Annotated in this window: 119 protein-coding genes (2 of these 119 only partly in view); 74 read left to right on the top strand and 45 right to left on the bottom strand. The window is 70.4% G+C overall.

Features of this window, described 5'->3' with window-relative positions:
• Together ABFY20_RS15075 and ABFY20_RS15070 are read right to left on the bottom strand one after the other, a co-directional pair.
• Positions 1–322, bottom strand: the 5' end (the start) of a protein-coding gene (locus ABFY20_RS15075) for an Fpg/Nei family DNA glycosylase (RefSeq protein WP_368497052.1). Its footprint begins 545 nt before the window's first position; only the first 322 of its 867 coding nucleotides appear in the window; it begins with the start codon at positions 320–322; its stop codon lies off the left edge, out of view.
• A gap of 65 nt (positions 323–387) precedes the next feature.
• Positions 388–873, bottom strand: a complete 486-nt coding sequence (locus ABFY20_RS15070) for a MarR family winged helix-turn-helix transcriptional regulator (RefSeq protein WP_368497051.1) — start codon at positions 871–873, stop codon at positions 388–390.
• A gap of 125 nt (positions 874–998) precedes the next feature.
• Between ABFY20_RS15070 and ABFY20_RS15065 the strand changes: the two genes are divergently transcribed.
• Genes ABFY20_RS15065 through ABFY20_RS15055 form a run of 3 tightly spaced genes read left to right on the top strand, consistent with a single transcriptional unit; the run spans position 999 to position 2,573 of the window.
• Positions 999–1,976, top strand: a complete 978-nt coding sequence (locus ABFY20_RS15065; protein WP_368497050.1) for a zinc-binding dehydrogenase — start codon at positions 999–1,001, stop codon at positions 1,974–1,976.
• Between the two features lie 43 nt (positions 1,977–2,019).
• The gene (locus ABFY20_RS15060; protein WP_368497049.1) at positions 2,020–2,304 is read left to right on the top strand and encodes a type II toxin-antitoxin system Phd/YefM family antitoxin; all 285 of its coding nucleotides are present in this window, start codon (positions 2,020–2,022) and stop codon (positions 2,302–2,304) included.
• Complete coding sequence (locus ABFY20_RS15055) at positions 2,301–2,573, top strand: type II toxin-antitoxin system RelE/ParE family toxin (protein WP_368497048.1); 273 nt, start codon at positions 2,301–2,303, stop codon at positions 2,571–2,573. Before ABFY20_RS15060 ends, ABFY20_RS15055 begins: the two co-directional genes overlap by 4 nt.
• A 64-nt stretch (positions 2,574–2,637) precedes the next feature.
• On the opposite strand, the gene ABFY20_RS15050 is transcribed toward ABFY20_RS15055, so the two are convergent.
• Complete coding sequence (locus tag ABFY20_RS15050; protein ID WP_368497047.1) at positions 2,638–2,865, bottom strand: RNA-binding S4 domain-containing protein; 228 nt, start codon at positions 2,863–2,865, stop codon at positions 2,638–2,640.
• 65 nt (positions 2,866–2,930) lie between these two features.
• Here ABFY20_RS15050 and ABFY20_RS15045 point away from each other — a divergent pair, with 65 nt between their 5' ends.
• Both ABFY20_RS15045 and ABFY20_RS15040 read left to right on the top strand, forming a co-directional pair.
• Positions 2,931–3,416 (top strand): pyridoxamine 5'-phosphate oxidase family protein, encoded by a 486-nt coding sequence (locus tag ABFY20_RS15045; protein WP_368497046.1) that lies wholly within the window; start codon positions 2,931–2,933, stop codon positions 3,414–3,416.
• A gap of 261 nt (positions 3,417–3,677) precedes the next feature.
• Positions 3,678–4,679 (top strand): hypothetical protein, encoded by a 1,002-nt coding sequence (locus ABFY20_RS15040; protein ID WP_368497045.1) that lies wholly within the window; start codon positions 3,678–3,680, stop codon positions 4,677–4,679.
• A gap of 48 nt (positions 4,680–4,727) precedes the next feature.
• Here ABFY20_RS15040 and ABFY20_RS15035 read toward each other — a convergent pair whose 3' ends face one another.
• Positions 4,728–5,120, bottom strand: coding sequence for a hypothetical protein (locus ABFY20_RS15035; RefSeq protein ID WP_368497044.1), 393 nt, complete (start codon positions 5,118–5,120; stop codon positions 4,728–4,730).
• A 99-nt stretch (positions 5,121–5,219) separates the two neighbouring features.
• Between ABFY20_RS15035 and ABFY20_RS15030 the strand changes: the two genes are divergently transcribed.
• Positions 5,220–5,981, top strand: coding sequence for a hypothetical protein (locus ABFY20_RS15030; RefSeq protein ID WP_368497043.1), 762 nt, complete (start codon positions 5,220–5,222; stop codon positions 5,979–5,981).
• Positions 5,982–6,078: 97 nt separating this feature from the next.
• Here ABFY20_RS15030 and bla read toward each other — a convergent pair whose 3' ends face one another.
• Together bla and ABFY20_RS15020 are read right to left on the bottom strand one after the other, a co-directional pair.
• Complete coding sequence (gene bla, locus ABFY20_RS15025; RefSeq protein ID WP_368497042.1) at positions 6,079–7,056, bottom strand: class A beta-lactamase; 978 nt, start codon at positions 7,054–7,056, stop codon at positions 6,079–6,081.
• Between the two features lie 117 nt (positions 7,057–7,173).
• A complete protein-coding gene (locus ABFY20_RS15020; RefSeq protein ID WP_368497041.1) occupies positions 7,174–7,890 on the bottom strand; it encodes a TetR/AcrR family transcriptional regulator in 717 nt (238 codons plus the stop codon).
• 80 nt (positions 7,891–7,970) lie between these two features.
• On the opposite strand from ABFY20_RS15020, the gene ABFY20_RS15015 reads away from it, so the two are divergent.
• Complete coding sequence (locus ABFY20_RS15015) at positions 7,971–8,873, top strand: NAD(P)H-binding protein (protein WP_368497040.1); 903 nt, start codon at positions 7,971–7,973, stop codon at positions 8,871–8,873.
• A 150-nt stretch (positions 8,874–9,023) separates the two neighbouring features.
• Positions 9,024–11,741, top strand: a complete 2,718-nt coding sequence (locus ABFY20_RS15010; protein ID WP_368497039.1) for a hypothetical protein — start codon at positions 9,024–9,026, stop codon at positions 11,739–11,741.
• A 49-nt stretch (positions 11,742–11,790) separates the two neighbouring features.
• Here ABFY20_RS15010 and ABFY20_RS15005 read toward each other — a convergent pair whose 3' ends face one another.
• A complete protein-coding gene (locus ABFY20_RS15005) occupies positions 11,791–12,207 on the bottom strand; it encodes a DUF2256 domain-containing protein (RefSeq protein WP_368497038.1) in 417 nt (138 codons plus the stop codon).
• A gap of 4 nt (positions 12,208–12,211) precedes the next feature.
• Positions 12,212–12,403, bottom strand: a complete 192-nt coding sequence (locus ABFY20_RS15000; protein ID WP_368497037.1) for a hypothetical protein — start codon at positions 12,401–12,403, stop codon at positions 12,212–12,214.
• An 83-nt stretch (positions 12,404–12,486) separates the two neighbouring features.
• Here ABFY20_RS15000 and ABFY20_RS14995 point away from each other — a divergent pair, with 83 nt between their 5' ends.
• From ABFY20_RS14995 to ABFY20_RS14980, 4 genes are read left to right on the top strand one after another with little or no spacing between them, the layout of a single operon-like run.
• Entirely contained in the window at positions 12,487–12,891 is a 405-nt protein-coding gene (locus ABFY20_RS14995; RefSeq protein WP_368497036.1) for a VOC family protein, read from the top strand.
• Complete coding sequence (locus tag ABFY20_RS14990) at positions 12,888–13,211, top strand: winged helix-turn-helix transcriptional regulator (protein ID WP_368497035.1); 324 nt, start codon at positions 12,888–12,890, stop codon at positions 13,209–13,211. Before ABFY20_RS14995 ends, ABFY20_RS14990 begins: the two co-directional genes overlap by 4 nt.
• Positions 13,208–13,771: a dihydrofolate reductase family protein gene (locus ABFY20_RS14985; protein WP_368497034.1), complete on the top strand. Its 564-nt coding sequence runs from the start codon at positions 13,208–13,210 to the stop codon at positions 13,769–13,771. The genes ABFY20_RS14990 and ABFY20_RS14985 overlap by 4 nt, the downstream gene beginning before the upstream one ends.
• A gap of 20 nt (positions 13,772–13,791) precedes the next feature.
• Positions 13,792–14,136: an ASCH domain-containing protein gene (locus tag ABFY20_RS14980; RefSeq protein ID WP_368497033.1), complete on the top strand. Its 345-nt coding sequence runs from the start codon at positions 13,792–13,794 to the stop codon at positions 14,134–14,136.
• Here ABFY20_RS14980 and ABFY20_RS14975 read toward each other — a convergent pair.
• On the bottom strand, positions 14,069–14,542 hold the full coding sequence (locus ABFY20_RS14975; RefSeq protein ID WP_368497032.1) for a MarR family winged helix-turn-helix transcriptional regulator: 474 nt from the start codon (positions 14,540–14,542) through the stop codon (positions 14,069–14,071). The two genes, ABFY20_RS14980 and ABFY20_RS14975, sit on opposite strands and share 68 nt — an antisense overlap.
• 84 nt (positions 14,543–14,626) lie before the next feature.
• Between ABFY20_RS14975 and ABFY20_RS14970 the strand changes: the two genes are divergently transcribed.
• Entirely contained in the window at positions 14,627–15,565 is a 939-nt protein-coding gene (locus ABFY20_RS14970) for an alpha/beta fold hydrolase (RefSeq protein ID WP_368497031.1), read from the top strand.
• 124 nt (positions 15,566–15,689) lie between these two features.
• Here the strand turns inward: ABFY20_RS14970 and add are convergent, their stop codons facing one another.
• Positions 15,690–16,682: an adenosine deaminase gene (gene add / locus ABFY20_RS14965; protein ID WP_368497030.1), complete on the bottom strand. Its 993-nt coding sequence runs from the start codon at positions 16,680–16,682 to the stop codon at positions 15,690–15,692.
• Positions 16,679–17,626 carry a nucleoside hydrolase gene (locus ABFY20_RS14960; RefSeq protein WP_368497029.1) on the bottom strand — a complete coding sequence of 316 codons (948 nt, stop codon included), beginning with the start codon at positions 17,624–17,626 and terminating at the stop codon, positions 16,679–16,681. The genes add and ABFY20_RS14960 overlap by 4 nt, the downstream gene beginning before the upstream one ends.
• 80 nt (positions 17,627–17,706) lie before the next feature.
• Here ABFY20_RS14960 and ABFY20_RS14955 point away from each other — a divergent pair, with 80 nt between their 5' ends.
• From ABFY20_RS14955 to ABFY20_RS14905, 11 genes are all read left to right on the top strand, one after another.
• On the top strand, positions 17,707–18,624 hold the full coding sequence (locus tag ABFY20_RS14955; RefSeq protein ID WP_368497028.1) for a carbohydrate kinase family protein: 918 nt from the start codon (positions 17,707–17,709) through the stop codon (positions 18,622–18,624).
• A complete protein-coding gene (locus ABFY20_RS14950) occupies positions 18,621–19,535 on the top strand; it encodes a nucleoside phosphorylase (RefSeq protein WP_368497027.1) in 915 nt (304 codons plus the stop codon). Before ABFY20_RS14955 ends, ABFY20_RS14950 begins: the two co-directional genes overlap by 4 nt.
• 58 nt (positions 19,536–19,593) lie before the next feature.
• Positions 19,594–20,952: an ABC transporter substrate-binding protein gene (locus ABFY20_RS14945; RefSeq protein ID WP_368497026.1), complete on the top strand. Its 1,359-nt coding sequence runs from the start codon at positions 19,594–19,596 to the stop codon at positions 20,950–20,952.
• Between the two features lie 65 nt (positions 20,953–21,017).
• Positions 21,018–21,950: a carbohydrate ABC transporter permease gene (locus ABFY20_RS14940; RefSeq protein ID WP_368497025.1), complete on the top strand. Its 933-nt coding sequence runs from the start codon at positions 21,018–21,020 to the stop codon at positions 21,948–21,950.
• Positions 21,947–22,771 carry a carbohydrate ABC transporter permease gene (locus tag ABFY20_RS14935; RefSeq protein ID WP_368497024.1) on the top strand — a complete coding sequence of 275 codons (825 nt, stop codon included), beginning with the start codon at positions 21,947–21,949 and terminating at the stop codon, positions 22,769–22,771. The genes ABFY20_RS14940 and ABFY20_RS14935 overlap by 4 nt, the downstream gene beginning before the upstream one ends.
• A complete protein-coding gene (locus ABFY20_RS14930) occupies positions 22,768–24,915 on the top strand; it encodes an ADP-ribosylglycohydrolase family protein (RefSeq protein ID WP_368497023.1) in 2,148 nt (715 codons plus the stop codon). Before ABFY20_RS14935 ends, ABFY20_RS14930 begins: the two co-directional genes overlap by 4 nt.
• Entirely contained in the window at positions 24,912–25,352 is a 441-nt protein-coding gene (locus ABFY20_RS14925) for a secondary thiamine-phosphate synthase enzyme YjbQ (protein WP_368497022.1), read from the top strand. The genes ABFY20_RS14930 and ABFY20_RS14925 overlap by 4 nt, the downstream gene beginning before the upstream one ends.
• Positions 25,352–26,275, top strand: coding sequence for a PfkB family carbohydrate kinase (locus ABFY20_RS14920; RefSeq protein WP_368497021.1), 924 nt, complete (start codon positions 25,352–25,354; stop codon positions 26,273–26,275). The genes ABFY20_RS14925 and ABFY20_RS14920 overlap by 1 nt, the downstream gene beginning before the upstream one ends.
• Positions 26,276–27,238: an SIS domain-containing protein gene (locus ABFY20_RS14915; protein WP_368497020.1), complete on the top strand. Its 963-nt coding sequence runs from the start codon at positions 26,276–26,278 to the stop codon at positions 27,236–27,238.
• Between the two features lie 92 nt (positions 27,239–27,330).
• A complete protein-coding gene (locus ABFY20_RS14910; protein WP_368497019.1) occupies positions 27,331–28,110 on the top strand; it encodes a GntR family transcriptional regulator in 780 nt (259 codons plus the stop codon).
• Positions 28,107–28,940, top strand: coding sequence for an SDR family oxidoreductase (locus tag ABFY20_RS14905; RefSeq protein WP_368497017.1), 834 nt, complete (start codon positions 28,107–28,109; stop codon positions 28,938–28,940). The genes ABFY20_RS14910 and ABFY20_RS14905 overlap by 4 nt, the downstream gene beginning before the upstream one ends.
• 130 nt (positions 28,941–29,070) lie before the next feature.
• Here the strand turns inward: ABFY20_RS14905 and ABFY20_RS14900 are convergent, their stop codons facing one another.
• Genes ABFY20_RS14900 through ABFY20_RS14890 form a run of 3 tightly spaced genes read right to left on the bottom strand, consistent with a single transcriptional unit; the run spans position 29,071 to position 32,247 of the window.
• A complete protein-coding gene (locus tag ABFY20_RS14900) occupies positions 29,071–29,760 on the bottom strand; it encodes a DAK2 domain-containing protein (protein ID WP_368497016.1) in 690 nt (229 codons plus the stop codon).
• Positions 29,761–29,768: 8 nt separating this feature from the next.
• On the bottom strand, positions 29,769–31,499 hold the full coding sequence (dhaL, locus tag ABFY20_RS14895) for a dihydroxyacetone kinase subunit DhaL (RefSeq protein ID WP_368497015.1): 1,731 nt from the start codon (positions 31,497–31,499) through the stop codon (positions 29,769–29,771).
• Positions 31,489–32,247: an MIP/aquaporin family protein gene (locus ABFY20_RS14890; protein WP_368497014.1), complete on the bottom strand. Its 759-nt coding sequence runs from the start codon at positions 32,245–32,247 to the stop codon at positions 31,489–31,491. The genes dhaL and ABFY20_RS14890 overlap by 11 nt, the downstream gene beginning before the upstream one ends.
• A gap of 158 nt (positions 32,248–32,405) precedes the next feature.
• Between ABFY20_RS14890 and ABFY20_RS14885 the strand changes: the two genes are divergently transcribed.
• Complete coding sequence (locus ABFY20_RS14885; RefSeq protein ID WP_368497013.1) at positions 32,406–33,146, top strand: IclR family transcriptional regulator; 741 nt, start codon at positions 32,406–32,408, stop codon at positions 33,144–33,146.
• Between the two features lie 56 nt (positions 33,147–33,202).
• Here the strand turns inward: ABFY20_RS14885 and ABFY20_RS14880 are convergent, their stop codons facing one another.
• Positions 33,203–33,796 carry a TetR/AcrR family transcriptional regulator gene (locus tag ABFY20_RS14880; protein WP_368497012.1) on the bottom strand — a complete coding sequence of 198 codons (594 nt, stop codon included), beginning with the start codon at positions 33,794–33,796 and terminating at the stop codon, positions 33,203–33,205.
• Positions 33,797–33,886: 90 nt separating this feature from the next.
• Between ABFY20_RS14880 and ABFY20_RS14875 the strand changes: the two genes are divergently transcribed.
• The 4 genes from ABFY20_RS14875 (at position 33,887) to ABFY20_RS14860 (ending at position 38,033) form a co-directional block, all read left to right on the top strand.
• Positions 33,887–34,909 (top strand): aldo/keto reductase, encoded by a 1,023-nt coding sequence (locus ABFY20_RS14875; protein ID WP_368497011.1) that lies wholly within the window; start codon positions 33,887–33,889, stop codon positions 34,907–34,909.
• 64 nt (positions 34,910–34,973) lie between these two features.
• Positions 34,974–35,957 carry an ATP-binding cassette domain-containing protein gene (locus ABFY20_RS14870; RefSeq protein WP_368497010.1) on the top strand — a complete coding sequence of 328 codons (984 nt, stop codon included), beginning with the start codon at positions 34,974–34,976 and terminating at the stop codon, positions 35,955–35,957.
• On the top strand, positions 35,954–37,567 hold the full coding sequence (locus ABFY20_RS14865) for an ABC transporter permease (protein ID WP_368497009.1): 1,614 nt from the start codon (positions 35,954–35,956) through the stop codon (positions 37,565–37,567). Before ABFY20_RS14870 ends, ABFY20_RS14865 begins: the two co-directional genes overlap by 4 nt.
• A 10-nt stretch (positions 37,568–37,577) precedes the next feature.
• On the top strand, positions 37,578–38,033 hold the full coding sequence (locus ABFY20_RS14860) for a GbsR/MarR family transcriptional regulator (protein ID WP_368497008.1): 456 nt from the start codon (positions 37,578–37,580) through the stop codon (positions 38,031–38,033).
• Between the two features lie 43 nt (positions 38,034–38,076).
• Here the strand turns inward: ABFY20_RS14860 and ABFY20_RS14855 are convergent, their stop codons facing one another.
• Positions 38,077–38,343: a hypothetical protein gene (locus tag ABFY20_RS14855; protein ID WP_368497007.1), complete on the bottom strand. Its 267-nt coding sequence runs from the start codon at positions 38,341–38,343 to the stop codon at positions 38,077–38,079.
• Between the two features lie 73 nt (positions 38,344–38,416).
• On the opposite strand from ABFY20_RS14855, the gene ABFY20_RS14850 reads away from it, so the two are divergent.
• Positions 38,417–38,929, top strand: coding sequence for a hypothetical protein (locus ABFY20_RS14850; RefSeq protein ID WP_368497006.1), 513 nt, complete (start codon positions 38,417–38,419; stop codon positions 38,927–38,929).
• A gap of 19 nt (positions 38,930–38,948) precedes the next feature.
• Here ABFY20_RS14850 and ABFY20_RS14845 read toward each other — a convergent pair whose 3' ends face one another.
• Complete coding sequence (locus ABFY20_RS14845) at positions 38,949–39,629, bottom strand: DUF6226 family protein (RefSeq protein WP_368497005.1); 681 nt, start codon at positions 39,627–39,629, stop codon at positions 38,949–38,951.
• 94 nt (positions 39,630–39,723) lie between these two features.
• Here ABFY20_RS14845 and ABFY20_RS14840 point away from each other — a divergent pair, with 94 nt between their 5' ends.
• The gene (locus ABFY20_RS14840) at positions 39,724–40,323 is read left to right on the top strand and encodes a TetR/AcrR family transcriptional regulator (protein WP_368497004.1); all 600 of its coding nucleotides are present in this window, start codon (positions 39,724–39,726) and stop codon (positions 40,321–40,323) included.
• Positions 40,324–40,348: 25 nt separating this feature from the next.
• Complete coding sequence (locus ABFY20_RS14835) at positions 40,349–41,446, top strand: zinc-binding dehydrogenase (RefSeq protein WP_368497003.1); 1,098 nt, start codon at positions 40,349–40,351, stop codon at positions 41,444–41,446.
• A 27-nt stretch (positions 41,447–41,473) separates the two neighbouring features.
• On the opposite strand, the gene ABFY20_RS14830 is transcribed toward ABFY20_RS14835, so the two are convergent.
• Together ABFY20_RS14830 and ABFY20_RS14825 are read right to left on the bottom strand one after the other, a co-directional pair.
• Entirely contained in the window at positions 41,474–41,875 is a 402-nt protein-coding gene (locus ABFY20_RS14830; RefSeq protein ID WP_368497002.1) for a DNA-binding protein, read from the bottom strand.
• The gene (locus ABFY20_RS14825) at positions 41,868–42,635 is read right to left on the bottom strand and encodes a nucleotidyltransferase domain-containing protein (protein ID WP_368497001.1); all 768 of its coding nucleotides are present in this window, start codon (positions 42,633–42,635) and stop codon (positions 41,868–41,870) included. The genes ABFY20_RS14830 and ABFY20_RS14825 overlap by 8 nt, the downstream gene beginning before the upstream one ends.
• Here ABFY20_RS14825 and ABFY20_RS14820 point away from each other — a divergent pair.
• Positions 42,622–43,134: a GNAT family N-acetyltransferase gene (locus ABFY20_RS14820; protein ID WP_368497000.1), complete on the top strand. Its 513-nt coding sequence runs from the start codon at positions 42,622–42,624 to the stop codon at positions 43,132–43,134. The genes ABFY20_RS14825 and ABFY20_RS14820 overlap by 14 nt on opposite strands.
• A gap of 569 nt (positions 43,135–43,703) precedes the next feature.
• Positions 43,704–44,474, top strand: coding sequence for an alpha/beta hydrolase fold domain-containing protein (locus ABFY20_RS14815; protein WP_368496999.1), 771 nt, complete (start codon positions 43,704–43,706; stop codon positions 44,472–44,474).
• A 49-nt stretch (positions 44,475–44,523) separates the two neighbouring features.
• Here ABFY20_RS14815 and ABFY20_RS14810 read toward each other — a convergent pair whose 3' ends face one another.
• On the bottom strand, positions 44,524–45,027 hold the full coding sequence (locus tag ABFY20_RS14810) for a DinB family protein (RefSeq protein ID WP_368496998.1): 504 nt from the start codon (positions 45,025–45,027) through the stop codon (positions 44,524–44,526).
• 55 nt (positions 45,028–45,082) lie between these two features.
• On the bottom strand, positions 45,083–45,538 hold the full coding sequence (locus ABFY20_RS14805) for a DUF4262 domain-containing protein (protein WP_368496997.1): 456 nt from the start codon (positions 45,536–45,538) through the stop codon (positions 45,083–45,085).
• Between the two features lie 96 nt (positions 45,539–45,634).
• Here ABFY20_RS14805 and ABFY20_RS14800 point away from each other — a divergent pair, with 96 nt between their 5' ends.
• Positions 45,635–46,537 carry a hypothetical protein gene (locus ABFY20_RS14800; protein WP_368496996.1) on the top strand — a complete coding sequence of 301 codons (903 nt, stop codon included), beginning with the start codon at positions 45,635–45,637 and terminating at the stop codon, positions 46,535–46,537.
• A gap of 279 nt (positions 46,538–46,816) precedes the next feature.
• Here ABFY20_RS14800 and ABFY20_RS14795 read toward each other — a convergent pair whose 3' ends face one another.
• Positions 46,817–47,275, bottom strand: coding sequence for a hypothetical protein (locus tag ABFY20_RS14795; RefSeq protein ID WP_368496995.1), 459 nt, complete (start codon positions 47,273–47,275; stop codon positions 46,817–46,819).
• Between the two features lie 130 nt (positions 47,276–47,405).
• Between ABFY20_RS14795 and ABFY20_RS14790 the strand changes: the two genes are divergently transcribed.
• On the top strand, positions 47,406–47,630 hold the full coding sequence (locus ABFY20_RS14790) for a DUF433 domain-containing protein (protein ID WP_368496994.1): 225 nt from the start codon (positions 47,406–47,408) through the stop codon (positions 47,628–47,630).
• Between the two features lie 3 nt (positions 47,631–47,633).
• On the top strand, positions 47,634–47,963 hold the full coding sequence (locus ABFY20_RS14785) for a DUF5615 family PIN-like protein (RefSeq protein ID WP_368496993.1): 330 nt from the start codon (positions 47,634–47,636) through the stop codon (positions 47,961–47,963).
• 44 nt (positions 47,964–48,007) lie between these two features.
• Here ABFY20_RS14785 and ABFY20_RS14780 read toward each other — a convergent pair whose 3' ends face one another.
• Positions 48,008–48,487: a hypothetical protein gene (locus tag ABFY20_RS14780; protein ID WP_368496992.1), complete on the bottom strand. Its 480-nt coding sequence runs from the start codon at positions 48,485–48,487 to the stop codon at positions 48,008–48,010.
• On the bottom strand, positions 48,484–49,203 hold the full coding sequence (locus ABFY20_RS14775) for a nucleotidyltransferase domain-containing protein (protein WP_368496991.1): 720 nt from the start codon (positions 49,201–49,203) through the stop codon (positions 48,484–48,486). Before ABFY20_RS14775 ends, ABFY20_RS14780 begins: the two co-directional genes overlap by 4 nt.
• Before the next feature lie 146 nt (positions 49,204–49,349).
• Between ABFY20_RS14775 and ABFY20_RS14770 the strand changes: the two genes are divergently transcribed.
• Positions 49,350–50,312 (top strand): diguanylate cyclase, encoded by a 963-nt coding sequence (locus ABFY20_RS14770; RefSeq protein WP_368496990.1) that lies wholly within the window; start codon positions 49,350–49,352, stop codon positions 50,310–50,312.
• 42 nt (positions 50,313–50,354) lie between these two features.
• On the opposite strand, the gene ABFY20_RS14765 is transcribed toward ABFY20_RS14770, so the two are convergent.
• The gene (locus ABFY20_RS14765) at positions 50,355–51,182 is read right to left on the bottom strand and encodes a BtpA/SgcQ family protein (RefSeq protein WP_368496989.1); all 828 of its coding nucleotides are present in this window, start codon (positions 51,180–51,182) and stop codon (positions 50,355–50,357) included.
• Between the two features lie 153 nt (positions 51,183–51,335).
• Here ABFY20_RS14765 and ABFY20_RS14760 point away from each other — a divergent pair, with 153 nt between their 5' ends.
• The 12 genes from ABFY20_RS14760 to ABFY20_RS14705 all read left to right on the top strand — a co-directional run bounded on the left by ABFY20_RS14760 (position 51,336) and on the right by ABFY20_RS14705 (position 61,812).
• Positions 51,336–52,142: a DeoR/GlpR family DNA-binding transcription regulator gene (locus tag ABFY20_RS14760; RefSeq protein ID WP_368496988.1), complete on the top strand. Its 807-nt coding sequence runs from the start codon at positions 51,336–51,338 to the stop codon at positions 52,140–52,142.
• On the top strand, positions 52,139–53,623 hold the full coding sequence (locus ABFY20_RS14755; RefSeq protein ID WP_368496987.1) for an FGGY-family carbohydrate kinase: 1,485 nt from the start codon (positions 52,139–52,141) through the stop codon (positions 53,621–53,623). Before ABFY20_RS14760 ends, ABFY20_RS14755 begins: the two co-directional genes overlap by 4 nt.
• Positions 53,620–54,390 (top strand): SDR family NAD(P)-dependent oxidoreductase, encoded by a 771-nt coding sequence (locus ABFY20_RS14750; RefSeq protein ID WP_368496986.1) that lies wholly within the window; start codon positions 53,620–53,622, stop codon positions 54,388–54,390. The genes ABFY20_RS14755 and ABFY20_RS14750 overlap by 4 nt, the downstream gene beginning before the upstream one ends.
• A 69-nt stretch (positions 54,391–54,459) precedes the next feature.
• On the top strand, positions 54,460–55,770 hold the full coding sequence (locus ABFY20_RS14745) for an ABC transporter substrate-binding protein (protein WP_368496985.1): 1,311 nt from the start codon (positions 54,460–54,462) through the stop codon (positions 55,768–55,770).
• Positions 55,771–55,814: 44 nt separating this feature from the next.
• A complete protein-coding gene (locus ABFY20_RS14740) occupies positions 55,815–56,666 on the top strand; it encodes a carbohydrate ABC transporter permease (protein ID WP_368496984.1) in 852 nt (283 codons plus the stop codon).
• Positions 56,663–57,478 (top strand): carbohydrate ABC transporter permease, encoded by an 816-nt coding sequence (locus tag ABFY20_RS14735; protein ID WP_368496983.1) that lies wholly within the window; start codon positions 56,663–56,665, stop codon positions 57,476–57,478. The genes ABFY20_RS14740 and ABFY20_RS14735 overlap by 4 nt, the downstream gene beginning before the upstream one ends.
• Before the next feature lie 15 nt (positions 57,479–57,493).
• Positions 57,494–58,558, top strand: a complete 1,065-nt coding sequence (locus ABFY20_RS14730) for an ABC transporter ATP-binding protein (RefSeq protein ID WP_368496982.1) — start codon at positions 57,494–57,496, stop codon at positions 58,556–58,558.
• Positions 58,555–59,220 carry a hypothetical protein gene (locus ABFY20_RS14725; protein WP_368496981.1) on the top strand — a complete coding sequence of 222 codons (666 nt, stop codon included), beginning with the start codon at positions 58,555–58,557 and terminating at the stop codon, positions 59,218–59,220. The genes ABFY20_RS14730 and ABFY20_RS14725 overlap by 4 nt, the downstream gene beginning before the upstream one ends.
• A gap of 8 nt (positions 59,221–59,228) precedes the next feature.
• The gene (locus tag ABFY20_RS14720; protein ID WP_368496980.1) at positions 59,229–59,561 is read left to right on the top strand and encodes an EamA family transporter; all 333 of its coding nucleotides are present in this window, start codon (positions 59,229–59,231) and stop codon (positions 59,559–59,561) included.
• An 84-nt stretch (positions 59,562–59,645) separates the two neighbouring features.
• The gene (locus tag ABFY20_RS14715) at positions 59,646–60,929 is read left to right on the top strand and encodes a DUF445 domain-containing protein (protein ID WP_368496979.1); all 1,284 of its coding nucleotides are present in this window, start codon (positions 59,646–59,648) and stop codon (positions 60,927–60,929) included.
• Between the two features lie 104 nt (positions 60,930–61,033).
• Positions 61,034–61,468: a prevent-host-death protein gene (locus tag ABFY20_RS14710; RefSeq protein ID WP_368496978.1), complete on the top strand. Its 435-nt coding sequence runs from the start codon at positions 61,034–61,036 to the stop codon at positions 61,466–61,468.
• A complete protein-coding gene (locus ABFY20_RS14705) occupies positions 61,468–61,812 on the top strand; it encodes a hypothetical protein (protein WP_368496977.1) in 345 nt (114 codons plus the stop codon). Before ABFY20_RS14710 ends, ABFY20_RS14705 begins: the two co-directional genes overlap by 1 nt.
• Positions 61,813–61,917: 105 nt before the next feature.
• On the opposite strand, the gene ABFY20_RS14700 is transcribed toward ABFY20_RS14705, so the two are convergent.
• From ABFY20_RS14700 to ABFY20_RS14690, 3 genes are read right to left on the bottom strand one after another with little or no spacing between them, the layout of a single operon-like run.
• A complete protein-coding gene (locus tag ABFY20_RS14700; protein WP_368496976.1) occupies positions 61,918–62,235 on the bottom strand; it encodes a putative quinol monooxygenase in 318 nt (105 codons plus the stop codon).
• The gene (locus ABFY20_RS14695; protein ID WP_368496975.1) at positions 62,232–63,305 is read right to left on the bottom strand and encodes a hypothetical protein; all 1,074 of its coding nucleotides are present in this window, start codon (positions 63,303–63,305) and stop codon (positions 62,232–62,234) included. The genes ABFY20_RS14700 and ABFY20_RS14695 overlap by 4 nt, the downstream gene beginning before the upstream one ends.
• Positions 63,302–63,664, bottom strand: a complete 363-nt coding sequence (locus tag ABFY20_RS14690; protein WP_368496974.1) for a PadR family transcriptional regulator — start codon at positions 63,662–63,664, stop codon at positions 63,302–63,304. The genes ABFY20_RS14695 and ABFY20_RS14690 overlap by 4 nt, the downstream gene beginning before the upstream one ends.
• Before the next feature lie 775 nt (positions 63,665–64,439).
• Here ABFY20_RS14690 and ABFY20_RS14685 point away from each other — a divergent pair.
• Together ABFY20_RS14685 and ABFY20_RS14680 are read left to right on the top strand one after the other, a co-directional pair.
• Positions 64,440–65,744, top strand: a complete 1,305-nt coding sequence (locus tag ABFY20_RS14685; RefSeq protein WP_368496973.1) for an MFS transporter — start codon at positions 64,440–64,442, stop codon at positions 65,742–65,744.
• Positions 65,745–65,822: 78 nt separating this feature from the next.
• Entirely contained in the window at positions 65,823–66,752 is a 930-nt protein-coding gene (locus tag ABFY20_RS14680) for a hypothetical protein (protein ID WP_368496972.1), read from the top strand.
• A gap of 26 nt (positions 66,753–66,778) precedes the next feature.
• On the opposite strand, the gene ABFY20_RS14675 is transcribed toward ABFY20_RS14680, so the two are convergent.
• Complete coding sequence (locus ABFY20_RS14675) at positions 66,779–67,552, bottom strand: alpha/beta hydrolase family protein (protein ID WP_368496971.1); 774 nt, start codon at positions 67,550–67,552, stop codon at positions 66,779–66,781.
• On the bottom strand, positions 67,549–68,025 hold the full coding sequence (locus ABFY20_RS14670) for a cupin domain-containing protein (protein ID WP_368496970.1): 477 nt from the start codon (positions 68,023–68,025) through the stop codon (positions 67,549–67,551). Before ABFY20_RS14670 ends, ABFY20_RS14675 begins: the two co-directional genes overlap by 4 nt.
• A gap of 135 nt (positions 68,026–68,160) precedes the next feature.
• Between ABFY20_RS14670 and ABFY20_RS14665 the strand changes: the two genes are divergently transcribed.
• Positions 68,161–69,696: a cell wall-binding repeat-containing protein gene (locus ABFY20_RS14665; protein ID WP_368496969.1), complete on the top strand. Its 1,536-nt coding sequence runs from the start codon at positions 68,161–68,163 to the stop codon at positions 69,694–69,696.
• 123 nt (positions 69,697–69,819) lie between these two features.
• On the top strand, positions 69,820–70,077 hold the full coding sequence (locus ABFY20_RS14660) for a hypothetical protein (RefSeq protein WP_368496968.1): 258 nt from the start codon (positions 69,820–69,822) through the stop codon (positions 70,075–70,077).
• Here ABFY20_RS14660 and ABFY20_RS14655 read toward each other — a convergent pair.
• A complete protein-coding gene (locus ABFY20_RS14655) occupies positions 70,074–73,361 on the bottom strand; it encodes a hypothetical protein (RefSeq protein WP_368496967.1) in 3,288 nt (1,095 codons plus the stop codon). The genes ABFY20_RS14660 and ABFY20_RS14655 overlap by 4 nt on opposite strands.
• Before the next feature lie 126 nt (positions 73,362–73,487).
• Positions 73,488–74,957: a GAF domain-containing protein gene (locus ABFY20_RS14650; RefSeq protein ID WP_368496966.1), complete on the bottom strand. Its 1,470-nt coding sequence runs from the start codon at positions 74,955–74,957 to the stop codon at positions 73,488–73,490.
• 165 nt (positions 74,958–75,122) lie between these two features.
• Between ABFY20_RS14650 and ABFY20_RS14645 the strand changes: the two genes are divergently transcribed.
• From ABFY20_RS14645 to ABFY20_RS14630, 4 genes are all read left to right on the top strand, one after another.
• Complete coding sequence (locus ABFY20_RS14645) at positions 75,123–76,166, top strand: amidohydrolase family protein (RefSeq protein WP_368496965.1); 1,044 nt, start codon at positions 75,123–75,125, stop codon at positions 76,164–76,166.
• The gene (locus tag ABFY20_RS14640; RefSeq protein ID WP_368496964.1) at positions 76,166–76,948 is read left to right on the top strand and encodes a metal-sulfur cluster assembly factor; all 783 of its coding nucleotides are present in this window, start codon (positions 76,166–76,168) and stop codon (positions 76,946–76,948) included. Before ABFY20_RS14645 ends, ABFY20_RS14640 begins: the two co-directional genes overlap by 1 nt.
• On the top strand, positions 76,945–77,985 hold the full coding sequence (locus ABFY20_RS14635) for an NAD(P)-dependent alcohol dehydrogenase (protein WP_368496963.1): 1,041 nt from the start codon (positions 76,945–76,947) through the stop codon (positions 77,983–77,985). The genes ABFY20_RS14640 and ABFY20_RS14635 overlap by 4 nt, the downstream gene beginning before the upstream one ends.
• A gap of 71 nt (positions 77,986–78,056) precedes the next feature.
• Entirely contained in the window at positions 78,057–79,202 is a 1,146-nt protein-coding gene (locus ABFY20_RS14630) for a glycerol dehydrogenase (RefSeq protein WP_368496962.1), read from the top strand.
• Here ABFY20_RS14630 and ABFY20_RS14625 read toward each other — a convergent pair.
• A complete protein-coding gene (locus ABFY20_RS14625) occupies positions 79,199–80,662 on the bottom strand; it encodes a helix-turn-helix domain-containing protein (protein WP_368496961.1) in 1,464 nt (487 codons plus the stop codon). The two genes, ABFY20_RS14630 and ABFY20_RS14625, sit on opposite strands and share 4 nt — an antisense overlap.
• 137 nt (positions 80,663–80,799) lie before the next feature.
• On the opposite strand from ABFY20_RS14625, the gene aceA reads away from it, so the two are divergent.
• From aceA to ABFY20_RS14600, 5 genes are all read left to right on the top strand, one after another.
• Positions 80,800–82,125, top strand: coding sequence for an isocitrate lyase (aceA, locus tag ABFY20_RS14620; RefSeq protein WP_368496960.1), 1,326 nt, complete (start codon positions 80,800–80,802; stop codon positions 82,123–82,125).
• Between the two features lie 50 nt (positions 82,126–82,175).
• On the top strand, positions 82,176–83,825 hold the full coding sequence (aceB, locus tag ABFY20_RS14615) for a malate synthase A (protein WP_368496959.1): 1,650 nt from the start codon (positions 82,176–82,178) through the stop codon (positions 83,823–83,825).
• Positions 83,826–83,956: 131 nt separating this feature from the next.
• A complete protein-coding gene (locus ABFY20_RS14610) occupies positions 83,957–84,913 on the top strand; it encodes a ring-cleaving dioxygenase (protein WP_368496958.1) in 957 nt (318 codons plus the stop codon).
• 8 nt (positions 84,914–84,921) lie between these two features.
• On the top strand, positions 84,922–85,569 hold the full coding sequence (locus tag ABFY20_RS14605; RefSeq protein WP_368496957.1) for an alpha/beta hydrolase: 648 nt from the start codon (positions 84,922–84,924) through the stop codon (positions 85,567–85,569).
• Between the two features lie 46 nt (positions 85,570–85,615).
• Entirely contained in the window at positions 85,616–86,671 is a 1,056-nt protein-coding gene (locus ABFY20_RS14600; RefSeq protein WP_368496956.1) for a maleylacetate reductase, read from the top strand.
• A 2-nt stretch (positions 86,672–86,673) separates the two neighbouring features.
• On the opposite strand, the gene ABFY20_RS14595 is transcribed toward ABFY20_RS14600, so the two are convergent.
• The 6 genes from ABFY20_RS14595 to ABFY20_RS14570 all read right to left on the bottom strand — a co-directional run bounded on the left by ABFY20_RS14595 (position 86,674) and on the right by ABFY20_RS14570 (position 91,709).
• Complete coding sequence (locus ABFY20_RS14595; RefSeq protein WP_368496955.1) at positions 86,674–87,543, bottom strand: IclR family transcriptional regulator C-terminal domain-containing protein; 870 nt, start codon at positions 87,541–87,543, stop codon at positions 86,674–86,676.
• A gap of 60 nt (positions 87,544–87,603) precedes the next feature.
• Entirely contained in the window at positions 87,604–88,779 is a 1,176-nt protein-coding gene (locus tag ABFY20_RS14590) for an acetyl-CoA C-acyltransferase (protein ID WP_368496954.1), read from the bottom strand.
• Entirely contained in the window at positions 88,776–89,492 is a 717-nt protein-coding gene (locus ABFY20_RS14585; RefSeq protein ID WP_368496953.1) for a 3-oxoacid CoA-transferase subunit B, read from the bottom strand. Before ABFY20_RS14585 ends, ABFY20_RS14590 begins: the two co-directional genes overlap by 4 nt.
• Complete coding sequence (locus ABFY20_RS14580; protein WP_368496952.1) at positions 89,489–90,202, bottom strand: 3-oxoacid CoA-transferase subunit A; 714 nt, start codon at positions 90,200–90,202, stop codon at positions 89,489–89,491. Before ABFY20_RS14580 ends, ABFY20_RS14585 begins: the two co-directional genes overlap by 4 nt.
• Positions 90,203–90,295: 93 nt before the next feature.
• Positions 90,296–90,871, bottom strand: a complete 576-nt coding sequence (locus ABFY20_RS14575) for a TetR/AcrR family transcriptional regulator (protein ID WP_368496951.1) — start codon at positions 90,869–90,871, stop codon at positions 90,296–90,298.
• Positions 90,864–91,709 carry an alpha/beta fold hydrolase gene (locus ABFY20_RS14570; protein WP_368496950.1) on the bottom strand — a complete coding sequence of 282 codons (846 nt, stop codon included), beginning with the start codon at positions 91,707–91,709 and terminating at the stop codon, positions 90,864–90,866. Before ABFY20_RS14570 ends, ABFY20_RS14575 begins: the two co-directional genes overlap by 8 nt.
• 93 nt (positions 91,710–91,802) lie before the next feature.
• Between ABFY20_RS14570 and ABFY20_RS14565 the strand changes: the two genes are divergently transcribed.
• A complete protein-coding gene (locus ABFY20_RS14565; protein WP_368496949.1) occupies positions 91,803–93,407 on the top strand; it encodes a Na+/H+ antiporter in 1,605 nt (534 codons plus the stop codon).
• A gap of 54 nt (positions 93,408–93,461) precedes the next feature.
• Here the strand turns inward: ABFY20_RS14565 and ABFY20_RS14560 are convergent, their stop codons facing one another.
• Together ABFY20_RS14560 and ABFY20_RS14555 are read right to left on the bottom strand one after the other, a co-directional pair.
• On the bottom strand, positions 93,462–94,223 hold the full coding sequence (locus ABFY20_RS14560) for an HAD-IIB family hydrolase (protein ID WP_368496948.1): 762 nt from the start codon (positions 94,221–94,223) through the stop codon (positions 93,462–93,464).
• 149 nt (positions 94,224–94,372) lie between these two features.
• Entirely contained in the window at positions 94,373–95,992 is a 1,620-nt protein-coding gene (locus ABFY20_RS14555) for a carboxylesterase/lipase family protein (protein ID WP_368496947.1), read from the bottom strand.
• 79 nt (positions 95,993–96,071) lie between these two features.
• Between ABFY20_RS14555 and ABFY20_RS14550 the strand changes: the two genes are divergently transcribed.
• The 3 genes from ABFY20_RS14550 to ABFY20_RS14540 all read left to right on the top strand — a co-directional run bounded on the left by ABFY20_RS14550 (position 96,072) and on the right by ABFY20_RS14540 (position 98,849).
• Positions 96,072–97,673 carry a methyltransferase gene (locus tag ABFY20_RS14550; RefSeq protein WP_368496946.1) on the top strand — a complete coding sequence of 534 codons (1,602 nt, stop codon included), beginning with the start codon at positions 96,072–96,074 and terminating at the stop codon, positions 97,671–97,673.
• A gap of 151 nt (positions 97,674–97,824) precedes the next feature.
• Positions 97,825–98,535, top strand: a complete 711-nt coding sequence (locus tag ABFY20_RS14545) for a hypothetical protein (RefSeq protein WP_368499803.1) — start codon at positions 97,825–97,827, stop codon at positions 98,533–98,535.
• A 104-nt stretch (positions 98,536–98,639) separates the two neighbouring features.
• On the top strand, positions 98,640–98,849 hold the full coding sequence (locus tag ABFY20_RS14540; RefSeq protein ID WP_368496945.1) for a hypothetical protein: 210 nt from the start codon (positions 98,640–98,642) through the stop codon (positions 98,847–98,849).
• 54 nt (positions 98,850–98,903) lie between these two features.
• Here ABFY20_RS14540 and ABFY20_RS14535 read toward each other — a convergent pair whose 3' ends face one another.
• Complete coding sequence (locus ABFY20_RS14535) at positions 98,904–99,056, bottom strand: hypothetical protein (RefSeq protein ID WP_171703955.1); 153 nt, start codon at positions 99,054–99,056, stop codon at positions 98,904–98,906.
• Between the two features lie 37 nt (positions 99,057–99,093).
• Here ABFY20_RS14535 and ABFY20_RS14530 point away from each other — a divergent pair, with 37 nt between their 5' ends.
• The gene (locus ABFY20_RS14530) at positions 99,094–100,893 is read left to right on the top strand and encodes an AMP-binding protein (protein ID WP_368496944.1); all 1,800 of its coding nucleotides are present in this window, start codon (positions 99,094–99,096) and stop codon (positions 100,891–100,893) included.
• 27 nt (positions 100,894–100,920) lie between these two features.
• Here the strand turns inward: ABFY20_RS14530 and ABFY20_RS14525 are convergent, their stop codons facing one another.
• Positions 100,921–101,697, bottom strand: coding sequence for a ferritin-like domain-containing protein (locus ABFY20_RS14525; protein WP_368496943.1), 777 nt, complete (start codon positions 101,695–101,697; stop codon positions 100,921–100,923).
• A 105-nt stretch (positions 101,698–101,802) separates the two neighbouring features.
• Between ABFY20_RS14525 and ABFY20_RS14520 the strand changes: the two genes are divergently transcribed.
• On the top strand, positions 101,803–102,285 hold the full coding sequence (locus ABFY20_RS14520; protein WP_368496942.1) for a DUF2975 domain-containing protein: 483 nt from the start codon (positions 101,803–101,805) through the stop codon (positions 102,283–102,285).
• The gene (locus ABFY20_RS14515) at positions 102,282–102,497 is read left to right on the top strand and encodes a helix-turn-helix domain-containing protein (protein ID WP_368499802.1); all 216 of its coding nucleotides are present in this window, start codon (positions 102,282–102,284) and stop codon (positions 102,495–102,497) included. The genes ABFY20_RS14520 and ABFY20_RS14515 overlap by 4 nt, the downstream gene beginning before the upstream one ends.
• On the opposite strand, the gene ABFY20_RS14510 is transcribed toward ABFY20_RS14515, so the two are convergent.
• Both ABFY20_RS14510 and ABFY20_RS14505 read right to left on the bottom strand, forming a co-directional pair.
• Complete coding sequence (locus tag ABFY20_RS14510; protein WP_368496941.1) at positions 102,494–103,732, bottom strand: low temperature requirement protein A; 1,239 nt, start codon at positions 103,730–103,732, stop codon at positions 102,494–102,496. The two genes, ABFY20_RS14515 and ABFY20_RS14510, sit on opposite strands and share 4 nt — an antisense overlap.
• A gap of 5 nt (positions 103,733–103,737) precedes the next feature.
• Positions 103,738–104,145, bottom strand: a complete 408-nt coding sequence (locus ABFY20_RS14505) for a sortase (RefSeq protein ID WP_368496940.1) — start codon at positions 104,143–104,145, stop codon at positions 103,738–103,740.
• A gap of 43 nt (positions 104,146–104,188) precedes the next feature.
• Here ABFY20_RS14505 and ABFY20_RS14500 point away from each other — a divergent pair, with 43 nt between their 5' ends.
• The 4 genes from ABFY20_RS14500 to ABFY20_RS14485 form a co-directional block, all read left to right on the top strand.
• Positions 104,189–105,889, top strand: coding sequence for a Na+/H+ antiporter (locus ABFY20_RS14500; protein WP_368496939.1), 1,701 nt, complete (start codon positions 104,189–104,191; stop codon positions 105,887–105,889).
• 60 nt (positions 105,890–105,949) lie between these two features.
• A complete protein-coding gene (locus ABFY20_RS14495) occupies positions 105,950–106,522 on the top strand; it encodes a gamma carbonic anhydrase family protein (RefSeq protein WP_368496938.1) in 573 nt (190 codons plus the stop codon).
• 43 nt (positions 106,523–106,565) lie between these two features.
• A complete protein-coding gene (locus ABFY20_RS14490; protein WP_368496937.1) occupies positions 106,566–107,735 on the top strand; it encodes an acyl-CoA dehydrogenase family protein in 1,170 nt (389 codons plus the stop codon).
• 62 nt (positions 107,736–107,797) lie between these two features.
• Positions 107,798–108,493 carry the 5' portion of a glycoside hydrolase family 3 N-terminal domain-containing protein gene (locus ABFY20_RS14485; RefSeq protein ID WP_368496936.1) on the top strand. It continues 504 nt past the right edge of the window, so the window shows 696 of its 1,200 coding nt (coding positions 1–696); the start codon lies at positions 107,798–107,800; its stop codon lies beyond the right edge, outside the window.

Below are 108,493 nucleotides of genomic sequence, written 5' to 3'. Positions count from 1 at the left end.
CGTGCTCGCCCTCGAGAAGGAGCCGGGCCGCGAGCGGCCCCGACCCCGGGCGGCCCTTCGGGGGCGGCGGGGGCCCGTCTCGCCAGCGGATCCAGCCCGCGCGGGCCAGGTGGATGACGAGGTGCAGCCCGCCGATCCCGATGTCGAGGAACTTGCCGTGCCGGGCGACGCCGTCGACGGGCTGACCGTCGAGCGCCGACGCCGGTGGGTCGAAGGTCTTCAGGGCGGCGAACGAAACCGGCACGAAGCGCTCGACCGTGCGCCCCGCGAGCCGCCCGCCCAGGTCGGTGACCAGCGCGTGCACCTCGGGGAGTTCGGGCATGAACCCATTCTGCGCCCGGCCCCCGACATCCGCTCGCCCGAGGTGCTTCCCGGGCGGGGAGGGAGTCAGGGGAGGTAGCGGAGGGTGTTGTCGGGGTCGAGTCGCCTGAGCAGTGCGGCCATGATGTCGTCGAGCTGCCGCAGCTGCTCGTCGGTGAGCGCGTCGATGACGGTCTCGCGCACGGTCGCCACATGGCCGGGGGCCGTGTCGACGACCTTCTGCCAGCCGGCCTCGGTGAGGTGGGCGTTGGTGGCGCGCCGGTCGCTCGGGCAGGGTACGCGCTCGACGAAGTCGCGGGCCTCGAGACGGGAGACGACGTGCGAAAGTCGGGGGAGGGTGGCATTGGTGGTGGCGGCGAGCGCGGTCATGCGCAGCACGCGGTCCGGAGCCTCCGAGAGCTTGGCGAGCACCAGGTACTCGAAGTGGGTGAGCTGGGCGTCGCGCTGCAGCTGCGAATCGAGCACCGGCGGCAGCAGCTCGGCGACGGCCTCGAGGCGGATCCACGCCCGCAGCTGCTCGTGCGTGAGCCACCGCACCGGTTCGGCATCCATCACCCCATCGTAGATGACTTGTAGAGACAAGTAATTCGATGAGGTCGCCGTCGTCGTTCTCGCACCGCCTCCGTGCAGCAGCGGCGTCGAGGTGCGTGTCAGTCGGTGGGAGTAACCTCGGCGCCATGCGAGCTCTCACCCATGCCACCTTCGGCGAAGCAACCGACGTTCTCGAGGTCACGGAACTGCCCCTTCCCGAGCCCGGGCCGGGTGAGGTACGGGTGCGCACCCTGCTGGCGCCGATCCACAACCACGACCTCTGGACCATCAGGGGCACCTACGGCTTCAAGCCCGAGCTGCCGGCGGCCTCCGGCACCGAGGCGGTGGGCGTGGTCGACGCCCTGGGCGAGGGGGTCGACTCGCTCGCGGAAGGTCAGCGAGTCGTCACCGGTGGCACTTTCGGGGTGTGGGCCGAGTACTTCGTGGCGAAGGCCGCCGGTCTCATCCCGGTGCCAGAGGGCATCTCCGACGAGACCGCGTCGCAGCTGGTGGCCATGCCCTTCAGTGCGCTGAGCCTTCTCGACTTCCTCGGTGTCGATCAGGGCGATTGGATCGCCCAGAACGCGGCGAACGGCGCCGTGGGCCGCCTGGTGGCGCGCTTCGCCGCGCTGCGCGGCGTGCGCGTGCTCGGCCTGGTGCGGCGTGACGCGGGGGTCGACGAGCTCGCGGCCCTGGGCATCCACGACGTCGTCTCGACCGAGAGCGACGGGTGGAAGGATGCAGCGGCGGCGCTCCTCGACGGGGCCGGCCCGCGCGTCGCTGTCGACTCGGTCGGCGGCTCGTCGGCGAGCGATCTCACGGGTCTCCTCGGCCCCGACGGCATGCTCGTGTCGTTCGGTGCGATGGGGGAGGGCGAGCTGCAGATCCCCTCGGGCGACCTCATCTTCAAGGGCGTCACGGTGAAGGGCTTCTGGGGCAGCCGGGTCACCCGCGAGATGGAGGCGGGCAAGCGCTCGGCCCTGTTCGGCGAGCTCTTCCAGCGCATCGGCTCGGGCGAGGTCGAGCTCCCCGTCGAGGCCGTCTACCCCTTCGAGCAGGCCCGTGAGGCTGCCGCCGCCAGCGCCGTCCCCGGTCGCGCCGGCAAGATCCTCCTCCGCTTCTGATCCCGGTCGACAGAACTCACCATGAAGCGCTAGAATTCTGTACATGACAACCCTTTCGGTGGCAGATGCTCGCGCGAACTTCTCGAAGCTCGTCGAATCCGCCTCGACGACTCACGAACGATTCGAGGTCACCCGCAACGGGAGTCGAGCAGCGGTGCTGCTGAGCGCCGACGACTACGACACCATGGTGGAGACGATCGAGATCTTGAGCGACGCCGTCACGGTCGAAGCCATCCGAACAGGCTTGGCCGAGATCGGCTCCGGGGAGGTCGTCGACATCGGCGAGATGCGCGCCGCGATGATCGAGGCCGGCCGACTGCCCACATGAACCCGGTCTACGACGTGCGCTTCACGCGCTCCGTGAAGAAGGCGCTCGCCGAAGACCTGCCCGAGAAGGTCGCCGCAGCGGCGTTCGAATTCATCATGGGAGCCCTTCGCAGCAATCCGAAGCGCGTAGGAAAGCAGCTGGCTGAACCGCTCTTCCCCCTCTACTCCGCGCGTCGCGGAGAATACCGGGTGATCTATCGCGTGCTCGACGCCCAGGTGATCATCGAGGTCGTCACCATCGTGCACCGTCGCGACGCCTACAAGACCTGAGCGACGCCCACCCGACCTGAGCACGGGGCTTCGCGGCGGCTTCCCGTTGCTCCCGCAGTGGAGACTAGGCGACCACCCGGGCCCGCCGTCCCTCGAAGCCCACGACGTCGCCCGGCTTCAATTGGCGGCCGCGGCGGCGGTCGACCTCGCCGTTCACGGTGACGAAGCCGTCGATGATGGCCTCCTTGGCGATGCCCCCGCTGTCGATCAGTCCCGCGAACTTCAAGAACTGGCCGAGCCGGATGCCCTCCCCGCCGATCGGAACGTCGTCGATGCGACCCTGTTTCGTCATCCCCGCATGCTAGCTCAGGCCAGGCGGCGTAGCGTGTGGAGCCCAGACGCGTGAACGGAGTTGCCATGACCACTACTGATGACATCGAGACCCTGGCGAAGCTGCTCGACGACTTCCCGCTCACCATGGCGGTCACGCTCGACGACGACGGCCATCCGCTCTCGCAGCCGCTCGCGATGCAGCAGCAGCACCACCGCTTCGACGGCGACCTGTGGTTCCTCATCAGCGCCGAGTCGTCCACGGCGAAGCGGCTCGAGAAGCACCAGGTGGTGAACCTCGCGTTCAGTTCGAACGACTCGTGGGTGTCGGTGACCGGGCACGCCGAGCTCACCACCGAGCAGAGCTACATCGACGAGATGTGGGACCCGAGCGCCGAGGCGTGGTTCCCGGGTGGGCGCACCGACCCGTCGATCAGGGCGCTCATCGTGCACACCGACTCGGCCGAGTACTGGGACACCCCGGGCTCCACCATCGCCACCGTGCTGAGCCTCGTGAAATCGAAGGTCACCGGCGCCCCGATCGAGATCGACAACGAGAAGATCGACCTCTAGCGCTGCGCCGGCCGGATCGACGGCGGAGGAGGGTGCCCGACAGGTCAGGGGAGAACCTAACTGCCCGCTATGGCGCCCGTCGGGCACCCGCCTCCGCCGTCGACCGACCGTAGCATATTTCCGCAGTAATGAAGACAATTCGAATAGTAGGAATTCGAGATAGACACCCACTACCTCATCGCCCCGCCCGCCGAGGTCGCCTCCGCCGTCGCCGCCGAACGGCGGAGCTCGCGACCACCGTGGCTGCCCACCTGGCGACGCATGCTCGTGCACCTCAGCTGGAGCATCCTGCTCTGGTACTGCTTCGTCGTGTTCATGGCCATCGGCATCCGGGTCGACGGATACGGCGACAACGACACCGGCCCCGACGACTATCGCGACCTCGCCATCGCGCTCGTCGTGCTGGCGCTCGGCGTGGGCGGCACGCTGCTGCTGCAGCGCTGGTCGATGCGGCCGCCGTCGCCGCGCGCCCGGCTCGCCGAGTGGCGGCAGACGCTCACGGCGCTCGCCAACGGCTTCGAGTCGCGGCCGATGGCGAGCGCGCCGCTGCCGGCGCTCACCGCGCAACCCGCCGCCCGCCCGGCGGCCTACCCGCGGTTCGCGGCCCCGGGCCCGGGCCCTGGCGGCATCGAGTTCGGCGATCTCGTCTACCGCACCGGGGTGCACGGCAAGCCGGCGGTGCGCTCATACATCGCGGTGAGGCTGCCGTCGGCGCTCCCGCACCTCTACCTCGACTCGCTCGCGAACGGCCGCTCGGCGGGCGACCTGCCCACGAGTGTCGACCGGCAGCAGCGGCTCTCGCTCGAGGGCGACTTCGACCGGTACTTCGCGGCGTACGCACCCCTCGACTACGCGCGTGATGCTCTCTACGCCCTCACTCCGGATGTGATGGCCGCCCTCATCGACGACGCGTCGCACCTCGACGTGGAGATCATCGACGACCTCGTCGTGTTCTCCACCCCCGCGGCGGCCGACTACTCCCAGCCCGCCGCGTGGAACCGCGTCGACACCGTCGTCGACGGTGTCGCGGCGCGCCTGGCGAAGAGGGCAGCGGCGTACCGCGACGACCGTGTGCCGGCCCAGTACGCCCGGCCGGCCCGCATCATCGGCCCCGACGGGCGCCGGCTGGTGCGGGGCTACCGCAGTCGCGGGCTGTGGCCGGTGCTCGGGCGCATCGGGTGGGTGCTCACGCTGGTGCTGCTCTACGCGGTGCCCGCGATCTTCGCCTTCGCCGGGTTCATGTCGATCATCGACGACAAGTGAGACGCGGCGGCGGCGCTGCCGCGCGCACCGCCTGCACGGCCCGCTGCGTCAGCGGCGGAAGAACGCGTTCGCGCTGCGGGTGTACAGCAGCACCAGGCCGATCACCGCGAGCACGGCGTTCAGCACACCCTGCAACAGGTTCGACGGCGTCGCGAGGATGAGGTAGACGCCACCGATCAGGTTGAGCGCCAGCACGATCGTCGTGAGCACCCGGGCGATCTGACTGCCGCGCAGCAGAGCCGCGCCCACCACGACGGTGACGATGCCCAGCACGATCGCCACGATCGAGGTGGCCGTGATGGTGCCGGCCGACTCGGGCACCCCGTTCACCTCGGCCGTCGTCGACGCGGTGACGAGGCCGACGACGCCGCCGATCACCTGGATCGCGCCCGAGATCCACACGATCACCGCTACGAGGGTGACCCCACCTGGTCGCTTCACGGATGCTCTCCTCCCCGAGCCGGAGGCTCCGGCACGTGTCGAGACCCACCCTAGTGATCACCCGTGGCGCGGAGAACCCTTCCGGATACGGTGGTTCCCATGCGCCACGACTCGTCAGCTCCGGTCCGCGCCCGATCCGCCAGGGGTTCCACCGCCCGGCTCGCCACCGTGCTCGTGGCACTCGCCGTCGTGCTCACCGGATGCTCGGCGGGCGCCTCGACGCCCGGTGCTTCGGCGGGGGCGGGCTCGGGCTCCGGCTCCGGCCCCGGCGACTCCGCTGCGGCGGCGCAGCTGGTGCGCGACTACCTCGACGCCCTCTCCTCGGGCGACGCCACGGCGGCCCACGCACTCGACGAGCACCTGCTCGCAGACGACGCCTACGCCGATCGCGACACGACGACCCTGCTCACCGACGAGGTGCTCACGCAGGCCGCCGACCGCATCGCCGACGTCGAGGTCGACGAGCCCGATGCGGCTGAGATCGGCAGCACGACCGTGCGCGTCGGCTACGAGTACACGCTCGAGGGCGCGCCGTACGCCGGGAGACTCCTGGTGCAGCGCGACGATTCAGGCGATTGGCGACTGGGCGAGCCGCTCGCCGGCGCCCTGCTGGTGCAGGCGGAGGCCGCCGACGGCACCAAGCGGCCCATCGGGTTCACCGTCCCCGGCGCGGAGTACGCGGCCGACGCATCCGCCGAGCGCCCGCAGTTGGTGACCGCCTACCCGGCCGTCTACGAGGTGACCGCAGCGCTCGCCGCCGAGCTGCTCGCCGCCGGTGCGGAGGCGACGCAGCGCGTGGTGCTGGGCGAGGTCGACGGGGTCTACGCCAACTTCCCGGTGAGCGCGCTGCCCGGCCAGTGACCCGGATGGGTGCCGGATGCGCCGCCTGCACCGAGGCCGCCGGGGCCGCCGGACGCGCCGCCTGCACCGAAGCCGCCCGCGGCTCCGGCAGGGCCGCTCACCGCATCGCGTCGAGCACCACCCGGGACGTCTCGGCGACCGCCGCGTCGTCGGAGGGTGCTGCCGGGTCGACGGTGGCGGTGAGGACGACGACGTCGATCTCTTCGCCCTCGGGCGTCGTCACCCGCGCGATGTCGTTGCGGATGCCGCCCGCCCCACCCGACTTGTCGGCGACGATCCAGCCCTCGGGCGCGCCGGCCCTGATGAGGGTGTCGCCCGTCGCGTTGCCGCTCATCCACTGCCGCAGCGTCGCCGCATCCGCGTCGCTGAGCACCCCTTCGTCGAACACCCGCTGCAGCGCTGCGCGGTAGGCCGAGGGGGTGGTCGTGTTGGCGGGATCGCCCGACGTCACGGTGTTGAGCTCGGGCTCGAACGCGCCGACCATCGTCGAATCGTCGCCGAGGGTGCGGAGGAAGCCCTGCAGCGCATCCGGGCCGCCCACCGCCGTGAGCACGAGGTTCAGCGCCGTGTTGTCGCTCCGGCGCACCGCCGCCTCGGCCAGCTCGGCGAGGGTGAGGCCCGAGTCGATGTGCTCGCCGGTGACGGGGGAGTAGCCCGCGGTGTCGACGTCGGCCTGAGTCCAGGTGAGGGTCGCGGCGCGCTGCTCGGGGCTCGTCGTCGCCAGCAGGAGGGCGGCGGCGAACACCTTCAGCGTCGAGGCGTAGCCGAAGCGGTCGGATGCTCGGTGCTCGACCTCGACGCCAGTGGTACTGCGGGCGCTCACGCCGACGGTCACCCCGTACCGGCTCTCGATCGCGGCGAGCTCGGCCGAGAGGTCGACGCGCGTCGGGGTCGGCGCGGTCGTCGCGCCCGCCCCCGGGGCCGGGGTGGCCGTCGCCTCGGGAGAGTGACTCCCCGCAGGTGACCCGGGAGCGACCTCGGGCGCCGCGCACCCCGACAGCCCGAGCGCCACGGCGAGCGAGAGGGCGGATGCGAGGGTGCCGACCGCGAAGAACCGAACCGCGGGTGGCTCCATGCCTCCATCCTCCCGGCTCGACCCCGAGCTGTCGAGGCGGGCTCGGTCGCAGGTCGCAGTTCGCAGGTCGCAGGTCGCGGGTCGCGGGTGCAGGTGCCCGTGCCGGGCTGCGCCCCTTCAGCCCTCGAGCTGCTGGATCGAGCGCCCCAGCCACTCTTCCAGGAGCGAGCGCTCGGCGGCGCTCAGTCCCGGCAGCTCCGGTGCGAGCGCGGCGAGCGAGACCGCGCCCCGGAGCGTCTCGTCGGCCCCGGGCGCTCGCATCGGCGCCGAGGCGAGTACGACAGCGAGCACCGCGTCGAGCATGGCGTCTGCGAGAGCGAGGCCATTCTCGGTCTCGGGGGAGCCCAGGGTGCACAGGATGGCGCCGTTGCCCGCGGCGCTCACCATCGCGACGGCACGCTCCTCGCTCACGCGCAGGGCGCCCGCGGCGGCGAGCCGGCGCACACGCGACCTGAGGATCTCGCGGCCCGCCGCATCCGCCTCGGTCACGGGGCGTCTCGGGTCGATCATGAGGGCGTAGAGCTCCGGGTTGGCGAGCCCGAACTCGACGTGAAGCCGATAGCTCGCGCGCAGCTCGTCGAGCGGATCGCCGCCGGCTCCCGACTCCTCGGCGGCGCGCACCGATTTGCTCGCGACGTACTCCGCCATCACGTGTTCGGCGACCGCCTCGAGAAGGCCCTCCTTGTCGCCGAAGAGCCGGTAGAGGGTCGGTGGCTGCGTTCCCGCCTCCTCGGCGACACGGCGCGTCGTCACCTGATCGCGGCCGTGCTCCCGCAGCAGCCGGGCCGCCGCCTCGAGGATCGCTGACCGTGGATCGCTGCCGGAGACCTGCATGGATCAACGGTACCGCAGAAGTGCTATCGTCGGAATTATCTACGTTAACAATATTGTAATAACATCGATAGGGGAACGCCATGATCGTCGTCACCGGAGCCACCGGAACCCTTGGGTCGCTCGTTGTTCACCGCCTGCTCGAGCGCGTACCCCCGCACAAGCTCGGCGTGAGCGTGCGCGGCGTCGAGAGTGCGGCGGCGCTCGCCGACGCCGGGGTGAGGGTGCGGGCGGGCGACTTCACCCGCCCCGAGACGCTGCTTCACGCCTTCGAGGGAGCCGATCAGGTGTTGGTGGTCTCGGCGGCGATCCGTGGGCCGGGGGCCCTCGCCGCGAACAACGCGGCGATCGATGCCGCTCGTGCCGTGGGAGTCGAGCGGATCCTCTACACCAGTCATCAGGCCGCCTCGCGCTCCGCGCTCTTCCCTCCCCATCGCGTGCACGCCGAGACCGAACAGCACCTCGCCGGCACCGGGTTGCCCCACACCGCGCTGCGCAACGGCTTCTATGCGAGCACCCTCGCGGTGAACATCGGAGACGCGATCGACACGGGCGTGATCGCCGCCCCCGCCGACGGGCCCGTCTCCTGGACCGCCCACGTCGACCTCGCAGAGGCGGCGGCCGTCGCGCTCACGCAGGAGCACGCGCCAGGAAGTCCTCTCGACGGTGCCACGCCTCCGCTCACCGCGCCCGAACTGCTCGACCTCGAGCAGGTGGCGAGCATCCTGAGCGACATCACCGGGCGCAGCATCCGTCGGGTCGTCGTCGACGACGAGGAGTGGAAGGCTGCCGCGGTCGCCCGCGGGCTCCCGCCGATGGTCGCCGACTTCTCGCTCGGCATGTGTCTCGCGGCGCGCGCGGGGGAATACGCCGTCTCCGACCCCACCCTCGAGAGTCTTCTCGGCCGCCCCGCCACCCCCGCTCGCGCGACTCTCGAGGGCATCGTGGCGGCAGCGAGCCGACCGGCCGCCGGCCTCGGCGACTGAGCCGATCGCGCACGGTCGTGCCGTGCATCCGCACCCCCGCACCGGCCCCGCCCTCCGGCCACGCCCCCTTCGAGGGATACCGCCCGGGCGGGCGCTCGTGCAGACTCAGGTGGTGCTCGCCCGAGCCGTGAACCCGAAGGACGAGACCCCATGTCGAGCCGCCCTCCCCGTCGACGTCCGCGCTGGCTCGTCCGCACCGCTGCCGCCGTCGCGATCGGGGCGGTGCTGGCCGGCGGTAGCGTCGTCGCCGCCCCACCGCAGTCGGCCCAGGCCTCTTGGCAGGGTGACGCGAGCACCTGGATCAACGGGCTCAACTCCTCGCTGAGCGGCATCTCCGAGGTCTTCGGCAAGAAGCTCGGTCCGCTCAACATCGCGCTCTCGTTCGCGGTGCCCCTCATCTCGTCGATCTTCGGCGACGGGGGCGGGGGAAAAGACCCGGGCCCCGGCATTCAAGACGTGCTCGACAAACTGGGCGAGCTCGACGACATCGAGAACCGCCTCGACGTGATGCAGGAGAAGCTCGCCCAGATCGAGTCTGAGGTGCTGAAGGTCGACGTCGACACACTCATGGGCACGTGCACCGTGCAGACCGCCCCGCTCAAGGACTACCTCACCAAGGTGCGGGCCTCGCAGACCGACTACGAGAACGTGCTCACCGAGATCGACCGGCTGCGCGAGGAGAAGAGCAGCGACAAGAACCGGCTGAAGGCCTACGTCGACGCCTTCATCAAGTCGACGCTCGGTGCGACCGACCAGTACTCCGTCAACTCCAGCGCCATGGCCCAATCGATCACGACCGTGCACGAGCGCATGGTCTCGGGCGGCGGAGGCAGCGGTGTCATCCAGGACTGTGGAACCGCCTACCTGGCGCAGTGGCGGTTCGCCCACACCGCATCCGGTCAGGCGCAGTCCGTGACGGCCGATCAGGCCGGGGCCTGGGTCGACGACCGGCAGTACTACGAACCGCTGCAGAACCTCGTGCAGTACTGGCAGATCGCTCAGACGCAGGGGGTGTTCCTGCTGCAGCAGGCCGCTCTCATGCAGGCGACCAAGCAGTACGTGAAGCAGAGCGGCCAGCAGGTGCTGCCCGCGGATGCGTCGGCGGTCTGCAGCAGGGCGCTCTCCACCGAGAAGGCGCCGAACGCGGCGGTGGTCTGCGACACCTCGCTCAAGTTCAGCAAGGGCTTTTACACCGACATCGTCGACGAGTGGCGTCAGGTGGGTGTTCCGCTCTCCGACGACAAGGTGATGATGAGCCTCGGCACCGACGTCACGGGCGCGCAGAAGACGGTGCCGGTGTACGACGCGAAGACCGAGAAGTACACCGACACGAAGGTCTCGACCGTGTCGCGGCTCTGGGTTCGCGACCCGGCGGCCTCGGGAGTGCCGTGGCAGTGGGGCACGTGGGCCACGGGCGCGACAGCCACGAGCTACGCCGGGTTCAGCGGCTTCGTGCCCGCCGGTTCGGCGCAGTGGGGCGACCTCGTGGGCGGATACCAGGTGTCGCATCCGGGTGTGAAGCCAGACGTCATGCAGCCCCAGCAGAGCTTTCCCGGCGTGAGCGACACCTACGCCGCCTCCAAGGTTCCGGCGTACGCGCCCACCGACATCATCGCGGCGATGAGCACGGCGAAGAGCTCCGCCGAGGCGGGCTCCGACCCCGCGGCGACACCCGCGGTGTTCGCCGCCTCCGGCATCGACATGGTGTGGATGCCGGGCGAGAAGGCCAGCTGGAACTTCTCCTTCGTGAACGGTGACGGCTTCGGCGCGCTCGGCGGCCTCGACTTCCCGCCGTCAGGACTCTTCGTGCCAGAGTCGTCCAACCGCCTCTACTTCGGCAGCGAAGGCCTCTCCATCAAATGCTTCGTGGCGAGAGCCGACGGCGCACTGTGCACCAGCGGCACCCCGGGAAGCGGGGCCACGGCGGGGTCGACCCTCGACCCGAACGTGGGCTCGTGGTTCATCGGCCGTCAGGGAACGGGCTGGAGCACGGAGGAGGGCAGGGCCGGCTTCGAGATCCAGCCCGTGAACCAGAACATGGACCACTTCTACGGCTACTCCGGATCGGCCAGCCGATGCGAGGGCAGGAGCTGCCTCTACATGATCGACACGATGTACCAGCAGCCGCGCTGGCTCGCACCGTTCACCCTGAAGGACGGCAGCGTCGTCGAGGGAGACCCGTCGACCGAGGCCACCCTGTGGCCCGTCGCCCCGATGCCGGCCGAGTGCGGCAAGACCATCTGGGGCGCTCCCACCCGCTGCGGCACCCAGCTCGACGCGTGGCTGAAGGCGAACATCCCGAACCCCAACGTGAGCGGGCCCGTGATCACGGCACAGCCCGTCGTCACCCCGGTCGACAACACCGGCACGGTCACCTGCCCGGTGCCCACCTGGCAGCAGTCGGCGACCGAGGCCGGTGTGCCGATCGTCACCAGCCAGGCGACCTGGGCCGGGTGGGTGAGCAACACGAGATCGGCGAAGGCGACCGCGGCCATCGGCGCCCCGTTCGTGCTCGGAGACCTGGCGAAGGACTGGACGCCGAAGCCGAAGTCGTTCTCCGTGCTCTGCACCTACACGGCTCGGTACACCGACCTCGCGAACGTCACCGTCGTGACGAGCAAGGCCGCGTCGGCGATCTATCAGCAGGGGGTGTACCGGCTGGGTCTGACCGGCGAGCCGGGCGACCCCGGATCGCCGACGCCGTCTGAGTCGCCTGCGCAGCCCGCGGCCGACGGGTCGGACACGCTCGCGGCGACGGGCGCGGCGCCCGCCGGATGGCTGGGGGCCGCGGGGCTCGTGCTGCTGCTCGGGGCGGCGCTCGCCGTCGCGTCGCGGCTGCGCCTGCGGGCGCGACGCGCGCGCGGCTGACGGGCGCGGGCAGCCCGGTGCGGCAGCAACCCGGGCGTCGAGCCGGGCCTCAGCCGAGCCGGATGCCGACCGGTCCGCGGGCGGTCGACGGGTCGACGGGGGTGCCGCCCTGCGTCCACTCGACAACTCCGCGGTCGGCGAGCCGCCGTGCTGCGCGCCGTAGCTGCTCACGACGATCGGATGCGCTGGCCGAGTCGTCCGGTCGAGCCGGGCGGTCGAGACCGTCGAGATCGACGACCGCGCCTCGGGGCCGGTGACTCAGGGAGGCAAGGATCTGCTCCTCGGCCGCACGATCATCCGCCGTCACCCCGCGGCGCCGGCAGGCGTCGGAGCAGTAGCGCACCTCGCTCCACGACCTGGCCCACTTCGCCCTCCACTCGAAACGGCGCCCGCACGACGCGCACACCTTCGACGGCGTGTCGGCGCTCGCCGTGGTGCGTCTGCCGCGTGCTCCACCCTGCGCCATCGTTCTACTCGCTGCCGGCGGGTGCGTCCGGTTCGGTCGCGGTGCTCTCGCGCGCGTTCCGCCGATCCCAGGAATGCCGCCGCAGCGCGGAGAGCACCGCACCGCGGATGATCAGCCACTGGAGCACCGATCCCACGATCACCGCGGGAAGCCAGTAGGGCAGGTAGATCATGAACGTGTCGAAGGGGTCTCTCATGCCTCAAGTACACCCGGGTCGCCCGGGCGCCGCCCGCGGAACCGCCCCTTGACTGCATGCTTGCTTTTTGCAAGTGTAGCGGCATGAGCCTCTTCCTCTCCTGCCCGGTACTCGACGTCGACCGTGCCACCGCCTTCTACACCGCCCTCGGGTGGACCCTCAACCCCGAGATGTCCGACCACAACGTCTCCTGCTTCGCCATCGCGCCCGAGCAGTACGTCATGCTCAGCAGTCGCGAGATGTACGCCGCCGTCGGCGGGGTCGAGGAGCTCATCGGCGGTCCCGACACGCCCTCGAAGATGACGGTGTCGTTCGACCTCCCGAGCGCCGAAGCCGTCGACGAGCTGATCGAGCGGGCGCGCGCAGCTGGCGGGCGCATCGGCGACACCGACGACTACCCGTTCATGTACCAGCGCCAGTTCGACGACCCCGACGGCTACCACTACTCGCCGTTCTGGATGAAGCCCGAGGCCGACCAGAGCGCGTGAGCGATCTCGCCGCGGCCCTCGACGTCGTCGGTGCGCGGTGGGCGCTGCTCATCGTCGCGCGACTGCTCGACGGGCCGCAGCGCTACGGTGACCTGCAGCGCGACCTCGGGGTGCCCACGAACATCCTCGCCACACGGCTGCGCGAGCTCGAGGGGGCGGGCGTGCTGACGCGGCTGCTGCTGCACCACAACACCCGGGCGTACGCTCTCACCGAGCGCGGTCTCGCCCTGCGCGAGGTCGTCACCGCGCTGGAGCGGTGGGGTGCGGGGGGCGCCGTGGGTGAGCACGACGACGACGACGACGAGGAGGAGAGCGGATGAGAATCCTGCGCTACGGAATCAACATCACCCTCGACGGATGCGCGCATCACGAGGCCGGGATCGCCCCCGACGACGAGTCGATGCGCTTCTGGACCGCCGAGATCGAGCGCGCCGATGCCCTCCTGTACGGCCGCATCACCTACGGCATGATGGAGTCGGCATGGCGCCGGCCCGCCTCGGGAGTGTGGCCCGACTGGATGAGCGACCGCGACATCCCCTTCGCCGAAGCGATCGATGCCACACCCAAGCACGTCGTGTCGAGCACGCTCGACGCCGCCGACTGGAACGCCGAACTCGTGCGCGGCGACCTGGATGCCGCGGTGCGCGCCCTGAAGGAGCGACCGGGGGAGAGCCTGTCGGTGGGCGGTGTGACGCTCCCGCTCGCCCTCGCCGATCTCGGCCTCATCGACGAGTACGTCTTCGTCGTGCATCCGGTGATCGCCGGGCACGGCCCGACCCTGTTCCACGGGCTCCGCGAGCGAGTCGTGCTCGAGCTCGTCGACCGCCGGGAGTTCACCTCCGGCGCGGTCGCCCTCCGCTACCGCCCGACCCCCGGCTGAACAACCGATACCGTGGTGAGGTGACCTGGGATGCGTCTGGCTGCGACACGGCGATCAATCACCTCCCGGTCATCGAGTTCGCCTTCCCCGGGCCGGTGCGCGACCGGATCGTGACGGCCATCCTGGCGGGGGAGAAGACGGCGACGAGTTCGCTGCTGCAGGAGTACGACGCGCCCGGTGAGCGCCTCCCCGTCATCGGCGATCGAGGTGCGGTCATCGACTCCCGGAGTGCTCGAGTCGGGATCATCCGTGTCGTCGACGTGCGCGTCGTGGCGTTGGGAGACCCGCCGAGCCTCCTCACTCCTCCTCGACGGCGGCCCTCCATCCGGGAGCGTCGAGACGGATGGCGCCACCGCCCACGATGAGGCGCAACGACTCCTCGAGACCCTCCATCGCATTCGCGCCGAGCTGGGCGACGAGGTCGTCGCGCAGCGCGTCGAACACCTCCTCGCCCTCGCGCATCACCGCCGCACCGCGCTCGGTGACACGGAGCCGCATCTTGCGCCGGTCGTCGGTGTCGGCCTCCCGCGCGAGGTAGCCGCGGTCTTCGAGCACGGAGATCGTGCGTGCCGCCGCCTGCTTCGACACGGCGAGCGCGCGGCCGAGTTCGGAGGCGTTCGAGGCGCCCGAGGCCACGGAGTGGAGCGCGAAGTCGTGAACGGGACGGAAGTCGGGGTACCCGCGGCGGGCGAGTTCGGCGGTGCCGCGCTCGGCGAGCGTGCGGAACCCCGCGAGCATCAGGAGCGCGAGATCGCCACCGGAACGGGACACGTCACCATCCTACCGACGCCTTGATTTAGACAACCGTGTTGTCTAAACTGATCGACAACAACATTGTCTATTTCAGGAGACGCCATGCCCACCCTCACCCCCATCGCCCCTGTCGGAGCGACTGTTCCCGGCGCCACGCACCACAGCATCCGTCTCGACGACACCACGCTGCACCTCGTCTCGGCGGGTTCGGCCGGGTCGCCCATCGTGCTCGTGCACGGCTGGCCCGAGACCTGGTGGGCGTTCCGCGAGCTCATGCCGCTCCTCGCCGCCTCGCATCGTGTCTACGCCCTCGACCTGCGCGGCTTCGGCGACTCCTCCGTCGCGGGCGACGATGTCACCGAGCAGACCGTCGCCGACGACCTCCACCGTCTGGTCGACCTGCTCGACGTCGGGCCCGTGCACCTGCTCTGCCAAGACATCAGCGGTGGTGCGGCGTTCCGGTTCGCGGCCGAGCATCCCGAGCAGGTGCTGAGTTTCACCGCCGTCGAGTCGTCGCTCGCGGGCTTCGGGCTCGAGGCTCTCGCCGACGTGAACGCCTACGGCTCGTGGCACGTCGGCTTCCTCGGCGCGCCGGGCATCGCGTCGATGCTGCTCCCGGGGCATGAACGCGAGCTGCTCACCGGGTGGGCGTACCCGCTCATGACGGCGCCGGATGCCGCGCTCGCCCCCGCCGACATCGACGAGTTCGTGCGCAGCTACTCCCGCCCCGGGGCCTGGCGCGGCACCGAGGGGCTCTACCACTCCCTCTTCGCTGACGACGGTGCGACGAGGGCGCTCGCCGAGAGCTCGCCCCTCACCGTCCCCGTGCTCGCCGTCGACGGGGCGAACAGCCCCTTCACCGAGATGTCTTTCCGCCCGGTCGCCGCCGGGCGCTTCGAGGCGGCGCAGGTCGACGGATGCGGACACCTCGTCGCGCAGGAGAACCCGCATGGTCTCGCCGAGGTGCTGCTGCCGTTCGTGGCCTCGGCGGATGCGGGGGGCGAGCATTCGGGCGTCGCGCCGACACAGACCGCCGTCTGAACCTCGGCGAGCTCTACGATCGCGCGGTCGTGGCGGCGGTGCGGGCCGCGTCGTGAGCTGCGGCGGCGAGGATGGGGTCGTGCGTCGGCGAGGGCGACGCGAGCGGATGCGCGGCTCGAGGAGACTAGTGCGCGCCCGGCCCGGTGAAGCTCGCCGTCACCGAGTTCGCCGCGAGCGCCTCGACCTCCGGGCGGGTGAGCTCGAAGGTCGCGATGACGGCACGCAGGTTGTCGTCGAGGTACCCGCCGAAGTAGGCGGGGTCGTCGGAGTTGATCGTGACGAGGAGCCCCGCGTCGAGCGCCGGCCGGAGGGGGAACGACCTGATGTCGGGGATGCCCTTCAATCGCACGTTCGAGAGCGGGCACATGGTCAGAGGCACCTGGTCGCGCGCGAGCCGCGCGACCAGCGCGCGGTCGTCGAGCGCACGATTGCCGTGGTCGATGCGCTCGGCCCCGAGCAGGTCGAGGGCCTCCCGGACGTACTCCGCCGGCCCCTCCTCGCCGGCGTGCGCCACGGTGTGCAGCCCGGCGGCGCGGGCACGTTCGAAGACCCCGGAGAACAGCGACGGCGGGTAGCCCACCTCCGCCGAGTCGAGGCCGATGCCCACCACGGTGAAGCCCGACTCGAGGACGTTGTCGAGCATCCGCATCGCGTCGCCGACCGGTTCGTCGCGCACCACGCAGACGATGATCGAGGCGGTCATGCCGGTCTCCTCGCCCACGATCGCGATCGCGCGGTGGAGCCCCGCGAGCACCACGCGTTCGAACACCCCGCGCTTCGAGTGGGCCTGGGGGTCGACGAACATCTCGGCGTGCATGACCCCGCCCGCGTGGGCGCGACGAAGGTACGCGGCGCCCAGCTCGAAGAAGTCGTCCTCGTTCTGCAGCACCTGCATGTTGTCGTAGTAGAGGCCGAGGAACGACTGCAGGTCGTCGAACCGGTAGGCGCGCGCGAACGCGGCCTCGTCGGCGTAGGGCAGCTCGATGCCCTTGCTGCGGGCCAGCGCGATGATGGTGGCGGGCTCGAGGGTTCCCTCGATGTGCACGTGCAGCTCGCAGAACGCGAGGCCGGCGGTGACGGATGCGGTGGCTGCGGCACCCGGTTCGGTGGCGGTCATGCGCTGAGCTCCTCGGTGACGAGGTCGAGGAACCTGGCGTAGTCGAGGCCGACGGCGATCTCGATCTGCGGCAGATCCGTCCAGCGATGGTGGTTCCTGCGGTCGACGACCGTCATTCCCCGGGTGAGCCTGCCTTCGGTCGCCACGTCGCAGTGCACCGTCTCGGTGGTCACGAGCGTGGGGTCGATGACGCTGGCGATCGCCGCGCTGTCGATGAGGCTGCAGTACGACTGGTAGCCGCGCCGCTCGACGAACTCCACCACCCGCACCGCGAGGCGCGCCTCCGCTTTGGCCGACTCCCGCAGGCGCGCCAGGTCGGCGGGGCGGAAGTTGATGTCGGGATGGGTGGCGACGTCGAGGCCGACGGCGAGCATCCGGAACCCGGCGTTGAACACGATCTTCGCCGCCTCGGGGTCGACGAAGACGTTCCACTCGCTCACCGGGTTGTCGCCGGTCGCCTGCGACCACGCGTAGGGTGTCGCACCGAACGAGCCCCCGATGATGGTGAGCTGAGCGACCTTGTCGGGCAACGCGGGGTCGAGGGCGAGTGCTTCGGCGATGTTGGTGAGCGGACCGAGGGCGCAGATCGTCAGGGAACCGGAGTGCTCGTTCGCGGTGTCGACGATGAGCTGCGCGGCCCCGCGTGGGTCGAGGGTGCGAGCCGATTCGGGAAGATCGGATTCGGCGAGGCCGTCGCTCCCGTGCGAGAAGGGGTCGGAGGGGTAGTCGCCGCCCAGCGGCACGAGCGGGCCCTGGGCCACCGGGACGTCGGGTGCGTCGAGCAGGTCGAGCACCCGCAACAGATTCGCTGCGGTGCGATCGCTCGGCAGATTGCCGGTGACGGCCGTCAGGGCGACGATGCGGAGTGACGGGGAGTTGTGCGCGAGGGCGATGGCGAGGGCGTCGTCCATCCCCGGGTCGGTGTCGATCAGCACGTCGGTCATGGCGGTGTCTCCTCGCTGGTGCGCCACGGATGCAATGGGTACTGTAAACATAACAACAAGATGACTGAGGAGGGAAGCCGATGAGACGCATCGCGGTGCTGTCGCACATCGTGCTCGACGAGGTCCATCCGTCTGACGTGGAGTCGGTTCCGCACGTCGAGGTCGGGGGAGCGGGAGCCTACGCGGCGGTGGGGTCGAGCCTCGCCGGAGCGACAGGCGCGACGGTGCTCGTGTCGGGCGTCGGAACCGCCGACCGTCAGACGCTCGCCGCGTGGTGTACAGCGAGGCAGATCGACCCGGCGGGTCTCTTCGACGTCTCGGAGTTCAGCCCGCGCACCGTCATCGACTACTTCCCCGATGGTGAGCGCGTCGAGACGCCCGCCTTCGGGCTCGCGCACTTCGACGCCCACACCCCGCTGCCCCGCCACATCCCCTTTCCGCCCGATGCGATCGGCGGCGTGTACCTCTTCCACGACCATGAGCCGGACTACTGGTCCGAGGTCGACGCGGCCCGCCGGCGTTTCGCCGCACCCTTCCTCTGGGAGATCTCCGCCGACTCGTGCCGGCCGGCGGCACTCCCCGCCGTGAGGGAACGGCTCGAGCTCGTCGACGTGCTCTCGCTCAACCGCACCGAGGCGCTCGGTCTGTTCGGCGCCGGCCGTCTCGACGAGGCATTGGCCGAACTCGCGCGGCTCCCGGTGGTGACCGTGCTCCGGCTCGGTGCCGCGGGCTCGCTGGTGATCGACGGCGGCGACCTCACCGCGATCGGCGTCGCCACCGGCGAGGTGGTCGACCCGACCGGGGGCGGAAACAGCTACTCCGGCGCGTTCCTCGCTGACTTCGCCGCCACCGGCGACCCCGTCGCGGCAGTTCGCGTCGCGGCCGCTGCCGCTGCGACCGTGATCGCCCAGACCGGCGCCCCCCTCGTCGACGACGACGCCCGCGCACACGTCCGCGCCGCAGCCCTCAGCATTCCCACCGAACGGAGACCCCGATGACCGACACCTGGAACCCCTCCCGGCTCTACGACGACTATCGCTACGCCTCCCACGTGCCGCGTCGCGGTCTCCTGGTGGAGGGGCGGCCCGCCCTGTCTCAGTTCGACCCCGCGAAGGTGGCGCGCTACGTGCTGCTCACGGTGCGCGATCCGCTCTGCGCCTACGACGACGACCCCGCGGCGCAACTGGCCAGGCGCCTCGACGACGCCGAGCAGATCGGGCGATCGGGCATGTTCACCACCTGGAGCGGCAGCCACCACGGCGTGCCGGTCACCGTGGTGTCGGGCGGCAGCGGCTCGCCCGAGGCCGAGCTGATCATGCACGAGCTGCTCGAGTTCACCGAGGCCGACACCTTCATCCGGGTGGGCGGATCGGGTGGCTACCACCCGAAGGTCGAGCCCGGCGACGTCGTCATCTCCTCCGGGGTGGTGCGCGACGAGGGCATGACGCAGGCGTACATCCCCGCCTCGTACCCGGCAGTGGCCTCCTTCGAGGTGGTGGTGGCGATGGCGCGCGCTGCCGACAGGCTCGGCCGGCCCTACCACGTGGGGGTCACGCGGTCGAGCGACAGCGACTTCTGCGGTGTCGGCCGTCCCTCTGTCGGCGGCTACTTCCAGCCCTGGCACACCGACATCCTCGAGACCTGGGCGCGGGCAGGAGTGTTGAACGGCGACCGTGAGTCGGCGGCGGTGGTGACGCTCGCCGCCCTGTTCGGCAAGCGCGGCGGCTCGGTGTGCTCGGTCGCCGACAACGTCATCGCCGGCCGCCCGTTCGTGGCCGGAGCCGGCCACGCCTCGGGAATGGACATCGCTCTCGAGGGCGTGCTTGAGCTGGCGGCGCTCGACGCGGAGAAGGATGCGGGACGCGGCATCCTGAAATCCGTTCGTAACACAGGGATGATTGACTCCTAAATCGGGTGGTTATAACCTCCATACAACCTGACCAATGAACTCGATCAAGGAGCACAGCATGAAACGGAAGAGGTTCGCGCTCGCGGTGGCGGGCATGGCCACCGCAGTCGCCCTGGCCATGAGCGGCTGTGCCGCGGGTGGCGGTGCATCGGGAGACCGTCAGAAGCTCGAGCTGTGGTTCTGGGGTGCTCCGCCCGCCCAGCAGGAGACCATGCAGAAGGTGCTCGTCGACGGCTTCAACGCCTCGCAGGACGAGTACGAGCTCGAGGTGAACTTCGACAACGCGGTGGACAAGAACATCCAGGTGGCGCTGAGCGCCAACAAGGGCCCCGACGTGGTCTACGGCTCCGGCCCCGCCTTCGCCTCGGCCTACGCCGCCGAGGGCAAGCTCGAAGACATGACGCCGTATGCCGAGAAGTACGGCTGGAAAGACCGCATCCTCGACTCGATGTACGAGTCGGGAACCGTCGACGGCAAGCTCTACTCGCTGCCGAACTCGATCGAGGACATCGGGGTGTTCTACAACACCAAGGTGCTCGACACCCTCGGCGTCGACGTGCCCACCACCTACGACGAGTTCGTCGCCGTGATGGACAAGGCCGCGGCCGCGGGTCTCTACCCCTCGGTCACCGGCAACCAGGGGTGGAAGCCGGTCAACCAGAACTACATCTCGCTGTTCATGTCGCAGGTGGCGGGTGGCAAGACGATCTACGACGCGCTGCAGGGCACGATCCCGTGGACCGACCCGGCGATCGTCAAGGCCGTGCAGGATTCGGCAGACTTCTACAACGCCGGCTACCTCGGCGGAGACGACTACGCGAACCTCAACTTCGACCAGTCGATGAAGCTCCTGAGCGAGGAGCAGTCGCCCTTCTTCATCGGCCCGAGCCTCGCCTTCCAGTTCGCCTCGAACTACTTCAACGATGACGCCGGCAACACCGAAGACCTCGGGTACATGGCGTTCCCCACCATCAACCCCGAGCTGCCGAGCCCCTACTACACGCTCGGCACCACCGCCTCGCTCTCCATCAACGCGGCCTCCGAGCACAAGGACGGCGCGGCCGAGGTCATCGACTACATGATGACCGACTCCTTCGCCAAGGAGATGAACGAGAGCTGGCCGGGCTACTGGGCCGTGCCGCTCAAGGAGTTCTCCCTGAGCGCCGACGACTACACCGGTCTGTCGAAGCCGTTCGTCACCGCCATGCAGGAGACCATCGACGGCGTCAACCAGGGCGACTACGGCTACTTCGTGGGCACCTTCTTCCCGCCGGCGACCGCCGCCGCACTCACCGACATCGACTCGGTCTGGCTCGGCAACGTGACGGCTGAGGACTTCCTCGCCGGTGTGCAGAAGACCTTCGACGAGGAGAAGGCGAAGGGACTGGTGCCGCCGCTTCCGACCCCCGCCGGATAGCGCGAACCAGAGAGGGGGCGGCCGCGCCCGGTGCCGCCCCCTCGACCGCACCGTTAGGACCAGCCATGCTCACCACCCTCACGCCCGACGCCGGGCGCAAGGCCCCGTCTCGACCGACGCCGCTGCCACGGCGCGGTCGCGGGCACTTCAGGCGGCAGACCGCCACGAACTACCTGCTCGTCGCCCCGGCGCTCCTGCTCTCCATCGTGATCGTCGTGGTGCCCGGCATCCTCACCCTCCTCTTCGCGTTCACGAACTGGAGCGGAATCGGCTTCGACGTCGACTTCATAGGCCTGCAGAACTTCCAGGACATCCTCGCCGACCCGGTGTTCGCCACCTCCCTCACCAACAACATCAAGTGGCTCGTGCTCTTCCTGGTGCTGCCCGCCGTGGTGGGGCTGCTCACCGCCGCGCTGCTGCTGAAGCGCAAGCGGATGCGCACCTTCTACCAGGTCATCTTTCTGATGCCCTACGTGCTCGCGCCCGTGGTGAACGCACTGGTGTGGCAGACCATCATCTACAACCCGAACGGCGGAGTCTTCGGCCTCATCGGGCTCGCCCCTCCCACGTCCTCCCAGGCCACCTCGCTCTACGCGGCAGCCGCTGTCGACATGTGGCACTACTGGGGGTTCCTCACCGTGGTGTACCTCGGCGCCATGAGGCAGACGCCCGTCGACCAGGTCGAGGCGGCCTCGCTCGACGGTGCGGGCAGCTGGGGCATCTTCCGGCACGTGTACCTGCCGAGCATCCGCCCCACCCTCCTGCTCATGGGTGTGATGACGGTCATCTTCTCCTTCCTCGCCTTCGACTACGTCTACCTGCTCACCCAAGGCGGCCCGGCCCACTCCAGCGAGGTGATGGGCACCTACGCATACGCCTTCGCGTTCTCCTCGTTCCAGTTCGGCAAGGCGGCGGCCGTGGGCCTCATCATGAGCTTCTTCGGGCTGCTCGCGTCGATCCTCTACACCTGGCTGAGCAGAAGGGACCTGACCCGATGAGACGACCGCTCCGCGATCTGCTCGGGCACCTCGTGCTCGTGGTCTTCGCCGTCATCGCGCTGATCCCACTCGTGCTGGTGCTCCTCAACGCCTTCAAGAACAACTCCGAGATCCTCGGCAACCCGTTCCTCCCGCCCCAGGGCGTCAGCATCGAGAACTTCGTGACGGCCTGGAACTACGGCAAGTTCGGCCAGGGGTTCGTCAACAGCATCCTGCTCACCGGCACCACCGTGGTCGTGGTGCTGGTGTGCTCCTCGCTCGCCGGCTACGTGCTGGCCGGGCAGAAGGTGAAGACCTGGCCGATCATCATGGTCTACCTCACCATGGCGATGACGGTGCCCATCCAGCTGTTCATCTTCCCGCTGTACTCCGTGGTCGCCGGCGCCGGGCTCACCGACAACGTGTTCGTCGTGGGCGTCATCCTCGCCGCCATCAACATGCCCTTCGCCACCTTCCTCATGCGCACCTTCTTCTTGAGCGTGCCGCTCGAGATCGAAGAGGCCGCGCTCACCGACGGGGTCAACACCTTCCAGCTCGTCACCCGGGTGCTGCTGCCGATGGTGCGCCCGGGACTCATCACCGTGGGCGTCATCGTCGGGCTGAACGCCTGGAACGAGTTCCTCATCTCGTCGACGTTCCTGCAGTCGTCGAGCACGAAGACGCTCACCCTCGGCTTTCTCACCATGAACGGCACCTTCAGCACCGACATCGGCACCATGATGGCCGGAGCCCTCATCCTCATCGTGCCGGTGCTCGCGGTGTTCATCGCGCTGCAGCGCTATGTCGTCGACGGCATGGCCAGCGGGGCGGTGAAGGGATGACGCGGCGGGTCGAACTCGATGAAGCCTTCGCCGAGCGGGTCTACGCCGGGGTGCTCGGCAAGTTCATCGGCGTCTACCTCGGCCGCCCGGTGGAGGGCTGGCCCTACGAGACGATCAGCGACACCTTCGGGCTCGTCGACGACTACGTCAACGACCGCCTCGGGCTGCCGCTCATCGTCGCCGACGACGACATCTCGGGCACCCTCGCGTTCGCGCGCGTCGTCGAAGACGCCGAGGGGCGCCCGATCGCTGCCGCCGAGGTGGGCGACACCTGGCTCAACTACGTCGTCGAAGACCGCACCATCCTGTGGTGGGGCGGCTACGGCCGCTCCACGGAGCACACCGCCTTCCTCAACCTCCGCCGCGGGATCCGCGCTCCGCACAGCGGCTCCATCGCCCAGAACGGCAGCACCCTGGCCGAGCAGATCGGCGCGCAGATCTTCTCCGACGCCTTCGGCCTCATGCACCCGGGCGACCCGGCCGCCGCTGTGCAGCTCACCCGCGCCGCGGCGAGTGTGAGCCACGACGGCGTGGCGCTCGACGCCTCGGCCTTCTTCGCGGCCATGAGGGCCGAGGCCTTCGTGACGTCCGACCTCGACGCGCTCATCGAGGTGGGCCGCTCCTTCGTCGCCGACGCGCGGCTCGTCGCGATCGTCGACTCCGTCTGCTCCCGGGTCGGCGCCGACGACGACTGGCGCGAGGTGCGCGACTGGGTCGACGAGCAGTACGGCTATGCGCACTATCCCGGGCCGTGCCACGCGCTCTCCAACACCGCGATGGCCCTCGCCGCGCTGCGCCTCGGCGGCGACGACTTCGCCCGTGCCGTGGCCGTCGCCTCGTCGGTGGGCTTCGACACCGACAGCAACGCGGGAACCGTCGGCTGCCTGAACGGCGTGCGCCTCGGCCTCGCCGGGCTCGACGCCGCGCCCCATCTGCGCACTCCGGTGGCCGACCGTGCGGTGGTGGTGAGCGCCGACGGGGGAGAGGCGGTGACGGATGCGGGGCGTGAGGCCCTCCGCATCGTCGGCTCCGCGCGTTCCCTGCGCGGTCTCCCGTCGGCGCCGCCCGTGGCGCGGTTCGACTTCGGCTTCCCGGGGTCGGTGCACGGCTTCACGGCGTGCCCGCACGCGGCCGGGAAGGACGAGCAGCGCGGTACCTGCGAGAATCCCGACGGGTCGGGACTGGTCGTCACGCCCGCCGGCCCGGAGCCCGTCTCCGTCTCCACCCCGACCTTCCTCGACCCGCTCGACGCGATGACGAACTTCTCGACGATCGCCAGCCCCACGCTCTACCCCGGCGACGAGGTGAGGTTCACGCTCTCGGCGACGGGAGGGAGCGGGGTGCTCGTGCGGCCTTTCGCGCTCTATGACGACGGCGGCGCGGTGCACCGCGAGACCGGCGAGGTTCAGCACATCGAACCCCGGGGCGACACGGATGCGCCGTCGGAACTGGTGTGGACGATCCCGTCGCACGGCAACGTGCTCCCCTTCCGTCTCGGGCTTGAGGTCTCGCCCGCCGATGCCGCTCACGCGCCCGGCGCCCTGAGGGTGCACGAGGTCGACTGGAGGGGAGCGCCGACCTCGTTCACGCAGAGCGGCATCCTGCTCACCTCGATCTGGGACACCGAGCCGGCCGCGCTCGCCCCCTGGGTGAGTTCGGCCCGCAACTGGGAGGCCGACTTCGGCAGCAGCTACTGCGTCTCGCATCCCGACGACGGCGGCGTGGTCACCATCGGAACCCGCAGCTGGGTCGACTACCGGGTGACCTCGGTGCTCACCCTCTCGCTCCACCGCACCGCCGGACTGGTGGTGCGCGCACGCGGGCACCGCCACTACGGCGCCGCGATCTTCACCGAGGGGGAGGCGCAGCTCGTCGATCAGCGCGACGAGCGGCGCACCGTGCTGGCGCGCATCCCCTTCCCCGTTCCGCTCGACACCCGCCTGCGGGTGGAGGTCGAGTGCGCCGGCGAACTGCTCACCCTCCTCGTCGACGGCGTCGAGGTGCTGCGGGCCACGACGCCCCGCACGAGCGGCGGGGGAGCGGGCTTCCTCGTCGAACGCGGCACCTTCACGGCCGACGGCTTCACCGTCGCCCGCATCACGACTCAGCACTCCGCTCAGAACCAACGAAAGGCAACACCATGACCGCATCCGCCGCCACCTGGCAGAGCTTCTCCGTCAACACCAAGCCGGCCGAGGGCTTCCCCGCACCCACCGGCTACGTCGACGTCACCCCGCAGCTGCGCGAGGCGGCGAGCGGAGGCTCGGGCGACGGCGTGCTGCACGTCTTCGTGCCGCACACCACGTGCACCATCATCTTCAACTCGGGTGTCGACGGCACCACGCTGCAAGACATCCGGCTCTTCATCGAGCAGTCGGTTCCCGTCGACCGGCCCTTCGTACACCTGCACGACGGCCCACAGGACGCAGCGGCCCACGTGCGGCTCGTGTTCGGCGTGCAGTCGCTGCAGCTGCCCGTCATCGGCGGTGAGCTCGGCATCGGGCACAGCCAGGGGGTCTACCTGCTCGAGCTCGACGGACCGCGCGACCGCACCATCCAGTACGCCCTGCAGACGTTCTGATGCGAGGCGACGCCACTCCCGACACCGCCGGCGGGCGGCTGGGGGTTCGAGGGGGTCTCTCGATCGATCACCTCGTCGCCGTGGGCCGCGACGCCGCGTTCGACCAGCTCGGCGGGCCGGGACTCTATGCGGCACTCGGGGGACGGCTGGTGGGGGGAACCGAGGTGCGGCTCATCACCGACCTTCCCGACGACGACGAACGGTTCGAGCTGCTGTTCGACGAGCTCGGCATCGATGTGTGGCACTCCCGAGCCGTGCCGTCGGTGCCGAGGGTGTGGATCCTCGACTCTCCCCAGGGCCGTCGCATCGTGGAGACGACGGCGCCCTCCGACCTCGAGCTCGAAGACGCCGAGAGCCCGTCGGAGGCGGGCGAGGTGCCTCTGCCCCCGCTCGGCGAGGCGAGCGACGGGCTCGATGCCCTGCTGGACTCGTCGCCCCTCGAACGCGCCAGGGTCGGCTCCTCGACCCTGGTGGGTGTCGACCCGCATCAGCTCCCGCTGCGCCGCGAAGGCCTCGGCTACCTGCGGCGCGTGCTGACGCGGGGCGGCACCGTGCTGCCCAGTCGGGTGCAGCTCCGGCTCCTCGACCCCGACCCGCGCGCCGCGGCCAGGCGCATCGCCCGCGAGCTGGGGGCTCAGGTGGTGGCGCGGCTCGACCGCGAGGGCATGTACGTCGTCACCGGCGACGGGTGCTGGACCGTCTGCGACCCCGCCGTCCAGGTGCGCGAGACGACCGGCGCCGGCGATGCGTCGGCGGCCGCCATCATGGCGGCCCTCGCCCAGGGCGCCGATCTCGTGACCGCAGCGCACTTCGGGGTGAGCGTCGCCCGCATCGCCCTCGCCGGTACCGGATCGAGCGCGCTCGCCGCGGCATCCCCTCTCACCCACCCGTTCCCCGACATCCGATCGAATCAGGAAAGCTGAATGAACCACCGCGACCACCTCCTCTCCGTCATCGACGCCCTCACCGCCACGGGCGACGTCGTTCCCGCCGACACCCGGCCCGTCGAGGGCGCCGTCGTCGTCGGCTCGGGCGACTCCCTGTCGTCGGCCCTCCTCGCGCAGGCGTTCGGGCACCGCGCCCTGTCGTCGGGCGACATCACCTTCCTCGGGCGCCTTCCCGTGGGCACGCAGACCGTCGTCGGCATCTCGCACTCCGGCACCTCGGGCGCCACCGTCCAAGCCCTCCGCCTGGCGCGCGAGGCGGGCGTGCGCACCGTCGCCGTCACCTCGAACGCGGGATCGCCGCTCGCCGACGCCGCAGACGAGGTGCAGCTGGTGCCCACGCTCGCCGTCGACGAGGTCGTGCCGTGCGCCGGCCACCTCATGCTCGGCCTCGGCGTGGCGGCGGTCTGCGGAGTGCAGACCCGCGGTGCCACCTCGGCCCTGTCGACGAGGCTGCGCGACCTCGCGCCCGTCGTCGACGGTGCGGTCGCCGCGTTGGGCGACACCGCGCCGCGCGGCATCTCGGTGCTGTCGCTGCCCGACCTGCGCGGTGCCGCCGACTTCTGGATGCTCAAGCTCATCGAGGCCACCGGCGTTCCGACCCGATCGGTGGCGTTGGAGGAGAGCGGGCACGTCGACTACTTCATCGGGCCCGAGGCGCACCTCGAGGTGCAGCTCGTCGGTGCCTACGGCGAGGCGCGGCACGAGCGGCTCGCCCGGGCTCTGGAGAGCACCGGCCAGACCGTGCTGCCGGTGCACATCGCGGGCGACGGGCCGGATGCGGATGCCCGCGACCGCCTGCTGCACGAGCTCGCCGGCGCTGTCGTCGGCACGGTCGTGGCGGAGGCCGCGGCGTCGAGGTGGAACCGGCCGCCGTTCCGGGGAGGCGCCGTCAACATGGATGCCAGCCACATCAAGCTCGACGGCCAGCCGGTCGCCTGAGACGGTCGGCGGCACGCCGCGGCATCCGTCTTCCTGCGACCGATCATCATGTTGTTATGATCACGTCATGTGTTCGTAACGGCGGGGGGCTCATGACCATCGACACCAGTGCGCGCAGCCTCGCCTCCCAGGCCGCCCCGGTCGACCGCTCGTCGCCGCTGCCGGCCTGGGCGCAGGTGCACCGCGACCTTCGGGGGCTCATCGACCAGGGCATGCCGGTGGGCATGCAGCTGCCGACCGAGAACGAGATGGCGTCGATCTACGGCATCAGCCGCATCACCGTGCGCCAGGCCCTGGCCGCCCTCGCCGAAGACGGCTACGTGGAGAGGCGTCAGGGCACCGGTACCTTCGTCGCCGACCGGCCACGGCTCATCCAGCACGACTTCGGGCTGATGACCCCGTGGCGCGACCGCTTCCGCGCCGCAGGAGAAGACGCAGTGTCGATGCACCTGCGCGACCTGCCGGCCGAGCCCGAACCGTACGAACTCACCCGCGAGCTGCCCGTCGAGGAGCGCGAGCTGCCGAGGCTGCACCTCAAACGGCTGCACCTGGTGAACGGGCGCCCGATCGGCATCACCGACTCCTGGCTGGTGGGCCGCTCGGCGGGGCTGCTGGCCGAGCTGCCGTTGATCGAGGGGTCGGTGTCGACGACCCTGGCCTCGGTCGGTGTGCAGGTCGTCGACACCAACCACTTCCTCGAGGTGCGTACCGTCACGTCGGCCGAGGCGCGACTCCTGCAGACGGGCGGGGAGGGAACCCTCTTCGTCGACTGGTCGATCGGGCGCAGCGGCGGCGAGCTCATCGAGACCTCCCGCACCGCGTGGCTCGGTTCGCGCGTGAGGTTCCACTACGCCACCACCGCTCCGTCATGAGCACCGACGGGCCCGGTGACCGGCACCTGGGTCGTGCTGCGGGCCAGCCGGGTGCAGCGGACTGGGCCCGTGGCGCGGTCGCGGTCGTCACCGGCGGAACCTCGGGCATCGGGCGGGCGACGGCGCAGGCCTTCGCCGCGGCGGGGGCGGCGGTCGTCGTGGCCGGGCGGCGCAGCCGGGAGGGGGCCGAGGTCGTCGACGAGCTCACTGCCCGAGGCGCCGAAGCGCTCTTCGTGCCTACCGACGTGGCGGAGGAGACGCAGTGCGCCCGCCTCGTGGCCACGACCCTCGAGCGCTTCGGGCGCCTCGACATCGCCTGCAACGCCGCGGGGCGCAGCAGCGCGAGCGGGGGCCGGGGCCGTGTCGACACACCGGATGCGCCGGTCGAGCTGTGGGACGAGGTGATGACGGTCGACGCCCGGGGCACCTGGCTCGCCATGAAGCATCAGCTGCGGCCGATGGTCGAGCAGGGGTCGGGAGTGATCGTGAACGTCGCGTCGGTGGCGGGGCTCGTGGGAATCCCGGGTTCCTCGGCGTACGTCGCCGCCAAGCACGCGGTCGTCGGCATGACCAAGGCCGCGGCGCTCGAGGTGGCCGCGCTCGGCGTGCGCGTCAACGCGGTGTGTCCCGGGCCGGTGCATACCCCGATGCTCGACGAGCTCTTCGCCGCGCAGCCCGAGCGGCGCGAGGCCTACCGGCTGGCCACGCCGCTGCAGCGCCCCGCCGAGCCTGCCGAGGTCGCCGCGGCGATCGTCTCCCTCAGCTCGCCCGCCGGCAGCTACCTCACGGGCGCCGCCATCCCGATCGACGGCGGCTGGACGGCCCGCTGAGCGCGAGGCGGGCGGGCGGGCCGCGCGTGCCGTGCCGCCCGCCCCAGCCGGATCGCCGCGCCGCCGCCCGCCCGCCGCGGCCGCCCGCCGCGGCCGCCCGCCGTGGCCGCCGGCCGCCCGCCCGCACCCCTCACCCCACGACGGCGTCCAGCCACTCCAAGGGCCGCCCCTCGAACGCCCCCACCGCCGCGGCCCCCGACTCGAAGAACAGCGCGATCGTCACCGCCCCCGGGTCGAGCACTCCGCGCGCGAGCTCGCCCACGTAGCTGGCCCGCCCCCGCGAGGCGACGAGGTCGGCTGTCGACTCCGCACCCGCCCGGGCCGCCACCGCGGCGGCACCCAGGGCAGCCGCGAGTGAACCGCCCTGTCCCGCGGTCTCGCCGAGCGCATCCGTCGCCGGCGACAGCGCGTCGATCATGGTGTTGTCGCCGACCTTCGCCCCGCCGAGCTTCTGGATGGTGGCGAGCCCCGTCGCCACCCCGGCCGCCAGCTCGGTCGCCGACGCTCCGGCGGGCGAGCCCGAGCGCGAGATGTCGCGCAACCACATGCCGAACAGCGGCCCGCTCGTGCCGCCCGTGGCGAGGAAGCCGCGCGAGGTCGCCCCGAACACGGTGGCGAAGCTCGCGATCTCGCGGTCGGGCAGCTTGTCGGTGGCGCGCCGCAGCGCGGAGGCGATGTTCGTGCCGAAGTCGCCGTCGCCGGCGAGGCGGTCGAGTTCGGTGAGCCGCTCCTGCGCGGTCGCGAAGTCGGTGGCGAAGCGGGTGATCCAGTCGAAGGCGAGGTGCCCGGTGACGAGGTCGGTGTTGAGGTCGGTGCTCATGGGGTTCCTTACCAGGTGAGGTTGGGGGTGCGGACGGGGGCGTCCCAGAGACGAACGAGTTCGTCGTCGGCGACGGTGAAGGTGACGGATGCGCCGTGCATGTCGAGCGAGGTCACGTACGAGCCGACGAGCGAGCGGGCGACGCCCACCCCGCGCCCCTCGAGCAGCCGGTGCACCTGGCGGGCCATGATCGACAGCTCGAGCGGATACGCTCCGCCCAAGCCGTTCACGATCGCGATCACCGACTGGCCGCGCCGTAGCTCGAGGCTGTCGGCGAGCGGCGTGACGAGCTGTTCGACCAGCTCGTCGGCTGTGGCGAACGGGATGCGCGAGGTGCCGCGCTCGCCGTGGATGCCCACCCCGAACTCCACCTCGTCGGCGGCGAGCTCGAACGCCGCCCGCGACTCGCCGGGGTGCGTGCAGGCGTCGAGTGCGAGCGCGAGGCTGCGCGAGCGGGCGACGACGTCGCGGCCCGCCGCGGCGACGGTGGCGAGGTCGGCGCCCTGCTCGGCGAGGGCGCCGAGCACCTTCTCCACCGTGACGACGGCTGCCGTGCCGCGGCGGCCCGGTCCGTCGCCGGCGCCGTCGGAGGCGAGGTCGTCGTCGACGATCACGGCCTCCATCGCGATGCCGTCGTCGCTCACCAACTCGGCGGCGATCTCGAAGTTGAGCACGTCGCCGGTGTAGTTCTTCACGATGTGCACCACGCCCGCGCCGCTGTCGGCGAGGCGGGTGCCGGCCTGCACCTGCTCGGAGGTGGGGCTCGCGAACACGGCACCGCAGACGGCGGCATCGAGCATCCCGGTGCCGACGAAGCCGGCGTGCAGCGGCTCGTGCCCCGAGCCTCCGCCCGAGACCAGCCCGACCTTGCCGGAGGCGGGCACGGCCCGCGAGATGACGTTGGCCTCGGCGTCGAAGGCGAGCAGGGCCGGGTGGGTGAGCTGCAGCCCTTCGAGGGCCTCGGCGATCACGTCGTCGGGCCGGTTGACGAACTGGCGGCGGATGGTGGACATGGGTGCTCCTGTCAGTGCGGTGGTGTGGTGGTGGGTGAGGGTGGTGTGAAGGGTGAGGGCCTCGAAGAGGAGGGACGCCGAGGCGGCGCCGGGGTCGAGGTGATCGGCGCTGCGGGCGCCGAGGTAACTGGCCCGGCCCTTGCGGGCGGCCAGCGGGCGGGTGCTCTCGCGGCCGGCGACTGCGGCGCGCGCCGCGCCCCGCAGTATTTGCTCCAGCGGCAGGCCGTGACCCGCGTCGGCCGTGCGGCTCGCCCCCGCCCCCGCCCCCGCGACGAGCGCGGCGACCCCCGGCGCCAGCGCGTCGACCATGGTCTTGTCGCCGACCTCGGCGCGGCCCAGCGCGACGACGGATGCGAGCCCCGCCTCGAACGCCGCCGCCAGGTCCCCGGCGCTCAGGGCGGTCTCCGCGCCGACCCGCTCGCCCATGGCCCGGAACATCGAGCCGAGCAGGGCACCGCTCGCCCCGCCCACGGTGGCGAGCAGGATCATCCCGCAGCGCTGGAGCAGCTCACCCGCGTCGACCGGCGCATCCTGGTGCAGGCTCCGCCGGAGGGTGGCGGTGCCGCGGGTGAGGTTGACGCCGTGGTCGGCGTCTCCGATCGCGGAGTCGAGTTCGGTGAGCCAGCCCACGTTCGAGCCGCAGAGCTCGTCGAACCGGTCGACCCAGGCGACGAGCTCGGCGACGGCGAGGGTCTCGCCGACCGGGCGCTCCTCGTCAGCGGGCACGAGCATCCTCTTCTTCGAGTGCCTCGGTGAGGGTCGTGCGGTCGGCGCGGGTGCGGGAGACGAGCCCGAACAGCAGCCCGGCGGCGATGCCGGCGGTGATCTCGGCGATGACGTAGACCGGCCACTGCTCCCACTGCACGGTTCCGCCGAGCAACTGCTGCACGAGCATGGGGCCTGTGGTGCGGGCAGGGTTGATGGAGGCGCCGGTGGCGGGCGCGACGGGGATGATCGCGGCGAAGACGACGAGACCGATGACGATGCCGGCGAAACCGGGCGCCGCCTTGCGGTGGATGACGCCGAACACCGTGAACACGAGGATGAACGTGCCGAGGAACTCGGCGGTGAACGCCTGCCACACCGGGATGTCTCCGTAGGCGGCGACGCCGAGCCCGAGGTCGCTGGCCTGCTGGCCGAGGGCGCCGACGATCGCGAAGGCGCCTGCGGTCGCGCCGAGCACCTGGGCCAGCAGGTAGCCCGGCACGTCCTTCCAGGCGAACTTGCCGCTCACCGCGAGGGCGAGGGTGACCGCCGGGTTGATGTGGTTGCCCGAGATGTATCCGAAGACGTAGACGGTGGCGATGACGACCGTGGCGAAGGCGAGCGAGATGAAGCCGAGGCTCGCCATCGTGAACGGGGCGTCACCGTTCACGATGAGGGCGGCGGGCACCGAGCCGACCCCGATGAACACGAGGAAGGCGGTGCCGAGGAACTCGGCGGTCAGGCGTTGCCAGGTTCGGTTGTCGTCCATGTGACTGTTCTCCTTTGAACGGATGCGAGAGCGGATGCGCATTCGATATTGTCGAATTGCATTCGGTAATATCGAATAATGCACGGTTGCTCGAATCGTGTCAACAAGTCCGCGAGAATGGGTGCGGCACGCGCAGCGGCGGGCGAGTAGGAGAACGAGTGATCCAATCGATCGACCGGGCGGCGAAGATCCTGTCGCTGCTGCAGGGTGCGCGCCGGCTCGGCATCACCGAGCTCGGAGCTGCGCTCGAGCTGCCGCCGTCGACGGTGCACGGCATCGTGAAGTCGTTGCAGGCGCACGGTCTCGTCGCGCAGGAGCGCGGTGGCAATCGCTACATGCTCGGCCCTGCGCTGGTGAAGCTGTCGAGCGTGTACCTCGACACGCTCGACGTGCGGGCGCGGTCGATCCGCTGGATGCACGACCTCTCCAGCGAGACCGGTTACGCCACGAGGCTCGGTGTCGAGCTGTTCGGCGAGGTTCTCGTCATCCACCACGACCGCCGACCCGACGGTTCGGAGCAGATGCCCGAAACCGGCCTCACGCTTCCGAGCCACGCGTCAGCCCTCGGCAAGGTGCTCCTGGCGTTCGACGCCGACCACCGGCGCGAGGCGCTCGACCGCCCCCTGCGCACCCTCACCGGCTCCACCACGACCGACCCGGCCGATCTCGAAGCCGAATTCGAGCGGGTGCGTCGCGACTCGCTCGGCTACGAGCTCGAGGAGGCCGTCATCGGCGAGAACTCCGTCGCGGCTCCCGTGTACGACGCCGGCGGTGCGGCTGTCGCCGCCCTCGCCCTCGTCGTCCCCTCCGCCGAATGGCCTCCCCCCGCCGCCGCCCTGACCGCCCTCACCGACGCCGCCCGCTCCATCTCCCGCGACCTCGGCGCCCCCCTCCGCTGACCCGCCCGCCGCTGCCGCGACCCGGGCGGTGCTGGCGCGGGCAGGCGCGACCGGGGCTAGCGGGCGCGGAGGCCGTCGAGGAGGAGGCGGACCATGGGGTTGGGGGTGCCGTCGGGGGAGGGGGTGCGGTGGCTGAGGTCGCCGACGGCCTGGAGGAGTTCGAGGGGGTCGATGCCCGGGCGCACCTCGCCGGCGGCGACGGCGGCGTCGAGGAGGGAGCCGATGGCGGGGCCGAGCTTGCCCATGAGTTGTTCCGGCAGGGTGTCGTAGGCCGGGTCGCCTGAGCGAAGGGCTGCCGAGAGGCCCTGCTTCGTGGCGACGAAGCGGGTGAAGCGGGTGATCCAGAGGTCGAGGGCCTCGCCGGGCGGATGCTGCGCCAGCAACTCCTGCGCCTCGGCCGCGGTGGCGTCGATCTCGGTGGTGAAGACGGCCGCGACGAGTTCGGCGCGGTTCGGGAAATGTCGGTAGAGCGTGCCGACGCCCACCCCCGCCTCGGTGGCGATCTCGCGAGCCGGAGCATCAACGCCCGACCGCGCGAACACGGTGCGCGCTGCCGTCAGAAGTGCGTCGAGATTCTGGCGAGCGTCGGCCCTGAGGCTGCGCGGCGCGGGGTCGGATGCGGTGGCGGAAGCACCGGAGACGGCAGGCATGACTGACCCCTTGCTAATCGGAACAACGTTCCGTATAGTCGACGACATGAGCGGAACAGTGTTCCGCATCCGAGTCTAGAGGAGAACCCCATGCAGTATCGACCCCTCGGCCGCACCGGCATCAAGGTCACGCCCTACGCCCTCGGCGCCATGATGCTCGGCTCGTTCGGCAACCCCGACAGGCAAGAGGGCGTACGCATCATCCACCGCGCGCTCGACGCCGGCATCAACTTCATCGACACGGCCGACCGCTACGGCGACTCGGAGGAGGTCGTCGGCGAAGCCCTCGTCGGCCGCCGCGACGAGGTGGTGCTCGCCACCAAGTTCTGGGGCCCGGTCGACGACGACGTGAACCACCGCGGCGCCTCCCGCCGCTGGATCATGCAGGCCGTCGAACGCTCCCTGCGCAACCTGCGCACCGACCACATCGACCTCTACCAGCTGCACCGCCCCGACCCCGAGACCGACATCGACGAGACCCTCTCGGCCCTCACCGACCTGGTGCGCCAGGGCAAGGTGCGGGCCATCGGCACCTCCTCGATGCGCGGCTCCGAAATCGTCGAGGCCCAGTGGGTCTCCGAGCGCCGCGGGTTCGAGCGGTTCCGCACCGAGCAGCCGAACTACTCCCTCCTCGATCGCGAGATCGAACGCGAGATCCTTCCCGTCGCCGAGCGCTACGGGATGGGCACCCTCGTCTACAGCCCGCTCGCCGGCGGAGCGCTCACGGGCAAGTACCGCGCGGGTCAGGCGAACGAGAACTTCCGCGCCGGCACCGGCATGCGCCACTTCCGCGACGAGCGCCGGCTCGCCGCCATCGAGCAGCTCGTCGCTCTCGCCGACGAGGTGGGCATTCCGCTGACGCACCTGGCGATGGCCTTCGTCATCGCGCATCCGGGTGTCACCTCGGCGATCGCCGGGCCGCGCACCATGGAGCAGCTCGACGACACCCTGGCGGGCGCCGAGGTCGTGCTGAGCGATGAGATCCTCGACCGCATCGACGCCATCGTGCCGCCCGGCGAGAGCATCGGCGCGATGGACATGGTCTACCGGGGGCCCGAGGTGACGGATGCCTCCCTCCGCCGCCGCGCGGAGGGCACGCGTTCCGCTGCATGACCAGCGGGCAACCCCGACGATTCATGCTCTTCACAAATTCGTGAATCGGGCCTAGAGTGCCGCCATGGACGTCATCGAGACGAACGGATTGACCAAGCGCTTCGGCGCCACGACGGCTCTCGCCGGCCTCGACCTCACCGTCGGGGCCGGTGAGGTGCACGGCTTCCTCGGCCCCAACGGAGCGGGCAAGACCACGACCATCCGCATCCTGCTCGGTCTCGCACGCCGCACGAGCGGGGAGGTCGCGGTGTTCGGCGGCGACCCGTGGCGGGAGGCGGCCCGTCTCCACCGGCGCATCGCCTCGGTGCCGGGCGACGTGAGCGTATGGCCGAACCTCTCGGGCGGCGAGGCGATCGACGTGCTCGCTCGCCTGCGCGGTGTGCGCAGGGGCGACCCCGAGTACGCCCGCTGCAAGGCCCGCCTGCTCGACGCCTTCCAGCTCGACCCGCGCAAGAAGGGCCGCGCCTACTCGAAGGGCAACCGTCAGAAGGTCGCCCTGGTCGCCGCCTTCGCGGTTCCCGCCGAGCTCTACATCCTCGACGAGCCGACGAGCGGGCTCGACCCCCTGATGGAGGTCGTGTTCCGCGACGAGGTGGCGCGCGTGCGGTCGGAGGGGGCCGCGGTGCTGCTGTCGAGCCACATCCTCTCCGAGGTGGAGCTGCTCTGCGACCGCGTCTCGATCATCCGCGCCGGCACGATCGTCGAGACCGGCACCCTCGGCGAACTGCGCCACCTCACCCGCACCGAGGTGTCGTTCGAGGCGCACGACGCGGCCGAGGCCGGAGCGCTCCCGGGGGCGCACGACGTGTCGTTCGCCAACGGGCGGGCCCGCTTCACTGTCGATTCGGATGCGCTGGCCGGCCTCCTCCCTGAGCTCGGCTACCGGGGGGTGCAGGGCCTCCGCATCGAGCCGCCGAGCCTCGAAGAGCTGTTCCTGCGGCACTACGGCGACCGAACCACCGAGATGCCGGGCGTCGAGGTGCCGGGCGGAGACGACGCCACCGACGCCCCCGCTCGTCATGCAGCCCCCGGCGGAGCCGCGAGATGATCACCCTGCTCGCCCTCCGCCTCCGCCGCGACGCCGTCCAGCTCGCGCTGTGGATCGTGGGCGCCGCCGGGCTCGCCCTGCTGAGCGTCGGCGGCATCGCCTCGAGCTACGGCACCGAGCAGAACCGCGCCGACCTCCTCGCCACCGCCATCGCGAACCCCGTGGTGCTCCTGTTCCGCGGCCTCCCCTCGGGCGCCGGCGAGGGGGCGTTCGCCGCGTTCCTCATCCTCCCCTTCATCGCCCTGCTCGCCGCGTTCATGAGCGTGTTCCTCGCCGTGCGCCACACCCGCGCCGATGAGGAGGCGGGCCGCGCAGAGCTCCTCGGCGTCACCCGGGCCGGGCGCCTGCTGCCCCTCGCCGCCACCGCCGTGCACGGCCTGCTCGCGAACGTCGTGCTCGCCGCGCTGGTAGCGGTCTCGCTCGTCGCGACCGGGCTCCCGGTGGGTGGTTCGCTCATGACGGGTGCCGCATCCGGAGCCGTCGGCCTCGTCTTCCTCGGTGTCGGTCTCGTCGCCGCGCAGGTGCTGCCCACCCCGCGCGCCGCGAACGCGGCGGCGGTGTGGGTGCTGATGACGACGTTCGTGCTCGCCGGGTTGGGCAACGCACTCGGCGCGCCGAGCGCCGACCTGCAGAGCGTCGAGAGCTCGGGGCTCACCTGGGTGTCGCCGTTCGGCTGGGCCGAGAACACCCGACCCTTCGCCGACGACAGCGGGCTGCCGGTGCTTCTGTGCCTCGCCGTCGGAGTCGCCCTCGGGGCGATCGCGGCAGCGCTGCAGGCCCGGCGCGACGTCGGCGCCTCGCTCGTGCCCGAGCGCCGCGGCAGCAGCGACGCCGGGACCCTGCTCGCCACACCCACCGCCCTCGTCTGGCGGCTCACCTGGCCCGCCGTCGTGGGCTGGGCGGTCGGCGGGCTCCTCACCGGGCTGCTCGCCACCACCCTCTCCGGCGTGCTCCAGCAAGCCGCCTCCCAGCTCCCCTCGGTGCAGGCGGTCATCGACGCGCTGAGCGCGGGCGGATCGCTCGCACAGGGTGCCGTGGTGATCTTCTTCACCATGCTCGGCATCCTCGCCGCGTGCTGCGCGGTGCAGGTCGTGAGCCGCGCGCGGCACGAGGAGGCGCACGGCACGGCCGAGCCGGTGCTCGCGGCGGCGGTGACCCGGATGCAGTGGCTGGCCGGTTACGTCGTCGTCGCGATGGTCGGCATCCTGGCCGTCATCACCGCCGCGGTCGCCGGGGCGGCCCTGGGGCTCGCCGGGCAGAGCGACCCCGACTGGTCGCTGATGGGCGACGTGCTCGTCACGGCGGGTGGACAGATGGCGGCAGCATCCGTCTTCCTCGTGCTCACGGCCCTCCTGCTCGTGCTGGCGCCGCGGCTCACCGTGCCGGTCGGCTGGGCGCTGGTGCTCGTGGGGGCGGTGCTCGGCCTCTTCGGCGGATTGTTCGGCTTTCCCGAGTGGCTGGTCGACCTCTCGCCCGTCGCCGTCAGCCCCACCGTCGGTGCCGACGGCGTCGAGCTGCGCGGCCTAGGCTGGCTGGTGGTCGCCGCGCTCGCCGGGGGTGCGGCCTCGTTCGCCCTGATGCGGCGCCGCGAATCGGCCCCGGGGGAGTGAGGTGAGCGGAATGCGCCACCCCGCCGTGCGCGTCGCCGACCAGGCCGCCGCCATGCTCACCGCCGCCGGTCTGCCGCGGATGCCCGCGCGCACGCTGATGGCCCTCGTCGCCTCGCCCGACGAGGGGTACACCGCCGCCCAGCTGGCCGAGCGGCTCGGCGTCTCACCGGCCGCCATCTCGGGTGCGGTGCGGTATCTCACGTCGCTGCGCATGATCGAGAAGGTGTCGCGGCCGGGGGAGCGCCTCGCGCGCTACGAGATGGTCGACGACGGCTGGCACGCCATGGTGGTCGCGAACGCGCCGCTCTACGGGCGGCTCGCCGACGCGATCGACGAGATCGCCGACGAGAACGCCGACGCGCAGCACTCGGTGGCGCGGGCGCGGGAGGTCGCGGGGTTCCTGCGGTTCCTGCAGACACGGATGCCCGAGCTGGTCGAGGAGTGGTGGCGCAGCCGGGAGGGGTGAGGGGGGCCGGCCGGTGCGCCCGGCGCGGCTCGCGCCACTGGGGCTACTCGCGGGTGAGGCCCCGCGGCGACCGGGGGTAGGGGCCCTCCGCGAGGCGGTGGCGGGCGACCCCGTCGAGTCGCGACAGGATGAGGTCGCGCCGACCGTGCATCCACTCGGGGGTGCAGGCGTCCCATTCCTCGGCCGGGGGAACGTAGAGCACGGGCGGTTCGACGCCCCACCCGGCGTCGAAGAGGAACCCGCACGAGCCCTCCCAGTAATAGACCTCCTCCTTCCACTTCACCTCGACCTCGAAGTCGTCGTCACGCATGGTCGTCCTCCTTCGTTCGCTAGTGTCGGTGCCGGGCCCTGTGGGAGGGTGCCGACGATCCGAGGGGGATGGGATGAGCGGGTTCAGCGAGCAGGAGCTGGTGGCCGAGGCACGGGCCGCGTTGAGCGCGGCCGGTGAACCCGACGGGGAGGTGCTGGCCGCGGGGGTGTTCGGGCTCGCCGATCTCGTGTTCGCGGAGGCGCTCGGCCTGGCCGCGGGCTCCGTGGTCGGGAGCGGTGACGGAGATTCCGGGGCCTTGGGCGCCGGCCTGGGCGCTGCGCTCGGCGGTCTCGCCGCCACGAAGGCGGCGGCCGAGGCGCAAGGCGTGACCGTGCAGCTGCTCGTCGCCGTCACCGATGACACGATCCACGTGCTCAACCGCGACACCGGCGGCCGTCTGCGCACCGAGGTCGCTTCGTTCCCGCGCGCCACCACTCGGGCAACGGTCGAGAAGGTCGGCCTCAGCCGTCACCTCACGCTCACCGATTCTGCGACCGGCACGAGCATCCGCCTCCACGGATCGACCGCGTGGATCTCGGCCCAGGCGCAGGGCGACAAACTCGTGCTCGAGCTGCTGGCCGACTGACTCCGCCCCGGGTCGTCGGTCACGCACGTAACGGCCAGGGTGCCCAGCGCTCGGCGCCGATGCCTGCGTTTGCGCCTGCGCCTGCGTCTGCGCCTGCGCCTGCGCCGAGCCGCGCTCGCGCCGCGCGCACACGCTCGGCGGGCAGCTCGCCGGCCGGCACCCGCCCTGAACTCGAGCCGTTCGAGAACTCGAGCGCGTACTCCACCCACGGCTCCGGCCCGACGCCGACACTCTCCCGGTAGCGCCCCTCGGCCACCGCGAGCACGGTCTCCTCGAGCTGATCGGCTTCCGCCTCCCAGGTCGAGTCGCAGGCATCGCAGCCGCACACCGGGAACGCGAACTCGTGCAGCAGCCCGGCCCGCGCGAACACCCCGGGGTACGCGGTGAACACGATCGTCAGCGGGGCAGCCGCCGGGTCGACCGGCCGCAGCTGGACGGCCCGCGCCGCCTCGCCCTTCGGCCGTCGAAGCTCGGGCCCGGTCTCGACCGCCTCCGTCACCTCGATGTCGTAGGTGTCGCGCAGGTGCTCGATCAATCCCTCGGCCACGGTGTGCAAGGGCTCGAACCGCTCCGGATGCGCATCCACCGAATAGCTCTCCTCCGGTGGCGAGCCCGGCCACCGTCGCCCGTGCTCGATCACCTGGCCCTCCTCGTCGACGATGACGGGCGGCTCGATCGGCGGCCTCGCATATGCGCTCATTCCGCCATCATCCCCGCACCGGCCGCGCGTGGCGACCACCCGGCGGCGACGCCTGTTCTGTACACATGTCCAGAACAGGCGTATCGTCGACGACATGACCGCCGCATCCGGAGCGAACGAGGAGCTTCGCCGCACGCTTCGCGACTCGCCCGACCCACGGGTCGCCCGCACGCGCACGGCGATCGCCGCGGCCGTGCACGCACTCTCCGACGCCGGCGAGGTCTTGAGCGTCGCGGCGATCGTGCGCACCGCCGGCATCAGCCGTGCGAGCTTCTACGCCCATTACGCCGATCTCGACGAACTGGCGAACGGCCTCCGCCGCGACGCGTTCCTCACCATCGCCGACCTCTACCAGCACGACGATCGCCCCGACGCGATGCGCACCTCCCAAGACCGCTTGGTCGCCCATTTCGCCGGCAACCGGGCCCTGTACGCCGCAGCAGGGGCGCTGCCCACGACGAAGGAGGGGTACCTCGCCGGCGTGCGGGCGATGGCGGCGGTGATCGAGGAGGCCCTGGCCGGGCATCCGTCACGCCCCTCCGACCTCGACCCCGAGGCGACCGCGCGTTACATCTCGGGCGCCGCCTACGGGCTGCTCGACGCCTGGATCACGGGCGAGATCGCCCTCAGCGAGGAGCGTCTCGCCGACCACCTGACGCGCCTGCTCCCGAGCTGGTTCAGCGGCGTTCGCTGAGCTGCACCCGAAGAAAGGACCCATCATGAAGGCAACACTGGTGCGCGAGATCGGCGCGGGCTTCGTCACCGAAGACGTCGTGCTCGCCGACCCGATCGGCCGGGAGGTGCTCGTCGACGTCAAGGCGTCGGGGCTCTGCCACACCGACCTCACCTTCTCCCGCAACGAGATGGGCACTCCGCTGCCCATGCTCCTCGGCCACGAGGTCGCGGGCGTCGTCGCCGCGGTCGGCCCCGGGGTCACCGAGCTCGCCGTCGGCGACCACGTCGTCGGATGCCTCGTGCAGTCGTGCGGCAAGTGCGAGGCCTGCCTCACCGGGCGCACCTTCCAGTGCGAGCATCCTGAGGCGACGCTCCGCACGGGCGACGAGCCGGCTCGCGTCACCGACGCGCACGGGCACCGGGTGGAGCAGGTGTTCGGTCTCGGCGGCTTCGCGCAGCAGGCGCTCATCCACGAGAACCAGCTGGTGAAGGTCTCCGACGCGATCCCGTTCCCGCAGGCGGCGTTGCTCGGCTGCGGCGTGGTCACCGGGGCCGGTGCCGTCATCAACACGGCGAACACGCAGGCGGGCGACGCCGTCGTCATCGTCGGTGCCGGGGGAGTCGGGCTCAACGCCATCAACGGCGCGGTCGTGGCCGGCGCGACCACGATCATCGCCGTCGACGTGGCCGACGACAAGCTCGAGAAGGCCCGCCGTTTCGGTGCGACCCACACCATCAACTCGACGACGACGGATGCGGTGGCCGAGGTCATGGCCATCACCGGTCGCGGGGCGGATGCGGCGTTCGACTTCGTGGGCATCCCCGCGGTCACCGCCTCGGCGCTCGAGATGCTGCGCCCGGGAGGCGGCCTGTACCTCATCGGCATCATCGACCCGACGGCCACGATGCCGCTGCTGACGATCGGACTCATCGGCACGCAGAAGCGCATCCAGGGTGTGTACATGGGCTCGACCACGCCGAAGCACGACATCCCGCTGTACGCCGACCTCTACCTGCAGGGCCGCTTCAACCTCGACGACCTCATGTCGCGGGAGATCGCCCTCGACGGCGTCGAGGCCGGCTACGAGTTGTTGCATGAGCCCGACGTCACCCGCGTCGTGATCACCTCGGGTCTCGGCTAGCCGCTCCGCGTCGCCGGCCGCCAGCCATCAGCGGTCTCGCGCCTCGGCCTCGCCCACGATGTCGCGCGCCCAGGCGATGAGGTCAGATGCGTCACTCGCGCTGATCGCGTCGGTGCCGTACTGCACCGGTGTCTTCCGCGTGAGGAGTCGCCTGAGGCTGTTGGCCGCCTTGGTCGAGGGATGCGTAGCTCGCCGGAGAAGGGTCACCGCCTGAGCGTGATCGTCGCCCGAACTCCGCTCGCCCAGGACGAGCCCGCAGATCGCGTCGGCTGCCGCGACACCGGCGAGGATCGCGTTCGATCCCGCCACCTTGTTCTCGGCCGAGGCCCCCAGGTCGAGGAGTTCGGCGGCCGCGAGGTAGAGCCGCGCCTCGTTCAGTCGGGCGCGGGCGCCGGGTGTGTCGAGCCGAACAGTTCTGTACTTAGGCACAGGCGGATTCCCCGTCGCCCAGTTGATCGAGGAGTCGCCCGAACGGTGGGCCGACCACCGTGACGGCTTCACCACGAATGGACAGGGCGACCGGCTCGCCTCGCTCGAGTGCCTCTCGCAGCTCGGATCGCGTTGCGCTGTAGACGTGGCCGACGTTGCCGGTCCAGGTGGTGATCGCCTCGCCGATGTCCGACGCGATATCCAGGATGGCGTCGTGCGGACTCTCGTCGGGGTGGACGACGAGGACGTCGACGTCGGAGTCGGGGCCGGCCGTGCGGCGTGCGAAGGAACCGTAGAGATACGCCGCGACCTCGCCATGCTCGGTCAGTCGTGCCTGAAGCCGATCGATGATCGTCTGACGAGCATCCACTGCCGCTTGCACGGCGGGCCAGAGCACATGATCGCGGTTGCCGCGCCAGAAGCTGTAGTTGCCGTGCTGGGTCGTCGTGACGAGTCCCGTCTCGCTGAGGCGGGCGAGAGCCTTGCGCACGCCGTAGGCCGAGCCGGAATCGACGAGGCGGTGAACCTGCGACGCTCCGAACTCGGTGTCGGCACCGGCGAGCACGCGGAGCACCTCGGCCTCGACCGGGGAGGCGATGGTACGCAGCGGTGATTCGAGATCCACTCGATCATTATGCAACTCCAGTTGCAGTACTTCAACTGAAGTTGCGTTAGTTGGATAGAGCCTCTGCGGTCCTTGGGCCGCATCGTTGCGTCGACAGGTGGTGGCGCTCCAGTCTTGGTGAGTGACGACGCGCATCCGGCCCTGGGCCGACGACGACTTCGCGTTGTTGAGGCGGGCGAACGAGCCGGGGATGACCGAGTATCTCGGCGGGCCCGAGTCGGAGGAGAAGGTGCGCGAGCGGCACGAGAAGTACCTCCGCTTCGTGCGGCTCGACACCGCCGGCATCTTCGCGATCGAGCTCGACGGGGTCGCGGTCGGCGGCGTCAACTGGTGGCAGTCGGAGTGGAACGGCGAAGACACCCTCGAGACGGGCTGGTTCGTCGTTCCCGAGGCGCAGGGGCGCGGTGTCGCCGCCGCCGGGGTCGCTCTCGCGCTCGACGACGCGCGGCAGCGGTCGGAGCGCCGCCGCATCCTCGCCTTCCCCGCGACCGCGAACCTGCCGTCCAACCGCCTCTGCGCGCGCCTCGGCTTCGAGCGCATCGGAGAGAGCGAGCTGCCCTACCGCGACACCGTGCTGCAGATGGCCGTCTGGTCGCTGAACCTGGACGCACCGGGATCCGCGCCGACTTTGTGACACTTCGGCTCCGCGCCGCGTCCTGTCTGTGACCGCCACGGCGGCGGCGACGGATGCAGGAAAGCGAGGCGCGATGAAGACCACTCTGCCTGCGGGGTGCGGACGCGCATCCGCACCCTCGATCGCCCGAGCGGGGGTCGCGCGATAAGGCGCTCCTACGGCCCGCGCCCCCGCCCCCGCGCGGTGTGGGCCGCCTCCCTCACCTCGACCGTGCTGTGCGTGCTCATCCTCGTCGGCGTGCCGCTGCCCGTGCTGGGCCTCATCGCGGGCGCCGACGGCGGCACCGCCGGTGTGCTCGACGTGCCGGTCGGCCAGATCGCCCTCGTGGTCCTCATCGGCTACGCGCTCGCGGCTGTGCTCCTCGTCGTCTGCTTCCGGATGCGCAACGGCGCGCTCGCCTGGGTGCTCGGCGTCGCGGCCGTCGTGTCGGCCGCTGGTCTCCCTGTGGCCGATCGCGATCACCGCGATGGCGGGTGGGAGCCAGGTGCAGGGCCTCATCCCCGCCATCCAGGAGCTCATCGGGATCCTGACCCATTGAGCTCGTTCGGTGGCCCGGTAGTGTCTGAGCCATGGTTTCGCCGGCGATGTCCTTCTACCCAGCTGTGCGCTACGGTCGAGCCGAGAATCCGGTCGAACTCGACATCCTCGTTCCCCAGCGGCAGCCGGGAAGCGCGCTCCCCGTGGCGGTGTTCTTCCACGGCGGAGGCTGGCACGAGGGAGACCGGGGCGCAGGAATGCACCCGTGGCTGAACCCCCTCCTTGCGTCGCGCGGATACGTGACCGCCTCCGTCACCTACCGGCTGAGCGGCGTCGCGCCATGGCCCGCGCAATACGACGACGCTCGTGCGGCGCTGACGTGGGTGCAGAGCAACATCGCCGATGTGGGCGGTGACCCCTCGCGGATCGGGGTCTGGGGTTTCTCGGCAGGAGCCCACCTCGCGGCACATCTGGCGTTCCGCGAGCCCGGCATCGTCAAGGCTGCGTCTCTGGCGGCTTGCCCGGCCGATCTGCGGGGTGTCAGCATCGACGAACCCCACGAGGTGACCTGGCTGATGGGGCCGTCGCCGAACCCCGACGCGATCGCAGGCGTCAGCCCCATCACATGGGTGACTACGGATGCGCCACCCACCTTGATCGTGCACGGAACCGACGATCACATCGTCGAGTTCGATCAGGCACTCGCGCTCCGAGACGCCTTGACGGCTGCGGGCGGACGCGTCGAGCTGCACGCGATCCCTGACGGAAGCCACGAGTGGGCGGACAAGCCGCCCCTCGACCCCACCGACCCTCATGCGACCTTCGGGGGCGTCACGGCCGACTTCTTCGATCGCGTGCTCTGAGCATCCGATCTCTGCCCGGGGCCATGGCCGCCCGGCCGGCCGCGCCGGCTCAATCGCCGGTGGTGCCGTCGGCGATCTCGCGGAGGATGTCGATGTGCCCGTTGTGCCGAGCGTTCTCCTCGATGAGGTGCAGGATGACCCAGCGCAGCGTCGGGCGCTCACCCGACCGGAACGGCGTCTGCGAGAGGTCGTCGAGCTGCAGCCGCGCGATGATCCTGTCGGTCGCTTCGGCCTGGGCGCGGTAGCCGTCGATCACGGTCTGCAGCGGCAGGGTCGACCCGTCGATGAACTCCTGGTCGGGCGACTCGTCGGTCCAGGGCCCGAGGTCGGGCCCGCCGACGAAGCGGGCCTCGATCCACGAATGCTCCACCCAGCGCATGTGGTTGAGCACCGCCCCGACGCTCATCAGCGGCGACGTGGGGAGTGGGGTGGCGGCGGCCTGCGCATCCGTGAGGCCCGTGGCCTTCTCGATGCCCGTGTCGCGCGTGTACTGCAGCATCGTGAGCAGAGTCGATCGTTCGTCCCACGCCTCCGGATGATCGGTACGTTCCATGCGTCGAGTATCCCCCTCCCCACCCGAGCCCACCAGCGGGGCCGGGCGGGCGCGATCAGGTGAGCGAGGTCGGCCGGGTTCCGAGGAGGGGCTGGGCTTCGGGCGGATTGCGATAGCCGACGTCCCAAGGGAGGCGACCCTGCGAATCCGACCACACCGCCTGCAGCGCCCGAACCTCGCCGAAGACCTGCTCCACGGCGGTGAGTCCGGAGACATCGGTGGCCTCGACGAACGCGATCGGCGCGGGCGGTTCCGTCTGGTCCCAGACGACGCTGCCAGCGTCGAACCGCGACCCGTCTCGCACATCCGCCCCCATGTTGTTCAGGAAGCCCTGAGCCGCGTCGAACGGCAGCCCGACCATCACCAGCTCGGGATGGCCCATCGACGTCAGCCCGACCGTGTAGGAGAAGGCCGGGAACCCGCCCTCGCCGACGTGCCGGATCGCCCAGCCGTACTTCTCGATGAGGCCAAGGAACTCTCCACCGGGACCACTCGAATCAGCCGCGTGCATGCACCGACCTTACCGATCGGGAGAGGGACCCGCCGATCTGGAGACTCGTGGCCGCTCTGTGCCAGGGAGACGCTCTCCTGCGGTAGGAAGGTGACCGTGGTCGTCGTCGAGAAGGAATCAGCGCCCGGCGCGATGCTTGTCGACGCCGTAGCCGGTGGCACCGCGAGCATCCGAACTCGTCCGATCGGCACCGTGATTCTGAGCACCCTCGTCTGCATGGTCATGATGGCGATCTTCACCGGGTGTTCAGCGTTCGCCCCTCCGTCGCGAACCCAGATACTCGGTGTGTACGAGGCTTCCGACGCCGGCCACACCGCCCTCATCGAGCTGTCGGGCGATGGAACCGTTCGCATCGAGAATCTCCCGCGAGCTGCGTTGGCCGTAGATCGATGGGACACCCTCAACTGGGGTGACACGATCACGACGACCGGCAATTGGGAGTACTACTCGACTGACCAGGGGCAGTCTGAGGATGCATGGGTCGCAGTGGACATCGACGCCCGAGGATTGCACGGCATCTTCAGCGGGTTCTTCCTCGGGGTCCGACGGGGCGGCCTTCAGCTTGACTACGGCGACGCCGACAGAGGCGCCCTGCTCTCCTTCGGTCAGATCGAGGGGCCGTCCACTCCCGCTCCGCCCACCTTGGTCGCCTCGGATCTCGTGGGGCGGTGGACCTCCGACGACAACGGGATCGTAATCTTGAATGCCGACTTCACGGCGCAACTCGTCGGCATTCCCCTGCGGATCGTCGTCGCGGACGAGGAAAGAGAGTCGGCACCCGCGCACACCCTCGATCTCGAGGGGCGTTGGACCTTCCGAGAGACGCCGTTGCCCCTCGACGAGCGGGCTGGCCCCCTCATCGACATCGGGAAGGCCGCAACGAGTCCCTACAGTCTGGTCGCGATCCTCGATGTGTCGCTCCGTGACGAGGGCGGACGGTTGTCCTTGATCGGCCGGGACGGGTCCTCGCGCTGGGTGCTCACGGGAGACGATGACTAGCGTCCCTGCACCTGGGTCAGTTGCCTTTCGCGAGCGGTCTGCTCAGGCTGACTCTCCTTTCTGAACCCGCCCAAGGCGTGCCGACCCGGTAAGGGTACGTCCTCCCGCAGATGGCGAGGGTGGCAGTCCCGTTCGAGCCGGCCGGGTCCGGGGGTCTCACGGATGCTGCGGGCACGGTCGGGGGCCCCACCCGGCTCGGCCTTCCGTGTTTCCGACCGTACGGGTTCTCGGGGCGCGAGTGGAGCATCCGCCGCGATGGCCGGTGCCCACCGCCACCGCTCAGACGGCAGGCGGATGCGCGGCCATGTAGTCGCGCATCGGAACGAGATTCGTGAGTGGAGCGAAGTACCCGGCTGTGGGGATGTCGAACGCGATGCCCTTCACGCCGACGCTCGCGAACGTCGCAGCCCACTCGATCGCCGCCGGCAGCGGGACGGCGAGCAACCGTGACACCTCGTCCTCCGAGAGCCCCATGCCGAGCGCTGCGCTCCGGGCCCGCTCGCCGGTCGTGAACGCGAACAGCATCGGGCCCTGAGGGAGCTCACCCGCGTAAGGCCCCGGTTGGTCGTCGGTGCCGCGCGCGATGAAGATCCACCGGTCGAGCGCATACACGGCCCGCCAGAGCGCATCCATCGCGGCGAAGCTCTCGGGCTGCTCCTTCAATGCGGCGGCCCGCCGATCGATCTCCGCGACCTGCTCGGGCGTCGGGTCGAGCCGGGGTGCTTCAGGATGCTCCATCCCTCCACCTTTCCACTCCGCCCGACCCAGCGGGACATCTGCGCAGCCACGCGACGGTGCACATCGTGACTCGTCCGCATGAGACTGAATCCGACGGCTGCGAATCATCCTGCGCCGGTATCATCGGAGCATGTCGCTGTTGGATCGCATTGTCGTCAACCCGGAGGTCGTCCACGGTCGACCTTCCGTGCGCGGCACACGCATGCGAGTGGGAGACGTGCTCTCTCTCCTGGCCGCGGGGGCTTCCGAGGCAGAAATCCTCGAGGACTACCCCTACCTCACCGCCGACGACATCCGCGCATGCCTCGAGTACGCTGCAGCGCAGGCAGACCACACGATAGTGCTCGCTTCGTAACCGGTGCGTTTCCTCGTCGACGCCCAACTGCCGCCGGCCCTTGCCCGCATGCTGGCGGCCCGTGGTCATGTCGCAGAGCACGTGACGGATATCGGTCCGGCTGACGCAGCGGATCACGCGTTGTGGGCTTACGCGATGGAGCACCGAGCCGTTCTCGTCACGAAGGACGAAGACTTCTCGAGCATGGTCGTTCTCGGTGGAGAAGCGCCGGCGATCATCTGGATTCGGGTCGGCAACACGCGACGCCGCGCATTGATCGAGTGGTTCGAACCCCTGATCGACACTGTGGTGGACATGATCGAGGCGGGCAACGACCTCATCGAACTGCGCTGATCGGGTCGCGCGCCTGGTCGTCAGGAGAGCCGCCACCGCGTGAGCTACGTTTCCCGGTCGTCGGGCCGGGGGTGCTGCTCGTCCCAGCCGGGCACGCGCACGGTCGGGATGCCGAGTGAGCGCCAGAGCGCGATGACGGTGGGGTTGTCGTCGATCGCGAGCACGGGGTCGAGGTCGTAGAGGCGGCGCATCCGGGTGAGGAGGTCGCGCTTCACGTCGTCGTCGCGGCGATTGTCGTGGTCGGCACGCATGCCGAGGGCGTGGAAGGGGATCTCCCACTTCGCGAGCCAGCGGCGCGTGACGTGGCGCCACTGCTCACGACGTGAGGTGAGGACGACGATCGTCAGGCCGGCGGCGTCGAGCGCACGGGTGACGGTAGCGACCGAATCGACCGGGGGCACGAGCCCTGAAGCGCCGTGGAACTTGGCGAACAGCTTCTTCTCGGGGTCGTCGAGCACGTAGTGGCGGATGCCGGAGACGTCGGCGAGGGTGCCATCGACGTCGACGATGACAGCGGGCTTCATCGGGAGGCCCAGGCGTCGAGGTAGATGCGGTGGAGGGTGTCGTTGATGAGCATCCGGTCGGGCTGGTCGTTCACCTGAGCGCGCGCGATGGCGACGGTGAGGTCGCTGTCGAGCGAAGAAGCGAGGTCGAGAACGGCGTCCTTCGACATGGCCCCGGCGCGAATCGAGCGGAGCACCTCGAGGTCGCCGGGCGCCATCGGCAGGCGCAGCGCACCCGTGGTCATGAGCTCGACACCCTGCATCGCCGTGCGCACCATGTGGTACGCGAACTTGGTGTCGTAGCCGTGCTTGTGGATCAGCTCGGGCCTGTTGGTGCGCTTGTTGCGCATACCGACCATCGCCTCCCGCTGCCCCAGCGAGTAGCCCTGGAACCGCCGGCCGGCCTCCCGGGAGACGAACGCATCCCGGATGCCCTTCAGCATCTCCCAGTGCCCGGTGCTGTCGAGGGGCTCGAGGAACAGCAGGAGCAGCACGGTGGGGTTGCCCACGGCCGCGAGCTTCGCCCACTTCCGCAGCGGGTAGCGCGTGATGTCGGTGTCTTGGTGGGTGGATCGTGCGCCGGCGGCCGCCGTGGAGGATGCGTGGGTGTCGATGGTCTCGATGCCGAGCACGTACTCGGGGTCTTCGACGAAGACGCTCATGAGGTCGTGATCGGAATCCCCGGTGGCGACGCCGATGGCGCGCGAACCGTACTCTGCAGTGACGATGGTCTGCACGGCTCACCCCCGGGTTCGCGATCGGAAAAGTAGACCAGCATACAGCGGCGGTACGGATGCGTCAGCAGCCGTCACCATCGCGGGGGCGGCTCGCTTAGACTCCAGTCATCGTCGGGTGCGTTCGGTGCGTCGGGTGGGGGAGGGCGATGAGGCGTTTCGGGGCGTGGCTCGCCGGCCGGCGGATTCCGCCGTTCGCCTGGGTCACCGCGGCTGCAGGGGTGGTCATCGCGGCCAGCGGCCTCCTCGATGCGATCACCTCGACGGCCAACCCGCTCGGGAGCGGCTGGACGTGGTTCTGGATCGCCGTCACCATCGTGCTCGCCGGCACCCCCATCGCATTCGGCGCGCGCTTCGTCAGCTGGCTCGGCATCGCGGGCGCGAGCGTCTTCTTCGTCGTCACCTCGGTGCAGATGGCCGTCTCGGTGGCGCCGGTCGCATCCGTCAACAACATCGTGCTCTACCCGATGTTCGCCTGCTACCTGGGCTGGTTCTACCGGCGGTGGGTAGCCCGGGCGGTCACCGCGACGGGGTTCGCGCTCTCGCTGACGGCGGTGATCATCAACCCGCTGGATGCGCTGCTGCTGACCTGGTTCAACATCCTGCTGGCGTCGGTGTTCTGCCTCGAAGCCGCGGGCTACCTGCGCAGCAGGCTCGACCGGGAGATCACGACCGACCCGCTCACCGGGCTGCTCAACCGGTCGGGCCTGGATGCGCGCATCGACCTGGAGCTCACCAGAGCGGCCCGCACGGGGCAGAGCGTCGCCGTCGTGATCGTCGATCTCGACGACTTCAAGCGCGTCAACGACGAGCGTGGTCACGCCGAGGGCGACCGTCGGCTGGTGGAGTTCGCATCGGCCCTGCGCGCGATCACCCGTCCGTACGACCTCGTCGCGCGGATCGGTGGCGACGAGTTCCTGCTCGTGCTGCCCGCGACGACGGAGGCGGAGGCGGGGGAGGTGGTCGAGCGGCTGCACGCGTCGATCCCGCGGGGCTGGTCGTTCGGGCTCGCTGTCGCGCGGCCCGACGACTCGGCACACACGATCCGCGACCGCGCCGACCAGCGCCTCTACGCCCTAAAGGCCTCGCGCAAGCAAGACCCCGCGCGCTGACGCGGCGCGGCGCATCGGGCACCGCGCCGCGCCGAGGGCGGACTACTCGGCCGCGGCGAACCCCGCGCGGGCGTCGCGCGCCGCACCCATGAGCTCGTGCACACGGGTGAGGTCGACGCGATTCTCGAACACGCCGTCCTTCTTGAAGAAGGTGCCGATGATGGCCCCGTCGGCGATGGCGAGCTGGTCGCCCACGTTGTGGGCGCGCACGCCGGTGTTCACGAACACCGGCACGGTACCGGCGGCGGCCTTGACCGTCGCCAGCGCCTGCGTGTCGGTGGGGGCACCCGCGGTGAGGCCCGAGACGCAGATGGCGTCGGGGAGCGTGGCGAACACGGTGGTCTCGGTGATCGAGGTGAGGTCGCGGTCGGCGAGGTACTTGGCCGATTCGGGAACGATGTTGAAGAACAGCTTCACGCCGGCGCCGCCGATGCGAGCGCGGTGGCGGGCGACCTCGCCCACGTTGGTGTTCCACAGGCCGAAGTCGCTCGCGTAGACGCCTGTGAAGATTTCACGTACCCACTGAGCGCCCGTGGCCACGGCCAGATCGATCGACGCGCGGCCGTCCCACAGCACGTTGACGCCGTACGGCACGGTGATGTCGTCGAGCAGCTCGCCGATGATGCGCGCCATGCTGATGGCCGTGATCGGCTCGGTCTTGGTGAGGTAGGGGAGGCTGAACTCGTTCGAGATCATGACGCCGTCGACCCCGCCTTCCTGCAGGTCGGCGAGCTCGCCCTTGGCCCGCTCGACCACAGCACGGATGCCCGCCGTGCTGTCGAAGCCGGGGTCACCGGGCAGGGCAGACAGGTGCAGCATCGCGATGACGGGTTTCGTCGTGGGGAAGACAGATCCGAGCCAGTCGCTCATAGCGGGGCCTTTCGTTCAAGTGTGCGTGCGTCGCACTGGACGCGACGAGGTACGTGTCATATATTCACATATATTGGATCGAAGTGATGCGAATTTACATATTCGAAACAGTAATATTGTGAATCAGTAACAAACATTGGTTTAGATGAAGCTATGGCAGCTAAGACCCGCAGGGCAATGATCGAGCAGCGTGTGCTGGCCGAGGGGGAGATCGACTTCGCCACGCTCGCGGAGGAGTTCAAGGTCTCCGAGATGACGATCCGTCGCGACGTCGAGGCTCTCGAGGCCTCCGGCCTCGTTCGCAGGGTCGTCGGTGGCGCCATCCTGTCGAGCGGGAAGGCCGCGGAGCCCTCGTTCGAGACACGCGCCGCCGAGGCCGCCGAAGGCAAGATGCACATCGCCGAGGCTGCGGTGGAACTGCTCCGGCCGCGCGAGACCGTCATCCTCGACAGCGGCAGCTCGGTGCTCGCCGTCGCGAAGGCGATCAAGGGTCGCGGCCTCGGTCTCACCGTCGTCACCCCCAGCATCCTGGTCGCCGTCGAGCTCGCCGACGAGCCCGACACCGTGGTTCTGCTCGCCGGCGGTCGTGTGCGGCCCGGTGAGCTCAGCCTCATCGGCTCGGAGACCGAGGAGATCTTCACCCGCTACAACTGCGACACCTACGTGATGGGCATCGCCGGGGTCGACCCCGCCCGAGGCGTCTCCGAGTACCACCGCGAGGAGGGCAGCGTGAAACGCGCAGCGGTCAAAGCAGCCGACCGGGTCATCGTGGTCGCCGACGAGACCAAGCTCGGCCGGGTGCAGCTCGTCAGCGTGTCGCCCCTCAGCTCGGTGACGGCGATCGTCACCGACGGCCCAGCCGACCACCCCACCCTCGTCGGGGCCCGCTCGCTCGGGGTCGAGGTGGTGTGCGTGCCCGGCCCGCACAGCTCGGCGCTCGAGCAGGGGGCGACGGCATGACCCGCCACACTCTCGGCATCGACATCGGCACCACCGGCACAAAGACCATCCTGCTCGACGTGCAGGGCGGTATCGTCGCCCAGGCCTCCCGCGAAGCCACCCTGTTCAGCCCGCACGCCGGTCACGCCGAAGCCGACCCGCGGCAGTGGCTCGACAACGTCGTCGACTCCATCCGTGAGATCCTGGCGGTCTCGAGCGTCGCCGCCGATTCCATCGGTGCGATCGCCACCTCGGGAATGGTGCCCGCCGTCGTGCTCGTCGACGACGGGCTCCAGCCCATCGGCCGGGCTCTGCTGCAGAACGACGCCCGGGCGAACGACCAGATCGAGACCCTGGCCGAGCAGCTCGCCGACCTCGACCTGGTGACGCTCACCGGCGCGGCCCTCACCCAGCAGTCGGTGGCCCCCACCATCGCCTGGTTCCACGAGCACCGGCCGAGCGACCTCGCCGCTGCGCGCCACATCGTCGGGTCGTACGACTGGGTGCTCATGGCGCTCGGCGCGGAGCCGCACGTCGAGCAGAACTGGGCCCTCGAATCGGGTCTGTTCACCATCGCGGGGGAGCGGGTCGGGCGCGTTCTCGACGCCGCAGGCCTCGACCCCGCCCTGCTCCCGGCCGTGCTCGCCCCCGGCACACGGGCCGGGTCGCTCAGCGCCCAACTCGCCGAGCGCACAGGGCTGAACCCCGGTACCGCACTCGTCGTCGGCGGCGCAGACCACGTGCTCTCGGCCTTCGCCGCCGGTGTGGAGAAGCCCGGTGACTGGCTGGTGAAGCTCGGCGGCGCCGGCGACATCCTGGTGGCCAGTGATGCGCCGGTCGTCGACGAACGCCTCTACCTCGACGCCCATCCGGTGCCGGGCCGATGGCTGCCCAATGGATGCATGGCCACGAGCGGGAGCCTCATCCGCTGGTACCAGGGGCTGATCGGGGGAGAGCCGCTCGTCGACCTCGATCTCGCGGCCGCCGACAGCCGGCCGGCCGAGGTGCTGTGCCTTCCCTACTTCTTGGGTGAGAAGAGCCCCATCCACGACCCCGACCTGCGGGGCACGTTCGCGGGTCTTCACCTCGGGCACACGAAGGCCGACCTGTACCGCTCGGTGCTCGAGGCCATCGCCTTCGGCTTCCGTCATCACGTCGAGGTGTTCCGCGACATGGGAATCGACCTCGGCCGGGTCTCGATCACCAACGGCGGCAGCAAGTCGACACTGTGGAAGCAGATCCACTCCGAGGTGCTCGGCACCGAGATGTTCCCCGTTGTCGACCACCCCGGCGCCTCCTTGGGCGCGGCTCTCATCGCGGCCGTCGGCATCGGCGCACTCGACGACTGGAGCGAGACCTCCCGCTTCATCACCCTGGGGGCGCCCGTCGTCCCCGACCCGCAGAAGGTCGCGGTCTACGACCGCGCCTACCAGGAATGGCGCGAGCTCGGAGCGGCAGTCGCTCCCGTCTCGCACTCGATCGCAAGGAGAACCCGAGCATGAAAACCGTCGTCGTCACCGGGGCAGGATCCGGTATCGGCCGCACGATCGCGGCGACCCTCGCCGCGCGGGGCTGGCAGGTCGTCGTGACCGACATCAACGGTGAGGCCGCCGCCACTGCCGCCGCAGCTCTCGACACGAGCGCCGGCCAGCAGCACGAGTCGGCTGTGCTCAACGTGAGCGACCCCGAGGCTGCCGCCCGGGTCGCCGACGACGTCGCCGACCGCCTGGGCCTCGACGCCTGGGTGAGCAACGCGGGCATCTCGTTCATGCAGCGCTTCCTCGAGATGCCGATCGAGAAGTACGACAAGACCCTCGAGATCAACCTCAAGGGCGTCTTCGTCTGCGGTCAGGCCGCCGCCCGCGCCATGGTGCGCACCGGTCGTCGCGGCGCCATCGTCAACACCGCATCCATGGCCGGCAAGCAGGGCAAGGTGCCGTTCCTCGCCGATTACGTGGCTTCGAAGTTCGGCGTCGTGGGGCTCACCCAGGCAATGGCGTTCGAGTTGGCCGAGCACGGCATCCGGGTGAACAGCATCTGCCCCGGATACGTCGCGACCCCCATGCAGGAGCGCGAGCTCGCCTGGGAGGCCGGCCTGCGCGGCACCGATCCCGAGTCGGTCAAGCAGCTCTGGATCGACGACACGCCGCTCGGCCGCCTCGAAGAACCGGAGGACGTCGCGCGGGTCGTGGCGTTCCTGCTCGGCGAGGACTCCGCCTTCATGACCGGAGAGGCGCTCGCCATCAACGGCGGCGCCTTCATGGACTGACCCACGGCGCCTACCCACCCTGCGCCCCACCTACCCCTTCACCCAGCTCACCCACCAGTAAGGACCCTCATGTCACTCAGAAAGAAGTCCGGTCGTTTCGCCGCCGGCGTGGCCCTGGCCGGAGCCATCGCGCTCACGGCGACTGCCTGCGCAGGCTCCGGCGGTCCCGCCGAGGTCACCTCCTCCGGCCTCGGAGACATCCCGAAAGACACCAGCGGCACCGTGCGCATCCTCATGGAGAACGTGCCCGACACCGACATCGTGAAAGACCTCGTCTCGGAGTTCAACACGGTCTACCCCGACATCACGGTCGACATCGAGTCGCTCACCTTCGACCAGATGCGCGACAAGCTCGTCTCGTCGTTCCAGTCGCCCGACCCGGCCTACGACCTCATCGTCGCCGACAACCCGTGGATGGTCGACTTCGCCCAGGCCGGGTTCCTCGAGCCGCTCGACGAGCGCATCGACTCGACCACCGACTACGACGCCGACGACTTCTTCACGCCGCTGACCGACATCACCACGGTCGACGACGTGCGCTACGGCGTTCCGTTCTACAACTACGCCCTCGGGTACCTCTACAACACCGCCGACTACGAAGCCGCGGGCCTCCAGGTGCCGACGACGCTCGACGAGCTGGTCTCCGACGTCACGACGCTGAAGACCGCCGACCGTGCGGGAATCGCCATGCAGCCCCAGCGCGGCTACAAGATCTTCGAGGAGTGGGCCAACTGGCTCTTCGCCGCCGGCGGTTCGATCTACGACGACGAGGGCAACATCACCCTCGACACCCCCGAAGCCAAGGCGGCTCTCGAGGCCTACATCGACGCCTACCAGAACGCCGCACCGGCGAACAGCCTCAACTGGGCCTTCGACGAGGCGTTCCGCTCGGTCTCGAGCGGTGAAGCCGCCTCGATGATCAGCTACAACTGGAACCTGCCGGCCCTCAACGACCCGGCCGGAGCATCCGGAGACCTCGCCGGTCAGTTCAAGCTGGCGCCGATGCCCGGTGGCAAGCAGGTGCTCGGCGCCTGGAGCTGGGCCATTCCGAGCAACTCGGGTGCGCCCGACGCCGCGTGGGCGTTCGCATCGTGGATCACCTCGAAGGCCGTCGACGTCGAGCGCGTGAGCGCGGGCGGTGCGGCGATCCGCGAGAGCACCCTGGAAGACCCGGCGGTGCTCGACGACGGCTTCGGTGCCGACTACTACGAGGCCGTGAAGCAGATCCTGTCGGATGCTGCACCGCTCAGCCAGGGAGCGGGCGGCGAGGAGATGATCCAGGCCGTCGGAACCGAGCTGAACGAGGCGGTCGCTGGCACGAAGAGCGTCGACGACGCGCTGCGCGACGCCCAGTCCGCCGCCGAGAAGACTCAGGGCTGAGGCATGGGAACCCGGCGACCGACGATGCGGAAGGGCTCCGAGACGTGAGATTCAAGTACGGGATGCTCGCACCCCTCGTGGCCGTGTTCATCGCGGTCGTCGGGTTCCCCCTGCTCTACGCGCTGTACCTCAGCTTCACCGACTACAAGCTCACCGACCGCGGGGCGCCCGATCTGGTGGGGTTCGAGAACTACCTCTCGACCTTCACCAACCCGGCGTTCTGGGAGGCCTTCGGCGTCACCGCCGTGTACGTCGTGGTGGCTGTCGGTCTGGAGCTCGTGATCGGGTTGGCCGTCGCGCTCTCGCTGCAGAAGCAGAAGTGGGCGCGCGACGTCACCCGGTCGATGCTGCTGGCACCGATGTTCATCACGCCCATCGCGGTGGGCCTCACCTTCCGCTTCCTGCTGAACGACCAGATCGGGGCGATCCCCGAGCTGCTCAGGGGCATCGGCATCAACTACGACTTCTTCGGCCCCGGCCGGGCGCTGTTCACCCTCGCCTTCATCGACGTGTGGCAGTGGACGCCGTTCATGGTGCTGCTGCTGCTCGCCGGCCTCGAGTCGATCCCGAAGCAGCCGCTCGAGGCGGCGCGGGTCGACGGGGGCAGCCCGTGGTACATCTTCCGGCGCATCGTGCTGCCGTTGCTCGCCCCGGTGCTCGTCGTCGCCATCCTGCTGCGCGCGCTCGACGCACTCAAGGTGTTCGAATACGTGTACGCGACCACCCGCGGCGGGCCGGGAACCGAGACCCAGACCATCCAGTACTTCACCTATCAGACCGGCATCCAGTTCTTCCGGCTGGGGGAGGCGTCGTCGATGGCGTTCGTGGTGCTGGCCGTCGTGCTGACGGTCATCGTCATCGCCTTCCGCCGACTCGAGAGGAACAAGAGCGCATGAGACGAGTGAGTGGACTCGCGATCGCGAGGATCGCGCTGCTGTGGGCGGCAGCCATCTTCGTGCTGTTCCCCCTGATCTGGATTGCGCTGGCGAGCTTCAAGACCCCCGCGCAGTTGAACGACCCCAACCTCGTGCTGTTCTCGCCCACCTTCGAGAGCTGGCAGAACGTGCTGTCGTCGGGCATCCTCGATGCCGCCGGCCGCAGCGCCATCGTGGGGCTCACCACGGTGGCGATCAGCGTTGTGGTGGGCAGCATGGGTGCCTACGTCATCGCGAAGTACCGAGCCGGCGGCACCGCCACCCGGTTCGGGATGCTCGCGGCCCAGGTTCTGCCGCCTGCGGTTCTCGTCTTCCCCTTCCTCACCATGGCGTACGCGCTGCGGCTGAACGACACCCTGGTGCCGGTGATCTTCGCGCACCTCAGCTTCGTGCTGCCCGTGGTCACCTGGTTCCTCATCGGGTTCTTCGAGGCGGTTCCGCGGTCGCTCGAGGAGCAGGCGCGGGTCGACGGATTCAGCCGGTTCGGCGCCTTCTGGCGCGTCGTGCTCCCGCAGGTGCTGCCGGGCATCGGGGCGGCTGCCATCTTCGGTTTCACGCTGTCGTGGAACGACATGTTCTACGGGCTCATCCTGGCCCCCGGGAAGGCGGCGATCCTCCCGGTCGCCATCGCCGGGTTCAACACCTTCCGGGGTGTGCAGCTCGGGTCGATGAGCGCGGCCATCCTCATCGCGGTGATCCCCGTGGTCATCGCCAGTTTCTTCATCCAGCGCAAGCTCGTGCAGGGCATCAGCGGTGGCGCGGTCAAGTCTTAGGTCTGGTGGAATCTCATGGCAACAGTCACATTCTCGAACGTCAACAAGAGCTACGGTCAGACGCAGATCGTCGAGAACCTCAACCTCGAGCTGCCCGACGGGTCGCTGACCGTTCTGGTCGGCCCCTCCGGGTGCGGCAAGTCGACATCGCTCCGGATGCTCGCCGGGCTCGAGCCCATCACCTCCGGTGAGATCGTCATCGGCGACAAGACGGTGACGAAGCTCGAACCGAAAGACCGCGATGTCGCGATGGTCTTCCAGAACTACGCTCTGTATCCACACCTCACGGTGCGGGAGAACATCGCCTTCCCGCTCCGGGCCACGAAGGAGCCGCGCGCCGCGGCGCGGAAGCGCGCCGACGAGGTGGCGGAGTCGCTCGGCCTCACGCACCTGCTCGATCGCAAGCCCAAAGACCTCTCGGGCGGGCAGCAGCAGAGGGTCGCGATCGGGCGGGCGATCATCCGTCAGCCCTCGGTCTTCCTGTTCGACGAGCCCCTGAGCAACCTGGATGCGAAACTGCGCGTCGAGACCCGCACCGAGCTGCTGCAGATCCAGCGGCGGCTCGGCATCACTTCGCTCTACGTCACCCACGACCAGGAGGAGGCGATGACACTCTCCGACCGCATGGTCGTGATGAGGGAGGGCAAGATCGCTCAGCAGGGCACTCCGCTCGAGGTGTACGGCAAGCCTGCGAACACTTTCGTCGCCGCGTTCGTGGGCAGCCCCAAGATGAACCTCATCGACGGCGAGCTCGTGCGCGGGGCGTTCGTGGCGCCCAACGGACTGCGCTTCGAGCTCGGCACCGACAGCCCCGACGGGGCGGTGACGCTGGGTGTGCGCCCCGACGATCTGCTGGTCGAGACCGTCGCCGAATCGGGCAGCCGCGCGTCGGTCGGGCTCGTGGAGTTGCTCGGGCCCCGCGCGATCGTCTCGCTCGACGCCGCCGGCATCGCCCTCACGAGCGTGGTGGAGGCGTCGAACCTCGCCGGTGTGAGCGAATCGTCGGCGGTGTCGCTGCGGGTGCGGCCCGGGAGCTGGCATCTGTTCGACCGGGTCTCCGGGGAGCGCCTGCCCGAATGACGGTGGGCTCAGGCGAGCCCGGGGGAGCAGGGCTGCGGCGCGTTGCGCGGGGCGGGCCGGGCCCTGGCCCGGGGCGGAGGCGTGGGCGCGGTGGCGTCTGGGTGCTCGCCGCCGCGACGGTGTGGGGCACCTCGGGTGCTGCAGCGGCGCTCGTGCCCCAGGTCAGCCCGTTGGCCGTGGGCGCCCTCACGCTCGCGGTCTCGGGAATCGTCTTAGCCGCCGTGACATCCCGGGGTCTCGGGGCGGTCTTCCGAGCATCCGGAGCGCCGCCCCTGCTCGCGCTCGCGGCCGGCTGCCTCGGCGTCTACATCCTCGCGTTCTTCTCGGGGATGGCCCTGGCGGGTGTTGCCGTCGGCACGGTGATCGCGATCGTCTCCGCGCCCGTCGTCGTGGGCGCGATCGAGGCCGTCACCGCCTCGGCGCTTCCCGGGCGGAGGTGGTCGGTGGCCGCCGCGCTGACGCTCGTCGGCGGGGTGCTGCTCGTGACGGGACGGCAGTCCTCGGCCGGGTCTCCGGTCGACCCGGGCCAACTTGCGATCGGCTCGGCCGTCGCCGTGCTGGCCGGGATCGCCTACGCGGGATTCACCATCGCCACCTCGCGCCTCATCCTCCCGTCGGCACGTCGGCACGTCGGCCCGACGGTCTCGGTGACGGCCCGGTGATCGGCGCCGTGCAGGGGCTGACCGTGATCCCGCTCGCCGTGGTCGCCCTGGTGGTCGGAGTGCCGGCCGTGACCGAGGTCGCTGCGTGGGGAGTGCTCTTGTACATCGGGCTCATTCCGACGGCGGTCGGTTACCTCCTCTACGCGCGGGGTCTGCGGCACGTCTCGGCGTCGACCGCGTCGCTTCTCACGTTGTTCGAGCCCGTGGTGGCGACACTGCTCGGCGTCTTCCTGATCGGTGAGGTGCTCTCCCCGGTCGGTTGGGTGGGGCTGGGGTTGGCGATGGCGGGGCTCGCTGCAGCGACCGTGACTGCAGACCCGAAGGGCGTGGCCGACCGCTGACGCGCGTGCCGACCGGGGGCGGCGGACGTACGGTGGGGACTCCACAGATTCCCGGGCGACCGGGACCGACGACACGGGACCACGATGACCACCACCACGCGCGACACCCTGCTCACCGCGGCCGACCTCGAGCGGCGGGCGGCGCTGCGGCGCATGAAGCTGCTCGCGACGGCGCTGCTCGTGGTGGCCGCGGTCGTGTTCGCGGTGGCGTTCGGGCTGCAGGATCAGTATCCGTGGCTCGGGTACGTGCGGGCCGCCGCGGAGGGGGCGATGGTGGGGGCGCTCGCCGACTGGTTCGCGGTGACCGCGTTGTTCCGGCATCCGCTGGGGTTGCGCATCCCGCACACGGCGATCATCCCGACCCGTAAGGACGAGATCGGGGTGAGCCTCGGCGAGTTCGTCGAGCAGAACTTCCTCTCCGACGAGGTGGTGCGCAGCAAGCTCGCGACCTTCAGCGTCGCCGACCGGCTCGGTGAGTGGCTCGCCGACCCGAAGAACGCCGAGCGGGCGAGCGCCGAGGGCGCGGTGGTGGCGCAGGGGGTACTGCGCTTCCTCAGCGACAGCGACGTCGAGCGGCTCATCGAGCGGCTGGCGCGCACGCACCTGTTCGACCGCGAATGGGCGCCCACGATCGGGCGCGTGGGGGCCGAGCTCGTCGCCGCCGATCAGCAGCGCGCGGTGGTGGATGCGCTGGTCGAGGCCGCGGAGACGTGGCTGAGCGAGCATCCGGATGCGCTGGGCGAAGTCGTCTCCACCCGCCTGCCCCGGTGGGTGCCCGGCTTCGCGAAGGGGCTCGCTGACGAGCGGGCGCACAAGGAGCTGATCGGGGTGCTGCGAGCTGTGCGCGACAACCCCGAGCATCCCTTGCGGCTGGCGATCGACGGCTATCTCGTCGACCTCACCGAACGGTTGCAGCACGACCCGGCGATGGGGGAGCGGGTCGAGGAGTTCAAAGAGTCGCTGCTCGAAAGCGAGCGGATGCGGTCGTTCGCCGCGCGGGTGTGGGAGGCGGTGAAGGCGACGCTGACGTCGGCGCTCGCCGACCCCGCGAGCGAGCTGCGGGTGGGTGCGGCGTCGGCGCTCGTCGACGTGGGCGTGCGGCTCTCGGCCGACCGCGGCCTGTCGGCGAAGATCGACGCGTGGATCGCGGACGCGGCGGGGTACGCGGTGCAGAAGTATCGGCACGACCTGGCGTCGGTGATCAGCGAGACGGTGCAGCGGTGGGATGCGCGGGAGACCACCCAGAAGATCGAACTGCAGGTGGGGCGCGACCTGCAGTTCATCCGCATCAACGGCACGGTCGTCGGTGCGATCGCGGGCCTCGCGATCTACGCGATCGCGACGGGGGTGCATGCGGTGGTGGGGTGAGAGATCCCACTATAAGATGAGGGTAGCTCATCGAGGGAGACTCATTGCTCACCATCCAGTCCCGCGACGGAACTTCAGAACGTATTCGGAACTATGATGCAGTCATGCGATCGTTCCCCTCTTCCGACCTCAGCCGGAACGCTCCTCGCGTCTTCGCGGCAGCCGAAGATGCGCCTGTGAGCGTCACGCGGCGTGATGGGGAGAATCTGGTACTCATGTCTCAGCGAGCAGCGGATGCGCGAGAGCAGCTGCTGCAGTTCGCCGCGCAGCTCATCGCGATCACTCTCGACGAACGTGGCAGCCTGGCTGACCGCATGGCCGACGCGTACCCGTGGATGTTGGCGCTGGGGCGCGCCGATCGCGAACGATGCGCGCAAGATCTCGTCGACGCTGCGCGTGCATCCTTTGCCACGAGCCAAGAGCATCTGATCGCCGCAGAACTGACGTCGTGGCGAGAGACTGCATCTGCGCTCGCGGCAGGACTGCGCGATTCGCCCGTCGACTGGCTCGACGCCGTCGATGCGGTTCAGCGTCCTTGATGGGTGCAAAGAACTCCAGGGTCGAGCGACCCACCAAAAAGAGCGAGTTCGAGATTCGCTTCGGGTCTGCCCAGGCGCAGCGAGGATGGCTGGACCTGCGCGCAACCCACCGCAACGCGCTGGTGGACTGCTGGGACTTCTTGACGCGTACGCCGACCGAAGTCACTCTCACGAACTATCCGCTGAGAGGTGCTCTCGCAGTCGTGACTCGCGACGGGGTGGAGTTTCAGCGGTGGCAGCACAAGCCCACGCGACAAGGCGACGCCCGTATCTGGTTCTACGTCTCAGGTGCCGTCGTGTTCTTGGAGCAGGTTCACACCCATCATCCCAACGCTACGAAGTGATGGGCGCGCCGATGAACGCGGTGGCCCCGGCGACGCTGAGTTTCATGGGTACCTGAGTTACTCATAATCTGCGCTCTCCGCCTTATGACTAACGGCGAGTGCCGTTCAGCGCGGCACGCGCCGTATCTCGTACTGCCGCTCGATGCCTTCGGTGCTCCTGCCCCACTCGCTGGCAGCGACCCGCGCCTGGTGGGCTGCGAACGCTGCCTCGGTCGCGAAGCGTTCTTCGACCGCCCAGATGAGGGGATCATCCGTCGCCGTGACCTCGAAGGAGAGGCAGCCGGCTTCGGCCCGGGTGAGTTCGATGTGCTCGGGCAGGCGGGAGGCGACGATGGCGACCTCGGCGTCGTTCCGGCACACGAGCCGTCCGGTCAGAAGGACTTCTGTCGCCGCGGCGCCGGGCCCCGTACTGGGAGTGGTCATGGCGCCGCATCCGTCGCGGGGCTCGGTTCGGCGGCCGGTGTCGGGCTCGGGGTGGAGGGAGCGGTGGCGGCCGGAGTCGGCGTTGGCATCGGCGTCGGGGTAGTCGCCCCGGGCACAGCGTTGGTCGTGCGGAACGGCGGTGTCGCCGGCACGGCGTCACGAACATCCACACCACCGAGGTCATCGGGGGCTGCCTCGCTCAGCGGGTAGACGTTCCAGATGCTCCCGCGCGGGCCGTCGGTGACGGGCACGAGGAAGGTGGAGCCGTCGTCGTTGTAGCTGTACTCGTCGTCGACGAACCCCGCGCCAACGGTCACCAGTGGGTTGCCGTTCTGGTCGAACAGCTGCAGGTCGGTGATGGGATTGCCCTCGGCGTCGTACCCGAAGATGTTCGTGACGCGCTCGCCGTCGAGCTGCAGCCCGGTCGGGTCGGGGTAGGCGGCGACGGGGTCGTATCCCTGGTTCGCCCTGGCCTCGTTCAGCGCCCACACGGTGACGAACGGCAGCGCCACGATCGCGATCACCGACACCGCCACCCGCAGAACGCGCAGGAACGAGCCGGGTGCCCACCGCCCGCGCCCCCACTGCACGCTCAGCACGATCGAGGCGAACAGCACCACCCACAGGAAGAAGCCCGACGGCACCAATTCGCTCCGCCCGAGCATCACCACGGTGAGCAGCTGATAGACGACCCACCCACGCAGCACCCACCACACGGGTCGCAGGGCGAGGGCGAACCCGGCCAGCCCCGACCCGACACGAGTCGAATGGACGACCCTCCTCGTCGCCGCCTCGAGCTCGTCGAGCTGCTGCCGCACCCGCCGTCGCAGCGGCAGAGCCGAGCTGGTGCGCGGCGGAAGGCCAGCGGATGCGCGCAACTCGGCCGCATACGACGCCGGGTCGTCGAGATGCAGATCGCCCTGCTCGTCGGACGCCTGCTCGGAGAGGTCGGCCTCGAGCCCGCCCGTGAGATCGTCGATCTCCTCCAGGGGAAGGTCGTCGAGGTGGCGCCGTACCGCGGCGGCGAACTCCGCGATCGCCTTGTCGAGGGTGGCCGTTGATTCGCTCACTTGCTCTCTCCGATCGTGCGAAGCGCGGTCTTCTTCGGTGGGGTCTCGGCCAGCAATGTCGACATCGCCCCGGCGAAGTCCGACCAGGTGGCCCGCTGGCGCGACAGCATGTCGCGACCCTCCTTGTTGATGGCGTAGTACTTACGGTGCGGGCCCCCGTCGGAGGGCACCACGTAGCTCGACAGCGCCCCCGCCGCGTAGAGCCGGCGCAGCGTTCCGTAGACCGACGCGTCACCCACGTCGCCCAGCCCCGCCTCGCGCAGCCGCCGCACGATGTCATACCCGTACCCGTCGTCGTGCTGCACGACAGCCAGCACCGCCACGTCGAGCACCCCCTTGAGTAGTTGCGTCGTATCCACTGCACCTCCACTGTGTCGAGACACACGGTACCACGGAGTGCGCAGTAGTGCGTACTGGGTAAATCCTGCATTGGGCAGCGAGCGGTTCTCTGAGCGCTTGCGTTATGACTCGACAGAAAGAGCGGCGGATGGTGCCGAGATCATTTCGACGAGCTCGTGGTCCTCATGCCCGAGATCAATTGGCTCAGCAGCGCGATTCGATCACGTCCTGTCAGGCCCCGTGTGCACAGTGCTACATGGGTTCTGCGCTCGCGCATGACAACCCCGACTGGGACATCCGGGACGCGACGCTGGACAACGACTCCACCAAGCTCGCTGGCACGAGTCACATAGCCACTGCCGTTGACTACTTCGACGAGAACGTTGCCTGTGGCACCTAACCCTGTGGTTCGAGGTGGCGAGCCTATCGGGCGGGCTCGCCACCCGGGCGAGGTCCAGAAATCGCCGAAGACCTTCGCGCTGAGTCTCGGAACCTTCGCACACCGATCGAACCGCGGTCGCCACGTCGTACGCCACGATCCCGGTGGTGACTCGCGACCTCGGCCAAGGTATTCTCGGCAGTCATCTGCCGCGCTCGGTCCACTCCGATGAGCGTGACGAAGGCGTCATAACCGAGAGCATGCCGCACAGCGACGGGGGTGGCCGGTCTTCTACGCAATGCCCGCTAATCGCGCGGAGCCGCAGTCTCAAAGGGGGGCTGCAGATTCGGTAGGGTCATCGAGTGATTCCTACCCTGCCGACCGCACCTGGGGCACACCCGGATCGGCGCGCTCAGGTGGGGGTCATCTTGGCGGGGTCGGTGCCGAACCTGGTTCAGTGGTTCAACCTCTACATTTACGCGACCTTTGCTCCGTACTTCCGTACCGAGTTCTTCGACCCGGATTCACCCGATTCGCTGATCTACGTCTACGCCCTCTTCGCCGTGACGTTCGTGGTGCGGCCGCTCGGCTCGTGGCTGTTCGGTCGGCTCGCCGACACGCGAGGGAGGCAACGGGCACTCGTGGCGGCGGTCACGATGATGTCGGCCGGATCCGTCGCTCTCGCGCTCGCCCCGACCGAGCGGGCGGTGGGGGCGTGGGCGGCGGTGATCCTCGTGGTGGTGAGTGTGCTTCAAGGCATCGCCACCGGCGGTGAATACGCGGCCGCCACGGTGTTGCTGTCGGAGTCGGGCACGCGGGGCCACCGCGGATTCTTCGCCTCGTTCCAGGCCACCACGATCGTCGGTGGTCTCGTGCTCGCTCAGGCCTGCCTGCTGATTCTGCTGCTGGTCAGCGATCGTGCGGGCATCTCGGAATGGGGATGGCGGGCCGCGTTCATGGCCGGCGGGGTGGCGGGGCTCGTGTCGCTGTTGTGGGCGCGGGGGCTCAGGCGTGGCGCATCCGGATCGGCCAATGCCTCGCCGCCGGCGGCGACGAAGCCGGCTGGCTCAGACAGGGCTTCGACGATGACGGCGCTGCTTTGCGAGCACTGGCGCCCCCTCGTCTGGGTGATCCTGCTCACCGCTGGTGGGAGTGCCGCGTTCTACACCGCGACGGTGACTGTTCCGTTCATCGTTCGCGAGACGTTCTTCAGCGCCGACGGTGCCTCGGGCGAGCTCACCGCGACCGCACTGGTGCTCGCCGCACTCGTCGTGCTGATGCTGATGCAGCCGCTCGGCGGAGCGCTGAGCGACCGCATTGGCCGGAAGCCCCTGCTCATCGCGTTCGGTGCGCTCGGCCTCGTGGGTGCCGGTGGGCTGGTGACCGTGGCCGCTCAGGTGACGTCGCCCCCGGTGGTGTTGGGCATCCTCGTTCTCGCGTTCGCGGTTCTGACGTGCTACCTGTCGGTGAACGGGATCGCCAAGGCGGAGGTGTTCCCTGCGCACATCCGGGCGCTCGGCGTGGGTTTCGGGTACGCCGTCGCGAACTCGCTCTTCGGGGGCACGGCGCCGCTGGTCTATCACGCCACGGCCGGCGAGGGCAGCGTCGGCTTCATCGTGTACCTGACTGTGCTGCTGGGGGTGACGCTCGTCGCCGCGCTGGTGATGCGGGGAGGGGTGACCAGCGCGCTCGACGCGCGAGGCGGCTCAGCCGAAGGATGAGACCGGCGCGGTGCCCTGTTCAGGTCATGTCCGCAAGAGGGTCTGGTGGTGGGGGCAGCGGTCTCGGAGAGTATGAGGATGCCCGAATTGCGTCCCGAGGAGACCCCGTCGTTCTCCGCCTTGTTCTCGCTGACTGCCCTCGACCCTTCAGCGCACGTCGCGACAGGCGGCGCTGGGCGCGGCGGCGTCTCGCGTCGCGCGGTGATCGGGGCGGCGTGGGCCGCGCCGGTGGTCGTCGCCGCGGTCGCCGCTCCGCTGGCGAGCGCCAGCACCGGGCAGCCCGACGCGCAGCTGTACTGGTCGGAGGCCGAGGGGGTGCAGGGGCAGTCGTCGCTGCTCACCCTGCTGGTGCCGAACGGGTCGCCCGGCATCGGCAGCACGGCGACCATCGTGCTGACCGTGTCGGAGAACGGGCCGATCCCCGGAACCATCTCCTCGGGGCGCTGGACCTACACCCCCGACTTCGGCGCGAGCACCGGCATCCTCGCATCCCCCACCGCGGGTGTGACCGCCGGTACCCGCGGCTTCACCGTCGACGAGTGGGGCGATCGCTCGGGCCCCTATACGGTCGTCGCGACCTACACCAACGACAAGGAGCCGGGTTCGCTCACGGCCGCGATCACCATCGGCTTCGGCCCCGAGCCGACCCTCGAGTGGATTCCGAACCCCGCCGAGTTCAGCACGACCGCCACGCTCCGCCTCACCGTGCCGCAGTACTCCTACGCCATCGGGCAGCGGGGCGTCATCGCCGACCTGAACCAGTTCCCGCCCCCGTTCCAGACGCCGCCGTTCCCTGCCGGAACGACGGTCACCCCCGCGGCGGACTGGGCGCCGGAGATCGATCCGTCGTCGGGGATGACGGGCTACGTCATGGACCCCGTCGCCCAGGGCGTCTACGACTTCGAGTACGCCCTCGGCGCCGGCACCACCGAGGTCACGCCCGGCGTGCTCCTCGGGGTCGGAGCGGGCATCCCGAAGCAGGCGCCCCTCCGCATCGTCCCGGCCTAGCGATCGAGCAGCCGAACCGGGGCTACCTACGCTGATCGCCCCTGCCGGTCGAGAGCGCTCCAGTCGTCGAGCCAGTGGTGGACCGCGGGCCAGTGTGGGGCGGTGGGGGAGATGGCGTCGAGGTGGGGGAGGTGGGGGAGTTCGAGGAGGGTGACGGCGGGGGCCGTCGGGCCGAGCGCCACTCCGACCCCGGGCGCGGAGCGGCAGGCGGTGACGTAGGCGTGGGTGTGGGTGATGGGCACGCGGGTGTCGTCGGTGCCGTGGACGATGAGGACGGATGCGCGGGGCGGCACGTGGGCGAGGGGCGACGCGGCGGCGTAGGTGTCGGGGAGGGCATCGGGAGCTGCGCCGAGGAACTCGACCACGGCGCCGTCGCCGATGGACTCGTGGTAGCCGCGGACGAGGTCGGTGACGGGCGCCAGCGCCACCACCGCGTCACCCGCCTCGCCTCCGAGCAGGGCGAGCTGGCCGCCCACCGAGTGGCCGACGAGGGCGAGTCGACCGCCCGACAGGGTGCTCGCGCGCACCGCCGCGAGCGACGACGCGAGGTCGTCGCGCATGGCGGCCCAGGCGCCGGGGCCGCGGCGGTACTCGACGTTGGCCACCGTCCAGCCGCGGGCGGTGAACGACGGCACGAGCGGATGCATGAGCTCGGCGGTGAAGCGCTCGCGCCAGTAGCCGCCGTGCAGCAGTACGATCGTGCCGCGGGCGGCAGGAGCATCCGGGGCCGCCGACCACCACTCGATGTGCTGGTCGGCGTCCGCGCCGTAGGTCTCTATACGCGGCGAAGCCCCCGTCACGCCCCTTCGACCGAACCCGGGGCGAGGAAGTCGACGCCGTTCGCGGCCGACAGGCGCACGACCTCATCGGGGTCGGTGACGTTGTGGAGGAGGCTGAACAGATTGGCCAGCTTGCCGCCGGGGCTCACCCAGAACAGCGACTTCGCATCCGACTCCTGCTTGTTGTAGTAGGCGTGCGGGATGTTGCGGGGCATCTGCACGAGGTCGCCGGGGCCGGCGGTGGTCCACTGGCCGTCGAGGTAGAGGGTGTACACGCCCTCGAAGACGTAGATGAACTCGTCTTGGGTGGGGTGCACGTGCGGCGGAACACCGGTGCCCGCGGGGTCGTAGGAGAGCCACGCGTAGGCGCTCGCGCTCTCGATCTTCGTCGTGTAGGTGTGACCGAGCACGTTCCAGACGCGGCCGTTGAACGCCTCGTCGGCTCGGACGATGCCGGCGGGCAGGTCGCCCAGGATGATCTCTTCGGTGCTCAACGTCGTGCTCCTTCGGTTGCGGGTGTGGTGCCAGTGTGCCCGACGGGGCGGCGGTTTGCACAGGATGCCATCGGCGGGCGAGCTCATGTCCTATGCTCACCTCAGCGACACATGTCGCGCAGACGGGGGTGAGTGATGGGGAGAAGCGTTGCGCGCAGTCGCGCCACGATGCTGGTGGCGGCCATGGCGGTGTCGGCGGTGATCGCACTCGGGGGTGCCCTCCCCGCCGGCGGAACCGAGAGACCCGATGGCACGGGTAGCGGTCTCGGAGCCGCCTCGGGCGACCGGGGCACCTGGGCGGATGCACCTGCCGGAGCAGCCGACGGCCCGCTCGGGAGCGCTGCCGCGCCGAGTCCGACCGACCGGAGCGGCCAGCTGCCACCCCTCTCCGAGGTTGAACCCGATCCGGCGACCACGGGCACCATCGAAGGCCGGGCGGTCTACGCCGCCACGGACGAGCAGGGTGAACGTCCCGGCTACGACATCAAGGTCGAGCTCGACCGTTCCGTCGGCGACACCGACGACTTCGAGACCGTCACCTTCACCTACGGACCCGACTTCAGGTTCGACGGGCTCGAGCCCGGGCGCTACCGGCTGCACTTCGTCGATGAAGCGCAGCAGAATGTTCGCAACGAGTACTACGACAGCACCCCATACGACTGGGACGCCGACGTGATCTCGGTCGAGGCGGGGCAGGTCGTCGGCGGCATCGTCGCGAGCCTGAACCCGTGGGGCGTCTACACCTACCGCTATGGTGGCGACAACCGCTACGACGTCGCCGCACTGATCTCGACCCTCGCGTTCGAGCCGGGCGTGCCCGTGCTCTACATCGCGAGCGGCGAGAAGTTTCCGGATGCTCTGAGTGCGGGCCCGGCCGCCGCGCACCAGCGCGGTGCGATGCTGCTCGTGCAAGCGGACTCGGTGCCGAAGGCGACACGTTCAGCGATCGACACCCTCAAGCCGCAGAAGATCGTCATCGTCGGCGGTGAGGCATCCGTCTCGGCCCGCGTCTACTCTCAACTGTCGGCGCTCCAGCCGAACATCGAGCGGATCGGCGGCGCCGACCGGTACGAGGTCTCCCGCAACGTCATCGACTACGCCTTCTGCGGTGAGGTGGAGGGCGAGTGTGCCGACGGCGCGGCGACGGTGTTCGCGGCGAGCGGCGCCAACTTCCCGGATGCGCTGTCAGCCGGGCCTGCCGCTGCCCACGTCGACGGGGCGGTGCTGCTCGTGCCCGGCCGCGACTGGAAGGTCGACGATGCGACGGAGGCCCTGCTGCATCGTCTCGGCACCCACCACCTCTACGTGACCGGAGGCCCCGCGACCGTCAGCGAGGCCGTGGAGTTCGACCTGGTCAGCGCCCTGCCCGTGGGCGGCGGGCTCTCGCGCATCGGCGGCGCAGACCGTTACGAGGTCTCGGCGAATGTCAACGCCACGGTCTTCACGACGGGAGAGACGGCGTTCCTGGCCTCGGGCGCGGTGTTCGCCGACGCCCTGTCGGGCGGGCCGGTCGCGGCGACCATCGACGCACCCCTGTTCCTCGCCCAGAAGGACTGCTACCCGGAGTCGGTGTGGAACGGCATCCGCCGCTACGACACCATCGACCTGTTGCTCCTCGGCGGCCCCAACACCCTCAGCGAGTCGGTCTACAACGTGGAATACCTCTGCTGAGCGTCGGCGGAGCCTCTCGTGGCACCCGCGGCAGGATTCGGGTGGTGGGTCTCGCCCATTGTCAACCCGACGGCGCGGTAGGTCACGCGGCCGTACGGTGAGAGGCCACACGGAAGGAACCTCATGGATCTCGGACTCCTCGGCGGCTACCGCCTCCCCACAGCGATCCGCGGCGCGTACGGCGTCGAGACCGCGCAGCAGCTCGCCGACCAGCTCGGTGTCACGAAAGCGCCCACCGCCGACCTGGCACCCGACGCCGATGCTGCCTACCTGGCGCTCAAGCGCGGCGACACCTCGCCCGCTCGCACGCTCCTGGTCGACAAGCTCGGGGTCAGCGAGTCGAACGCCGACGCCGCTCTCGCCAAGTTGCCGCCGCTCTAGCGGGCAGGCCCGCGGCGGCGCCGAGCGCGGACGAACAGCGCGCCGCCGAGCAGCAGGGCGAGCACGGCGATCAGCGCGCCGATGCCCACAGGGGCGACGGATGCGCCGGTCGCGGCGAGCTCACCGGGGGTAGGCGCGGCGCCCGGCGCCGACCCGTCGCCCGACCCCGGCCCGCCCGAACCCGGCTCGCCCGTGCCCGGAGTGCCCGGCTCGCCCGGCCCCGGCGGTTCGGGCGAGTCGAGATCGACGAGTGGGCTCGCCGACCCCGGCGCCGCCCACATCGAGATCGGGGACAGCGTGAGGTCCCAGGTCGACCAGTTCTCCGACTGCCACTGGCCCATCGTGATGCCGGCGGGCGAGCCCTGCCCTCCGAGGGCTGCGGTGCCGTCGCCGGCCACGACCGCGAGCGCTCCCGCCTGCGGCTCGAAGGTCCACGTCTGCAGGGGTGACGACGAGCTCGCCGGGTCGGCGCACTGGTCGCCGACGAGGGTCGAGCCGTTCGAGGTCGCGCACAGGCCCGCGCCCGGTGCCACCAGCTGGAAGCTCGTCGAGGTGGCGGGCAGGAGCGACCAGTCCTGCTGGGCGGAGTACGCCACGCCCTGCTGCGAGGTGATCGGCTGACCGTACTGCAGGGCGTCGGGCGCGACCCAGACATGGCCGTCGGTCTGCGTGATCTGGTACTCCGACACGAGCACCGGCTCGAGGCTCACCGACGGTCCGGCCGTGGTGGTGGTGAACGTAGCCGTCGCGATACCGGCGGCCAGGTAGCTGCCGCCTCCGCCGCCACCGGCTCCCGCGTAGTCGCCGGTGGAACCGCCGCCTCCGCCGCCTCCGCCCCAGCCGCCACCGCCGCCTCCGCCTGAACCGCCGCCCCAGTCGTGGAACGGGTTCGAGCTGCCGTTGCTGCCGGTGCCTCCGGTGCCGCCGACGCCCCAGCCGCCGTTCGAGCCGCCGCTGGCGTACTTCCCGTCGTGCTCACCGGCGGAGCCCGCGCTCAGGAAGGTACCCGCCGTGCCTGCTCCGGTGTCGCCGTCGACCTGCGTCGGGGTCTGGCCCGCGCACCCCGACACCACGCAGCCGTTTCCGCCGCCGGAGTTGCCGTTGTGCTCGGCGAGGCCGCCGGCCCCGCCCCCGCCGCCGGCGACGGTGAGCCACTGACTGCATCCGGAGTCGGCTGCCACACCGGAGAACCCGCCGCCTCCGCCGCCGGTCCCCTCGACCGGGATGACGTTGCCGCCACCGGCGGCACCCCCGCCGAATCCGCCGCCTCCCGGCACGTACTGGTAGGGAGCGATGCTCGGATCGATCGGTTGCTGCGACGCGTCGCCGCCGTTGCCGCCGACCTGGGCGTAGATCGTGGCGCCCGGTGCGAGCGGGATGGTCGCGGTGACCTGTCCGCCCGCGGCCCCCGGGTTCGTTCCGCTGTCACCGATGCCGGCACCGCCGTTGCCGCCCGAGACGATGACGGTCACGGCGTTCGCACCCACCGGCTGGGTGAAGGCGTTCGCGGAGCAGGCGCTGGTCGAGGAGAACACCGTCTGCGAGTAGAGCGAGCCTGTGGTGCTCTGCGTGGTGAGACCCGCATCCTTCACCGTTGTGGGCGTCGCACCCGTCGCGTCGCCGAGATCGAGCCGGGCGGGAGCCGCCGCCTGGGGGCCCGCAGGCTCGGCGGTCGAATCGGATGCGCCGGTCGCGCCGGTCGCGCCGGGTGCGGTCGGCGTCACCGGAGGAAGGGGCGGTGCGGTCGCCGTGACCGAGGTCACGAGCGCCAGCTGCCCGGCGTACCCGACCCAGCCGCCGGCCGCGGGAAGCATCAGCGTCGGAGACGCCGACGACGGGTCGTTGAAGGAGAACACGCCGTTCAGGGCGTTGTCGACGATGACCGGGGGGATGGTGGAGATCGATCCGCCGGGCACCGCGAAGCTCTGCGCCTCCAGAACAGGGATGTTCTCTGCGCTCGCCCACGCCGCCACCCCGTCATTGGGGTCGAGGCCCTGCAGGTTCTGGGTGCCGGCGGCGTAGGTGGGCGCCACCCAGCCTTCCCAGTCGGTCGCCGTCGGAACGCGCCAACCGCCGAGCCCGAGAGGGTTCGTGGGCAGGAAGTCGGGAACGGGGATGACGCTCGGCACGACTGTCGTCGCTGCGACGACCGACGGTGTTGCTGCGGCCTGCCAGACGTTGTACACGCAGAGCGCGACGAGGTTCTCGCAGTACTGGTCGGCATTGGTGTCGGGGAACTGCAGGGCGTCGGTCGTCCAGAGGTCGTACGTGCCCCCGTCGCCCGAGCGGAAGTCGACGGCGGTGCCGTCGGGGATGGTGGGCAGGTTGCTCGTGGCGACCTCGGTCCAGGCGGGGATGTCCAGCTGCAGCTGGGCGTAGAACTCGGCGATCTTCTGAGGGTCGTCCTGCGCCAGCTGCTGCACCCCGGGCGCGGCGGCGTTCTCCCAGTGAACGGCCTCGGCGTAGGCGTTGAACAGCTGACCGGAGAGGTTCACGTAGTAGTCGAGCAGGGCGTGCATCGACGCGAGGTACTCGCTCGTCCAGGTGGCCTGCGACGGGGGTTCGGATGCCGACACGGTCGCGTTCGCCCACCACGCCTGACGGTAGACGGCGATGATGCCGTCAGCGCCCTCCGACCCGAGCAGCGCGTTCGACAGGTCGGCGAGGTAGGTCTTGCCGTAGTCGCGAAGGTTCGTGATGGTGTCGATATCGGTGGAGTCGGGGAGATAGGGGTTGCTCACGTTGTTGGTCGACGCGTCGGCTGCCAGCTCGCACACCGCCTGCACGCTGCTCTGGATGTTCGCGATGTTGTTGTTCTCGTCGGCGACCTGCAGGTCGTAGTTCGTCTGGGTGAGCTGGCTCTGAATGGCGTACTCGGCGTTCGTGAGCTGGTTCGCGAGCGCGTTCACCGACGCCTGGATCGAGTTCAACTGCTGCTGCTGGGCTGCTTGATCGGCGAGCAGCTGGGCGTCGTCCTGGTTGTCGTCGTTGTTGCCGAGCATGAGGTTGAGCAGCCAGCCCGCGCCGTCGGTGGCGCCGTCGGCGAGGGCGTTCGAGGCGATGGAGGTGATGAAGCCGAAGATGGCGGAGCCCTCGTCGCCGAGCTCGTCGTCGCCGACCACAGGCTGGGCGGCGCCGGCGGTGCTCGGCACGATGAGACAGGATGCGGCGGTGTCGTCTGCGAGCGCCGGGGCCGCCGCTGCGACGGTCAGAGCTGTGACGCTCGACGCGGCGAGCGCCGTTCCGAGTGCGAGTGCGAGCATCCGTGAAGGCGTGCGTGACATCGAGTTCTCCCCCTGACCGCCGGAGGATCGACCAGACCATCCTGCAAAGACGACATGCAGATGGAACGCTAGCGCCGCCAGCCATCCGCACGGACTGGTACCGGGTACCAGTCTCTGCAGCCCCCGTCAGTCTTTGGGCAACCGGATGCCGTAGACGGCGAGCTTGCGGTAGACGGTGGCGCGACTCATGCCCAGCTCGGTCGCGGCGTCGTCGATCGAGATGCCGGGCCTCGTGAGCACCCGCACCATCTCGTCGCGCTCGAAGGCCTTGATGCGGGGGAGGTGCTCGGCCCGGGACAGCAGCTCGGGCGGGAGGTGGCGCGGCTCGACCACGTCGGTCCGCACCGCCGCGTCCTTCATCGCCGTGGCGAGCTCCGCCACGTTGCCCGGCCAGGCGTAGTCGGTGAGCACTCGCGCGGCCGAGGGGGTGATCTCGACCCCGCGCCCCCGCGCCCGCGCGGCGAGGTGACCGGCGAGCGGCAGGATGTCGGCGGTGCGCTCGCGCAGCGGTGGCACCTGCACGACGGTGTCGACGAGGCCCGACAGCGGATGCGGGAGGTCGTCGAAGCGCTCGGCCGTCAGGCCGTAGGAGCCACCCACCGAACGACGGGCGTCGAGCACCAGCGCGGTCAGGCGTTCGGCCGCCGCGGCGGGGAGGTCGTCGGTGTCGCAGATGACGAACGCGGTGTCGGGGTGGGTGAGTTCCGGGGTCCAGAACGCCAGCCAGGAGTCGACGTCGTGCGGTTCGGGGGCGCGCACCGAGAGCAGACGGATGCGCGGATCGACGACCCGCTGCGCCTGCGCGATGAGCGTGGCCCGCCCGGTGCCCCGTTCGCCGACCGCCGCCACCACGCGGCCCGCGCGGAGCGCCGTGACCGTCTGGGCGAGCGCCTCCGTCCACGCCTCCGAGAGCTCGAGCGGGCCGGGGCCGCCTGGCGCGTTCCGCAGCGCCTCGATGCGGAACACCTGGCCCCGCGCGGTGCGTCGCGGGGGCCGGTGCCCCTGCGATCGCGCGAGCATGAGGTTCGCGGTCGAGGTGGCGGCGGTCTGGGCGAGCGCGAGCAACAGGTCGGAGCGCGCATCCGACCAGGTGGTGAAGTTCACCGCGCCCTCCAGCCGACCGGTCAACGGATCGAAGATGGGTGCCGCAGCGCAGGTGTAGCCGCAGAGGCTCCGCGAGTAGTGGTCGTCGGCCCGCACGAGCGAGGGCACCCTGTCGGCGAGCGCCAGCCCGAGACCGTTGGTGCCCGCCTCGCGCTCGGAATACGAGAAGCCGGGCGCGAGGTGCACCCGGTCGAGCGCCTGAAGGAGCTGCTGGTCGCCGCTCAGCCGGTTGAGCACGAGCCCGTCGGCGTCGGTGAGCATGAGGCCCACGGGCTCCGAGGCGAGGGTGCTGTGCAGCTCGGCGAGCACTTCGCGCCCGCACTCGGAGAACAGCGACTCGTCGTCCCAGGTGCCCGAGAACACGGGCTGCACCTCGTCGAGGGGAACGCCGTAGCTCTCACTGCGCTGCCAGGAGGCGAGCAGGCGCGCGGGGAGCGCCGCCACGGGGGCGGTGTGCACCTCAGCCCGGGAGGGCAGTTCGCGAGCGTTCATCAGCACCTTCGCAGTCGACCGTCGCGGCAAGTCTAAATCGGCCCCGGCTCGGTGTCTCCTGTGCCCGTCTCACATTGAGATACGCCACAGGCCACCTGCCTCCACTCGCCGTCTACCGTCGTCGGCAGGGATCGAGATCCCGCGACATGCGGCAAAGGAGCAGACATGTACAGCAAAGACGGCGAGAACTTCTTCATCGTCGACGCCCACGTGGCGTTGTGGGATGCGCGGCCCGAGAATCAGCGCAACATCCACGGCAAGCAGTTCATCGACTGCTTCTACGACTACCACGCGAACCTCTCACCCGAGTCGGAGAAGTGGAGCTACGAGGAGTACCTCTACCAGGGCGGGGAGCGCTTCATGCGCGACGTGTTCGTCGACGACATCGTCGACCACGCCATCTTCCAGCCGGCCGCCCTCGGCGAGTTCTACGTGAACGGCTTCGGCCAGACCGAGGAGGCGTGGGCCCTCACCCAGGCGCACCCCGACAAGCTCACCTACAACCACAACTTCGACCCGCGCAACGGCGAGGCCGGCCTCGATCAGCTGCGCGCCGACGCCGAGCGCTTCGGCCTCAAGGGCGTGAAGCTCTACACGGCCGAATGGCACGGCGACTCGCGCGGCTGGAAGCTCGACGACCCATGGGCCTACCGCTACTTCGAGGTGTGCCGTGAACTCGGCATCACGAACATCCACGTGCACAAGGGCCCGACCATCCGCCCGCTCGACCGCGACGCCTTCGACGTCGCCGACATCGACCACGCCGCCACCGACTTCACCGACCTGAACTTCGTGGTCGAGCACGTCGGCCTCCCGCGCCTGGAGGACTTCTGCTGGATCGCGACGCAGGAACCCAACGTGCACGGCGGGCTCGCGGTGGCGATGCCGTTCATCCACACCCGCCCGCGCTACTTCGCCCAGATCATCGGCGAGCTCATCTACTGGATCGGGGAGGACCGCATCCAGTTCTCGAGCGACTACGCGCTGTGGACGCCGAAGTGGCTGGTGGAGGCCTTCGTCGACTTCCAGATCCCGGAGGACATGACCGAGTACGCGCCCATCACGATGGACCAGAAGCGCAAGATCCTCGGCCTCAACGCGGCGAAGATGTACGACATCCCGGTGCCGGCCGAGCTGCAGATCCCGGATGCCGACGAGACCGAGACCGGACCGCGTCAGCCCGAGCGCGCCGACCTGGCGGCCGTGTGATGGGCACCGCAGAAGCGCTCCTCGTGCTGAACGAGAGCGACGTGATGCGCGCCCTCGACGCCGTGATCGACCCGGAGCTCGATGAACCGATCACCGATCTCGGCTTCGTGCGGTCGGTGCGCTTCACCGAGCTCGGGGTGGAGGTGCACCTGCGCCTCCCGACGTCGTTCTGCGCGCCCAACTTCGCCTACCTGATGGCGTCGGATGCGAAGGATGCGCTGACCGCGCTCCCGGAGATCGGCAGCGTGGTCGTGGAGCTCGACGACCACCACGACTCGGGCATCATCAATGCCGGGCTCGCGGCCGACGCCGGGTATCGCGGCACCTTCCGGCACGAGGCCGAGGACGATCTCGAGGAGCTGCGAGCCACCTTCCAGCGCAAGGCCCACACCGCAGCGATGGAGCGGGCGCTCACCGCCCTGCTGCGCTCGCGGAGCGATCTCGACGAAACGGGTGTCGCATCCGTCGTGCTCGGCGATCTGCCCGACGACCCCGCCACGGCCGCCCTGCTGCGCCGCCGCGCGGCGATCGGCCTCGACGCGCTGCCGAACTCGCCCGTGCTCGTCGACGACCACGGGGTGCCGCACCCCCCGGCGTCCGCTGCGCTGGCGCTGCGCCGGGCGCGGTCGACGCGCATCTCGATCGACGGGAACGCCCACTTCTGCCGGGGCCTCCTGGCCACCCGCTACCCGGGGTCGGAAGCCGACCAGGCACCGCGGGCCGACGAGAACTTCTTCCCCGTCACCTCCCTCCTCCGCACCACACGAAAGAGCGTCGCATGAGCACCATGAAGGCAGTCCAGGTGGTCGGGTACCACCAGAACCTCGAGCTGACCGAGATCGACAAGCCCGAGGTCTCGGGGCCCTTCGACGTGATCGTGCGGATCGGCGGCGCCGGGGTGTGCCGCACCGACCTGCACATCCTCGAGGGTCAGTGGGAGGAGAAGTCGGGTGTGGCGCTGCCCTACACGATCGGGCACGAGAACGCCGGGTGGGTGGATGCGATCGGCAGCGCCGTCACGAACGTGGCGGTCGGCGACAAGGTAATCGTTCATCCGCTCATCACCTGCGGGCTGTGCCGGGCCTGCCGCCTCGGCGACGACGTGCACTGCACGCAGAGCGAGTTCCCGGGCATCAACACCCACGGCGGGTATGCCGAGTTCCTGCGCACGAGCGCACGGAGCGTCGTGCGCATCGCCGACTCTCTCGAACCCGCCGACGTGGCGGCGCTCGCCGACGCCGGGCTCACCGCGTACCACGCTGCGGCCAAGGCGGCGCGCAGGCTCGGGCCCGCCGACCGGTGCGTGATCATCGGCGCCGGGGGGCTCGGGCACATCGGCATCCAGGTGCTGAAGGCTCTCACTGCCTCGGAGCTCATCGTCGTCGACCGCAACCCGGCGGCGCTCGAGCTGGCGGCCTCGCTCGGGGCCGACCACACCGTGGTGGCGGCTGCCGACGGCTCGCACGTCACGCGGGTGCTCGAGCTCACCGACGGGGTCGGCGCAGAGGTGGTCGTCGATTTCGTGGGGGAGGGCGGTTCGACCGCAGAGGGTGTGCAGATGCTGCGGCAGGCCGGCGACTTCTACGTGGTGGGCTACGGCGAGAACATCGACATCCCCACCATCGACATCATCTCGAACGAGATCAACTTCATCGGCAACCTCGTGGGCAGCTACAACGACCTCACCGAGCTCATGGTGCTCGCGGCCAAAGGGCTCGTCACGCTGCACACGGCGACGTATGCGCTCGACGACTTCCAGACGGCGATCGACGATCTCGACGCGGGGCGCGTGCGGGGCCGCGCGATCCTCGTTCCCTAGAGAGGCGCCGAGCGCCCGACCTGCCCCTTCCATCCCGAAACGCGACACGACGACGACGTCAGGAGACACCCATGTCGAACCCCAAGATCCGCACCGTCATCAGCCCAGGGCGCTACGTCCAGGGCCCCGGAGCCATCACCCGCCTCGGCGAGTACCTCGCCCCCATCGGCTCGACCCCTCTGCTCGTCGCCGACGACGTGGTGTGGGGCTTCGTCGGTCACGACGTCGAGGTCTCGCTCACCGCCGCCGGGCTCCCGGTGCGGCGCGAGAAGTTCAACGGCATCCCGAGCGCCGGAGAGATCGACCGGCTCGTCACCGTGATCGAGGAGGCCGGAGCGGATGTGGTGGTCGCTTTGGGCGGCGGCAGCACGATCGACGCGGTGAAGTCGGCGGGCTTCCTCGCGGGCATCCGGTGGGTGACCGTGCCCTCGGTGGCGTCGACGGATGCGCCCACCTCGGCGCTCGCCGTCATCTACACCGAGGACGGCGCGTTCGAGGAGTACCGCTTCTTCCCCCGCAACCCCGACCTCGTGCTGGTCGACTCCCAGCTCGTCGCGAACGCGCCCGCGGCGTTCCTCGCCGCCGGGGTCGGCGATGCGCTGGCGACCTGGCTCGAGGCGCGGGCCACCCAGCGCTCGAACTCGAACACGATGGCCGGCGGTCTGCCGACCGAGACCGGCACGGCGCTGGCGCGGCTGAGCTGGGAGGTGCTGTGGGAGAACGCCCTCCCCGCGCTCGACGCGGTGCGCGACCACGTCGTGACGCCGGCGGTGGAGAAGGTGATCGAGGCGAACACGCTGCTCTCCGGTCTCGGGTTCGAGTCGGGCGGTCTCGCCGCGGCGCACGCCATCCACAACGGACTCACGGCCGCACCGCAGACCCACGGGCTGGCGCACGGGCAGAAGGTGAACATCGGATCCATCACCCAGCTGGTGCTCGAAGGGGCGCCGACCGCCGACATCCGCGACTTCATCGAGTTCACCACCCGGGTGGGCCTGCCCACCACGCTCACCGAGATCGGACTCAGCGCCGACTCGGCCGAACTCGCCCAGGTCGCGGAACTCGCCACCGTGCCGGGCGAGACCATCCACGCGATGCCGTTCGAGGTGCGACCCGACGAGGTCGTGGCGGCGCTGAAGTCGATCGAACGCTTCGCGCGCCGGGTGCGTGAGGAAGCGGGGCTGCCGGAGCCCGTTCGGTACGAGGCGCACCACTAGGGCGCGTGCCGCTCGAGGAACTCGAACACCTCCGTCGTGTCCACCCCCGTGAAACCCGACGTGGGCATCGCCGCGTGCAGTGACGAGTTGAGGCGGGCCGAGGGGTGCGCCTGCCCCTCCCATCGCGAGGCGAGCCCGGCGGGTGGGAGACGGCAGCACGACTCGTCGGGGCAGCTCGACGCGAAGCGATGCGCGGTGTCGCGCCCGCGGAACCACTTCGCGTGCGCGAACGCCGTGCCCACCGACACCGAGAACTGCCCGCGGGCGGAGGGCTGGATGCGCGAGGTGCACCAGTAGGTTCCCGCCGGCTTGTCGGTGTACTGGTGGTAGGGGCTGAACCTGTCCTCCACGTCGAACACGCGCCGCGCGCTCCAGAACCGGCACACCGTCTGCCCTTCGACGGCGCCGAGCGCATCCGTCGGGAACTGCACGCTGTCGTTCTCGTACGCCTTCGAGATCGACCCCGACTCGTGAACCTTCAAGAAGTGCACCGGGATGCCGAGGTGCTGGGTGGCGAGGTTCGTGAACCGGTGCGCCGCGGTCTCGTAGCTCACGCCGAAAGCGTCGCGCAGGTCTTCGACCGACAGCTCCCGCGCATCCTTCGCCTCCGACAGGATGCGCACCGCAGCCGCCTCGGGTACGAGCAGCGCCGCCGCGAGGTAGTTCGTCTGCACCCGCTGCTGCAGGAACTCGCCGTAGTCGCGCGGCTCCGCGTGCCCGAGCACGTGCGACGCGAGCGCCTGCAGCACCACTGAGCGCGGGTCAGCATCGGGGCTCTGCCCGAGCGGCACGTAGATGCGTCCGTTGCGCAGGTCGGTCACCGAGCGGGTCGACCCCGGCAGGTCGCCGGCGTAGTGCAGCGTGAACCCGAGGTGCGACGCCAGATCGGATGCGACCCGCTGCGACAACGGACCACCGGTGTGCCCCACCGCGGCATGCAGCCCCGCCGCCACCTGCTCGAGCTCGGCGAAGTAGTTGTGGCGGGCGCGCATCGACTTGCGCAGCAGCGTGTTGGCCCGCCGCGCCTCCTCGGGTGTCGCCGCCCGCTCGGTGTGCACCCGCTCGAGCTCACGGTGGAGGCTCAGGATGGTGCGGATGGTGTCGTCGCTCAGCGACTTGCGGAGGGGCAGCGGTGCCAGCCCGAGCGACGCGAACAGAGGGCCGCGCTGCGCGCGCTCGAGGGCGATCTCGAGGGCTGCCCGCTCGCTCGGCGGCTCCGCGCTCATGAGCTGCTGCACGCCGACCCCGAGGGCCGAGGCGAAGCGCTGCAGTTCGCCGAGCTTCAGCTCGCGGCGACCGTTCTCGACGACCGACACCTGCGAGGGCGCGCGCCCGATGGCAGTGCCGAGCTCGTCGAGGGTGAGGCCGCGCTCGGTGCGCAGCTGGCGGATGCGGCGGCCGATGGTGAGGGAGTCGAGCATGAATCCATCGTGCGCGGGGGAGAGGGACGTCGTCGTCATTCCAGAAGTGTCGCAGAAGCCGTTCTTCGAGAAAACAGAAGAAGCGGGAAATTTCTGCCGAGATTTCGGGAGAAGAACCCTTGTGCAGGCCCCAGAGTCGAACCCAAGCAAGAATTCGACCGCATTGGAGCATCGAGATGAGCACCACCACCCGCCACGGAGACGACACCCGCCCCGGCCAGCAGACGCAGACGGCAGCCGAGCTCGAGACGAGCTGGAAGACCGACGCCCGCTGGAACGGCATCCAGCGCGACTACAGTGCCGAAGACGTCGTGGCCCTGCGCGGACGGGTCGCCGAAGACAGCACGCTCGCCCGCCGCGGCGCCGAGCGGCTCTGGGAGCTCATCCACCGCGACGACGAGTGGGTGGCGGCTCTCGGCGCCCTCACCGGCAACCAGGCGGTGCAGCAGGTGCGCGCCGGCCTCGAGGCCATCTACCTCTCCGGGTGGCAGGTGGCCGCCGACGCGAACCTGAGCGGCCAGACCTACCCCGACCAGAGCCTCTACCCGGCCAACTCGGTGCCGGCGGTGGTGCGCCGCATCAACAACGCGCTGCTGCGCGCCGACCAGATCGAGTTCGCCGAGACGGGCAGCGCCGAGAGCGACACCGAGTGGCTGGCCCCCATCGTCGCGGATGCGGAGGCCGGCTTCGGCGGCCCGCTGAATGCCTACGAGCTGATGAAGTCGATGATCCAGGCCGGCGCCGCGGGCGTGCACTGGGAAGACCAGCTGGCCAGCGAGAAGAAGTGCGGGCACATGGGGGGCAAGGTGCTCATCCCGACCAGCCAGCACATCCGCACCCTCAACGCGGCCCGCCTCGCCGCCGACGTGGCCGGAGTGCCGACGATCATCATCGCCCGCACCGACTCGCTCGCCGCGAACCTCATCACGAGCGATGTCGACGACCGCGACAAGCCGTTCCTCGACGGCACCCGCACCCCGGAGGGCTTCTACGGCACGACCCCCGGCATCGACACCGTCATCTCGCGCGGCCTGGCCTACGCCCCCTACGCCGACCTGCTGTGGGTGGAGTCGTCGGAGCCCGACCTCGAGCTCGCCCGCGAGTTCGCCGCCGCCGTCCACGAGGAGTTCCCCGGCAAGCTGCTCGCCTACAACTGCAGCCCCAGCTTCAACTGGAAGTCGAAGCTGACGGATGCGCAGATCGCCACCTTCCAGAGCGACCTGTCGGAGCTCGGCTACAAGTTCCAGTTCATCACCCTCGCGGGCTTCCATGCCCTGAACCACTCCATGTACACCCTCGCCCGTGCCTACGGCGAGACGCACATGAGCGCCTACGTCGAGCTGCAGGAGGCCGAATTCGCCTCCGAGGCCGACGGCTACACCGCCACGAGACACCAGCGTGAGGTGGGCACCGGCTACTTCGACCGGATCGCCACGGCCCTGAACCCCGAGAGCGCCACCCTCGCGCTCGTGGGTTCGACCGAATCCGAGCAGTTCCACTGAGCTGCACCACCGTTCCCTCGATTCCGCAGTCCTCCGAAAGGCAGACGACCATGTCCCACCCCAGCCCCAGCAGCATCCGCGTGCACGCCGAGCACGGCGACCGCCACGACGAGATCCTCACCCCCGAGGCGCTCGCCTTCCTCACCCGCCTCCACGACCAGTTCGCGGGCCGCCGCCAGGAGCGCCTCAACGCGCGCATGGCCCAGCGCAAGGCCATCGAGAACGGCCGCGACCTGCGGTTCCTCCCCGAGACGCGCTCGATCCGCGAGAACACCTCGTGGCAGGTCGCGGGCGCCGGCCCCGGCCTGGAAGACCGCCGGGTCGAGATCACCGGCCCCACCGACCCGAAGATGACGGTGAACGCCCTCAACTCGGGGGCGAAGGCCTGGCTCGCCGACCTCGAAGACGCCACGAGCCCGACCTGGTCGAACATCGTCGGCGGCCAGTTGTCGCTGCACGACGCCATCCGCGACCGGCTCGACTACACCAGCCCCGAGGGCAAGCACTACCGCGTCGAGGCGGCTCCGGATGCGCGCCCCACCATCATCATGCGGCCCCGCGGCTGGCACCTGGTCGAGAAGCACCTGCGCTACACCGACCGCGCCGGCTACACGCGCGCGGCGAGCGCGTCGCTCGTCGACTTCGGGCTGTACTTCTTCCACAACGCCGAGGCGCTCATCGCCGGCGGCCGCGGGCCGTACTTCTACCTGCCGAAGCTCGAGAACCACCTCGAGGCCCGATTGTGGGACGACGTGTTCACCTTCTCGGAGGCAGCCCTGCGCATCCCGCACGGCACCATTCGCGCCACCATCCTCATCGAGACCATCTCGGCGGCCTTCGAGATGGACGAGATCCTCTACGAGCTCCGCGACCACGCCGCGGGCCTCAACGCCGGCCGATGGGACTACATCTTCAGCCTCATCAAGAACTACCGCGACCGCGGCCGCAGCTACGTGCTCCCCGACCGCGACCTCATCACCATGACCGTTCCGTTCATGCGCGCCTACACCGAGCTGCTCGTGCAGACCTGCCACAAGCGGGGAGCGCACGCCATCGGAGGGATGAGCGCGTTCATCCCGAACCGGCGCGACCCCGAGGTCACCTCGCGTGCCCTGGCCAAGGTCGCCGACGACAAGCGGCGCGAGGCCGGCGACGGTTTCGACGGCACCTGGGTGGCGCATCCCGACCTCATCCCCACCGCGCGCGCCGAGTTCGACGCGGTGCTCGGCGACCGCCCGAACCAGGTCGACCGCCAGCGCCCCGAGGTTCACGTGACGGCGGCGCAGCTGGTCGACCTGAGCGCCATCGAGCACCGGGTGACGGATGCGGGGGTGCGGTCGAACGTGTCGGTCGCGCTGCGGTACATCGAGAGCTGGCTGCGCGGGGTCGGCGCCGCGGCGATCGACAACCTCATGGAGGACGCCGCGACGGCCGAGATCTCGCGGTCGCAGCTGTGGCAGTGGATCCACCAGGGCATCGTCACCGAGGAGGGCACCCGCATCACCCGCGGCTACGTCGAGGGGGTGCTGCACGAGGTGATGCGCGGCCTCGACCGCTCGCTAGCCGACCGCTTCGACGACGCGGAGAACATCGTGCGCATGGTGGCGCTGGAGGAGGAGTTCCCGACCTTCCTCACCATCCCGGCCTACGCGCACTACCTCGTCGACTCGGCCCCGGTGCGCGAAGCGGTGGCTGCCTAGAGCGGCGAGGAGCGGGAGGGGCGGATGACCGGAACATCCGCCCCTCCCATGCTTTTGTCAGACAGGCATACGGTCTATTGACAAGGTGCATGCATACGAATAGTTTGTGGTCAGATCAAAGGAGATTGACCATGACCTACGTCGCCGGTTCCCATCACGTCACCCTCTCCGTGGGCCACGCCCAGGAGGACGTCGACTTCCACACCCGCGTGCTCGGGCTGCGCTTCATCAAGAAGACGGTGCTCTACGACGGCTCGGCGCCCGTCTACCACCTGTACTACTCCAACGCGAACGGCGATCCCTCGGCCGTCATCACGACCTTCCCGTGGGCGCAGGCCGGGCTCTACGGCATCCGCGGCACGAACCAGGCCCGCGAGGTGCTGCTGTCGGTGCCGCCGCGCTCGCTCGAGTTCTGGGCCGGCCGCCTCAAGGAGCACGGCATCGAGAGCTCGTTCGAAGACGTCTTCGGCGGCCGTCGCCTCAACCTCCGCCACCCCTCGGGCATCGAGTACGTGCTCATCGAGGTCGACGACGACCCCCGCGTCGGCTACACCGGCAACGGCGTGGGCATCGAGAACGCCATCCACGGCATCTACGGTGTGGGCATCCACGTCTTCGACCAGGACCGCATGGTCGACTTCGGCAAGGAGGCGTTCTTCGCCGCCGGCGACGTGGAGGAGGAGGGCGACCGCGCCCGCTACCGAGTGGGCGAGGGCGCCGGCAACTTCGTCGAGCTCACCGGCAACCGCACCGACGAGCAGGGCACCTGGCGCTACGGCGCCGGCGCCTACCACCACTTCGCCTGGAACCTCGACAACCTCGAGAACCAGAACGAGGTGAAGTTCGACATCGAGGGTGCGGGCTACACCGACATCTCCGAGCTCAAAGACCGCACCTACTTCAAGTCGCACTACGTGCGCACGCCTGGCGGTGCGTTGTTCGAGCTCGCCGTCACCCACAACGAGGGCGGCTGGGACTGCGACGAGTCGCCCGAAGAGCTCGGCCGCGCCTTCATGCTGCCGCCGCAGTTCGAGCACGAGCGCGACTCGATCATGGCCAAGCTCGAGCCGTTGCGCGACGAGGACTGAGCGGTCGCATGACCGTGGCTCAGCATGAGTCGTGGGGCGACGAGGGCGCACAGCTCGCCGTCGTCGCCCTGCACGGGCGCGGGCAGCCGCCGGAGTTCCTGCACGGGCTGGTGGAGCGGCTCGACGTGCCGGGCATCCGGTGGATCGCGCCGTCGGCCGAGGGGCGCAGCTGGTACCCGCACCCCTTCCTCGACCCGTCGCCCGAGAACGCGACGGCGCTCGCGCGAGCGCTCGAGGTGGTGACGGATGCCGTCGAGTCGGCCCGCGCATCCGGCTTCGACCGTGTGGCGGTGCTCGGGTTCTCGCAGGGCGCGTGCACGCTCGCGCACCTGCTGCTGACGCGCGACGTCGTCGTCGACGGGGCCGTTCTGTTCACGGGCGGGTACGTCGGCGCGGCCGAGCTGGCGCCCGGCGCCGTCGTGACGCGACAGGGCGTGCCGGTGCTGCTGCGCTCGGTCGACGACGACCCGTGGGTGCCGCTGCACCGCATGGCATCGACGTCGGGGCTGCTCGTGGGAGCCGGAGCGCACCTCGACGTGCTGATCGAGCCCGGGTCGGAGCACGTCATCACAGACCGGGCGGTGGCCGACGCCCGGGTGCTGCTCGCGCGGCTGCGCGACGGCGGCGACGTCGGCGGCGTCGGCGGCGGATACTGAGAGCGGCGACGGCGCCGCTGTTCGACCTCGACCCTTCGGAGACACGATGAGATTCGACCACCGCACCCTTCCGCAGCGCGTGCGCTTCGGCACCGGCGGCGCCGCCGACGCGCTCGCCGCCGAGGTGGAGGAGCGCGGGGCGCGTGCGGTCATGATGATCGCGGCGCCCTCCGAGCTCGCCCTCGCCGAGGGCATCGCGAGCCGCATCGACACCGCGCTGTGGTGGTCCGACGTCGCGCCCCACGTGCCCATCGCCCACGCCGAACGGGCACGGGAGGCGGCCGCCGCTGCCGGCATCGACCTCATCGTGTCGGTCGGAGGCGGGTCGACGACCGGGCTCGCGAAGGCAGTCGCGCTCACCTCGGGGGTGCCGATCGTGGCCGTGCCCACCACCTACGCGGGCTCGGAGGCCACCAACGTGTGGGGCCTCACGACGGATGCGCGGAAGACCACCGGGGTCGACGACGCGGTGCTGCCTGCGGTCGTGGTGTACGACTCGGAGCTCACGCTGAGCCTGCCGGTCGAACTGTCGGTCGCGTCGGGGCTCAACGCGATCGCGCACTGCATCGACTCGATGTGGGCGCCGTCGTCGGACCCCCTCAATCGGGCGCTAGCGGAAGAGGGCGTCAGGGAGGTGGCGGGAGCGCTGCCGGTGATCGTGTCGTCGCCCGAGAACGTCACGGCGCGGGAACGGATGCAGTACGGGGCATATGTCTCGGCCGTCGCGTTCGCATCGGCCGGTTCGGGCCTCCATCACAAGATCTGCCACGTGCTGGGTGGCGCGTACGACCTGCCGCACGCGCAGACCCACTCGGCCGTGCTGCCGCAGGTGCTGGCCTTCAACACCGTCTTCGCGCCGGAGGGGTCGGAGCGCATCGCGCGTGCGCTGGGTGCGCCGAGTGCCGTCGAGGGCCTCGAGCGGCTGTACGCCTCGCTGCCGGTCGTGCGGGCGTTGTCGGAGGTGGGGTACTCGGCCGAGTCGATCCCCGAGAGTGCGTCGCTCATCCTTCCGCTCGTGCCGCCGAGCAATCCGCGACGGGTCGACGAAGCCGCGCTCGAGGGCATCCTGCGCGCCGCACTCGAGGGGCGCGCGATCGCGTAGCGCTATCGCGGTGCGCCCGCAGCGCGCGCGCTACCGGCGGCACCCGCGCTGCCCGCGCCGGCAGTGCTGCCTATGCCGCCCGCGCCGCGAGCCAGGTCGTCGGCGATGGCGGCGGCGGTGGCGCGGAGGGCGGGCACGAACTCGTCGCGGAGGCGGGGGAGCGGCGTGGCGCTCGTGGTGGAGACGTTGACCGCGGCGATCGCCGTGCCGTCCTGCTGCACCGCGACGGCCACCGAGCGCAGCCCGAGCTCGAGCTCCTGGTCGACGAGCGACCACCCCTGGGAGCGCACGCGCGCGATCTCGGCGGCCAGAGCATCCGGAGCGGTGATGGTCTCGGGCGTGAACTCGCGCGGTTCGACGGCCGCGAGATGCCGGGCCAGCTCGGCCTCGGGGAGGCCGGCGAGCAGCACCCGCCCCATCGAGGTGGCGTAGGCGGGGAAGCGCGTGCCGATGGTGATGCCCACGGTCATGATGCGGCGCGTGGGAACGCGGGCGACGTAGACGATGTCGTCTCCGTCGAGAACGGAGGCGCTGGTCGACTCGTCGAGGTCGCGGGAGAGCCGCTCGAGGTGGGGCTGGGCGATCTCGGGGAGGCCGAGCCCGGCGAGGTAGCTGAAGCCGAGCTCGAGCACCCGCGGGGTGAGCGCGAAGCGGCGGCCGTCGTGCCGCACGTAGCCCAGCTCGACCAGGGTGAGGAGGAAGCGGCGGGCCGCGGCGCGGGTGAGCCCCGCCACGGCGGCGACCTCGCTCAGCGACATGTCGGGGCGCTCGGCGTCGAACGCGCGGATGACGGCGAGCCCGCGCGCGAGCGACTGCACGAAGGTGCCCTCGGGGCCCGTCGGCTCACCCTCCACGTCGTGCTCCCCTCGCATCGCCCCAGACTACCCAGCCCGGGGCCGCCGGCCCGTGCACGGCCACCGTCTGGACGGCCCTCAGCGCTCGAGCACCACCGCGAGCCCCTGCCCCACGCCGATGCAGATCGCGGCCACCGCGACGCCGCCGCCGCGCCGGGCGAGCTCGTGGGCGGCATGGCCGACGACCCGCGCACCCGAGGCGCCGAGCGGATGCCCGATCGCGATCGCCCCGCCGTGCACGTTCACGATCGACGGGTCGAGCTCGGGCCAGAGCTTCAGGCACGCCAGACTCTGCGCCGCGAAGGCCTCGTTGAGCTCCACCACGTCGACATCGGCCCAGGTCTTGCCGGCCGACGCCAGCGCCCGGTTCACCGCCTCGACCGGGCCGATGCCGAACACGTCGGGGTCGACCGCCGCCACGCCACGGCCCACGATGCGGGCGAGCGGTTCCGCCTCGATGCGCGCATCCTCAGCGCCCACGATCACCATCGACGCGCCGTCGTTGAGCGGTGACGCATTGCCCGCGGTGATGGTGCCGTCGGGTCGGAAGGCGGGCTTCAGCCCGGCGAGCGACTCGACGGTCGAGTCGCCGCGGATGCCCTCGTCGCGGGCCAGCGCCACCCCCGGCACGGGCACGATCTCGTGCTCGAACACGCCGGCCTCCCACGCCGCCTGCGCCTTCACGTGGCTCGCGGCGGCGAACGCGTCCTGCTCCTCGCGCGTGATGCCGAAGCGCTCCGCGAGGCGCTCGTTCGACTCGCCGAGGGAGATGGTCCACTCCTTCGGCATCGCCGGGTTCACCAGCCGCCAGCCGAGCGTGGTCGAATGCAGCGTCTCGTTCCCCGCGGGGTAGGCCCGCTCGGGCTTCGACAGCACCCACGGTGCCCGGCTCATCGACTCGACCCCGCCGGCCAGCACCAGGTGCGAGTCGCCCGATTCGACGGCGCGGCTCGCATCCATCACCGCCTGCAGGCTCGACCCGCACAGGCGGTTCACGGTGACCCCGGGAACGGATGTCGGCAGCCCCGCGAGCAGCACGGCCATGCGCGCGACGTCGCGGTTGTCCTCCCCGGCCTGGTTCGCCGCGCCGGCGACGACGTCGTCGAGGTCGTCGGGGTCGACGTCGGGGTGCCGTTCGAGCACGGCGCGCACGGTGGTGGCGAGCAGGTCGTCGGGCCGCACCCCCGCGAGCGCCTTGCCGAACCTGCCGAACGGGGTGCGCACGGCGTCGTACACGAAGCTCGCGGTGGTCATGAGGCGTCTCCTTCTGTGTGAGTGGTGTGCGCCGGGCGGGTGGCGCGCGCATCCGTCTCGTCGCCGAGCTCCAGACCGGTCAGCCGGCGCAGCTCGTCGAGGGTGGTGGAGCCGAACAGCTCGGTCACCGCGAAGCCCGACGGCGAGACGTCGAACACGGCGCGGTCGGTGTACACACGGCTCACGCAGTGCACGCCGGTGACCGGGTAGCTGCAGGCGGCGACGAGTTTGGACGTGCCGTCGCGGGTGAGCAGGTCGGTCATCACGAACACCTGCTTCGCGCCGATGGCCAGATCCATCGCGCCGCCCACCGCGGGAATCGCGTCGGGCCCGCCGGTGTGCCAGTTGGCGAGGTCGCCGTGCTCGGAGACCTGGAAGGCGCCGAGCACGCAGATGTCGAGGTGCCCGCCGCGCATCATGCCGAACGAGTCGGCGTGGTGGAAGTAGGCGGCCCCCACCAGCTCGGTCACGGGCTGCTTGCCCGCGTTGATGAGGTCGGGATCGACGGCATCGGCGGCCGGCGCCGGCCCCATGCCGAGTAGCCCGTTCTCGGTGTGCAGGATGATCTCGAGCCCCTCGGGCAGGTAGTCGGCGATGAGCGTCGGTGCCCCGATGCCGAGGTTCACGTACGCCCCGTCGGGGATGTCGGCGGCCACCCGCGCGGCGAGCTGCCGTCGGTCGAGGCCGGGCCGCACATCCGTCGCCGCGCTCATGCCGACACCGCCTCGGGGGTGAACACGCCGTCGCGGAGCCAGGGCCGTTCGCCCACCTCCACCACGCGGTCGACGAAGATGCCCGGCGTCACGACCTGTTCGGGGTCGAGCGCCCCGAGCTCCACCACCTCGTCGACCTGCACCACCGAGGTGCGGGCGGCCGCAGCCATGATCGGCCCGAAATTGCGCGAGGTCTTGCGGTACACCACGTTGCCCCAGCGGTCGGCCTTCAGTCCGCCGATGAGCGCGTAGTCGGCCCGTAGCGGGTACTCGAGCAGGTAGTCGCGCCCATCGATGGTGCGTGTCTCCTTGCCCTCGGCGACCAGGGTGCCGAAGCCGGTGGGGGTGTAGAACGCCCCGATGCCGGCGCCGGCGGCACGGATGCGCTCGGCGAGGTTGCCCTGCGGCACCAGTTCGAGCTCGATCTCGCCCGCCCGGTACAGCCCGTCGAACACCCACGAGTCGGCCTGCCGCGGGAACGAGCAGACGACCTTGCGCACACGACCCGCCGCGAGCAGTGCGGCAAGGCCCGTGTCACCGTTGCCGGCGTTGTTGCTCACCACCGTGAGGTCGCGGGCACCCTGCTCGCGCAGCGCGTCGATCAACTGCACCGGATGCCCGGCGAGACCGAAGCCGCTGATCATCACCGTCGACCCGTCTTCGATGCCCGCCACCGCTTCTGCGAGCCCCTCGACCACTTTCGAGATCATCACACCACCACCCTGTGTTCGCTAGTCGCACATGCGTGCGTCATGCGAACAGTCTACGACGAAGCTTGACGAAGCTCCACCCCTGCGACGACCTCAGGCGCCGGGCCGGCCGAACCCTGTCAGGGCACTCGCGACGCTCACGACCATGCGGTCGAAGCTGCGCTCGGTGGCCGCGGGGAGCTCGAACGCCCCGCTGGTCTCGAGGTCGACGAAACCGTGAAGCGCGGAGCGTACGAATCGCACGGCGTCGACGAGGTCGTCGCCGCCGACATCGAAACCCGCGACCACGCGGTACACGATCCGTGCGAGCCTCGCCGACACCTCCTCGTCGTCGGCGTCGCCGGTGCGAGGGGCGCGCACGGTGAGCGCGTACTGACCGGGGTGCTCCTCCGCCCAGCGCCGATACGCTGCGGCGCACGCTCGGAGCGCCTGCTCACCCGACGTGCCGACTGCCGCATCCGTCAGCACGTCGGCGAACTCGGTCTTGGCGCGCAGCATGATGCGGCGACGCAGCCCGTCGACGCCGTCGACGTGCTTGTAGAGCGAGGGCGGCCTCACGCCGAGCGACTCGGCGAGGGTGGCGAGGCTCAGGGCGTCGCCGGGCCGTTCGTCGATCATGCGCGCCGCGGCGTCGACGACGGTGGAGGTGGTGAGGCCGGCCCTAGGCACGGGGGCCCGCCGTCGCGAGAAATGAGACGATCGCGGCGGCGGTCTGCTCCGGCTGCTGGGCGTGCGGGTAGTGGCCCGCGTCGTCGATCAGCACCGCCGTGCCGTTCAGGGCGGTGCTCACCCACTCCGCCTCGGCCGCGGGGCTCGGGAAGTCGGGGTCGGCTGCGCCCATCACCACGAGGGTCGGGGAGGTCACCGAGCCGAGCGCCGCCTCGGCCTCGGCGTGGCTGACCCGGGTGGTCAGGCTGAAGGCGCGGGTGTAGCCGGGCCGCTTCATCGCCGCGGAGACCTGACGGCGGTAGTCGGCGAAGTCGTCGGGCTTGCGGCCGCTGTACAGCGTGGGAAGGTAGCCGTTCCACATCCTCCGGGCCCAGAGCGGAGCCATCAGCACGCGGAAGAGGGCCTGCTGCAGTGCAGATGCGGCAGGGTTGCGCACGAAAGGGCCGACGAGCACGAGCCCGGTCACCAGTTCGGGATGCCGGGCCGCGGCGATGACCGCGGCGCCCGCGCTCATCGAGTTGCCGACGACCACCGCGGGAGTTCCGAGCTCGTGCAGGAGGGCGACGAGGTCGTCGGCGGTCTCGCCGTCTCCGTACGACGCGAAACCGGCGTCGCTGTCGCCGTGTCCGCGGAGGTCGGCGGTCACGACCCGATAGCCCGCATCGACGAGCAGGGGTGCGAGGTGGCGGTAGGTGGAGCGCAGCTCGCCCATGCCGGGGAGCATCACGAGGGTCGGGCCGTGACCCGGGGTGTCGCCCTGCGCGTCGTAGGCGATGCGGCCGGCGCCCGTCGACACGAAGCGGGTCGCGGGGCGGATAGGAGTGGCGGAAGAGGTCATGCAGCTACTGTAGCTAGCTTTAAAGCTAAGTGCAATAGCTTTTGCCGCGATGACATGGTGCGCGGCTCCCCGCCGACCCCACATAATCGAGGAATGGACGGAGAGACCCTCGGCACCATCATCTGGATCGTCGCGTTCATCGTCACCACGGTCGCCGTCACCGGCCTCGCCGGCCGCGCCGGCATCTCGGCGCCGATCGTGCTCGTCGTGGTGGGGGCCGTGGTCTCGTTCATCCCGGGAGTGCCGACGATTGAGGTCGAGCCCGACCTCATCCTGTACGGGCTGCTGCCGCCGCTCCTGTTCGCCGCCGCCATCCGCACCTCCTTCGCCGACGTGCGGGCGAGGCGCGACGGCATCCTGCTGCTCTCGGTGGGCCTCGTGGCGTTCACCGTCGTGGCCGTCGGCCTCACCGCCTGGCTCGTCATCCCCGCCATCTCGCTCGCGGCCGCCTTCGCCTTCGGCGCTGTCGTCGCACCGACGGATGCGGTGGCCGTCACCGCGATCGCCGGCAAGCTGCGCCTGCCCCGACGGCTCGTCACGGTGCTCGAGGGCGAGAGCCTGCTGAACGATGCGACGGCGCTGGTGGCGCTGAACGCGGCGATCGCGGCGATCGTCGCCGCCGCGCATCCGAATGCCGAAGCGCTCACGCCGTGGGGCATCGTGCTGGAGTTCGTCGTCGCCGTGGTCGTGGGGGTGGGCTTCGGGCTCGCCATCGGGTTCGGGCTCGGGTTCATCCGCAAGCAGCTGAAGTCGCCCGTGCTCGACACGAGTCTGTCGCTCGTCACGCCGTACCTCGCGTTCATCCCGGCGCAGCTGCTGCACGGGTCGGGGGTGCTGGCGGTCGTCGTGGCCGGGCTGTTCCTGGGGTTCAGGGCACCCGTCATCCAGACCGCCCAGGCGCGCATCGCCGAGTCGCTCAACTGGCGCACCATCCAGTTCCTGCTCGAGAACGCGGTGTTCCTGTTCATCGGACTGAGCCTGTTCGGCATCTTCCAGGGCGCGGTCGCCGACAGCCCCGGGGTGTGGCCGACGGTGCTCATCTCGGCGGCGCTCCTGCTCGCCGTGTTCCTGTCCCGCCTCCTCTGGATGCTCTTCACCACCTCCGTCTACCGCTTCGGGCCGCGCTGGCTGCGCGAGCGCGGGTGGAGCTGGCGCAACGGGCTCGCGGTGTCGGTGGCGGGCATCCGGGGCGTGGTGACGCTCGCGGCGGTGTTCCTGCTGCCGGTCGAGACGCCGGGGCGCTCGTTCCTGCAGTTCCTCGCGTTCGTCGTGGTGGTGGGAACGCTGCTCGGCGGGGCGTTCCTGCCGTTCGTCATCAGGCGGCTGAAGCTGCCCCCGCCCGACTTCAGCCAGGAGCAGAGCGAGGTGCACATGCTCATGGCCGAGGCCCAGACCGTGGGGCTCGCGCGGCTCGAGGAGGAGGTGACGGATGCGGTCGACCAGCGCGTCGTCGACCGCCTCCGCATCAACGCGAACTTCTTGAACGACGCGCTGCAGAACCCGGGGGAGGAGGGGGCGGAGCCGCCCGCGAAGGCCTACGCGCGGCTGCGGCGGGTGATGATCGCGGCCGAGCGGGATGCGGTGCTCGCCGCCCGCGCGGAGGGCCGGTACCAGGAGCGCGCCGTGAAGGCGGTGCTGGCGAAGATCGACGTGGAGGAGACGGAGATCGACCTCGGCAAGCCGAGCAGGGGGGAGTAAGGCACGCGGCGGCGCCCGCGCGGGTCGGGTGCGGGCGGCGGCGCGCCGCGCGGATCAGGCGCGGGTGGCGAGGAAGCCTTCGATGAAGGTGGCGGTGTCTTCCCAGCCCTCGACGGCGTGGGTGGCGATGCCGGTCACGATGACGGGGTAGTCGTTGCCGCCCTCGTCGAGGCGGTCGCCGACGAACAGCATCTCCTCCGCCGGGATGCCGGTGAGCTCGGCGAGCCGGTTGATGCCGTAGGCCTTGTCGATCCCCTTGCGGGTGATGTCGACCGACGTCGACCCGCCCGACCGCACCTCGAGCTCGGGGAGCAGCTCCGCGACGGCGGCGCGGAGGGCTTCCTTCTTCGCGCCCGTCGGGTCCCATGCGGCCTTCGCCGGGATGGGCGCCTGCTGTCCGAGTGCGGAGTAGGTGATCTGCGAGCCGCGGTCTTCGAGGATGGGCCCCCACGTCTGCTCCTCCCACAGCCCGAGCTTCTTGGCCGAGTCGACCAGCGCGGTCTGCGCATCCGTCTTCTGCTGCTCGGTGAGGTTCTCGGCGTACACCTGCGCCCAGTCACCGTTGTCGTACCGGTAGTACTGGGTGCCGCAGGTGGGCATGAGGTGAAGGCGCTCGAGGTTCTGCCCGGCCGCCTCGGGAAGGTTCGCGACCAGCTGCGACTGGAACTGCCCGAACTGCCCGCCCGAGATCACGCACACCGGCACCGCGTCGAGCAGCCTCACCAGCAGCTCGGCCATGCGCGGGTCGAGGGGGGCCTTCGAGGGCGCGAGGGTGTCGTCGAGATCGAAAGCGACAAGGCGCACGTTCGTCGTCACAGCAGTGTTCTCCTCAAGTCAGAGCCCTCAACGGGTGGGGCGGCGATGCGTGGTGGAAGCAGAGGGGCCACTCCGCGCGAACACGCCGGAGGCCGACTCGATTGTCGCAGATGAAAACGGATGCGGTGTTCAGCCGCCGACGCCGGTAGTCACCCGAACGACACGACCGTGTCACCCCAGGCGGTGCGGATCGCTGCATCCGGGTCGTCGACGACGGTCTCCCCGTGGTCGAAGACGAGGGTGCTGCGGGTCGTCTCGTCATAGAGCGGCCAGGGTTCTCCGCCCGGACCGACGGCGTCGCGACCGGCGGCGAACGCCAGCCAGCGGTGCTGGATGACGGCGCTCAGGCAATGGGCCGCATCGCGCCCACCGAGCCTGAAGCTGAAGTCTTTCTTCGTGATCTCGAAGTTGCCGAAGACGTAGGCGATCTCGGCGCCGTGGGTGGCTCCGATGCCGAGCAGCCGTAGGGCGGGGGTCGAGTGGTCGAAGCGGTACATGCGGGTGGGGGCGACGTGACTGTGGGCGGCGGCGAGCCAGATCGAGGGCATGCGGAAGCCGGCGTCGCGCGACACCTCCGACGGCGTGCGGTGATGCGGGAAGTGCGGGTACGCGCCCTCGATGCGCGGTTCGAGTGCCGCCACGTCGAGCTCGGGCCGCTCGAGCGCGATCTGTTCGAACATGGCGTGCACCGAGGTCTGCGTGATGGGCATGAGCGGCGACTTCATGAGGCGGAACAGCGACGCCTCGTCGCGGTTCGTGCCGATGATGAGGGGGAGCGCCAGTTGGCTGCCGGCCTCGTACGCCTCGATCGGGTGCACGGGAACGATGTCGCCGTCGACCACCGGCCCGATGGCGAGGGTGCCCGGGGTGTCGGCCGACACGGCGGCGACGAGCTCGAACGCCGCTTGGCTCAGCACCTCGGCCGGAAGGGTGAGGAGCTCGTCGGGGGTGATGGTGCGCGGGCCCTCTTCGTCGTCGTGTCGCCCCTCGGCACCGCTCGCATCGGGATGCGCGCCCGCGAACTCGAGGAAGCGTGCGGCGACGCGTGCCGCCCGCTCCGGCCCGTACACGCTGGTGGCGGGGGAGCTCTCGGCGATGGCCCGATGGAACAAGCCGGCCGCGGCCGGCGAGGTGAGGAGGGTGGTGACGCATCCGCCGCCCGCCGATTCGCCGAAGAGGGTGACGTCGCCCGGGTCGCCGCCGAAGGCCGCGATGTTCTGTTGCACCCAGGCGAGACCGGCGAGGATGTCGCGGAGGCCGAGGTTGGTCTCGAAGGTCAGCTCGGGGGTTGAGAACGAGGAGAAGTCGAGGAACCCGAGGGCGCCGAGGCGGTAGTTGAGGGCGACGAAGACGACGTCGCCGTTCGCGACGAGGTGGGTGCCGTCGAACAGCGGCTGGGCGTTCGAGCCGGCGACGTAGGCGCCGCCGTGGATCCAGACCATGACGGGTTTGAGATCGCCGGTGCCGGCACCGGTGCCGGCCGTCTCGGGTGCCGTGACGTTGAGGTAGAGGCAGTCCTCCGACTGGGTGACGCCCGCGGGCAGCGCGACCGCCTTGTTCTCGTGCTGGGGTGCCGCGTTGCCGAAGTGCAGAGCGTCGCGCACCCCGTCCCACGGCGCGGGCGGCTGAGGTGCACGGAAGCGCAGCGGGCCCGTGGGCGGGGCCCCGTAGGGGATTCCCCGCCAGCTCCGCACGCCGTTCAGCAGCTGCCCGCGCACCGCGCCCGACGCGGTCGAGGCGACGAGCGGATCGGCATTCGTGAGAACCATGAGGTCACTGTAGCGACGACGGGTGACACTCGACCATCGTTCTCCGTCCTGGCCACCGGTGTCGGCGGGACGCTGTTGAATGGACCACGTGCAGCACCTCATCGATCTCCTCCGCGACGACCTCACCGCCGGCCGGTACCGCGTCGACCTGGTCGACGGCCTCTGGGGCGACGCCGCGGCGGCGGCACTGTTCCGGGGTCAGACCGAGCCGGCGGTGCGGGCGCTCGACGCGGGGCGCGCATCCGGAACCCCGTCGACGCCGGTCGAGAGCTTCGCGCGGTTGTTCCTGCTCGGGCAGGCGCTGCCGATCGGCGAAGTGGCGGCGGCGTTTCCGCGACTCAGGGTGGCCGGGGCTGAAGAGCTCGGGCTGGTCGTGCCCGCAGGCGGCGATGCTGGCCGGATGCGCGCTGCACTCGACCTGCGACCCTACAGTTTTGTCGACACGCTGGGGGCCGGCAGCTGGTGGGTGGTGTCCGACCTCGGTGAAGCCGTGCTCGGGCGCGCGCTCGACAAAGACCATGTGCTCGGCATCGGCGGGGCGTCGACGACCCTCTCCGGGCTCATGATCCCGACGCCGGTCGACTCGGTGCTCGACCTCGGAACGGGCTGCGGCATCCAGGCCATGCACGCCTCGCGGCACGCGCGACGCGTGGTGGCGACCGACATCTCGCAGCGGGCGCTCGACATCGCGCGGCTGAACGCGCGGCTGAACGGCATCGAGAGCATCGAGTTCCGGCATGGCAGCCTGTTCGAGCCCGTCGCCGGCGAGCGTTTCGACCGCATCGTCTCGAACCCGCCTTTCGTCATCACCCCGCGGGTCGACGGCGTGCCCCTGTACGAGTACCGCGACGGCGGGCTCGTCGGAGACGCGCTCGTCGAGAGGGTCGTGCGCGAGGCCGCCGATCACCTGACGCCAGGGGGCATCGCGCAGCTGCTCGGCAACTGGGAGTACCGGGCCGCGCCGCCGGGCTCCGAGGAGGGCGGGAGCGACGGGCTCGAACGGGTGCGCTCGTGGGTGGAGTCGGGTGGTGCCGAGCTCGACGCCTGGGTCGTCGAGCGCGAGCGGCAGGATGCACCCAGCTATGCCGAGACGTGGATCCGCGACGGCGGCACCCGGCCGGGCACACCCGAGTTCGCCGCCCTCTACGGCGCCTGGCTCGACGACTTCGACGCCCGCGGCGTGCGCGAGGTCGGCTTCGGGTACGTCCTCCTGCGGCGTCCGGCGGAGGGCGCTCGAGCGACCGCATCGGCTGCGCCCACCCCCGCGATGGCGCGCTACGAGCGCGTGGCCGAGGCGGTCGGCTCGAACCCGGCGGGGCTCGGGGCGCACCTCGAGGCGTGCCTCGCCGGACACGACTGGCAGGCGCACCGCGACGACGACGCGCTCCTCGCGTCGACCCTGGTCTACGCCTCCGACGTCACGGAGGAGCGGCACTACTGGCCCGGCCACGACGACCCCGTCGTCATGACCCTCCGCCAGGGCGGCGGCTTCGCCCGCACCGCGCCCCTCGACACGGCGCTCGCCGCCTTCGTCGGCGCCTGCGACGGCGACCTCAGCGTGCGCGCCCTCTGCGCCGCCCTAGCCGAGGTGCTCGGTGTCGACGAGTCCCTCCTCGTCGCCGACCTCCTCCCCGCCGTGCGCGCCCTCGTCTCCGACGCCTTCCTCCTCCCGGCCGGGTAGGCCCGCCGCCCGCCGACCGCCGCCCTCCCGCCGGTCACCCGGGTGCCGCACAGCGGAGGTGGGGCGGGTGCTCAGCCGATCCACACACTCCGAGACCAGGATGGAATCCAGTGTCGGCGCGTTCGGCGCCGCTGAGATCGGAGCGATCACCATGGGATTCCTCGACCGCCTCCTTGGCCGAGAAGAACCGCAGCAGTACCCGCAGAACCAGCAGTACCCGCAGGCGCAGCAGTACCCGCAGGCGCAGCCCGCGAACCCCGCGCGGCCGGCCCGCACCGACGACGAGATCGCCGTCGAGCGCTACCGGTACCTCCTCCGCACCGCACCGCCCGAGACCATCGAGCAGGTGCACGAGGAGGCGTTCACGAAGCTCACGCCCGAGCAGCGCCGCATCCTGTTCCAGCAGTTGAGCGAGAACGCCCCGGCGGGCGAGCAGCCCCGCGGCGACGACCCGCGGTCGCTCGCCCAATCGGCGACCCGCTCCGAGCTGCGGCAGCCCGGCACCCTCGAGCGCTCGTTCAACGGCGGCGGCGCGGGTGGTCGCGGCGGCATGGGCTTCGGCGGCATGGTCGCCTCGTCGCTGCTCGGCACCGTGGCCGGCTACGTCATCGGCTCGGCGCTCGTGAGCGCCTTCCTCCCCGACCCGGGGGTCGATCAGGCCGCCGACACGGGCGACACCGGCACCGACACCGGCACCGATACAGGCGACGGCGGCACCGACGCCGGGGCAGACCCCGGTGCGGATGCCGGCGGCGACGTCTCCGCCGACGCCGGCGGCGACTGGGGCGGCGGCTTCGGCGACTTCGGTGGCGGCGGGGGAGACTTCGGCGGCGGCGACTTCGGTGGCGGCTTCGACTTCTGAGCCCCGCCTGAGACCCACCCGTCCCACCCTCACGACCGGATGCCGGGGTCGCCCCACACGGGCGATCCCGGCATCCGCCCGTCTGAGTCGGTAGAGTCGGCGCTATGACCGACCTGCGCATCGTCGAGCACGAGAACGACGACATCGTGACCTACTTCGTCACCACCGACCTCAACCCCGAGGAGTTCCCGGGCGCCCCGTCGCTCGGCCCGTTCGACTCCCGCGAAGAGGCCGAGCAGGCGCTCAAGGACTGGGACCAGGAGCTCGTCGACGACAACACCCCCGAAGAGGGCTCACCCGCGCTCAACCCCTGAGCAGACCCCCTGAGCCGACCCCCTGAGCTGACCCGCCGCGGCGCGCCTCCGAACTCACATCGAGTTCTGCAGGATCACCACGATCGAGATGGCTCCGATGCTGAGCGCGACGAGCCCGACGATCACGATCCAGGTGAGCGCGCGGGCGCGGCCGAGGCGGCCCATGAACCCACTGGGGCGGTCGTACTCGTCGTCGTCGTTGCTCATGGCTCGACCATAGCGGGTAGCGTGAGACGGCATCCATGTGCTCGACGGAGAAGAAGGCGACAGCGACGAGGCGATGAACGACTACGCGAACAGGCCCTGGCTCACCAGCTACTCTCCGAAGCTGGCTCCGACGATCGACGAGGTGCCGTTCTCCTCGCTCGGTGAGCTCGTCGACGCGACCTGCTCGCGCTTCGCCACCAAGCCCGCCTACTCCAACCTCGGCGCGGTGCTGAGCTTCGCCGACGTGAAGCGCCTCTCCGATCAGTTCGCCGCCTACCTGGTGGGCGACCTCGGCCTCGCCAAGGGCGATCGCATCGTGCTGCAGATGCCGAACCTGCTGCAGTACCCGATCGCCGTCTACGGAGCCCTCAAGGCAGGGCTCGTCGTCGTGAACGCGAACCCGCTCTACACCGCCCACGAGATGAAGAAGGTCTTCGTCGACTCGGGTGCCGTCGCCATCGTCGTGCTCGAGAACTTCGCCGACAAGCTGGCGAGCGTGGTGGCCGAGACGAGCATCCGGCACGTCATCCTCACCGAGGTGGGAGACCTCCTGCCCGGGCTCAAGCGCGTGGTGACCAACTTCGTCGTGAAGCGGGTGCGGCACATGGTGCCGGCGCACGACCTCCCGGGCGGTTCTGCGGTCTCCGTCACCCGATGGCGGGATGCGCTGGCGAGCGGCGCGAGGCTCGGTGGCGTTCGCCGGGCGACAGCGTCGACCACGGCCGGCGGCCCCGGGGTGAGGCTGCCCGCGGTGGGCCTGGAGGACACCGCTCTGCTGCAGTACACCGGTGGTACGACAGGCGGCACGAAGGCCGCGATCATCACCCACCACAACCTGCTCGCCAATCAGGCGCAGATGCTCGCGCCGATGAAGCTGCGACTGCACGAGGGGGAGGAGACGGTCATCGCGGCCCTGCCGCTGTACCACATCTTCAGTCTCACGGTGAATGCGCTGGCCTTCTTCGCCTACGGCTCGCACAACGTGCTCATCACGAACCCGCGCGACACCGACGACCTGGTGAAGACCCTGGCGAAGACGAAGCCGTCGGTGCTGATCCTGGTGAGCTCGCTCGCCGGCGCCCTGATGGAGAATCCCGGCTTCCGCGCGCTCGACCACTCGGGTGTGAAGCTCGCGGTGGCCGGTGGCATGGCGGTGCGCAGCGCCACCGCCCAGCAGTGGCGCGAGGTCACGGGCGGCGACATGCTCGAGGGCTACGGGCTCACCGAGGCGTCGCCCGTGGTGTCGGTGAACCCGACCTGGGAGACGCCGCGGGTCGGAACGATCGGGCTGCCGCTGCCGTCGACCGACATCGAGATCCGCGACGAGGAGGGCGCCGTCGTGCCGCTCGGCGAACCCGGCGAGCTCTGCGTACGCGGCCCGCAGGTGATGTCGGGCTACTGGAACCAGCCCGAGCCGAGCGCCGCGGTGCTCCGCGACGGCTGGCTGCTCACCGGCGATGTCGCCACCATGGCTCCCGACGGCTTCCTCACCATCGTCGACCGCAAGAAGGACATGGTCGTCGTCTCGGGCTTCAACGTCTACCCGAGCGAGGTTGAGGAGGTGGCGATGCTCCACCCCAAGGTGAAGGATGCGGGGGTCATCGGCGTCGACGACGACCGCTCCGGCGAGACCATCGTGCTCTTCGTCGTGCCGAGCGATCCGTCGCTCACCGAGGGCGAGCTGCGCGCCTACCTGAAGGGCGAGCTGGCCGGCTACAAGCGCCCCACGCGCATCCTCTTCCGCGACGAACTCCCGAAGTCGAACGTCGGCAAGGTGCTGCGCCGCGAGCTCCGCGACCTCCTCGACGACGACACGAAGGACGACGACACGAAGTAGGGCGCAGCCCGCGGCCCACTCCTCCCCTCACGGCGCGAGTGCCGACCTCAGCGCGCGGCGGAAGTGCCGGAGGCCCTTCCCCCAGAACCGCACCGGCCCGATGCCGCCGATGCGGAGCGCGGGGCCGTGGTCGAGGGCGATGACGGTGGCGGCGCCGACGGCGACGATCCAGGATGCTGCGGCGGCGAGCATCCGTGTTCCCGTCGTGGCCCCGGCGAAGAACAGCTGCAGCTGCGCCACCTGGAAGCGGATGTGCTCGACCTCGTCGGTGAGCACCCGCCGCGCCACGCCCCTGATGACGGGGTCGTCGGAGCGCTCGAGCGCGAAGAAGTACTCGAGCGCCACCGTCTCGGCGATGAGGAACAGCATGATCTCCGTGCGCAGCCCGAGCAGTCGCCGCAGTCGCACGAAGGCGGCGTCAGACCAGTGGGCGCCGAGCGGATGCACGCCGAAGCGCTCGAGGGCACGGCCGAACAGCGCCGAGTGCTTCTGCTCCTCGGCGACGAACAAGCCGAGGGTCGTGTCGTAGACGGGGTCGTCGAGCAGTCGCGCCTTGGCGCGCAGGCTCGTGCCCTCGCCCCGTTCGCCGAGCTCGAAGCGCTGCAGCGACCGGGCGATGGCCGCGGCGTCGAAGGCGGAGAGCGGTGTCGTGCTCTGCCACGGGATCGTGGCGTCGAGGCGGGCGTGCCGCTCGAGGTTCTTCTCGAAGTAGTCGGCCCACTCCGTGAACGGACTGCTCAGCCGGTGGGGAACGTCGGCGTCGAGGTCGACATCGGGCATCGCGGTGGCTGTCTGCTGGATCATCGTGCACCCCCTGCGGTAAGGTGGAGTTCGTTAACATATCGAAAAACGATATGAAATGCACGAATATCGATAAATTCATGTCGAAGATCGGTCGACGGGAGACCCATGCCAGCCATCGTCATCGGCGCCCTGCGTGCCCTCCTCGCCCTGCTGTTCGCCGGCGCCGTCACGGCCCAGGTGACGAGCGGCTCACTCGCCCAGGAGATGCTCGGCGTCGGCACACCTGCAGCCACCGTGGTGACGGTGCTTGCCGTCGGCGGGCTCGTCTGCATCGAGGTCGTGCTCGTGTGCGTGTGGGCGCTGGTCTCGCTGGCGCGCGACGCGCGCATCTTCGAGGTGGCTCGGCGCTCCGACCGCTGGGTCGACACCGCCATCGGTGCGCTCGCGGTCGGGGCGGCGATCTCGGCGGCGGGCTTGATCTACCTGCTCGTCACAGGGGCGGCGACGGATGCGCAGGGCGCCACGGTCGCGGTGCTCGCCGCCGCCATCGCCGGGGCTGCGGCAGCGCTCGCGCTGCTGGTGGTCGTGATGCGGCACCTGCTGCACACCGCGATGCAGCTGCACGACGAGCTCTCCGAGGTGGTCTGATGATCGTGATCGACCTCGACGTGGAGCTGGCGAAGCAGAAGATGTCGGTGAGCGACCTCGCGGCAGCCGTGGGCATCACGGTGGCGAACGTCTCGATCCTGAAGAACGGCAGGGCCAAGGCGGTGCGCTTCTCGACGCTCGACGCCATCTGCTCGGTGCTCGGCTGCCAGCCGGGCGACATCCTGCGCCACGTCGACGAACCGGAGGACTAGGGCGTCGGCGTCGGGAGGAGGTTCTCGCCGCGCGGGCGGCGCACGAGGATGGTGACCGCGACGACCGCGGCCACGACCAGGGTGATCAGGAGCACCACGAACGGCAGGGCGATCGCCTCGGTGAGGAGCGGCAGCAGCAGGATGACCGCCGCTGCCCCGAGCGACAGCCATGCCGGGATGACCGTGCGCCCGATGAGCGGCCGGTAGAGCACCTGCATGGCGACCAGGAACACCGCCACGGGGAGGGCGATCGCCCACCCGATGACCTGGATGGGCGCCTCGATCTCGTGCCCGAACGCCTCCACGCTCTCTTCGATGCCCGCGCCCACGGCGGCGAGTGCGGCGAACACCACGTAGTGCCCGTACCCCCAGAAGTACGACCAGGAGCGGTTGTGCTCGAGACCCTCGTGGGCCGGTTCGAGGAAGTAGATCCACCACAACCCGAACAGCAGCGCGAGACCCGAGGCGGCGATCAGCACGAACGGCCCCGACCCCGCGCCCGCGCTCACGATGCCCTGCACCCCGACGCTCGACGCCAGCACCGACTCGCCCAGCAGGATGATGACGAACAGGGAGTAGCGCTCGGCGACATGATGCGGGTGCCACCTCGTCTGTCGCGGACGCTCGGCCCACAACGGCACCGCCATCTCGCACACCGCGAGAAACGCGAAGATCGCGATCTGCCAGCCGTCGGGGAGACCGCCGGTGGTGAACAGCCTCACGATCCAGAGCGCCTGCACCACCGAGATGCCGAGGGCGTAGCGCAGGGCGGTGGCCCGGCCCTCCGGGTCTTGCGCCGCCGCCCGCAACCACTGCACCACGAGTGCGATGCGCATGATGAAGTAGCCGATGGTGATGAGCAGGTAGTCGCCGTTCTCGAAGGCGCTCGGCACCCCGGCGGCCAGCACGAGCACGCCGCCCATCTGCAGCATCGTCAAGAGGCGGTAGGGCACGTCGTCGGTGTCGTAGGCCGAGGCGAACCAGGTGAAGTTCAGCCACGCCCACCAGATGGCGAAGAACACCATGAGGAAGTTGGGGACGGCCATCGCGACGTGGTCTTCGGCGACCGCGTGCGCGAGTTGGGTGACGATCGAGGAGACGGCCACCACGAAGGTGAGGTCGAAGAGCAGCTCGAGCGGGGTGGAGACGCGCTCCTTCTCATCGACGTCGCGCCCCCGCATCCGTACCAGGGGAACCACGCCAGAGAGGGCGTGCGGGCGGCTCGGCTTCGACACGCGCTTCAACCCGCCACGAACAACAGCACGAACTGCACGACGATCGCCACGACGCCGAGCCCGAGCAGGATCCAGCCGGTGGTGCGCAGCGCCCTGCCCTCATGCGACGGGTCGTCGACGCGCCCCACCGACGGATCGCGCGGATTCACGTACACCGAGACGTCGTCGCCCGGCTCGAGCACCTGCGTCTCGTCGTCGTTCGCGGGCGCTTCGTACAGCACCCCGTCGTCGCCGAGCCAGCGGTACACCCGCTCCCCGCGGCCGTCGATCACGACGACGCCGAGCGTCTGCTGCCAGCCGGTGAAGACGGCCCGGCGGATCAACCCCGCCACCACGAGAACGATCCCGGTCACGACGCCGATCCAGCTGAGCACTTCGGTGATCAACGAGACTGCGTCGATCGGGTCGTCCATGACATCAGACTAGGGCGTCGGAGGCCTCCGCTAGGGTGGCACCGTGAACGGAGTCCAGCTGCTTCTCGTGATCGTGGGGGCGATCGCCGTCACCGGCATCGCCCAGCGACGCGGTCTCCAGCCTGCCCTCGTCATCACGCTGGTCGGCTTCGCCGCCTCCTTCATCCCGGGCTTCACCCGTCTCGAGCTCGACTCCGAGATCATCCTCGGCCTCGTGCTGCCGCCGTTGCTCTACTCGGCGGCGCTCAACTTCTCCTTCGTCTCCTTCGCCCGCAACTTCCGCCCCATCGTCGGGCTCGGCGTCGGCCTCGTGGTCGTCACGGCGTTCGTGGTGGGGGGCTTCGCATCGTGGATCGTGCCGTCGCTCACCCTCGCGACCGCGCTCATCCTCGGGGCCATCGTCGCCCCGCCCGATGCCGTCACCGCTGTCGCGATCGGCCGCAAGCTCGGCCTGCCGAAGCGCGTGATGTCGATCCTCACCGGCGAGAGCCTCGTCAACGACGCCGCGGCGCTCACCATGTTCAGCATCACGCTGGCCGCCGTCGTGGGCACCCACACACTGTTCGAGAACCCCGTGCTGCTGTTCGGGTACAGCGCGCTCGTGGGCGTGCTCGTCGGTTTGGTGCTCGCGTTCGTGGCCACGGCCATCCGTCGACTGCTCAAAGACTCGAGCCTCGAGACGGTGCTCGGGCTCGTGGTGCCCTTCGCCGCGTACCTGCTCGCCGAGCAGCTCGAGGCCTCCGGCGTGCTCGCGGTGGTGGCCGCGGGCTTCGCGATCGGTTCGTCGTCGAGCCGGGCCGGCTACCAGACCAGGCTGCAGGAGCGGCAGGTGTGGAGCTCGCTCGACGTGCTGCTCGAGGCCTTCGTGTTCGCCTACATGGGGCTGCAACTGCGCTTCGTCATCCAAGATCTGCAGGAGGCCGGGCAGTCGGTGTGGGCGGTCTTCGGGGCCGGCGCGCTCGTTCTGCTCGTGGTGCTGTTCATCAGGCCGGTGTGGGTGTTCCTGTCGTTCGGGCGCAACTTCCTGGGCGACAAGCTGATGAGGCGCAAGTTCGCCTCAGACGAGCGGATGCGCGAACGGGTGCAGCGCGAGAACGAGGCTCGCGTCGCGCGCGGCAGGCGCCCGCGCGGGTTCCCGGTGTTCCTCGGCTGGAAGGAGAGCCTCGTCGTCTCCTGGACGGGCATGCGCGGGGTCGTCACGCTCGCCGCCGCAGCGGGTGTTCCGGTGCTGCTGGCCTCGGGGGAGCCGTTCCCGGGGCGGGCCGAGATCCAGGCCATCGCGTTCATCGTGGCGGTGGGAACGCTGCTCGTGCAGGGGCTCTCGCTGCCGTTCCTCATCCGCGCGCTGAAGCTCAGCGACCCGAAGCAGGAGCAGTTCGACGAGGAGCAGGCCGCCCGTGCACTCGAAGTGGCGCGGAAGGCGTCGTCGAAGGTGCTCGCCGAGTTCGTGGCCTCGCCGCCGCCCGGAGTCGATCCGTCGCTCGTCGAGCGGGTCGCCGCCATGGCCGAGCGGCAGTCCGCCGACGCAGAGCGCGACGCCGTCGACGCTGCCGAGGTGGAGCGCAGAAGCGCCTACGGCGAGACCTTCGGCACCCTCTACCGCCGGGTGCTCAAGGCGCAGCGCGACGCGGTCGCCGACGAGCGCGACGCGAACCGCCTCGACGACGACGCCGCGCGGGAGTTCTTGGAGCAGCTCGACTACCAGGAGGCGGCGATCGTGTCGCGGCTCGGGTTCAGGCTGTAGCGGCGAGAGCACGACACGACGAGCATCACACGACGAGCAGCACACGACGAAGGAGTCTCGATGATCATCAGCTACGACGGGGCCACCCCCGAGATCGCCGTCGACGCCTGGGTGGCGCCGACCGCCACCGTCATCGGCCGGGTCACCCTCGCTGCACGGTCGAGCGTGTACTACGGGGCCGTGCTCCGCGGCGACAACGACCCGATCGTGCTGGGTGAGGGCTCGAACCTGCAAGACAACGTGGTGGTGCACACCGACCTCGGCAGCCCCGTGACGGTGGGTGCGGGGGTGAGCGTCGGGCACGGTGCGGTGCTGCACGGGTGCACCGTCGAAGACGGCAGCCTGGTGGGCATGAACGCGACGGTGCTGAACGGCGCGGTCATCGGCGCCGGGTCGCTGGTGGCGGCGGGGGCCGTGGTGCTCGAAGGCACCGTGGTGCCGCCGGGGTCGCTGGTGGCGGGGGTGCCGGCGAAGGTGCGGCGCTCGCTCTCGGAGGAGGAGCGGGCGGGCATCCTCCGCAACGCGGGGCGATACCTCGAGCTCACGCCGGGGCACGCGGCCGCCGTCGTGGTCGGAGCCGAAGATGGGGAGTCCTCCGCCGACAGGAGCGGGGAGTGGGGCCTGTTCGGCTGAGCCCACCCATGCCGCTGTCAGAGGGCGCGGGTACGCTGACGGCATGGCAGATCCGACCCCTGCCGACTCGCTGATCGACGACGAGCTGCTCGCTCGCATCCGGTCGCGGGCGGCGACGTACGACCGCGAGAACCGCTTCCCCGACGACGACCTCCGCGAGCTCACCGACATCGGTTACCTGCGCATGTTCGCCCCCGAGGAGTTCGGGGGCCTCGGCTTCAGCCTCGCCCGGGTGGCCCACGAGCAGACGCGGCTGGCCACGGCAGCGCCCGCCACCGCCCTCGCCGTCAACATGCACCTCGTCTGGACGGGGGTGGCCAAGGTGCTCCGCGACCGCGGCGACACCTCGCTCGACTGGGTGCTGCAGGATGCTGCGGCCGGCGAGATCTTCGCCTTCGGCAACAGCGAGGCGGGCAACGACCTCGTGCTGTTCGGGTCGACGACGGCAGCGGTGCCGGGCGCCGACGGTTCCTACGCCTACACCGGCCGCAAGATCTTCACCTCGCTGTCACCGGTGTGGACGAGACTCGGCGTCTTCGGTCGCGACGACTCCGACCCCGAGTCGCCCCGCCTCGTCCACGCCTTCCTCACGCGGGGCACGCCGGGAATCGAGACGCTCTCCGACTGGGACACACTGGCCATGCGGGCGAGCCAGAGCAACACGACCATCCTCGACGGTGCGGTGGCGCCGGCCGAGCGGGTGTTCCGCAAGCTCGCGGTGGGCCCGAGCCCCGACCCGCTCATCTTCGGCATCTTCTCGACCTTCGAGATCCTGCTCGCCGCCGTCTACACCGGCATCGGTCAGCGGGCCATCGAGCTCGCCGTCGAGGCCGCTCATCGGCGCACCTCGCTGAAGGCGGGCGGGCGCCCCTACGCCCACGACCCCGACATCCGGTGGAAGGTGGCGGAGGCGGCGATCCTGCACGACGGCATCCCGCCGCAGATCGACGCGCTCGCCCGCGACGTCGACGAGCTCGTCGCCCACGGGGCGGCCTGGTTCCCGAAGCTCGTCGGCCTCAAAGTGCGCGCCACCGAGACCGCGCGCGAGGTCGTCGACCTGGCGCTGCGGGTCTCCGGCGGGTCGGCCATCGCCTCCTCGAGCGAGCTCGGTCGCCTCTACCGCGACGTCGTCGCGGGCATCTTCCACCCCTCCGACGGCGAGTCAGCCCACTCGACAGTCGCGAACGCTCTGCTCGGGCCTGTGCCGGAGTGATGCGCCGGCAGCCCTCGCGCCTCGTCACGTCTCGCGTTCGCGCGGCGGCGGGGGTGCTTCTGGTGGGCGCAGTGCTCGGTGCGGCCGCAGTCACGTCCGGCGGCCCTGCCGGCGCCGCGACGCCGGCGACCTCGACGGCTGCGCCGACGCCCGCCGCGACCTCCACGCCCGCCGCGACATCCACGCCCGCCGCAACCGAACCCGCCCGTCTGCGGGCGGCGTTCCCGGCGTTCTCGGCCGAGGAGCGCATCCGTGCCTATGCCGAGGTTCGGTTGAACTCGATGACCCTCGAGCAGAAGATCGCCTCGATGTTCATGGTGCACGTCGCGGGCAGCGACCCGACGGCGCTGCAGGGCTACCTCGTCGCCACCAAGCCCGGCGGGTTGCTGCTGCTCGGCGACAACGTTCCCGGCAGCGCGACGGAGGCGGCGGCGCTCACCGGTGCGCTCCACGAGTCTGACGGGCTCGCCACCCTCATCGCCATCGACCAGGAGGGCGGCATCGTGGCGCGACTGCGTGACGACGGCTATCCCGCTGCCGACACGCTGAAGTCGGAGCCGGTCGAGGCCACCACCGAGGCCTTCACCCAGCGCGCCGCGCTGCTCGATGCGACCGGCATGACGGTGAACTTCGGCATCGTCGCCGACGTCACCTCCGACCCGTCGTCGTTCATCTTCGAGCGGTCGCTCGGGGCCGATCCGGGTTCGGCGAGTGCCCGGGTGGCGGCGGCGGTGGCGGCCGAACGGGGGAGTGTCGTC

The sequence above is a fragment of the Herbiconiux sp. A18JL235 genome (genome assembly GCF_040939305.1).
Classification (GTDB): domain Bacteria; phylum Actinomycetota; class Actinomycetes; order Actinomycetales; family Microbacteriaceae; genus Herbiconiux.
This window is presented reverse-complemented; position numbering and strand designations above follow the sequence as displayed.

Excerpts from the sequence above, each read along its gene's own strand:
- ABFY20_RS14910 (WP_368497019.1), top strand. The coding sequence starts at position 27,331 with ATGACCATCGACACCAGTGCGCGCAGCCTCGCCTCCCAGGCCGCCCCG.
- ABFY20_RS14570 (WP_368496950.1), bottom strand. The coding sequence starts at position 91,709 with ATGACCTCTTCCGCCACTCCTATCCGCCCCGCGACCCGCTTCGTGTCG.
- ABFY20_RS14540 (WP_368496945.1), top strand. The coding sequence starts at position 98,640 with ATGACCGACCTGCGCATCGTCGAGCACGAGAACGACGACATCGTGACC.
- ABFY20_RS15045 (WP_368497046.1), top strand. The coding sequence starts at position 2,931 with ATGACCACTACTGATGACATCGAGACCCTGGCGAAGCTGCTCGACGAC.
- ABFY20_RS15000 (WP_368497037.1), bottom strand. The coding sequence starts at position 12,403 with ATGAGAGACCCCTTCGACACGTTCATGATCTACCTGCCCTACTGGCTT.
- ABFY20_RS14580 (WP_368496952.1), bottom strand. The coding sequence starts at position 90,202 with ATGATCTCGAAAGTGGTCGAGGGGCTCGCAGAAGCGGTGGCGGGCATC.
- ABFY20_RS14825 (WP_368497001.1), bottom strand. The coding sequence starts at position 42,635 with ATGCGCGTCGTCACTCACCAAGACTGGAGCGCCACCACCTGTCGACGC.
- ABFY20_RS14585 (WP_368496953.1), bottom strand. The coding sequence starts at position 89,492 with ATGAGCGCGGCGACGGATGTGCGGCCCGGCCTCGACCGACGGCAGCTC.
- ABFY20_RS14815 (WP_368496999.1), top strand. The coding sequence starts at position 43,704 with ATGGTTTCGCCGGCGATGTCCTTCTACCCAGCTGTGCGCTACGGTCGA.
- ABFY20_RS14520 (WP_368496942.1), top strand. The coding sequence starts at position 101,803 with ATGCCAGCCATCGTCATCGGCGCCCTGCGTGCCCTCCTCGCCCTGCTG.
- ABFY20_RS14865 (WP_368497009.1), top strand. The coding sequence starts at position 35,954 with ATGATCACCCTGCTCGCCCTCCGCCTCCGCCGCGACGCCGTCCAGCTC.
- ABFY20_RS14600 (WP_368496956.1), top strand. The coding sequence starts at position 85,616 with ATGAGATTCGACCACCGCACCCTTCCGCAGCGCGTGCGCTTCGGCACC.
- ABFY20_RS14565 (WP_368496949.1), top strand. The coding sequence starts at position 91,803 with ATGGACGGAGAGACCCTCGGCACCATCATCTGGATCGTCGCGTTCATC.
- ABFY20_RS14700 (WP_368496976.1), bottom strand. The coding sequence starts at position 62,235 with ATGACCACTCCCAGTACGGGGCCCGGCGCCGCGGCGACAGAAGTCCTT.
- ABFY20_RS14750 (WP_368496986.1), top strand. The coding sequence starts at position 53,620 with ATGAAAACCGTCGTCGTCACCGGGGCAGGATCCGGTATCGGCCGCACG.
- ABFY20_RS14755 (WP_368496987.1), top strand. The coding sequence starts at position 52,139 with ATGACCCGCCACACTCTCGGCATCGACATCGGCACCACCGGCACAAAG.
- ABFY20_RS14920 (WP_368497021.1), top strand. The coding sequence starts at position 25,352 with ATGCGAGGCGACGCCACTCCCGACACCGCCGGCGGGCGGCTGGGGGTT.
- ABFY20_RS14855 (WP_368497007.1), bottom strand. The coding sequence starts at position 38,343 with ATGCGTGACGACGACTTCGAGGTCGAGGTGAAGTGGAAGGAGGAGGTC.
- ABFY20_RS14525 (WP_368496943.1), bottom strand. The coding sequence starts at position 101,697 with ATGATCCAGCAGACAGCCACCGCGATGCCCGATGTCGACCTCGACGCC.
- ABFY20_RS14725 (WP_368496981.1), top strand. The coding sequence starts at position 58,555 with ATGACGGTGGGCTCAGGCGAGCCCGGGGGAGCAGGGCTGCGGCGCGTT.
- ABFY20_RS14840 (WP_368497004.1), top strand. The coding sequence starts at position 39,724 with ATGACCGCCGCATCCGGAGCGAACGAGGAGCTTCGCCGCACGCTTCGC.
- ABFY20_RS14930 (WP_368497023.1), top strand. The coding sequence starts at position 22,768 with ATGACGCGGCGGGTCGAACTCGATGAAGCCTTCGCCGAGCGGGTCTAC.
- ABFY20_RS15020 (WP_368497041.1), bottom strand. The coding sequence starts at position 7,890 with ATGCAGGTCTCCGGCAGCGATCCACGGTCAGCGATCCTCGAGGCGGCG.
- ABFY20_RS14985 (WP_368497034.1), top strand. The coding sequence starts at position 13,208 with ATGAGAATCCTGCGCTACGGAATCAACATCACCCTCGACGGATGCGCG.
- ABFY20_RS14705 (WP_368496977.1), top strand. The coding sequence starts at position 61,468 with ATGGGTGCAAAGAACTCCAGGGTCGAGCGACCCACCAAAAAGAGCGAG.
- ABFY20_RS14640 (WP_368496964.1), top strand. The coding sequence starts at position 76,166 with ATGGGCACCGCAGAAGCGCTCCTCGTGCTGAACGAGAGCGACGTGATG.
- ABFY20_RS15015 (WP_368497040.1), top strand. The coding sequence starts at position 7,971 with ATGATCGTCGTCACCGGAGCCACCGGAACCCTTGGGTCGCTCGTTGTT.
- ABFY20_RS15010 (WP_368497039.1), top strand. The coding sequence starts at position 9,024 with ATGTCGAGCCGCCCTCCCCGTCGACGTCCGCGCTGGCTCGTCCGCACC.
- ABFY20_RS14945 (WP_368497026.1), top strand. The coding sequence starts at position 19,594 with ATGAAACGGAAGAGGTTCGCGCTCGCGGTGGCGGGCATGGCCACCGCA.
- ABFY20_RS14535 (WP_171703955.1), bottom strand. The coding sequence starts at position 99,056 with ATGAGCAACGACGACGACGAGTACGACCGCCCCAGTGGGTTCATGGGC.
- ABFY20_RS14645 (WP_368496965.1), top strand. The coding sequence starts at position 75,123 with ATGTACAGCAAAGACGGCGAGAACTTCTTCATCGTCGACGCCCACGTG.
- ABFY20_RS15070 (WP_368497051.1), bottom strand. The coding sequence starts at position 873 with ATGGATGCCGAACCGGTGCGGTGGCTCACGCACGAGCAGCTGCGGGCG.
- ABFY20_RS14940 (WP_368497025.1), top strand. The coding sequence starts at position 21,018 with ATGCTCACCACCCTCACGCCCGACGCCGGGCGCAAGGCCCCGTCTCGA.
- ABFY20_RS14665 (WP_368496969.1), top strand. The coding sequence starts at position 68,161 with ATGGGGAGAAGCGTTGCGCGCAGTCGCGCCACGATGCTGGTGGCGGCC.
- ABFY20_RS14995 (WP_368497036.1), top strand. The coding sequence starts at position 12,487 with ATGAGCCTCTTCCTCTCCTGCCCGGTACTCGACGTCGACCGTGCCACC.
- ABFY20_RS14970 (WP_368497031.1), top strand. The coding sequence starts at position 14,627 with ATGCCCACCCTCACCCCCATCGCCCCTGTCGGAGCGACTGTTCCCGGC.
- ABFY20_RS14550 (WP_368496946.1), top strand. The coding sequence starts at position 96,072 with ATGGACCACGTGCAGCACCTCATCGATCTCCTCCGCGACGACCTCACC.
- ABFY20_RS14625 (WP_368496961.1), bottom strand. The coding sequence starts at position 80,662 with ATGACGACGACGTCCCTCTCCCCCGCGCACGATGGATTCATGCTCGAC.
- ABFY20_RS14680 (WP_368496972.1), top strand. The coding sequence starts at position 65,823 with ATGCCCGAATTGCGTCCCGAGGAGACCCCGTCGTTCTCCGCCTTGTTC.
- ABFY20_RS14745 (WP_368496985.1), top strand. The coding sequence starts at position 54,460 with ATGTCACTCAGAAAGAAGTCCGGTCGTTTCGCCGCCGGCGTGGCCCTG.
- ABFY20_RS14760 (WP_368496988.1), top strand. The coding sequence starts at position 51,336 with ATGGCAGCTAAGACCCGCAGGGCAATGATCGAGCAGCGTGTGCTGGCC.
- ABFY20_RS15065 (WP_368497050.1), top strand. The coding sequence starts at position 999 with ATGCGAGCTCTCACCCATGCCACCTTCGGCGAAGCAACCGACGTTCTC.
- ABFY20_RS14790 (WP_368496994.1), top strand. The coding sequence starts at position 47,406 with ATGTCGCTGTTGGATCGCATTGTCGTCAACCCGGAGGTCGTCCACGGT.
- ABFY20_RS14715 (WP_368496979.1), top strand. The coding sequence starts at position 59,646 with ATGACCACCACCACGCGCGACACCCTGCTCACCGCGGCCGACCTCGAG.
- ABFY20_RS14630 (WP_368496962.1), top strand. The coding sequence starts at position 78,057 with ATGTCGAACCCCAAGATCCGCACCGTCATCAGCCCAGGGCGCTACGTC.
- ABFY20_RS14960 (WP_368497029.1), bottom strand. The coding sequence starts at position 17,626 with ATGACCGACGTGCTGATCGACACCGACCCGGGGATGGACGACGCCCTC.
- ABFY20_RS15050 (WP_368497047.1), bottom strand. The coding sequence starts at position 2,865 with ATGACGAAACAGGGTCGCATCGACGACGTTCCGATCGGCGGGGAGGGC.
- ABFY20_RS14590 (WP_368496954.1), bottom strand. The coding sequence starts at position 88,779 with ATGACCACCGCGAGCTTCGTGTACGACGCCGTGCGCACCCCGTTCGGC.
- ABFY20_RS14505 (WP_368496940.1), bottom strand. The coding sequence starts at position 104,145 with ATGGACGACCCGATCGACGCAGTCTCGTTGATCACCGAAGTGCTCAGC.
- ABFY20_RS14595 (WP_368496955.1), bottom strand. The coding sequence starts at position 87,543 with ATGCGAGGGGAGCACGACGTGGAGGGTGAGCCGACGGGCCCCGAGGGC.
- aceB (WP_368496959.1), top strand. The coding sequence starts at position 82,176 with ATGTCCCACCCCAGCCCCAGCAGCATCCGCGTGCACGCCGAGCACGGC.
- ABFY20_RS14925 (WP_368497022.1), top strand. The coding sequence starts at position 24,912 with ATGACCGCATCCGCCGCCACCTGGCAGAGCTTCTCCGTCAACACCAAG.
- ABFY20_RS14870 (WP_368497010.1), top strand. The coding sequence starts at position 34,974 with ATGGACGTCATCGAGACGAACGGATTGACCAAGCGCTTCGGCGCCACG.
- ABFY20_RS15030 (WP_368497043.1), top strand. The coding sequence starts at position 5,220 with ATGCGCCACGACTCGTCAGCTCCGGTCCGCGCCCGATCCGCCAGGGGT.
- ABFY20_RS14780 (WP_368496992.1), bottom strand. The coding sequence starts at position 48,487 with ATGAAGCCCGCTGTCATCGTCGACGTCGATGGCACCCTCGCCGACGTC.
- ABFY20_RS15005 (WP_368497038.1), bottom strand. The coding sequence starts at position 12,207 with ATGGCGCAGGGTGGAGCACGCGGCAGACGCACCACGGCGAGCGCCGAC.
- ABFY20_RS14955 (WP_368497028.1), top strand. The coding sequence starts at position 17,707 with ATGAGACGCATCGCGGTGCTGTCGCACATCGTGCTCGACGAGGTCCAT.
- ABFY20_RS14890 (WP_368497014.1), bottom strand. The coding sequence starts at position 32,247 with ATGGACGACAACCGAACCTGGCAACGCCTGACCGCCGAGTTCCTCGGC.
- ABFY20_RS14495 (WP_368496938.1), top strand. The coding sequence starts at position 105,950 with ATGATCATCAGCTACGACGGGGCCACCCCCGAGATCGCCGTCGACGCC.
- ABFY20_RS14770 (WP_368496990.1), top strand. The coding sequence starts at position 49,350 with ATGAGGCGTTTCGGGGCGTGGCTCGCCGGCCGGCGGATTCCGCCGTTC.
- ABFY20_RS14900 (WP_368497016.1), bottom strand. The coding sequence starts at position 29,760 with ATGAGCACCGACCTCAACACCGACCTCGTCACCGGGCACCTCGCCTTC.
- ABFY20_RS14610 (WP_368496958.1), top strand. The coding sequence starts at position 83,957 with ATGACCTACGTCGCCGGTTCCCATCACGTCACCCTCTCCGTGGGCCAC.
- ABFY20_RS14810 (WP_368496998.1), bottom strand. The coding sequence starts at position 45,027 with ATGGAACGTACCGATCATCCGGAGGCGTGGGACGAACGATCGACTCTG.
- ABFY20_RS14875 (WP_368497011.1), top strand. The coding sequence starts at position 33,887 with ATGCAGTATCGACCCCTCGGCCGCACCGGCATCAAGGTCACGCCCTAC.
- aceA (WP_368496960.1), top strand. The coding sequence starts at position 80,800 with ATGAGCACCACCACCCGCCACGGAGACGACACCCGCCCCGGCCAGCAG.
- ABFY20_RS15055 (WP_368497048.1), top strand. The coding sequence starts at position 2,301 with ATGAACCCGGTCTACGACGTGCGCTTCACGCGCTCCGTGAAGAAGGCG.
- ABFY20_RS14850 (WP_368497006.1), top strand. The coding sequence starts at position 38,417 with ATGAGCGGGTTCAGCGAGCAGGAGCTGGTGGCCGAGGCACGGGCCGCG.
- ABFY20_RS14765 (WP_368496989.1), bottom strand. The coding sequence starts at position 51,182 with ATGAGCGACTGGCTCGGATCTGTCTTCCCCACGACGAAACCCGTCATC.
- ABFY20_RS14880 (WP_368497012.1), bottom strand. The coding sequence starts at position 33,796 with ATGCCTGCCGTCTCCGGTGCTTCCGCCACCGCATCCGACCCCGCGCCG.
- ABFY20_RS14545 (WP_368499803.1), top strand. The coding sequence starts at position 97,825 with ATGGGATTCCTCGACCGCCTCCTTGGCCGAGAAGAACCGCAGCAGTAC.
- ABFY20_RS14735 (WP_368496983.1), top strand. The coding sequence starts at position 56,663 with ATGAGACGAGTGAGTGGACTCGCGATCGCGAGGATCGCGCTGCTGTGG.
- ABFY20_RS14660 (WP_368496968.1), top strand. The coding sequence starts at position 69,820 with ATGGATCTCGGACTCCTCGGCGGCTACCGCCTCCCCACAGCGATCCGC.
- ABFY20_RS14845 (WP_368497005.1), bottom strand. The coding sequence starts at position 39,629 with ATGAGCGCATATGCGAGGCCGCCGATCGAGCCGCCCGTCATCGTCGAC.
- ABFY20_RS14905 (WP_368497017.1), top strand. The coding sequence starts at position 28,107 with ATGAGCACCGACGGGCCCGGTGACCGGCACCTGGGTCGTGCTGCGGGC.
- bla (WP_368497042.1), bottom strand. The coding sequence starts at position 7,056 with ATGGAGCCACCCGCGGTTCGGTTCTTCGCGGTCGGCACCCTCGCATCC.
- ABFY20_RS14835 (WP_368497003.1), top strand. The coding sequence starts at position 40,349 with ATGAAGGCAACACTGGTGCGCGAGATCGGCGCGGGCTTCGTCACCGAA.
- ABFY20_RS14650 (WP_368496966.1), bottom strand. The coding sequence starts at position 74,957 with ATGAACGCTCGCGAACTGCCCTCCCGGGCTGAGGTGCACACCGCCCCC.
- ABFY20_RS14605 (WP_368496957.1), top strand. The coding sequence starts at position 84,922 with ATGACCGTGGCTCAGCATGAGTCGTGGGGCGACGAGGGCGCACAGCTC.
- ABFY20_RS14730 (WP_368496982.1), top strand. The coding sequence starts at position 57,494 with ATGGCAACAGTCACATTCTCGAACGTCAACAAGAGCTACGGTCAGACG.
- ABFY20_RS14860 (WP_368497008.1), top strand. The coding sequence starts at position 37,578 with ATGCGCCACCCCGCCGTGCGCGTCGCCGACCAGGCCGCCGCCATGCTC.
- ABFY20_RS14915 (WP_368497020.1), top strand. The coding sequence starts at position 26,276 with ATGAACCACCGCGACCACCTCCTCTCCGTCATCGACGCCCTCACCGCC.
- ABFY20_RS14935 (WP_368497024.1), top strand. The coding sequence starts at position 21,947 with ATGAGACGACCGCTCCGCGATCTGCTCGGGCACCTCGTGCTCGTGGTC.
- ABFY20_RS15060 (WP_368497049.1), top strand. The coding sequence starts at position 2,020 with ATGACAACCCTTTCGGTGGCAGATGCTCGCGCGAACTTCTCGAAGCTC.
- ABFY20_RS14795 (WP_368496995.1), bottom strand. The coding sequence starts at position 47,275 with ATGGAGCATCCTGAAGCACCCCGGCTCGACCCGACGCCCGAGCAGGTC.
- ABFY20_RS14950 (WP_368497027.1), top strand. The coding sequence starts at position 18,621 with ATGACCGACACCTGGAACCCCTCCCGGCTCTACGACGACTATCGCTAC.
- ABFY20_RS14490 (WP_368496937.1), top strand. The coding sequence starts at position 106,566 with ATGGCAGATCCGACCCCTGCCGACTCGCTGATCGACGACGAGCTGCTC.
- ABFY20_RS15040 (WP_368497045.1), top strand. The coding sequence starts at position 3,678 with ATGCTCGTGCACCTCAGCTGGAGCATCCTGCTCTGGTACTGCTTCGTC.
- ABFY20_RS14710 (WP_368496978.1), top strand. The coding sequence starts at position 61,034 with ATGCGATCGTTCCCCTCTTCCGACCTCAGCCGGAACGCTCCTCGCGTC.
- add (WP_368497030.1), bottom strand. The coding sequence starts at position 16,682 with ATGACCGCCACCGAACCGGGTGCCGCAGCCACCGCATCCGTCACCGCC.
- ABFY20_RS14655 (WP_368496967.1), bottom strand. The coding sequence starts at position 73,361 with ATGTCACGCACGCCTTCACGGATGCTCGCACTCGCACTCGGAACGGCG.
- ABFY20_RS14805 (WP_368496997.1), bottom strand. The coding sequence starts at position 45,538 with ATGCACGCGGCTGATTCGAGTGGTCCCGGTGGAGAGTTCCTTGGCCTC.
- ABFY20_RS14635 (WP_368496963.1), top strand. The coding sequence starts at position 76,945 with ATGAGCACCATGAAGGCAGTCCAGGTGGTCGGGTACCACCAGAACCTC.
- ABFY20_RS14555 (WP_368496947.1), bottom strand. The coding sequence starts at position 95,992 with ATGGTTCTCACGAATGCCGATCCGCTCGTCGCCTCGACCGCGTCGGGC.